The sequence below is a fragment of the Amycolatopsis granulosa genome (genome assembly GCF_011758745.1).
GTDB classification, from domain to species: domain Bacteria; phylum Actinomycetota; class Actinomycetes; order Mycobacteriales; family Pseudonocardiaceae; genus Amycolatopsis_E; species Amycolatopsis_E granulosa.
In genome coordinates, this window is the sequence record NZ_JAANOV010000001.1 from 838,085 (window position 1) to 951,281 (window position 113,197).

Consider the following 113,197-nt stretch of genomic DNA (forward strand, 5'->3'; position numbering starts at 1 on the left):
CGGTGAAGAACCGGCCGAAGGTGTGCGCCGCCTCCACCACGGCCCGGTACCCGGCGATGTTCGCCATCGACGACAGCACGTCCAGCGACTGCGCCCGGGAGATGCGCGGCACCGCGTCCATCGCCAGCGCGGTGATCGGCCGCTTCCCGAGATCGGCCACGAGGTCCGGCTTGAGCGCCGGGCTCAGCAGGCTGATCAACGTCGCACCGGGCTTCAACGCGTCCAGCTGCTCCACGGCCGGCGCGTTCACCCCCAGCACGATGTCGGCTCGCACCGCGTCCCCGATGGACGCGCCGGCCTCGGCATACGCCTCGTCGGTGAAACTCGCCGCCGCACCGGCACCGGGTTCCACCACCACCTCGTACCCCAGCTTCACCAGCTGGGCCACCGTGGTGGGGGTCGCGGCCACCCGGGTCTCGCCCGGAGCGGCCTCCTTCAGCACTCCGACCAGCATCGGTCACCTCGTCCACGCTCGAACGACGAACGCCGGGTGTCGTACGTCGACGTACTCCGCGGCGCTTTCCCGTGGCCGATCCCCGGTCGGAAAGCGCGGCGATCACATTGGCAGCTTTCTAGCACGATGACCCGATTCTGCCGATGACACCAGCCACATGACGACCCGGACCGCAGCAGCTCACGGACCACTACCGGCGGGTAAAGGGACGCCCGGTACCGGCACTGGCCCCCGTCGGAAACCATTCTTCAGTCCCTGATGCTCCCGATCATTACCTATCCGACCGCATCAGCATCTTTGTCAGGTGCTTATCCCGACCTGAGGAGGCAACGAGGATGATCTACGACACCATGTCGTGCGACCGGGCCGTCCATCCCGGTGCGTGGAACGGAAACGGACGGCGCCGGCTACCCGACCAGACGCGTCGCGAACGGCAGGATGTCGCCGTAGCGCACCGGGGCGACCCGGACGGTGAGGCCGGACTGCGGGGCCTCGATCATCATGCCGTTGCCGAGGTACAGCGCGACGTGATGGATGCCGCTGCGGCCCCAGAACAGCATGTCCCCGCGCCGCATCTGGGCCAGCGGCACCCGCTTGCCGGCGGTGTACTGGTAGCCGCTGTAGTGCGGCAGCGAGGCGACCCCGGCGAAGGCGTAGATCATCAGGCCGGAGCAGTCGAACCCGATCTTGCGGTAGTCGCCGTAGGCGTCGGCGACACCGCCGTCCCGGATGCCGCGCGTGGGGCCGGCGGTGGTGCCACCGCCCCACGCGTACGGCAGCCCGAGCTGGGACATCGCCCGCGCGATCACCCGCTCGACGGTCTGGGAGGCCGAACCGGAGCTCACCGGCGGCGGGGCGGGCCGGCTGCCGCCGCCCGCCGGCGGAGCCGATGCGGAGGCCGCGGCCAGCGCCGCCTGCCGCGCCTGCTCCTCGTCCTCGCGCTGCTTCTGCGCGAGCCAGTCCTCGTAGCGCTGGCGCTGCCCCTGCAGCCCGTTGACCCGCTGCTGCGCCTGGAACAGCTGTTGCTCGACGGTGGTCTTCTGCGACTCCAGCTGCGTGGTCTGCACGGCCTGGGCCTGCTGGGCCTGGATCGCCGCGGTCTGGGCGCCGTCCGCGGTCTGCTTCGCCCGCGCCGCCTGCTCCTGCGCCTGCTGGGCGAGCTGCAGCGCCTGGCGGGCCGCGGCGTCCTTGTTGGACTTGTCGGTCTGGGCCTGCTGCATCATCTCCAGCGCGTTGAGCTGGCTGCCGCTCACCGACTCCAGCAGCTGGGCGCGGGCCAGCAGGTCCTTCGGGCTGCTGGCACCCAGGTAGGCCGAGATGGAGCCCATGGTGCTGCCCTGCTGGTAGCTGCTGGAGATGAACGCGTCGAGGTTGGCGCGGGCGGTGTCGATCTGCGCCTGGGCCGCGTCGGCCTCGCGCTTGGCCGCGTCCGCGTCGCGCTGGGCGGCGTCGGCCGCGTCCTGCGCGGTCTGCAGGTCGACCAGCGCCTTGTTGGCCTCTTCCATGCGCAGCTCGACCGTGCTCTGCAACTGATCCAGCCGCGACTCCGCCTCGGCGAGCTGGTTGGTCAGCTGGCCGACCTCACCGGCCTTGGCGTTCGCATCGCGCTGGCTCGCGCTGATCTCGGAATCGCTCGGATTGGGCGGGGGTGGCGGCACGGCGGCGGCCGGGGCGGTCGCCACCGACACGACCACGAGCGCCAGTGCGCCGATCCCCAGCCAACGGCGCACTCCCCGGCCCCGGTCACTCACGCCTCGACTCCCTCCAGGCACAGATCCCCACTGCACCGCAGACTGTGCCACCCGAGTCACTGCCGGGCCAGGTGTCACACGCTGCACAGCTGCAACATTCACCCCAACCGGGGATCCTTCGGCCGTTTCCGCGCGTCAGAGGGCCATGCACGGATCCCGGATCGGCCCCGCGGCCGCCTCGCTGGGGCTCGCCCTCGTGGTGGCGGGCACCTTCCTGCCCTGGTTCCGCTCCGGGTCGGTGGGGCGGAGCAGCTACGCGGCGGCCGGCCTGGCCGACCGGCTGGCGCTGCTCGACCACCCGCTCGCCGGTCCCGCGCTGCGCGCGTGGGTGGCGGTTCCGGCGGTGGCGGCGGTGTGCCTGGTGCTGTTCGTGTGTGGCGTGGCACGCACCGCCGCAACGGTGACGGCACTTCTGGCGATCACCGGGGGAACCATTGCGCTGCTCGCCACCGTCCAATCGGGCGGATCCGCGGGCGTGGTCTCGGTGTCCCTGAGCGGCCCGCTGACCACGCTGGGCGGATCCGCCCTGGCACTGGCCGGCGCGCTCGGCACCTTCATCACGGCGAGAGCAGGTAGGACACGGTGAGCATGCCTCCCCACGACGGCCGGTGGCCGTCCCCGCAGAACAACCAGTACCCCCAGCAGCCCGCGTACCCGCAGCAGTACCCCCAGCAGCAGTACCCGCAGCAGCAGTACCCCCAGGGTGGTCACGGGCAGCCGTGGGGGCCGTCGCCGGTGCAGCCGTTCCAGCAGCTGCCGCCCCAGCAGCCGCCGACGCGGAGCCGCCGGGGCCTGATCATCGGCCTGGTGGTCGCGCTGGTCGTGCTGCTGGGCGGTGGCGGGACCTGGTTCGCGCTGTCACAGCGGGACTCGATCGCCTCCGGCGCGGCCACGCCGACCGAGGCGGCGCGGAACCTGGCGACCGCGCTGAGCGGCAGCGACGTGGTCGGCATGATCGGCGCGCTCGCGCCGGCCGAGGCGAAGCTGCTGACCGAGCCGGTCGGCCAGACCACCGGCGAGCTGAAGCGGCTCGGCATCCTCAAGCCCGACGCCGATCCGAGGGCGCTGACGGGCCTGCAGGTCAAGGCCGAGAACCTGACCTTCGACGAGACGGGCGCCGAGCAGGTCAACGACCACCTGACGATCACCAAGCTCACCGGCGGCACCCTCACCGTCACCGCGGACCCGGCCCGGCTGCCGCTGTCGGACCAGCTGATGGACCAGATGCCCGCCGGGCAGGGCCCGCAGACCGAAACGATCGACATCGCCCGCCAGGTCCGCCGGTCGGGTGAACCGGTGCGGATCGCGACGGTGAAGGTCGACGGCGAGTGGTACCCGAGCCTGCTCTACACGGTGGCCGACTACGCGCTGCGCGACGAGCACGAGCCGTGGCCGTCCACCTCGATCCCGGCGCGGGGCGCGTCCAGCGCGAACGAAGCCGTCGAGCAGCTGCTCCAGGCCGCACTGGACGCCGACGTCACGCGCGTCATCGAGCTGCTGCCGCCGGACGAGATGGCCGTGCTGCACGACGCCGGCCCCGCGATCGTCGCCGCCGCGCGCGACGCCGAGCCCAGCGGGGCGAAGGTGCTCGATCTGACCACCGAGACCTCGCCGGTGCCGGGCGGTACCCGCGCCACCGTGACCCGCGTGCGGCTGCAAGGCCCGGACGGCGAGACCTACACCCTGACGAAGAAGGGCGACTGCTACGAGGCCACCGGCGAGGGCCGCACCGAGGAGCTGTGCGCCGACTACCTCGCGGACAACATCGAGCACGAGATCGGCTCCTCGCTGCCCGCCGAGGTCACCGCGGTGCTGCGCCACCTGTCCAGCGGTGTTCTCGCCCAGGGCCTGGGCGTCGTCACCACCGAGATCGCCGGCAAGCACTACGTCAGCCCGCTGCGCACGTACACGGAGCTGGGCCTGACCGTGCTGCGCAGCCTGCAGCCGGAGGACATCACCGCGCTGCTGCACCTGGCCGGGTAGCGCGAACCACGTCACACCGTCACAGCACTGCCTTGGGCGGGTCGCGTTGAACTCAAAAAAGGACAAGCGTACTGTTTGCCGTGTGGGAGCCTGCGCTCATCCCCGCGTCTGCGGACGCGACCCGCGTGCGCCAGACTCGCAATGGTCGACAGAAAGACCCGAACCGAACTGACGGCGACGACCCTGCCCAGGGAGTTAGACGTGACCGCACCATCCAGCAAGGACAGCTTCGGCGCCCGGGACACCCTGAAGGTCGGTGACGCCTCGTACGAGGTGTTCCGCCTGGACAAGGTGACCGGCTCCGAGAAGCTGCCCTACAGCCTGAAGATCCTGCTCGAGAACCTCCTGCGCACCGAGGACGGCGTGAACATCACCGCCGACCACATCCGCGCGCTGGGCAACTGGGACCCGACCGCGGATCCGTCGATCGAGATCCAGTTCACCCCGGCGCGCGTGATCATGCAGGACTTCACCGGCGTGCCGTGCGTGGTCGACCTCGCCACCATGCGCGAGGCCGTCACCGAGCTCGGCGGCGACCCGGACAAGGTGAACCCGCTCGCCCCGGCCGAGCTGGTCATCGACCACTCGGTGATCATCGACGTGTTCGGCCGCGCGGACGCCTTCGAGCGCAACGTCGAGATCGAGTACGAGCGCAACCGCGAGCGCTACCAGTTCCTGCGCTGGGGCCAGAACGCGTTCCAGGAGTTCAAGGTCGTGCCGCCGGGCACCGGCATCGTGCACCAGGTCAACATCGAGCACCTGGCGCGCACGGTGATGGCGCGGGGCGGCCAGGCCTACCCCGACTCCTGCGTGGGCACCGACTCGCACACCACGATGGTCAACGGGCTGGGCGTGCTGGGCTGGGGCGTCGGCGGTATCGAGGCCGAGGCCGCGATGCTCGGCCAGCCGGTGTCGATGCTGATCCCGCGCGTGGTGGGCTTCAAGCTGACCGGTGAGATCCCGGCCGGCGTCACCGCCACCGACGTGGTGCTGACGATCACCGAGATGCTGCGCCGCCACGGTGTCGTCGGCAAGTTCGTCGAGTTCTACGGCGAGAGCGTCGCCCAGGTTCCGCTGGCCAACCGCGCCACGATCGGCAACATGAGCCCGGAGTTCGGCTCGACCGCCGCGATCTTCCCGATCGACGACGAGACGGTCCGCTACCTGAAGCTGACCGGCCGCTCCGCCGAGCAGGTCGCCCTGGTCGAGGCGTACGCCAAGGAGCAGGGTCTGTGGCACGACCCGGGCCGCGAGGCCGCCTACTCCGAGTACCTGGAGCTGGACCTGTCGACGGTGGTGCCGTCGATCGCCGGCCCGAAGCGGCCGCAGGACCGCATCGAGCTGTCCGCGGCGAAGTCGGCGTTCCGCCAGTCGGTGTACGACTACGTCGAGGGCAACCACACGACGCCGCACACCAAGGTGGACGAGCAGGTCGAGGAGTCCTTCCCGGCCAGCGACGCGCCGAGCCTGTCCTTCGCGGCCGAGGATGCCGTCCCGCTGCAGTCCGCCGCGAACGGTGCCTCCGGCCGCCCGAGCAAGCCGGTCACCGTGAAGTCGGCCGACCGCGGCGAGTTCGTGCTCGACCACGGCGCCGTGGTGATCGCGTCCATCACCTCGTGCACCAACACCTCCAACCCGTCGGTAATGCTGGGCGCCGCCCTGCTGGCCCGCAACGCGGTGGAGAAGGGCCTCGAGGTCAAGCCGTGGGTCAAGACGTCGATGGCGCCGGGTTCGCAGGTCGTCACCGACTACTACGAGAAGGCCGGCCTGTGGCCGTACCTGGAGAAGCTGGGCTACCACCTGGTCGGCTACGGCTGCACCACCTGCATCGGCAACTCCGGCCCGCTGCCCGAGGAGATCTCCGCCGCGGTGCAGGAGAACGACCTGACGGTCGTGTCGGTGCTGTCCGGCAACCGGAACTTCGAGGGCCGGATCAACCCGGACGTCAAGATGAACTACCTGGCGTCGCCGCCGCTGGTCATCGCCTACGCGCTGGCCGGGACCATGGACTTCGACTTCGAGTCGCAGCCGCTGGGCCAGGACAAGGACGGCAACGAGGTGTTCCTGCGCGACATCTGGCCGTCGCCGCGGGAGATCCAGGAGACCATCGACTCGGCGATCACCCAGGAGATGTTCTCCAAGGACTACGCCGACGTGTTCGACGGCGGTGAGCGCTGGAAGGCGCTGCCCACCCCGGAGGGCAAGACCTTCGAGTGGGACGCGGAGTCGACCTACGTGCGCAAGCCCCCCTACTTCGAGGGCATGCAGGCCGAGCCGGAGCCGGTCACGGACATCACCGGTGCCCGCGTGCTCGCGAAGCTGGGCGACTCGGTGACCACCGACCACATCTCGCCCGCCGGTGCCATCAAGGCGGACTCGCCGGCCGGCCGGTACCTGGCCGAGCACGGGGTGGACCGCAAGGACTTCAACTCCTACGGCTCCCGGCGCGGGAACCACGAGGTGATGATCCGCGGCACCTTCGCCAACATCCGGCTGCGCAACCAGCTGCTCGACGACGTGCAGGGCGGTTACACCCGTGACTTCACGCAGGAGGGCGGCCCGCAGGCGTTCATCTACGACGCCGCGCAGAACTACGCCGAGGCGGGCATCCCGCTGGTCGTGCTCGGCGGCAAGGAGTACGGCTCCGGCTCGTCGCGCGACTGGGCGGCCAAGGGCACGCGCCTGCTGGGCGTGCGCGCCGTGATCGCCGAGTCGTTCGAGCGGATCCACCGGTCGAACCTGATCGGCATGGGCGTCATCCCGCTGCAGTTCCCGGAGGGTGAGTCGGCGGCGTCGCTGAACCTGGACGGCACCGAGACGTTCGCCATCGAGGGCATCACGAAGCTCAACGACGGCGAGACCCCGCGGACGGTGCGTGTCACCGCGACCAAGGAGGACGGCTCGCAGGTGGCGTTCGACGCGGTCGTGCGCATCGACACCCCGGGTGAGGCGGACTACTACCGCAACGGCGGCATCCTGCAGTACGTGCTGCGCAAGATGACCCGCGCCTGACGGTTTCTCCCCGAGAAGCGCCCGCGAGCCCCGCTCGCGGGCGCTTCTTCGTGTCCGGGCCCGGCCGCTCCCGCCGTGGGCGGCGAGAGCGGCCGGCGTATAGGTCGTTATACGGTTTGGGTGGCGATCAGCGACCGTGGCCGTGCTCGTCCACGACCGCACCGCCGGCCGGGTCGAGGGTGACCGCCTTCGCCTTCCGGCCGTGGAAGTCGAACAGGTTGTCCATCGTGCCGGCCCGCTCGTCGTAGGAGCCGCCGCCGATCCGGCCCACCGACCAGTTGTCCTCGACGAACTTCAGGATCGAGGTCTGGTCGGTGCGGGTGTGGTCGACGAAGTTCTCCTTGGCATACGGCGAGATCACCAGCAGCGGCAGCCGGGGGCCGAACCCGCACCGGTCCGCGAAGCCGAGCACGTTGGGCGTGCGGGTGCAGACCGTGGAGTCCTGCGTGGCGTCGGACGAGCCGTTCACCACCGCGCTCACGTGGTCGTACCAGCCGTCGGAGTCGTCGTAGGCGAGCACGATCGCCGTCGAGTTCCACTCCGGCGAGTGCTCGATCTTGTTGATCTCCTCGACGACGAACCGCTGCTCGTCCAGGGGGTCGGAGTAGGCCGCGTGCGCGTCCTGGTAGGCCGGGGCCTTGAGGAAGCTGACCGCCGGCATGCTGCCGGCGGTCAGGGCGGTGTCGAAGTCGGTGATGTCGTACTGGTGGTTGGCCTGGTCGGTCTGGCCGATCGCGGCGGGCGAGCTCGGCGGCAGGTGCTTGGCGTTCGACGTCGACTCGTAGTACTGGAACGGCTCGTGGTGCGGGCTGTAGTCGGTGACAGTGATGCCGCCGACGTTCTGGTGGGTCTGCCCGCACACCGCGTAGCCGTTCTTCTGGCCGGTGGGCCGGAAGCCGCCCTGGAACCAGCCCCAGGTGACGCCGTGCGCGTTGAGCAGGTCGCCGATGTTGGGGCCCTGCGCCCGCGCCAGGTTGGCGGTCGCGGTGTGGTTGTTGTCCGAGCAGTCGTCGAAGGCGGGGTCCGGGTCGGCGATCACGGTGCCGGTGCCGGAGGCATCCGGCGACACCGCGACCGACGGGTCGGTGACCGGCCGGTGGGTGACCGAGGTGACCGGCTGCACACCGTGGGTCTGGCCGGAGATCAGGTTGATCGCACCGGGCGTGGACGGGCCGAACGTGGTGTTGAACGAGTTGTCGCTCATCGCGAAGTGCTGCGCGTAGTTCCACATCGCGGTGACGGTGTTGCCGTCGTAGTAGTCCATGACCAGGCCCGGTTCGCCGAACAGGATGGGCTGCCCGGTGCACGTGTCGCGGCCGGTGTACTCGACGAACTTGTCCATCGCGCTGTTGTCGAACGCCTTCTGCTCGGCGCCGTAGCCGTGGTTCTGGTCGCAGGTCAGGACCTGTTGCGGGGTGAGGCGCTTGGGGTTGTAGGCGTTCGGGTTCGCGGTGAGCAGCTGCGGCGAGAGGCCGTTGACGGCGGGGGTGCCCGGGGCGGCGTCGAAGTGGGTGCCGTCGGTGTTGGCCGCGTTCGGGTAGGTGCCGAAGTAGTGGTCGAACGAGATGTTCTCGCCGAAGATGACCACGACGTGCTTGATCGGCGTCGCGGTGTGCAGCGCGGTGGCCGGTTTGAGCCGCAGCGGCTCGGCCTGCGCGCCGCCGACCGCGGTGGTGACCGCGATCGCCGCGGCGGCGGCGGTGGCCAGCGCTCCCGCGCCGATGAGCAGCCGTCTCCTGGCTGTGTCCACTGTGTCCTCCTGTGTGGTGGGGAAATCCGGTCAGGCGAGCAGTGCCCGTCCGAACTGGTCGCCGGGGCCGGTGACGCCGGGAAGGGCGAAGAAGTAGCCGCCCCCGAACGGGGAGATGTAGTCGGTCAGCGGCTCGCCGGCGAGCCGGGTCTGGACGGCCTCGAACTGGCGGACCGGATCCTGCTGGTAGCAGGTGAAGACGAGGCCCATGTCGAGGTTGCCGTTGCTGTCGATGCCGCGGTCGTAGTTGTAGGCGCGGCGCACGATGCGGCTGTCCGCGGTCCGCGGGGTGCGCGGGTTGGCGAGCCGGATGTGGCTGGTGAGCGGGACGGCCGCGCCGGCCGGGTCGAGCGCGTAGTCCGGCTCGTCCTCCTCCCGGGAGCCGTCCAGGGGCGCACCGGAGTCGCGGCGGCGGCCGATGATGTTCTCCTGCTCCGACAGCGACACCCGGTCCCAGAACTCGACGAGCATGCGGATCAGGCGGATCACCTGGTAGCTGCCGCCCGCGGCCCAGGACGGCTCGCCGGCCCCGGCCCACACCAGCCGCGTCATCTCGGCGGCGTCGCCGGGGTCGGGGTTGGCGATGCCGTCCTTGAAGCCCATCAGGTTGCGGGGTGTGCCGTCGGGGCGGGACGGGGAGGTGAACCCGGCGACGCGCCACCGGGGTTGCATGCCGCCACGAGTGGCGCGGGTGAGGTCACGCAGGGCGTGCAGGACGGTGTCGGCGTGGTCGGCGGCCAGCACGAGGCTGAGGTCGCCGTGGCACTGGGCCGGGTCGAGGGCGTCGTCGGCGAACACGCGCATCGGGGTCAGGTGCGCGGGCTTGCGGTCGGCCAGCCCGTATCGGTCGTCGAACAGCGACGCGCCGACGCCGAGGGTGACGGTGAGCCGGTCGGCGGGGACGACCGGGCCGAGCACGCCGGAGTCGGTGGGCGGGCCGGTGATGCCGACGGTCTCCGGGGTGCCGCCGGCGGTGAGGAACCGCGCCCGGTCGGTGAGGGCGCGGAAGAGCTCGGTCAGCTCCGCCCGGCTCCCGGCGATGACATCGAACGCGGCGACCATCGCGTGCGGCGCGGACGGCCGCAGGACGCCGGGCTGGTGCTCGCCGTGGAACGGCACGGTGCTGTCCTGGCCGGGGGTGTCCTGAGCCGCGCCGTCCTGGGCGGTGGCGGGCGGCGCGAACCCGGCGGCCACGGCGGTCGCCCCGGCCCCGGCGAGCGCCCCCCGCAGAAACGCCCGGCGGGCGACACTCATACCTGCCTCCCCATCCCCGAGGTGGCGCAGTGCCGGTCCCGGAGCGCACGGCCGCCCCGGGCGCGCTCCACCACGACGCCACGAACACGAGCCCGCCGGCCCACCGGGGCCTCCCCTGGACGGCGCCGGCGGCGGCCCCCGGGGGTCACGAGCTCCTCCGCGGGGCGGTGATCGCTGCGATGGGGGCCAGCTCTTCGGTCAGTTCGGCGACCGTGCCGTTGATGCGCTCGCGCAGCGCCGTGGGTAGCTGCGCGACCGGCACCCAGCTGCCGTCCGCGCGCTGCCCGCTCGCCACCGCCGTGCGTGCGCGGCCGATCTGGGCGTCCACTTGGGACAGTGCCGGCAGGCGGCCCGCCAGCAGCGGGCGGAGGACGTCCAGCACCGCGACCGTGCCGTCCAGGTTCGCCAGCGTCGTCGCCAGGCCGGTGCCGCTGCCGTAGTCGGTGTGGCCGGTGAGTTCGGACTGCAGCGCGTTCTCCATGATCTCGTGGGCGCGCACACCCAGGTCGAGCTGGTCGATCTGACGGTCCGGAAAGGACTCCCCCAGCCGGTGGACGGCGTCGGTGAGCTGCTGCGCCACCGCGGCCAGGGCGGAGGTGGCCTCGTCGCGCCAGAGGCCGGACTCGAGCCGGTGGAACCCGGTGAAGCCTGGGTCGGCGGTGCCGTCGGGGAGGCCGTCGGCGGTGCCGTTGATGGCGGCGTCGGCGTCGCCGAAGGCTCCGTACGCGGCGCCGAGCCGTTCGTAGGTGAGGTGCGCGGTGAGCCACGCCGCCCGCGCGGCGGCGCGGTCACCGGAGCGGACGGCGGCGGCGAGGGCGTCGGTCTGGGCGGCGAGTGAGTCAAGCCCGGCGGCGATGACCGCGTGGTAGGACTTGGCCGGGCCGAGCAGGTCGGCGTAGGTAACCGGCACGATCGCGGGCGCCGGGCGGGGCGCGCCGCCGGTGACGTGAACGACCGGCCCGGTCACGGCGTCGGCGTCGTCCGGCAGGCAGCGCAGCGCGTAGTCGCCCGCGCCGAGGGTGATGTCCAGGGCGCGGGTGGCGCCCGCACCGAGGCCCTCGATCTCGCCGAACACGGCGCCGGTGGCCGGGTCCACGACCTCCGCCCCGGCGGTGACCGGGCCGGTGTTGCGCAGCCGGAGGGTCTGCCGCCCGGCCTGCGGGCCGGCCCAGCCGCGCCCGCACGCCGACACCGACACCTCGACGACGCCGTCGGCCGACGGCGCGGGCCGCGCCCACAGCCACCAGCCGGCAGCGGCGAGCAGCACCACGGTCACTCCCGCAACCACAACCCAGCGCAACACCGTGCTCCCCACTCGAACGGATGATTCCGGCGAGCGGAGCGTAGGCACCGGTGATCGCGGACCCCGTCCGTTTTGGGCGGTCGCGGGGAACGTTCACCGACTGTTCGGGCACGATTTCGCCCAGGCGGGCCGAAACCGGAAAGCGGGCGCGGTTACCGGCGGGTGAGCAGGAAGATCGGCAGCTCGCGGCCCGCCGCGAGGCGTTCCATCTCGTAGCCGGGCCAGAACTCCAGCAGCCGCCGCCACATCTCGTCGTAGTCCTCGCCCTTGACGGGCGCGGCGGTGACCGCGATCTCGCGGCCGCGGACGGCGACGGTCGCCTCCGGATGCGCACGCAGGTTGTAGGTCCAGCCCGGGTCGCGGGGGCGGCCCCAGTTGGACCCGACCAGCACGAACCCGTCCCGGAAGGGGAAGTACAGCAGGTTGGTGCTGCGCGGCAGCCCGCTCTTGCGCCCCAGCGTGGTCAGCCGCAGGGACGGCAGACCGGCGATCCCCACCAGGCTCACCCGCCCGCGGAACCACCGGTGCAGCCGCTGGTCCGACCAGATGATGACCTTCGCGAGCCGCATCAGCCACGGCCGGGTGCCCAGCCTGCGGGCCAGGAGCGGGAGCGGGTTCTTCACGTCCCCCATTGGACCATTCGCCCGTTCCCGCCCTGCCCGCGGTGGTCAGCTCATCGCGCGCGCCAGCGACACCGCGAACCGGCCCTGCGCGTCGGTCCACCAATGCCGGACCTCGAACCCGGCGTCGGCCAGCTCGGCGGTGACGCCCTCGCGGCGGAACTTCGCCGAGATCTCCGTCCGGATGTCCTCCCCGGCCTCGAACGACACCTCCATCCCCGCGCCCGGGATGGACACCCGCACCGCCCCGGGGGTGCGCAGCCGCATCTCGATCCACTCGTTGCCGGCGTCCCAGTGGGCCACGTGCTCGAAGGCGTCCGGGTCGAAGTCGGCGCCCAGCACCTCGTTGACCACGCGCAGCACGTTGCGGTTGAACTCCGCCGTCACCCCGGCGGAGTCGTCGTAGGCACGCACCAGCGTGCCCGGGTCCTTGACCAGGTCGGTGCCGAGCAGGAACCACTCGCCGGCGGCGAGCACGTCCCGCACCGAACGCAGGAACTTGCCGCGTTCGGCGGGCAGGAAGTTGCCCAGCGTGCCGCCCAGGAAGGCGACCAGCCGCGGCGGTTCGCCGGGCAGCAGCCCCAGGTGCTCGGTGAAGTCGCCGACCACCCCGCGCACGTCCAGCCCCGGGTAGTCCGCTCCGATCGCCCCCACGGCCTGGGCGAGGGCGGACTCCGACACGTCCAGTGGCACGAAGGTGCGCAGGCTGCCGTGCTCGCGCAGCCCGTCGAGCAGCAGGCGGGTCTTCTCGCTCGACCCCGAGCCGAGCTCCACCAGCGTGTGCGCGCCGGTGATCCGCGCGATCGACCCGGCCTCCCGCGCCAGCACCTCGCGTTCGGCTCGCGTCGGGTAGTACTCCGGCAGCGCGGTGATTTCCTCGAACAGCTCGCTGCCCCGCGCGTCGTAGAACCACTTCGACGGCAGCCACTTCCGCGGCGCGGACAGCCCCGCCCGCACGTCGGCGCGCAGCGCCTCGGCGATCTCGGTCGCGCTGCGGTGGATGTCCAAATCGGACTCGGTCATGGCACGACACTCCGATCGGTGTGGAGGGGAAGGAGTTCGACGGCGCCGTGGCACGCGCGGAGCAGGTGCCGGTCCGGTACCTCCGACCAGCCCGGTGCATCGTCCAGGGGTTCGGACGCGACCAGCACCGCCTCGCCATCGACCCGGACCGACAGCGAGTGTGTCCACGCCGTCGCGACGAGCACCGTCCCGTCGGTGAGCAGGAAGTTCAGCCGGGAACCGGGCGCGGCGCGCTCGACCTGCGCGATCAGGTCGGCGACCGCGCCGGCCGGGTCCTCCCCCGCCGCGAGCCGGTCGCGCAGCAACGCCCACAGCAACGCCGAGTCGGTCGGCGCCGGCAGCGTCATCAGGTCGGTGACCGGGAGTTTCCCCGCCAGCGCCGCCATCCTGTCCGGCCAGCCGCGCACCACACCGTTGTGGCTGAACAGCCACCGGCCGCCGGTGAACGGCGCGCAGGCGCCCTCCCCCGGCGGCATCCCGGTCGTGCCGTTGCGCACCGCGGCGACGAACGCGCCGCTGAGCACCGAGCGGGCCAGCCGCGGCAGGTCGTGGTCGCTCCACAGCGGCACCGGGCGCCGGTACCGCACCGGCTCCGGCCCGTCGCCGTACCAGCCCAGCCCGAAGCCGTCGGCGTTCACCACCCCGCCGCCGCGCATGTCCTTCGGTGCGAAGGTCTGCCGCAACAGCGAGTGCGGCGCGTCGAACAGGGCGTCCGCGGGTGAGCGCGGCGGGCCCAGGTAGCCCAGGTGTCGGCACATCGTCAGGCCCGCTCGCCCGGCGGGACGTCCCGCGCGCACCGGAACCCGGAGAAGATCTGCCGCCGGACCGGGTAGTCCCAGTTGCGGAAGGTGCCGCGGATGGCCGCCGCGTCGGTGCCGAACGAACCGCCGCGCAGCACCTTGTACTCCGGTCCGAAGAACACTTCCGAATACTCCCGGTAGGGGAAGGCGCGGAAGCCCGGGTACCCGGCGAAGTCGCTGCTCGTCCACTCCCACACATCGCCGACCAGCTGGTGCACGCCGAACGCCGAGACACCCTTCGGGTAGGCGCCCACCGGCGCCGGCGACAGGTGGCGCTGGCCGAGGTTGGCGTGCTCGGGCGTGGGATCGTCGTTGCCCCACGGGTACCGCCGGGATTCCCCGGTGCCCGGGTCGAACCGCGCGGCCTTCTCCCATTCCGCCTCGGTGGGCAGCCGCTTGCCCGCCCACTTCGCATAGGCCTCGGCCTCGTGGAACGACACGTGCACCACCGGCTGCTCGGGCGGCACCGGTTCGGCCACCCCGAACCGGGTGCGCCACCACCCGTCGGGCTCCCGGTGCCAGAACCGCGGCGCGGTGATGTCGTGCCCGCTGCGGTAGGCCCAGCCCGCCTCGCTCCACCACTCGCGCCGGTCGTACCCGCCCTCCTCGACGAACTCGAGGTAGGCGCCGTTGGTCACCGGGACGGTGTCCAGGTAGAAGGCGTCCACGTCCACCTGGTGCGCCGGGCGCTCGTTGTCCAGCGCCCACGGCTCGAGCGAGGTGCCCATCACGAACGGGCCGGCCGGGATCAGCACCTCGCCGGGCAGCGGCCCGGACCGCGCCGGCGGCGGCTCCGGCGCGTGCAGCACCGGATCGCCCCGGCGCAGCTGGTGGGTGGCCAGCATCGTCTCGTCGTGCTGCTGCTCGTGCTGGGTGATCATCCCGAAGGCGAACCCGGCCTCGGTGAGCGGCCTGCCCGTCAGGGGTGCGCGCTCCAGCACGTCGAACGCCTTGGCCCGCACCTCGGCGACGTAGGCCCGCGCCTCCGCCGGACCGAGCAGCGGCAGCGACGGGCGGGTGGCGCGCGGGTGCTGGAAGGCGTCGTAGAGGTCGTCGATGTCGGGCCGCAGCGGCTCCCGGCCACCCACGTCCCGCACCAGCCACAACTCCTCCTGGCTGCCGATGTGCGCGAGGTCCCAGACCAGCGGCGACATCAGCTTCGAGTGCTGCCGCACGAGGTCGTCGTCGTCCACCGCGCCGGTGAGCACCGTGCTGCGGGCGCGTGCCCGGTCCAGGGCCGACGCGGCGCGCGCCCGCAGCTGCTCGGCGGGCAGCTCGCGCACCGGGTTGGGCGCCTCGGACAGCGGAACCGGCGATGCCGGCGAAGTGGGTGCCGCGTCGGTCATCTCGTAGCCTCCCCGGCGTGCGCGAGCCGCTGCACGCCTTCGGTGATCTTGTCGACGGTCTCTCCGGGCAGGCCGGTGCGCGCCAGCTCGGCGCATCCGAGGTCGGCGACCTCGCGGGCCGCCGCGGCGATCCGCGGGTCGCGCATCCCGGCCCGCGCGGCCGCCTCCCACTCGCCCTGGACGGGCGCGCAGACCGCACGCACGCGGTCCACAGTGGACGGACGGTCGAGCAGTGCGGTGAGCAGCGCGACCGGGTGCAGCCAGCGCTGCCGCGGCTGGGCGTCGAGGTAGCGGACCTCGAGGTAACCGTGCGGCCGCACCGGGGTGAACATCGTGGTCAGGTGGTAGTCGAGGTCGGCCAGCGTGGGCCGCCGCAGGACGCGCCCGGCGCCGCGGCCGGCCGCCCAGTCCGCGAACGTCAGGCCCTCCGGGGCGTCCCACGGCCCGTCCCGCCGCACCACGAGCAGGGGCGTGTCCAGCACGCGGCGGGCCCAGCTCGCGGCGGCGTCCGGGCCGCACGCGGCGGCCGTGGTCCGGCAGGGTTCGGTGGCCCGCACCGCGAGCCACCGCGCGGATGCCGCGCCGGTGTCGCGGCCCGCGCGCCGCGGGGAGTTGGCGAACAACGCCAGCAGCGGGGGGCCGAGCGCGTGGATCGCCGCCCAGCGGGCGGCGAAGGAGCCGGCCTCGCCGGTGTCGACGCAGACCTGGAGCCCGGCGGTGCTGCACATCATGGTGAGGCCACCGGGGCCACGCGGGGCGAACCGCCGTTCCATCGCCGCGTACCGGGGCGTGTCGAGCAGCCGGGCGGGTGCGCGATGGGCGTCCATACCCTCGTCACGCAGGACGAACCCGTGCCGCGCGAGCAGGTCGGTGAGATGAGCGAGATCGTTGGTGACCACCTCGGCCAGGTCGCGCAGCGACGGCTGGGGCAGCGCGGAGATCTCCACCTGGCCACCGGGTTCGAGGGTCACCGGAGAGCCGGCCGGCAACGGCAGCGCCGGGCTGTCGGGACGAAGGGTGCGCGGGGTGTGCGGGCCGAGCGCACGGGCGAGGTCGCCGGGATCGAGTGGTCTGCGGAGGTCGCCGGCGTAGTGCACGGTGTACTCCAGCTCCACGCCGAGCAGGCGCGGTGGGCCGTGCTTGAAGCACACGGACGCCACGTACGCCTCACCCTCGGCGCGGTCGGAAACCACCTTCGCCGCCACCGCCCCGCCGGGGGCGGGGGACATCGGCCGGGCCGCCGTCATCGTCGTGTCCAATCGCCGGGATCACTTGGTTTCGGACGCTACACGCGGGTACCGACAATTTCAGGAGCGGAAAGCGGCCCACGGCGGAATTCCCGGCGAGATCCGGAAGTCTTGCAGTAAGTACGTACGGTTTGCGAAAGTGCGGCCCGCGGTGACAGGATCTGGTGCATGCCCCGGGTCAGCCAAGACCACCTCGAAGCGCGCAGACGCCAGATCCTCGACGGGTCGCGTGTCTGCTTCGCCCGGTACGGCTACGAGGGTGCCACGGTGCGGCGGCTGGAGGAAGCGACCGGGCTGTCCCGTGGGGCGATCTTCCACCACTTCCGCGACAAGGAATCCCTCTTCCTCGCCCTCGCGGAGGAGGACGCCGCCCGGATGGCCGACGTGGTCGCCGAGCAGGGCCTGGTGCAGGTGATGCGCGATCTGCTCGCCGAGGGCAGCGACCACCCGGCGGACTGGCTGGGCACCCGGCTGGAGGTGTCCCGGCGGCTGCGCACCGACCCGGAGTTCCGCGGGCGCTGGGCGGAACGCTCACAGCAGCTGACCGCGGCGACCCGGCAGCGCCTGCTGTGGCAGCGGCGGGCCGGCAACCTCCGCGACGACGTGGACGTCGACGTGCTCACCGCCTATCTGGAACTGGTGCTCGAAGGCCTGGTCTCGCACCTCGCGATGGGCCTGCCCGCGGACGATCTGGGGCCCGTGCTCGACCTGGTCGAGGAGAGCGTGCGGCGCCACCGGGTGCGCGCCACGGCCGAGTCCTGACACGCTCACCAGCGCCGACGCCCTCGCCCCCTCCCCCGGCCCGGGTATCATGGCGCACACACGTTTCGCCATTTCCGAGGAGTGACTTCTTTCGTGCGCGACGCGCAGTCACCTGGTGACAGTACGAGGCCGGGTGGCGAACCCGGCTTACCCGAGCACCTCTCCGGCCCGGTTCAGGACCGTGACGGCCGATGATGGACGTGCTCCTCTCCGTTCTCGGAGTCCTGTTCTTCGTGTTGCTCACCGTCGGCACCGGTCTCGCGGTGGCCGCCGAGTTCTCGCTCACCGCGCTCGAGCGCAGCACCGTCGAGGCCAATGTCCGGCAGGTCGGTGACCGGCGGTCCCGGACCGTCCGCAAGGCGCACTCGACGCTGTCGTTCCAGCTGTCCGGCGCGCAGGTCGCGATCACCCTGACCACCCTGGTCACCGGGTACGTCGCGGAACCGCTGATCGGCAACCTGGTCCGCCCGCTGCTCACCGCCACCGGCCTGTCCGCGGGTGTCGCCGCCGGGGGGTCGGTCGCCATCGCCCTGCTGCTGGCGACCATCCTGTCGATGGTGCTGGGCGAGATGGCGCCGAAGAACCTCGCCGTGGCCAGGCCCCTGCAGACCGCGCGGGCCGTGATGGGCTACCACTCCCGGTTCTCGGCGCTGTTCCGCTGGCTGATCACCCTGATGAACAACAGCGCCAACTTCGTCGTCCGCAAATTCGGCATCGAGCCGCAGGAGGCGCTGCGCTCGGCGCGCTCGCCGCAGGAGCTCGGGTCGATCGTGCGCACCAGCGCCGAAAGCGGCACCCTGGACACCTCGACCGCGCGGCTGCTGGACAAGTCGCTGCGCTTCGGCGACCGCACGGCCGAGGAGCTGATGACCCCGCGGGTGCAGGTGCAGTCCCTCACCGTCGGGGACACGATCAACGACCTGGTGGAGGTGTCCCGGCGCACCGGATTCTCCCGGTTCCCGGTCTACACCGAGGATCTGGACGACGTGCAGGGCGCGGTGCACGTGAAGCAGGCGTTCGCGGTGCCGGCCGCCGAACGCGCGACGGTGAAGATCGGCTCGGTCATGCGACCGGTCCCCACGGTGCCGGAGTCGCTGCCCGGCGACGCGCTGCTGTCCCGGTTGCGCGACTCGCGTTTCCAGCTCGCCATGGTCGTCGACGAGTACGGCGGCACGGCCGGGCTGGTGACCCTGGAGGACGTGGTCGAGGAGATCATCGGCGACGTCCGGGACGAGCACGACACCGGCGAAGCGCCGTCCTCGCAACGGGTCGGCACCGACACCTGGCTGGTCTCCGGTCAGCTGCGCGCGGACGAGGTCACCGAGATCACCGGGTTCCGGATGCCCGACGGCGACTACGAAACGATCGCCGGCCTGGTGCTGGAACGGCTGGGCCGGATCCCGGTGCCGGGCGACGCCACCGAGGTCGACGGCTGGCGGCTGACGGTGTCCGACATGGACCGGCACCGGATCGCCGCGGTGCGCCTGCGGCCGCTCGCCGACGCCGGTGCCGCCGGTGCCGGGGAGGTGACGCGGTGAACGACTGGCTCGCCATCTTCCTGATCGTCGTGCTGCTGCTGCTCAACGCGTTCTTCGTGGGTTCGGAGTTCACGCTGATCTCCTCGCGCCGCGACCGCCTGGAGGCCCTGCTCGAACAGGGCAAGCCGCGCGCGCGGATCGTGATCAACGCCAGCCGGCACGTGTCCCAGATGCTCGCCGGCGCCCAGCTCGGCATCACCATCAGCTCGCTGCTGCTCGGGCGGTTGGGCGAACCCGCGGTGGCACACCGGCTCGCGGTGTTCTTCGACCTGTTCGGCCTGCCCGAGGTCCTGCTGCACGCGGTGTCGTTCGCCATCGCGCTGGCCTTCATCACGATCCTGCACGTGCTGATCGGCGAGATGGTGCCGAAGAACCTCGCCATCGCCGAACCGGAGCGGCTGGCGCTGTGGCTGGTGCCGATCCACGTGGCCTGGGTGAAGGTCGCCAACCCGTTCATCTGGCTGCTCAACGCGATGGCCAACAGCCTGCTGCGCCTGGCGCGGGTCACGCCCAAGGACGAGCTGGAGACCGCCTACACCTCCGACGAGCTGGCCGAGCTGCTGTCGGAGTCCCGCCGGGAGGGTCTGCTGGAACAGTCCGAGCACGAGCGGCTGAGCCAGACGCTGTCGTCGGTGGAGAAGACCGTCGCCGACGTCGTGGTGCCCACCGGCGAGCTCACCACCCTGCCCAGCACGCCGACGATGGGTGACGTCGAGGAGGCGGTCTCGGCGACCGGGTTCTCGCGTTACCCGCTGCGCGGCGCCGACGGGGAGCTGATCGGGTACCTGCACGTCAAGGACGTCCTCGACCAGATCGGGGAGAGCCCGGGCAGCACGATCCCGGCGGACAAGACGCGTCCGCTGACCGACCTGCCGGTGCACGCCCGCCTGGACGAGGCGCTCTCGGCGATGCGGCGCGAGGGCAGTCACCTGGCGCGGGCCCGCGGCGACGACGGCGCGATCATCGGCGTGGTGGCGCTGGAGGACCTGCTGGAGGAGTACGTCGGCACGGTGCGCGACGGCACCCACGTGACCGCGTGAGGCGCCCGGTGATCCTGGCCGAGCACGAGTGGCGGGCGCGGGCGGCGGCGCACCTCGCACGCGTGCGCCGCTGGACCGGCCCGTACCAGGAGCGCCGGTCGCGCGGCGCGAAGCACCCGGTGCACGACTTCCTGTTCCAGTACTACCCGCATCGCCCGGCGCACCTGGAACGGTGGAGCCCGGGACCCGGGGTGGTGCTCGCCGGACCGGGCGCGCGGGTGTTCCTGGAGCGGCCCGGGTTCCGCCCGGTCCCCGGCGGCGTGACCCTGGATCCGGGCGCGTTCACCCCGAAACGCGCCGGGACGACGAAGGCGGTGCTCGTCCTGCTGGCGGCCACCGCGTCCCGTGCGCCGCGGCTGAACTGCTTCGGGCTGCACGAATGGGCGATGGTGTACCGGCAGGCGCCCGCGCAGGTCCGGCACAGCCAGCTGCCGCTCCGGCTCGGCCCGGACCGGACGGACGCGGTGGTCGAGTCACTGGAGCTGCGCTGCGGGCACTACGACGCGTTCCGGTTCTTCACCCCGCCCGCGCGGCCGCGCAACGCGCTGGAGCCGTCCCGGGAGCGGCAGGTGGAACTGGAGCAGCCGGGGTGCCTGCACGCGAACATGGACCTCTACCGGGCCGCGGTCAAACTCGACCCGTTCGTGCCGTCGGAGCTGGTCGCGGACTGTTTCGAGCTGGCGGTGGAGATCCGCGAACTGGACATGCGAGCGAGTCCGTACGATCTGTCGGAACTGGGCTACTCCCCTGTGCGGATCGAGACCGCCCGGGGGCGCGCGGAGTACGCGCGTGCCCAGGCCGCGTTCGCGGCGCGCGCGGAGCCGCTGCGGATTCGGCTGATCGAGCACTGCCGGACGCTCCTCGCACAGGAGCAGTAACGCTCGGTCCTGCGATTTTCCGGGGTTCATCACGTTTCGCTAACGGCGAGCCCCTGTTAGGGTGAACGACGTTTGGCGTCGCACACGAAGAGTCGAGGAAAGGCACGCATGGGGCGACACAGCAGGGGCGACGACCCCGGGCACGGCCGTCCTGAGGCTGGGGAGCCGTCGGGGCGGCCGCGACCGGGCGAGGTGACCGGTGCGTTCCCGGTGGAGTCCACGCCCGCCGGAGCGCCCGGGCGGAACCTCGCTCCCGGTCACGGCACCGGCAGCTGGAGCGTTCCGCGCGGGGCGGAACCGGGCTCGCGACCGGCCCGGGTGGCACGCACCGCCGCGACAGCGACCGGCAGCCATCGCGTCCACGCGGCCGAGGCCGCGGGCGAATCCACCGGCACCCGCCGCGCCTACTCCCCCGCGAGCGCCACCGAAACCACCGGCAGCCGCCGCGCCGCGGGTACGACCTCGGGCTACCGGCGGTCACCCGCCGGCGAGTCGACGGGCACCCACCGGGCGGTGGGCGCCGGACAGCCGGGCCGCCGGGGCGAGTCGACCGGCACGTTGCAGGTCCTCGGCGTCGACGGGCGTCCTCAGCTGGGCCGCCGCCGGGCCGGTGAGACCACCGGCTGCCACCGCATCACCCCGTCCGGGGAGACCACCGGATCGCACCGCGTGGTCGCCGAGGGCAAGCGCGGCATCGCGAAGTGGCCCATCGTCGCCGGGGTGTTCGTCCTGCTCCTCGTCCTGGGGCTGCTCGGCTGGGGCTGGGCCGACGACGTCCTCAACAACCGTGCCGAGGCACAGGCCAGCGCGTGCGCCGAGGGCGACTCGAACCTCACGGTGGCCGCCGCTCCGTCCGTGGCCCCCGCCGTCACCGCCGCCGCCGACCGGTGGAACCGGGCCGGGACCGTCGTGCACTCGCACTGCATCAACGTCCAGGTGCGGGCCCTCGACGACCAGCGGGTGCTGCAGGCCCTGACCGGCCAGGGCAACCTCGACTCAATCGGCGGTCAGCCCGCCGTCTGGATCCCACAGACCACGGCGACACTCACCGAGCTCACCACCGCGCGGCCCGCGGTGCTGACCTCCCCGGCCGAATCGCTGGCGACGACCGCCGACGGCGACTACCCGTGCGCGGTGCTCACCACCGACACCGTCGACGAGGTCCAGCAGCGGGCCGCTCAGGTCTTCCGCAACTACCTCGAGGAACCCGCGCAGAAGACCGACCTCACGCGCGCGCTCACCCCGGGGGCGTAGCGCCGCCGACGCGGGCGGCGGCGGGTCACCTCGGCTGCCGGCGCGTGAGGACCTCCCGCGTGGCCGCGTCGGCCGGGTAGAAGGACTCGATCACCAGCTCGGCCAGCGTCACGTCCAGCGCCGTGCCGAACGTCGCGACCATCGACATCAGGGTCAGCACGCCGTCACCGTGGCGGAGCCGCACCGGCACGAACACCGACCCGGCCGGCGCCTCGTCCACCGGGTCGTCGCACGGATAGCCGCTGACCTCGGTCAGCAACGCGGCCAGGTCCGCGTCGCCGGTGATCTCCACCTGCCGCCGCAGCCGGCCGAGCAGCTCGGCTCGCCACTGGCCGAGGTTGAGCACGTGCGGCGCGAGGCCACGCGGGTGGAGGGCGGCCCGCAGCACGTTCGCGGGGGGCTCCAGCAGGTCCGGGTCCACGAGGTCGGTGAGCAGCGTGATCCCGCTGTTGGACTCGACGAGGTCCCAGCCGCGGTCGAGCACCAGCGCCGGGTACGGCTCGTGCCCGGCGAGAAGGTGCCGGACCGCCTCCAGCGCCACACCCAGGTCGGGCAGCGGGGTCTGTGGGTAGACCGGGGCGTAGCCGGCGGCGAGCAGCAGCCGGTTGCGTTCCCGCAGCGGCACCTCCAGCCGTTCGCCCAACCGCAGCACCATCTCGCGACTGGGCCGGGACCGCCCGTTCTCCAGGAAGCTCAGGTGGCGGGTGGAGATCTCGGCGGACAGGGCGAGGTCGAGCTGGCTGAGCCGGCGGCGTTCCCGCCACTGCCGCAACTGCTCACCCACCGGGCGCTGCATGGTCGTCACCCCGTCGAAACTACGGGGCCCGCCGGCGGAGCCGCCATTACCTCCGGCGTAATCGACGGGCCGCGCGATCCGGGAGATCGTGATCTGGTCACACCGACCCGATCAGGAGGATCCGATGACCGACTACACCGCCCTCGCCCAGCGCTACATCGACGTGTGGAACACCACCGACGCGGACAAGCGCCGGGCGCTGGTGGCGGAACTGTTCACTCCCGAGGCCACCTACACCGATCCGCTGGGTGCGGTGCGGGGCACCGACGGGATCGACGGGTTCGTCGCCGGGGCGCAGGCGCAGTTCGCGGGGCTGGAGTTCCGGCTCGACGGCACGGTCGACAGCCACCACGACCAGGCCCGGTTCACGTGGCACCTGGGGGCGCCCGGGGACGCGGAGCCGCTCGTGATCGGCTTCGACGTCGTCACGACCGTGGACGGGCGGATCAACCAGGTGCTGGGTTTCCTGGACAAGGTGCCCAGCTAGGGCCCGGCGGCCGGCCCGGACCCCCCAGGTCCGGGCCCTCCCCACTCTGTCGTGCCCCGTGGGCGCCTGAGAGGTTCACCCGAGTGTTGAGCCGGGTTTGCACCGTCGGCGGGGCGGGACGGAGTTGTGCCCGTCGGCCCGCTTTCCAGAGGCGTCTCGTCCGCGCGGTCCGGGGTGCCTGAGAGGTTCCGGGGAGGACTTGCTCCTTCGGCGCCGGGCACGATGGTGGTGGCCCGGTCTCTCCCGCGCGGCTTCAGCGACTGCGCTCCGTACCCTACTCCCCGGTTCGGCGGATCGATCAGCCGGTCCGGCGGGCGTTGCGGCGCTGGGCGAGTTCGTCCGGGGCGACCGGCTCCACCTCGCCGCCATCGGCGCGTTCGGCGGGAAACTCGTGCAGGGTCCCGCTGATTTCCTGCATGGGGACCTTCACCGCGATGCCGAAGACGCCCTGCCCGCCCTGGAGCAGATCCACGATCTCCTCCGGCGAGGTGCACTCGTAGACGGTGGTGCCGTCGGAGACCAGGGTGACCTTCGCCAGGTCGCGCGCCCCGCGCTTGCGCAGGTGCTCGACGGCCACGCGGATGTTCTGCAGCGAGACGCCCGTGTCGAGTAAACGCTTGACGATCTTGAGGGCGAGGATGTCCTTGAACGAGTACAGCCGCTGCGATCCCGATCCGTGGGCCGTGCGGATGCTCGGCGCGACCAGCCCGGTGCGCGCCCAGTAGTCCAGTTGGCGGTAGGTGATGCCGGCGATCTGACAGGCCGCGGGGCCCCGGTATCCGACCAGCTCGTCAGGCAGTGACGAGTCCGGGAAGAGCTCACCCTGCTCTCCCGGCACGACCTGAACCGGCCTTTCGTCGACCACGCATGCCTCCCCTCGCCCGGCCGGTGCGGCCGGTCGAAACAAGCACCCGGGGCCCTGGACGTAGGACCCGCGGCAGTGGCAAACCGCGGATGTGCCCCAGTGACCGCGCCGCGGCCGAATCACACCGAAGCGATTTACCGCCATCGACGGTATGCGCGGGCAGGCCCCCGGTCAACGCGACGCGCGGCCCGCCCTGCAGCCTGTCCGGGGAGTTGACCGGTCAAGGCGCCCGACCAGCGTTACCCGGACGGGTAATTTTCCTCGCCGGGCCGCGGGGACCGCGCCGGAACGCGCCGAAGGGGCCCTCCCGGCCGGTGCTCGAGCCGGGAAGACCCCTTCGGCGCCGCCGGAGGCGGGCGGTCAGGTGTCCGCGCCGCGGAAATCCTCCGGCGAGACGGACTCGAGAAATTCGCGGAACTTCTCGACCTCGTCCTCCTGCTCGTCCGGGATGATCAGCCCGGCCTCGTCGAGCACCGCGTCCACCGCGTGGATCGGCACGCCGACGCGCAGGGCCAGCGCCACCGAGTCGCTCGGCCGCGCGGACACCCGTACGTTGCCGTCGAAGACCAGTTCGGCGAAGAACGTGCCTTCGCGCAGGTCGGTGATCACGACCTGCTCGAGCTCACGGCCCAGCGCGCCGATGACCTCCTTCAGGAGGTCGTGGGTCAGTGGCCGGGCGGGGCGGACGCCCTGCTGCTCGAGCGCGATCGCGGTGGCTTCGACCGACCCGATCCAGATCGGGAGGTACCGCTCACCCTGCGCCTCCCGCAGCAACAAGATCGGCTGGTTCGCGGGCAGTTCCACCCGCACGCCGACGACGCGCATTTCGCTCATCGGGCTTCGCCTCCCTCTCGTGTGCGCGGGCCGCGGCGCTGGTCCGAGGGCCCCGCATCGACATCTTCGACGCTACCCGCCATCCCGGCGCTGTGCTCGCTTTCGGAACCGCGTGGCAGTCGCATGAACCGTTCCGGCAAATCCATCACCAACGGTACGGCATCCATGGCTCGCTGCGGAGCCCTGAAACCAGTTCATTACCGTCGGGACCGCGACCTGGGAAGATCGGGATCGGCCGGGCACGCTCAGCCGCCCGTCACGTCCCGGATACCCGCCTTCACCAGCAGTGTGTGCAGCGTCACCGACAGCGCGGCGAACTGGCGCGCCAGTTCGTCCGCCCTGGCCTTCGCGTCCGCGTCGCGGTGCCGCGACACGGGCGCGATGATCTGCTGCAGCAGGCCCACCTCCCGGTCGGCCGAGGCGCGGAACGCACGCAGGTGCCGCGGTTCGATGCCGAACTCCGTCATCGCGCGGACCGTGCGGGCCACCAGGACCGCGTCCGGGTCGTAGAAGCCGGCCGCACCCGCGCGGATCAGCCCGTACTGCTCCAGCTCGGCGAGCAGGGCGCCGTCGACGCCGGCCTCGGCGAGCAGGTCCTCCCGGGTCAGCCGGACCTCCCGGCCGGGCGCGAAGTTCTCGGGACGGGGCAGCCCGTCGCCCGGGTTCGCGGGCAGCGGAACCAGCTTGCGCGGCAGGCGCCCGCCGAGGCCCTGACCGTCGGTCCGGCCGTGATCGGCGGCGTCGAGCTGCTCCTTGATGACTTTGAGCGGGAGGTAGTGGTCCCGCTGCGCGGCCAGCACGAACCGGAGCCGTTCCACGTCCGCCGCGGAGAACTGCCGGTATCCGGATGCCGTCCGGCCCGGGCGGACCAGCCCCTCGGACTCGAGGAACCTGATCTTGGAGATGGTGACGTCGGGGAAGTCCGGGCGCAGCTGCGCCAGCACCGCCCCGATGCTCAGCCCATCACGCTGTGGCCGCCCGGCAGCCGTCACCGCGCCCCCTGGCCCCCGTGCCCCGGGCCGGTCAGGAAGACCAGGCGAAACTTCCCGATCTGCACCTCGTCGCCGCCCGCGAGCACCGCCTGGTCGACCGGCTCACGGTTGACGTAGGTGCCGTTGAGGCTGCCCACGTCGATGACGACGAACTCCCCGCCCTCGCGGCGGAACTCCGCGTGGCGACGGGACACGGTGACGTCGTCGAGGAAGATGTCGCTGTCCGGGTGGCGCCCCGCGCTCGTGGTATCCCGGTCGAGCAGGAAGCGCGAACCCGCGTTCGGGCCCCGCTTGACCACCAGCAACGCCGTACCCGCCGGCAGCGCGTCGACACCGGCGACCGAAGGCTCCGGCGTCGGCGCCTCCTGACCCTCCGCATCCGCCAGGAAGTCGGCCCGGAAGACCGAGGTCCGCTCCGGAGACTGCTCCGGGGGAACGCCGGGCCCGTCGTTGGTGCTCACCTGAGCTCTCCTCACCACTGATGTGTCGCTGGCTGAAAACCTGTGGCTGTCAACGTACCGTGCCTGATCGATTCGGCCCCCGCCGCTCCCCCAAAACGCGGTCCTACCCTGCGGTCAGCCGGTTGTAGGCGTCGGCGTCGAGCAGCCCGGACAGCGCGTCCGGGTCGCTCGCCCGGATCTCGACGAGCCAGCCCTCGCCGTAGGGGTCGCTGTTGATCAGCTCCGGCGAGTCGCCCACGGCGTCGTTGACCGCGACGATCTCACCGTCGACCGGGGCGAACAGCTCGGAGACGCTCTTGGTCGACTCGATCTCGCCGAACGGTTCCCCCGCCGTCACCGACTTGCCCGCCTCGGGCAGGTCGACGAACACCACGTCGCCCAGCTGGTCCTGCGCGTACTCGGTGATCCCCACCCGGACCACGTCCTCGGCACGGGTGGCGACCCACTCGTGCTCCTCGGTGTAGCGCAACTCTTCTGGCGCGGACACTGCACGTCCCCTTTCCTGCCCCGGCTCACCCGAGGCGTCCCGATGCTCGCGCGCAGTCTTACATCCCCGCGCCCGTCCTGGCACGCCGGACCGCCCAGAAGGTCTGCAGCAGGTACAGCGCGCCGGACCACACGTACAGCACGGTGCCCCACGCGGTGAAGGAGTAGGCGATCGGCCGGGCGATGTCCGCCGCGGCCGACGTGCCCTGCGTGAGCAGCAGGAACGGGAAGGCGTACATCAGCACGAAAGTCGCGGCCTTGCCGATGTAGGTGACCTCCGGGGGCGCGTAGTCGTGGCGGCGCAGCACCACCAGGGCCACGCCGACCAGCAGCTCGCGCCCGACGAGCACCGCGACCAGCCACCACGGGACGATGCCGCGGATCAGGAACGCGGCCAGCGTGGCCACGATGTAGAGCCGGTCGGCGGCCGGGTCGAGCAGCTGCCCGAGGCGGCTGGTCTGGTCCAGCCAGCGGGCCAGTTTGCCGTCCAGCCAGTCGGAGACGCCGCTGAACACCAGCAGCACCAGGGCCCAGCCGTCGGCGCGCGGACCGAGCAGGAGCCAGAGGAACACCGGGACGCCCGCCAGCCGCAGCAGGGACAGCAGGTTCGGCACGGTCCACGCCTGCCGCAACAGGCTGGGCCCGGCCGGCTCGGTGCGGGGTTCGATCACCCCGTAACCCTAATCGGTGCGGTGCCACTTTCCGGCGGCGGCGCCGGCGCGGTCACGCCCGGGCGCTCAGCCGGCGCGGCGGTGGCTCCAGCCACGGCGGTGCAGCTCGGCTCCGCTGAGGGTCTGGGGGCGGCCCAGGTGGTCGGTGCCCACCCAGCGCAGCGCTCCGGCGCCGGACTCGAGGACGTAGGGGCGGCCCTGGCTCCACACGACGGAGCACGGGGTGGTCGGGAGCGGATCCGTCGAGGCGGCGGTTTCGATGCTCAACACAACCGTGGTGTCGCGTCCCGCCGCCGAAGTGTTAGCAGTCCGCCAACGATTCACCCGGCCGGTGGATCAGCGTCCACAATGGAGCCGCCACGGGCGCGTCCTGCCTGCGATTTCGCCGCGGGGGCGGTACTTTCCCCATCCGGGAGGGATCACATGACCACACCTGGCCGCACCCTGGCACTGCTGCTCCTGGCGGCGGGCGTCCTCGCCGGCTGTGCCGGGACACCGGCCGCCCCGGTGCCCGCTCCGCCCCCGCCGGCGACCACCACCCCACCCGGACCGGAGGCACCGAGCACCCCAAACCCGAACCCCGCGGCCCCGAGCACCGGCGTACGTGCCGACGGGTGCGGCACCGTCCACGCGGCGAGCGGGCTCACCTTGCAGGTCATGGACACCACGACCAGCGCGCTCAGCTGCGGCCAGGCGACCGACCTGGTGACGCGGTTCCAGCAGACGATCGCCGGGCGCCAGCCGGCCGGATCGGCCCGCCCGGTCAGCGAGACCGTCGACGGGTGGGTGTGCGTGTCCGGGCCGCCCGCCTCGCAGGGCGGTACCACGTGCAGCCGCGGCGAGGACACCGTCTTCGCCCAGGTCACCGAGGCGGAGTAGCGCCCCGCCCCCGCCCACGAGCCGGGGCGGGGGCGGCCGCGCTCAGCCCTTGAGGTCCGGGAAGTCGTCCTCGCGGAACTCACCCGCGGCGCGCGACTCCGGCGACGCCTGCTCCCTGCCGCGCAGCTCGACGCGGCGGATCTTGCCGGAGATCGTCTTCGGCAGGTCGGCGAACTCCAGCCGGCGGATCCGCTTGTACGGCGCGAGGTGCTCGCGGCAGAACGCCAGGATGCTCTCCGCGGTGGCCGCGTCCGGCTCGTGTCCCGCGGCCAGCACCACGTACGCCTTGGGCACCGCGAGGCGGATCGGGTCCGGCGCCGGCACCACCGCGGCCTCGGCGACCGCCTCGTGCTCGAGCAGCACGCTTTCCAGCTCGAACGGCGAGATGCGGTAGTCCGACGCCTTGAACACGTCGTCGGTGCGGCCGACGTAGGTGATGTAGCCCCGTTCGTCGATCGAGCCGACGTCACCGGTGTGGTACAAGCCGCCGCGGAACGCCTCCGCGGTGCGTTCGTCGTCGTCGGCGTACCCGACCATCAGGCCGACCGGGCGTTCGCTCAGGTCGAGGCAGATCTCGCCCTCCTCCGCCGGTTCGCCACCGACCGGGTCGACCAGCACGACCTTGAAGCCGGGCACCGGCCGGCCCATCGAACCGGGCTTGACCTCCTGCCCCGGCGTGTTGGCGATCTGCACGCTGGTCTCGGTCTGGCCGAAGCCGTCCCGGATGGTCACGCCCCACGCCTTGCCGACCTGGTCGATCACCTCCGGGTTGAGCGGCTCCCCCGCGCCGACCACCTTCACCGGCGGGGTGCGCAGGGCGGTCAGGTCGGCCTGGATCAGCATCCGCCACACCGTCGGCGGCGCGCAGAAGCTGGTGATACCGCAGCGCTGCATCTGCGCCAGGAGCGCACCCGCGTCGAAGCGGGTGTAGTTGTACAGGAACACCGTGGCCTCGGCGTTCCACGGCGCGAACACGTTGCTCCACGCGTGTTTGGCCCACCCCGGCGAGGAGATGTTCAGGTGCACGTCGCCCGGCTCGAGGCCGATCCAGTACATCGTGGACAGATGCCCGACCGGGTAGGACACCTGTGTGTGCTGGACCAGCTTCGGCTTGGCCGTCGTGCCCGACGTGAAGTACAGCAGCAGCGGGTCGGCCGCCGCGGTCGGCCCGTCCGCCGCGAACGATTCCCCGGCGGAATAGGCGTCGGCGAAGGACAGCCACCCGCCGGCGCCCTCGCCGACGGCGATGCGGGTGTAGTCGCCGGGGACGTCGGCGAACTTCTCCACGTCCGCCGACCGGACGACGACGTGCCGGGCGCCGCCCCGGTCCACCCGGTCCCGCAGGTCGGCCGCGCCGAGCAGCGTCGACGCCGGGATGATCACCACGCCCAGCTTGATCGCGGCGAGGATCGTCTCCCACAGCTCGACCTGGTTTCCGAGCATGAGGATCAGCCGGTCGCCGCGGCGCACCCCGTGCCCGCGCAGCCAGTTGGCCACCTGACTGGACCGGCGGGCCATCTCCGGGTAGGTCCAGCGGCCCTCGCTGCCGTCCTCCTCGACGATCCACAGCGCGTACCTGTCCGCGTTGGCCGGGTCGGCGGCGATCACGTCGAACCAGTCCAGCGCCCAGTTGAACTCGTCCAGCCGCGGCCACGCGAAGTCGCGGTAGGCGGTGTCGTAGTCCTCGCGATGCGCGATCAGGAAGTCACGTGCCTCGCGGAAGCGTTCGTGAGCGGCTGAATGGACAGTGTTCATGACGTTCTCCTCATTCGCCCGTGAACTCCGGCGTGCGGCGTTCCACGAACGCCCGCACCGCTTCCTGCAGATCCTTGCTGGGCAGGAACGCCGCGTTCCAGGTGGAGACGTAGCGCAGCCCGTCGGCGACCTGCCGCTCGGTGTTGAGCGACAGCACGTCCTTGACGCCCCGCACGACCAGCGGCGGGTTCGCGGCGATCTCCCCGGCCAGCGCCCCGGCCGCGGCCAGGAGCGCGTCCGCGTCCGGGTACACGTCGTTGACCAGGCCGATCTTCTCCGCCCGGGCGGCGTCGATGTCCTTGCCGGTCAGGGCCAGCTCCCGCAGGTGGCCCTCGCCGATGATCCCCGCCAGCCGCTGCAGGCTGCCCAGGTCGGCCACGATCGCCACCTTCGCCTCGCGCACGCTGAACTTCGCGTCCGCGCTGGCGAGGCGGACGTCGGCGGCGGCGATCAGGTCGACCCCGCCGCCGATGCACCAGCCGGACACCGCGGCGATCACCGGCGTGCGGCACTCCGCCACGGCCGTGACGCTGTCCTGCAGGGACCGGATCTCGCGCAGGAACTCGGTCCGCGGCCCGGCCAGCGCGTCCCCGGCCAGCAGCGGCGCCCAGCCGCCCATCATGGCGGGCAGGTCGAGACCGTAGGAGAAGTTCTTCCCACTGCCCGTCAGCACGATCGCCCGGACCGCGGGATCGGCGTCCAGGGTGCGGAACACGATCGGCAGCTCGCGCCAGAAGTCGGGGCCCATCGCGTTGCCCTTGCCCGGCCCGAGCAGGGTCACGCGGGCGAGGCCGCCGGTGCGCTCGACGGCGAGCGAGACCAGGTCCGGCAGCTTGTCGGCGGTGTCAGTCATGGCTGCCATCTTGACGCATCCGGACGCTTTCGCGCGCCGCAGCTGTGCGGGAGCCGCCGGTGATGGTTTCCTGATCGACATGCTGACCCGCCCCTTGGAGCTGGCCGGTGCCTTCACCTTCGAGGGACACCGGCTGTGCTACACGCAGTTCGGCACCGGCGACCGCGTCGTGGTGCTCGCCCACGGCCTGATGTTCACCCGGCGGATGCACGCCCCGCTGGCCCGCACGCTGGCCGCCGACGGGTTCCGGGTGATCACCGTGGACCTGCTCGGCCACGGCGACTCGGACCGGCCACGCGAGTCGTGGCAGTACTCGATCCCGGCGTTCGGCGACCAGGTGCTGGCGCTGCTGGACCACCTGGACGTGCGGGCGGCCGTGGTGGGCGGGACGTCGCTGGGCGCGAACGTCGCGCTGGAGGTGGCGGTCCGGGCGCCGGAGCGGCTGCGCGGCATCGTGGTGGAGATGCCGGTGCTGGACAACGCGATCGTGGCGGGGCTGCTGGCGTTCACCCCGCTGCTGTTCGCGGCGCGGTTCGTGCCCTTCGGTGTGCGGGCGGTGGCGCGGGTGGCCGCGCTGGTGCCGCACGGCAGCCAGTGGGTCGACGTCGTCACCGACACCCTGGAGCAGCGGCCACCGGCCCTGGCGGCGTTGCTGCACGGCGTGTTCTTCGACCGCATCGCGCCGCCGCGGTCGGTGCGCCGGCGGATCGAGGTGCCGGCGCTGGTGATCGGCCACCAGCGCGACCCGGTTCACCCGTTCGGCGACGCGGACACCCTGGCGGCGGACCTGCCCGCAGCGGAGTTCGTGCAGGCCCGCAGCCCGGTCGAGCTGCGCTTCGACCCGCAACGGCTGACCGGGACGATCCTGGACTTCCTGCGCCGCTGCCACCCCGCCTGACGACCAACACCCGGCCACGAGCGGCGAACACGCGCGTGTTGGCCGCTCCGGGCGGCGTGTTCGCCGGCGCGGGCGGCGTGTTCGCCGGGCTGGGGGGCGTGTCGGCCGCTAGTGCAGGTCGTCGGGGAGCAGGCCGGCGACGGGGCCGATCACGATCACCGCGGGCGGGCGGACCCCGGCGGCCTTCGCCTCCGCGGCGGCGGTCGCCAGGGCGAACCGGTGCACCCGCTGGGTGGGCATCGTGGCGTTCTCCACGATCGCCACGGGCGTGTCGCCGGGACGGCCGCCCGCCAGCAGCGCGGCCGCGAACCGGTCTAGCCGTTCCACGCCCATCATCAGCACGATCGTGCCGCGCAGCCGCGCCAGCGCGGCCCAGTCGGTCAGTGAGCTCTCGTGTCCGGGCGCGACGTGCCCGGACACCACGACCACCTCGTGCGCCACCCCACGGTGGGTGACCGGCACCCCGGCGACCGCGGGACCGGCGATCGAGCTGGTGATGCCCGGGACCACCGTGACCGGCACCCCGGCCTCGGCGCAGGCCAGCAGCTCCTCGAAGCCGCGCCCGAACACGTACGGGTCACCGCCCTTGAGGCGGACCACGAACCTGCCGGCCTTGGCGTGCTCGATCAGCGTGGCGTTGATGAAGTCCTGGCTGGCCGCCCGCCCGTAGGGGATCTTGGCAGCGTCCACGACCTCGACGTCCGGGGACAGCTCGTCGAGCAGCTCGCGGGGCGCCAGCCGGTCGGCGACCACGACGTCGGCGCGGGCGAGCAGGCGGCGGCCCTTGACGGTGATCAGCTCCGGATCGCCGGGGCCGCCACCCACGAGCGCGACCCCCGGCAGTTCGGTGGTGTCGGGCGCGGGACGGTCGCCGGCGATCGCGCCGGTGTGCAGGGCCTCGACGATGTTGTCCCGCACGGCGGCCGACCGCAGCGGCTGACCGCCGGACAGCACGCCGACCACCAGTCCCTCGTGCCGCCCGACCGCGGCGGTGACCGCGGTGCCCTCGATCCCGGCGTCGGCGCGGACGCAGAAGACGCGGCGCCGCTGCGCCTCCGCGCAGACCGCGGCGTTGACCTCCGGGTCGTCGGTGCAGGCCAGCGCGTACCAGGCGCCCTCGAGGTCGCCGTCGGTGTAGCGGCGCTGGTGCCACACCACTTCGCCGGCGTCGATCATGCCGCCCACGGCCGGGGTGGTCGACGGTGAGATCAGCTCGACCGCGGCACCGGCGCTGATCAGCCGCGGCAGCCTGCGCTGGGCCACGGTGCCGCCGCCGACGAGCACCACGCGCCGCCCGGCGAGGTCAAGGCCGACGAGGTAGTGCTGGTCTTCAGGCATGGCGCTAAGCATGCCTTCCGCATCGCGCGAAGACACCCCATGTCCGCGGGAGTGTGAGCAACTCCTGACTTCCACCGCTCCCCCGCGCGGGCGTCACTCCGGCCGGTACAGCATCCCGAGGAATTCACGCAGCAGCCGTTCCCGCAGCGGCGGCGGAGCCGCGCCGAGCAGGGCGTTGATCTCGGCCATCCGGTCCGGCAACCCGGCCCCGCCGCCCATTCCGGCCGCGGTGAGCAGGCCCGCGAACTGCTCGCCGGTCAGGGTGTCCGCGTCCAGCGCGGCGACGAACGCGGCCACGTTCTCGTCCACGGTAACCGGACCGGCGGCGCGGGCGGCGCCGACCGAGGCGGCGAGGTCGGCGAGGAACTCCGCCTCGCTGCCCCGGTTGGCGGCGGTGACGGTCAGGTGCAGATTCACCGGCGAGGACTGGTGGGCGAACTGCGGCTGCACGTACCAGCCGCGGACCCGCATCTCGTCCGCGACGGTGAACAGGTCGAAGCCCTCGTCCTCGGTGGTGAGCGCGAGCAGGGTCGAGTCCGGTTCGGCGAGCAGCCGCAGGCCCCGGGTACCGGTGATGCCGCGCGCCAGCCCGGTCACCGCGGCCAGCGTCCGGCGGGCGAGTTCGAGGTAGCCGTCGTCGCCCAGGTGCTGCACGACGGCCCACGCGGCGGCGAGCGGGCCGCCGGAACGGGTGGACTGGATGGTGCTGTTCAGCATCGTGTAGCCGGGCCAGTCGGCGCTGGCGAAGTAGTGGCCGCGCCGCAGGTCCGGGCCGGCGTGCAGCAGCACCGACACGCCTTTCGGGCAGTAGGCGTACTTGTGCAGGTCGACCGAGACGCTGGTGACGCCCTCGACGCGGAACCCGAACTCCGGCACCGCCCGGCCCAGGCGCCGGAAGTACGGCAGGATCCACCCGCCGATGCAGGCGTCCACGTGCATCCGCACCCCGCGTGCGGCGGCCGCGGCGGCGATCGGCGCGATGGGGTCGATGACCCCGTGGGCGTAGGAGGGGGCGCCGGCCACGACGAGCACGGTCGTGTCGTCGATGGCCGCTGCCATCGCAGTGGGGTCCGCGCGGAAGGTGACCGGATCGACCGGGACCACGACCGGGCGCACGCGGAACAGGTGCGCGGCCTTGTGGAACGCCGCGTGCGCGGTCGCGGGCAGCACCATGCTCGGCCGGGCGATGTCCGGGCGGCCTTCCCGCGCGGCGAGCACGGCGAGCAGGCACGATTCGGTCCCGCCCGAGGTCACCGCGCCGACGGTGTCCGGGGTGCCGCCGACCAGGCGGGCGGTCGCGGCGACCAGGTCGTTCTCCAGGCGCCGCAGGCTCGGGAACGCGGTCGGGTCCAGGCCGTTCGCGGACGAAGCGAGTGCGTGGGCCTGCGCGGCGAGCTCGTCCAGCCCGGGCAGGCCGCTGTCGTAGACGTAGGCGAGGGTGCGGCCCCCGTGGGTCGGCAGGTCGCCGGCACGCAGCTCGCGCAGCTGCGTCAGGACCTCACGCGCGGGTCTCATCGTGGCTCCAGGATCGAGCGGCGCAGCAGCGGCAGGCCCGCCACCACGAGGATTCCGGGCAGCAGCGCGAACCCGAGCAGGATCGCGGTGACCGCGCTGCCCGGTTGCGCCGCCGAGGCGTCCACACTGGACACATATCCGCCGGCGGACAACACCAGGCCGAACAGGCCCGGTCCCAGCGCGAGGCCCAGCGTCTCCGACGCGGTCCACACCCCGGCGGTGATCCCGGCGCGGGTGGCGCCCGTGCGCTCCTCCTCGGCGCTGATCAGGTCGGGCAGGATGGCCAGCGGGAACACCTGGATCCCGGCGTAGCCGACCCCGGCGAGCGCGACGAACACGAACGACACGGCGACCGGCAGCACCCGCGCCCCGCACAGTCCCGCGCACGCCACGCCGAAGGCGATGCAGGCGAACCGGAAGCCCCACAGCTTGCCCCAGCGCGCTCCCAGGCGCGGCCACAGCGGCATGGTCACCAGCGCGGGCAGCACGAAACCGACGAACAGGTACGTCTGCAGGCTCGCGTCGCCGAAGACGTACCGGGACGCGTAGTTCACCCCGGCCAGCAGCGTGGCCAGGCCGAGTGACTGGACGAAGTAGACGCCCAGCAGCCAGCGGAACGGACGCCACCGGCGCATCGTCGCCAGCAGCTCACGCCGGCCGGGCGTGGGCGGGCGGAGGTTGCCGACCGGTGCGCCGCGCGTGCCCAGGAACACCGCGATCGTGCCCAGCACCATGATCACGCCCATCACGGCGCCCATGACGCGGTAGCCGGGGACGCCGCCGACCTTGTTGGTGATCCCGGGAGCGCCGCCGCCGGAGACCAGGATCGCGATGGCCAGCAGGCCGATGCGCCAGCTGGTCAGGCGGGTGCGCTCGTCGTAGGAGGAGGTCAGCTCCGCGGGCAGCGCGTTGTAGGGCACCTGGAAGAACGCGAACGCGGTGGCGCACAGGAAGAACGCGAGCACCACGTACCCGGCGTCCAGCGGGGTGCTGCCGAAGCCGGGGTGGGCGAAGATCGCCGCGAACAACACGGCCACCCCGAGGCCGCCGAAGAGCAGGAACGGCCGCCTGCTCCCCCGGCGCGCCAGGCTCGCGTCGGACAGCCGCCCGGCGACCGGGTTGAACACGACGTCCCACGCCTTGGGCACGAGCACGATCGCCCCGGCGACGGCACCGGGCACCGCCATCGTGTCGGTGAGGTAGGGCAGCAGCAGCAGGCCGGGCACGGTGCCGAACGCGCCGGTGACGAACGACCCCGCGGAGTAGCCGAGCCTGGTCTTGGCCGGTAGCGCGACCATGGTCCTCCGATCGACACCCGATGATCGACCGCATCGTGTCACCGCTCGCCCCGCGACGTCCGCGCGGGGCACGCATTCGTTTCGCGACGGCCGGCGCTCAGCCCAGCGCGGCGGCGACCCGGCGGAGGGTGGCGGCGTTCCCGCGCAGCAGCAGCGTCGTCACCACCGTCTCCTCCCAGGCGGCCAGCTCCTCCCGGATCTTCGCGGGCGGGCCGATCAGCGAGGTGTCCTCCACCAGCGCGGTGGGGATCGCCGCCGCGGCCTCCGCCTTCCGCCCGGCCAGGTAGAGCTCCTGGACCTTCTCGGCGACGTCGCCGTAACCCAGCCGCGCGAACACGTCCTTGTGGAAGTTCACCTGCCGCGCCCCCATGCCGCCGATGTAGAGCGCCAGCGACGGCTTGACGAAACCGGCCGCGGTCTCCACGTCGTCGTGCACGATCACCGGTACCGACGCGGCGACCTCGAACTCCGCCGCGGAGCGTCGCGCACCCGGCCGGGCGAAGCCCTCCGCGAGCGCCTGCCGGTAGAACGGGTCGCTCTTCGGGGAGAAGAACAGCGGCAGCCAGCCGTCGCAGATCTCGGCGGCCAGCGCCACGTTCTTCGGGCCCTCGGCCGCGAGGTAGATCGGGATCTCCGGCCGCAGCGGGTGCACGGTGGACCTCAGCGGCTTGCCCAGGCCAGTCCCGCCGCGCAGCGGCAGCTGGTAGGCGTTCCCGTCGAAGGTGACCGGCTCACGCCGCGCCACCACCCGCCGCACGATCTCCACGTACTCGCGGGTCCGGGCCAGCGGGCGCGGGTACGGCTGCCCGTACCAGCCCTCCACTACCTGCGGCCCGGACGCGCCCAGGCCGAGGATGAAGCGGCCGCCGGAGAGGTGGTCCAGCGTCATCGCCGCCATCGCCGTCGCCGTCGGCGTCCGGGCCGACATCTGGACGATGTTCGTGCCCAGCTTGAGCCGCTCGGTCGCCGCGCCCCACCAGGCCAGCGGCGTCAGGGCGTCGGAGCCGTACCCCTCGGCCGTCCACACCGAGTCGAATCCCAGCTCCTCGGCGGCGCGGATGGCCGCCGGTGCGCCCTCCGGCGGGCCGGCGGACCAGTAACCGATGTGATAGCCGAGCTTCACGGCGCCTCCCGGGGAACGTAGTGCGTCGGGCTGTCCTGTTCGGACAGCGGAGGCAGGTTGCGCGCGGGCGTCTCCACGGGCGGGGCATCCGGCGGGAGGTCCCCGCGTTCCCGCCGCCACGCCGCACGGGCCCGGGGGTGGTACCGGAGGTCGTGCGGCACGACGGCGAACGCGAGCCCGATGGCCCGGCCGGTCAGCCGGTGCAGCGCCTCGTCCCGGCGCGACCAGGAAAAGCCCAGCCGGTCCCGCACCGCCGGGTGGTACAGCCCGATCGTCCACCACACGAACGACTTCGCCACCAGGATCCGCAGGACGCGCCACACCGGGCCGGGCACCCGCGCCAGCAGTGGTGGTTTCCCGATCCCGGCGAGGTCGAGCACGTCCCGGGCGGCCGTGTTGTCCTCCAGCACGTCGGTGCACATGTGCTCCCAGTACGCGCGGAACTCCTCCCACGACCCGGGCACCGGCCGCATGCTCAGCCCGTAGAGCCGGTACCACTGGACGTGCTCGTCGAACAGGCGCCGCTTGTCCGCCTCGCTCAGCCCGCCCATCAACCGCTCGGCGGCGACCACGGTGAGCATGAAGAACGTGGCGTGCGCCCAGTAGAAGGTGCCCGGGCTCAGGGCGTGGTAGCGGCGGCCCCGCGAGTCCACCCCGTGGATCGTCTCGTGGTAGCCGCGCACGGCCCGGGCGGTCTCCGCCGCGCGCGGCCCGTCGTAGACCGTGCCGCCGATCGGGTACAGGGAGCGGAACAGGCGCTGCCACCGTTCGGCGAAGAACCGCGAGTGCTCCGCCACCGCGGCGCCCAGTTCGGGGTGCATGTTCTGCATCGACCCCGCCCACAGTGCCATGAGCAGGGTCCGCCAGTCACCGAAGTACTTCCACGTCAGGGAGCCGGGACCCAGGGGCTGCGCTGCCATGATCCGAACGCTACAATTGACAACATCTGTAGTCAATTGTGAGGGCGGATGACGGAGAAGACCTGGGCGGGCACCACCCTGCGCGACCGCCGGGCGGCCCGGCGCGCCCAGTTGCTCGACGCGGCCCTCGACCTGCTCGGCACTGCGGGCAGCGCCGCGGTGACGGTGCGGGCGGTGTGCCGGCACGCCAAGCTCACCGAACGCTACTTCTACGAAAGCTTCACCGACCGCGAAGAGCTGGTGGTCGCCGTCTACGAGCAGGTCGCCGACGAGGCGCACCGCGCACTCGTCGGCGCGGTCGGCGACCGCGGCCGGGACGCAGCCGCGCGGGCCGAGGCGGCGGTCACCGCGTTCGTCGAGCTCATGCTGGACGATCCGCGCAAGGGCCGGGTCCTGCTGCTGGCCCCGATCACCGACCCGGCCCTGTCCGCCCGCGGGGTGGCGCTGCTGCCCGCCTTCGCCGCGCTGATCCGCGACCAGCTGCCCGGGCGCATGGACACCCTGGACCGGCAGCTGACCGCGATCGGCCTCGTCGGCGCGCTGACCCACCTGTTCACCGCCTACCTGTCCGGCACGCCGCAGATGTCCCGCGAGCGCCTCGTCGGCCACTGCGTCCGGCTGCTGGCCCGATCGTCCTAGCCGGACTTCCGCTCCGCGGCCAGCTCCAGGGCGATGTCGATGATCATGTCCTCCTGGCCACCGACGTAACGGTTCTCGCCCACCCGGTAGAGAATCTCGTGCGCCGGCACGCCGTAGCGTTGCGCGGCGCGCTCGGCGTGCAGCAGGAAGCTGGAGTACACCCCGGCGAACCCCTGCACGATCGACGACCGGTCCATCACCGGCAGCCGGGTGATGAACGGCTTGACGATGTTCTCCGCCGCGTCCATCAGCACGTCCTTGTCCACTCCGGTCTCGACCCCGAGCCGCTCGAACACCGCGGCGAGCACCTCGGTCGGCGAGTTGCCGGCACCCGCGCCGAGCGCGACCAGGGAACCGTCGATCTGCTTCGCACCGGCCCGGTGGGCGAGGACCGAGTTGGCGACCCCGAAGCTGAGGTTCTGGTGACCGTGGTAGCCGACCTGGGCCGCGTCACCGAACTCCGCGACCAGCGCGGCCACCCGGTCGGCCGCCTCGTCCAGGATGAGCGCCCCGGCGGAGTCCACGACGTACACGCACTGGCAGCCGGCGTCGACCATGATGCGGCCCTGCTCGGCCAGGGTTTCCGGCGTGGCCATGTGCGACAGCATCAGGAAGCCGACGGTCTCCAGCCCGAGGTCGCGTGCCGCGGTGAAGTGCTGGATCGACACGTCGGCCTCGGTGCAGTGCGTGGCGATCCGGACTGCGCCGGCGCCGAGATCCGCCGCGGCCTTGAGGTCGGTGACGGTGCCCAGGCCGGGTAGCAGCAGCACCGCGATCCTGGCCCGCGTGGCTTCCTCGACGGCCGCGGCGATCAGCTTCCGCTCGTCCACCAGCGAGAATCCGTAGTTGAAGGTCGAGCCGCCCAGTCCGTCGCCGTGGGCCACCTCGATCAGCGAGATCCCGGCGCGGTCCAGCGCCCGCACGGTGTCCCGCACGTTCTCCTCGGTGAACTGGTGCGCCATGGCGTGGCTGCCGTCGCGCAGGCTCGTGTCGACGAGCCGCACCTCCCGCCCGGTCATGCCGGCACCTCCTGCGTGCGCCGGGTTGCCAGCAGCTCGCCCACCCGGGCGGCCGCGGCGGTCATGATGTCCAGATTGCCGGCGTAGGGCGGCAGGTAGTCCCCGTTGCCCGCGACCTCCAGGAACACCGCCACGCGCGCACGGCCCTGCCAGCCCGGCCGCGGATCGTCGAACTGCGGCGCCGCCTTGAGCGCATACCCCGGCACGTAGGTCTGCACGTCGGCGACCATCCGCTCGATCGAGGCGGTGATGGCGTCCCGGTCGGCGTCCGGCGAGATCGCGCAGAACACGGTGTCCCGCATGATGAGCGGGGGTTCCACCGGGTTGATGATGATGATCGCCTTGCCCTTCGCCGCCCCGCCCACGATCTCCAGGCCTCGGGCGGTGGTCTCGGTGAACTCGTCGATGTTCGCGCGGGTGCCCGGTCCCGCCGAGCGGGACGACACCGACGCCACGATCTCGGCGTAGGGCACCTCGGTGACGCGGGAGACCGCGTGCACGATGGGGATGGTGGCCTGACCACCGCAGGTGATCATGTTGTAGTTCGCCGCGCCCAGCCGCCCGGGCAGCTCCACCGCGGGGCAGGTGAACGGACCGACGGCGGCCGGGGTCAGGTCGACGGCCTGGATGCCGGCTTCGGCGTAGCGCGGCGCGTTCGCCAGGTGCGCCTTGGCCGAGGTCGCCTCGAACACGATGTCCGGCAGCTCGTCGCGGGACAGCAGCCAGTCCACGCCCCCGGCGGACGCCTCCACGCCCAGTGCGGCCGCGCGCGCCAGCCCGTCCGAAGCCGGGTCGACGCCGACCATGCAGGCGACCTCGATGTGCTCGCTGCGCCGCAGCTTGACGAGCAGATCGGTGCCGATGTTGCCGGGTCCGACGATCGCGGCCCGTGCCTTGCGGGTGCTCATGCGCCCTCCTTTCGGGGTCCGCTCCACGGTGCTCTCCGCACTGCGGCACACTCAAGACATGTGTGCCGCTGAGCGGGACGACGGAATGACGGCGGCGCGGATCGCCGCGCTGCTCGGCGCGTTCGGTCCCGGGGACCAGACGCTGGGCACGTCCGAGCTGGCGCGCCGCACGGGCCTGCCCAAGTCGTCGGTGCACCGGCTCACCGGGCACCTGGTCACGCACGGCCTGCTGGAGCGCGACGGCCCCGCGGTGCGGCTCGGCCTGCGGCTGTTCGAGATCGGGCAGCTCGCCGGGCGCGAACGCGGGCTGGTCGACGCCGCCCGCCCGTACCTGGCCGATCTGCGGGAAGCCACCCGGAACACCGTGCACCTGGCGGTGCTCGAAGGCATCGAGGTGGTCTACCTCGACATCGTGCGCGGGCCGGACGCGCCGGCCCTGCCCTCGCGCATCGGCGGCCGCTTCCCGGCACACGCCACGGCGGTCGGCAAGGCGATCCTGGCGCACTCCCCCGCGTCCGTACTGGACACCGTGCTGGCCGCCGGCCTGACCCGGATCGGCCCGCGCACCATCACCGCGCCGGGGCTGCTGCGACGGCAGCTGACCAGGGTCCGCGACGAGGGTGTCGCCTACGAGCGAGAGGAATCGGGTGCAGGCGTAACCTGTGCAGCCAGTCCCGTGCTCGACGCGACCGGGCGGGCACGGGCCGCGATTTCGATCTCGGGCTGGAGCAACCGAGTCCGGGTCGAGCGCGTCTCCCCAGCGGTGCGCACGGCGGCTCTCGCATTGTCGCGAGCCTTGCCGTAGGGTCGCGCACCACCGGGGAAGATCGACAACAACGGGCTCGTGGCGCTCGCTGGGCCACGGGATGTGAGGGAGGAATGGCGTGACCACCGCGACCACCCAGGTAGACGACCTTCGGCTCGTGGCGGCGCCGACCGCCGTCAACTGCGCCGAGATGTTCGTCCGGTTCGCCCTCCTGGAGTGGAAACTGCGGCCGCTGGCCGACGACGCGGTCACGGTCATCCGCCACCTGGTGCGGTCCTCGGTGGACGGGGCCGACCGGCGCTCGCCCCGCTTCCTGACCGTCCGGCTGCGCCTGCACCGCGACTGCGTGGTCGTCGAGCTCGACGACGACCGTCCCGGTGAACCCCCGGAACTGCCCGGCTGGACCATCAACACGGTGGCGCTGCCCGGCGGCCACCGCACCGCGTGGTGTGAGCTGCCGCTGCCCGACGGGCTCAGCGGCGCCCTGCCCACCCGCTCCCCGCACCGGCTGCCCAGCCCCGCCACCGAGTACCCGGCCGAGGAGCCGCTGCCCGAGCCGGACCTGCTGGACTCGCAGATCCTGCAGCGAGTGCTGCACGGCCTCAACGGCTCCGCGCGATAGCGCTTTCCGCCCCCCGGCCTCAGGCCAGGCCGCGGACCGCCTGCGCCGGCGGGCGCTCCCCGGCGATCGTCGCGACCATCTCCAGCACGCGGCGCGTCTGCTGCACCTCGTGCACGCGGAACACCTGCGCGCCGTCGCGGGCGGCCAGCGCGGTGGCGGCCAGCGTGCCGTCCAGCCGCTCGGTGATCCCGGCGCCCAGGGTCTCGCCCACGAAGTCCTTGTTGGACAGTGCCATGAGGACCGGCCAGCCGGTCGCCGTCAGGGCGTCCGCGTGACGCAGCAGCGCCAGGCTGTGCCAGGTGTTCTTGCCGAAGTCGTGCGTCGGGTCGATCAGGACGCCGCCACGCGGCACACCGAGCGCCACCACGTCCTCGGCCCGCCGGGTGAGCTCCTCGACGACCTGGGCGACCACGTCCTCGTAGCGGACCCGGAACGGGCGCGTGCGCGGTGCCGCTCCCCCGGTGTGCGAGCAGACGTACCCGGCGCCGAACTCGGCCGCCACCGCCGCCAGCTCGGGATCGGCGCCCGCCCAGGTGTCGTTGAGCAGGTCCGCGCCCTCCGCGCAGGCCAGCCGGCCGACCTCGTGCCGCCAGGTGTCCACACTGATCACCAGGCCGGGATGCCGCCGGCGGATCTCCGCCACGAACGGCACCACCCGGCGGATCTCCTCGGCCACGCCGACCTCGCTGCCGGGACCGGCCTTGACCCCGCCGATGTCCACGATGTCGGCGCCCTCGGCCACCGCGCGATCGACGGCCGCGAGGGCGTCCGGATCGGCGAAGGACGCGCCGCGGTCGTAGAAGGAATCAGGCGTGCGGTTCACGATCGCCATCACGAGTGCACGGTCGGAGACGATGCGTCGTCCGCGGAAGACCAGATCTACTGCCACGACTTCATCATGCCTGCCACACCGGGTACGCGATAACGCGCGTTATGCCCTAAGTTCTTCCCAGGCCGATCGAAGGGGGTGCGCGCGCGGATGGCCACCCGACACGGCCCGGCGGGGCCCGCCGACAGCCACACGAGGGAGCGGTTCCTGCAGGCCGCGCTGACCGTGCTGCTCGAGCAGGGCGTGTCCGGGCTGACCGTGCGCAGCGTCGCCGAAGCCGCGGGCACATCGACGATCGGGGTGTACACGCGCTTCGGCGGGCGCAACGGCGTGCTGGACGCCTTGTACGAACGTACTTTCGAGCTGCTGCACGAGGAGTTCGCCGCCGTGCCGCGGATCCCGGACGACCCGGCGGCCGGAATCCTCGCGCTGGCCCGGTCCTACCGCCGGTTCGCGCTGGACAGTCCCGCCCGGTACGCGTTCATGTTCGAGCAGGCGGTACCCGGCTTCGACCCGGATCCGAATCTGCGGGCCTTCGCCCAGCACACGACCTTCGACCTGCTCGTGGACCGCGTCATCCCGGTGACCCCGCCGGATCAAGACCCGAACCGCACCGGCTACCTGATCTGGACCACGATGCACGGCCTGGTGAGCGTCGAGCTGACGCACCGTGCGCGCAACCCCCCGCCGAAGTGGTTCATCGACACCACCGACGACGCCTACGACGAGGTGTTCGCCGCCGGCATCCGGGCGATTCTCATCGGACTCGGTCTCCAGCTCCGCTGAGCCGCACCGCTTCCCCCGACAGGCCCTGGGCCCACCGCACCTGCCCGGAGAACGGCCGTGGCCCCCGGTCTCGATGGAGACCGGGGGCCACGGGTAGTTCAATCAGCTCGGGAGACGAGCTCACGCACCGCCGGAGAGCTTCTCGCGCAGAGCCGCGAGCTGCTCGTCGCTGGCGAGGGTGCCGCCGCTGCGCTGCTCGGACGAGCCGGTCGAGCTGTAGTTCTGCTCGCCGCCGCCGACCGGGCCGCCGGTGGCCTCCTCGGCCGCCGCCTGGGCGTTGGCCTCGGCCGCCTTGGCGATCTGCCGCATGTGGGCCTCGTAGCGGGCGTGCGCCTCCGCGTACTGGCGCTCCCACTCCTCACGCTGCTTGTCGTAGCCTTCCTGCCACTCCTGCGTGTCCGGGTCGAAGCCCTCGGGGTAGATGTAGTTGCCCTGGTCGTCGTACTCGGCGGCCATGCCGTACTGGGTCGGGTCGAACTCGGTGTCCGTGGTGAAGCCCTCGTTCGCCTGCTTCAGCGACAGCGAGATGCGGCGGCGCTCCAGGTCGATGTCGATGACCTTGACCATGACCTCGGTGCCGACCTGGACGACCTGCTCCGGGATCTCCACGTGGCGCTCGGCCAGCTCGGAGATGTGCACCAGGCCCTCGATGCCCTCCTCGACGCGGACGAACGCGCCGAACGGGACGAGCTTGGTGACCTTGCCCGGCACGATCTGGCCGATCGCGTGGGTGCGGGCGAACTGGCGCCACGGGTCTTCCTGAGTCGCCTTCAGCGACAGGGACACGCGCTCGCGGTCCATGTCGACGTCCAGCACCTCGACGGTGACCTCCTGGCCAACCTCGACGACCTCGCTCGGGTGGTCGATGTGCTTCCAGGACAGCTCCGAGACGTGCACCAGACCGTCGACGCCGCCGAGGTCGACGAACGCACCGAAGTTGACGATCGAGGACACGACGCCCTTGCGGACCTGGCCCTTGGCGAGGTTGTTGAGGAATTCGCTGCGCACCTCGGACTGGGTCTGCTCGAGGTAGGCCCGGCGGGACAGGACCACGTTGTTGCGGTTCTTGTCCAGCTCGATGATCTTCGCCTCGAGCTCGCGGCCGACGTAGGGCTGCAGGTCGCGCACGCGGCGCATCTCCACCAGCGAGGCGGGCAGGAAGCCGCGCAGGCCGATGTCCAGGATCAGGCCGCCCTTGACGACCTCGATGACGGTGCCCTTGACGGGCTCATCCTTCTCCTTGAGCTCCTCGATCGTGCCCCAGGCGCGCTCGTACTGGGCGCGCTTCTTGGACAGGATCAGCCGGCCTTCCTTGTCCTCCTTCTGGAGGACCAGGGCCTCGACCTCGTCACCGACGCTGACGACCTCGCCGGGATCGACATCGTGCTTGATGGACAGCTCACGCGAGGGGATGACGCCCTCGGTCTTGTAACCGATGTCGAGCAGCACCTCGTCGCGGTCGACCTTGACGATCGTGCCCTCAACGATATCGCCGTCGTTGAAGTACTTGATCGTCTTGTCGATCGCGGCGAGGAAGTCTTCCTCCGACCCGATGTCGTTGACGGCGACCTGGGTGGCGCCGGACGTCGGGGCGGTGGTGGTGTCGGTGGTCATTAGGTGGGTTGCTCCGGTTGGTTTACGGCTCGAGTAGGTGTGCAGTTCGCGTGCGCGGTGAGCGTACGACGGCAACCATGAGCAAACGTTCACAACGGAACGGCCGCGGAGCATCACCGCCGACGGTGCGCGACCTCGGAACCCGGCTCAGCTTCGCCGAGTGAAGGTAGCGCGAACCCACTGCGCTAGAGATATCGTACGCGGCCGCCCGCGCGCCGCACAAACAGGGTCGCCCAGGCGGACGGCGCCCGCGCCGGTGGCGAGAATACCGGTGTGACGACGGTGGAGGACAACGGCGGCGAAGACACCGGTGCGAACCGGCACGCCAGCGCCGAGCACCAGCTCGGCACGGTCGGCGTGGCCCATCGCGAGGTGGCGGCGGCCGAGGCGACGGCGGCCAACCTGGCGTGGTGGGACGCCGACGCCGACGACTACCAGGCCACCCACGGCGGGTTCCTCGGCGACGCCGACTTCGTGTGGTGCCCGGAGGGGCTGCGCGAGGCCGACGCCCGCCTGCTCGGCGAGGTGCGCGGCCGCCGGGTGGCGGAGATCGGCTGCGGCCAGGCGGCCTGCTCGCGCTGGCTGGCCGCGGCCGGGGCGCACCCGGTCGGACTGGACCTGTCCGCCGGGATGCTGCGGCACGCCCGCGCCGGCGCGGCGCGCACCGGCATCACGGTCCCGCTGGTGCAGGCGACGGCGGAACGGCTGCCGCTCGCGGACGGGAGCATGGACGCGGCCTGCTCGGCGTTCGGCGCGCTGCCGTTCGTCGCATCGCTGGAGACCGTGTTCGCGGAAGTGCACCGGGTGCTGCGGCCGGGCGGGCCGTGGGTGTTCGCGGTGACTCACCCGATCCGGTGGATCTTCCCGGACGATCCGGGGCCGGCCGGGCTGACCGCGAGCCAGCCGTACTTCGACCGCACCCCGTACGTGGAGGTCGACGCGGAGGGGACGGCGACCTACGTCGAGTACCACCGCACGCTGGGCGACTACGTGCGGGCGCTGACGGCCACCGGGTTCGTCCTGGAGGACCTGCTGGAGCCGGAGTGGCCGGCCGGGCACACCCGGGTGTGGGGGCAGTGGAGCCCGTTGCGCGGCAAGCTGTTCCCCGGCACCGCGATCTTCCGGGCCCGCGCCTTCCCGGGAGCCCGGTGACCGCCGCACTGCTGTCGGCGCAGCGGGCCCGGTTCGCCGCGCTGGACCCGCTGCTGCCGCCGGCCGCGCCCCCGCCGGAGGGCGAGGAGCTGACGGCGGCGACGGCGGACGGCACCCGGGTGAGCGGGGTGCTCCAGGTGCAGCGGCACGAGCCGGGCGCGTTCGACCTGTTGTGGTCGGCCGCCCAGGTGTGGCAGCTGTTCCCGTGCACCGGCGCCACCGGGACCGCGGGCATGGACGCGCTGCTGCGCGCGTGGCGGCACCGCATGGACCGCGAATCGCCCGGCCCCGATTCCGCCTGCACCGTCACCTGGCCGAGCCGGGACGCGGAAGCGGTCCGCGCGTTCCTCGACCACGGCCTGATGCCGCTGTCGGTGCTCGCGGTCCGCACCGGCGCGCCGTCCGGGGACCCGCTCCCGCCCGGCGTGACGGTCCGCCGTGCCCGGCCGGAGGACCTGGAGGAGGTCGTCGCGCTGTCGCTGACGACGTTCCGGTACTCCGCCCTCGTCGCCGGTCCGTGGCGGCCGGGTACCGCCGAGCTCATCGCGCCCCGGCTGGAGCGCAACCTCGCCGCCGGGGCGCCGGTCTGGCTCGCCGAGCGGGACGGGGTCGCCGTCGCGCTCGCCGATTGCGGCTGGATGGAGTCGGTGCCCGGGTCCTGGGCGGCCGAGTTGCTGCCGTCCGGGCAGTGGGGTTACGTCAACAACGTGGCCACCCGCGAGCACGTCCGGGGCCTGGGCATCGGGCGGGCGCTGATGGCGCGGGTGCACCGCGAGTTCCACACGCGCGGCGCCCGCGCGACCTACCTGTACTACAACCCGGCCAACCCGCTGTCGTCGGTGTTCTGGCCCCGGCAGGGTTACCGGCCCTTGTGGACCTACTGGGAGGTGCGGCCCGCCTCGGCGCTCCGGTGATCCCCGGGTTGCCGCTCCGCCGGCACCGGCGTATTTTTTGAACTGACCAGTCAGTTCAAAAAGGGGGGATCCTGTGCGGGTGCACGCCGACCGGGTCACCGTCGAAGGTCCGCACGGCACGGTGCTGCCGCCGACCTCGCTCACCGTCACCGAGGGCGAGCTCGCCTTCGTGCACGGCGAGCCGGGCGCGGGAGTCACCGCGTTCGGTCTCGCCCTGACCGGGCGGATGCGGCCCACGACGGGACTCGTGACGCTCGACGGCAAGGCCGACGCGGCCCGCCTGCGGGCGACCGGCGCGGTGGTGGACGCGCCGGACATCACGGCACCGGAGGACTCGCTGCCGGTACGGATGGTGATCGCCGAGGAGCTGTCCATCGGGAAGCTGCCCGCCGGGAAGGACGACGTCGCGCGGTGGCTGGCCGAGCACGACCTCGCCGGTCGCGCCGGTGCCCGGTTCGAGCACCTGTCCGCGGACGAGCGGCTCCGGCTGCTCACCGCGCTCGCCGCGGCGCGCCCGGGTATCCGGCTGCTCGTGCTCGACACCCCCGACCGGCACACCAGTGACTTCGCGAGCTGGACCGGCCTCGCCCGGACCTACGCCGAGCGCGGATTCGCCGTCGTCGTGCTGACCGCCACCACCCCGCCCGAGGTGCTGCCCGCTCCCCCGGCCCGGCTCGGCCGGACCGAGCAGCCCGAACCCGAACTCGTGCAACTCGCGCAAGGAGACCCGCAGTGACCGGACTTCGCCTCGCCGCCGGGGAACTGCGCCGCCTGACCGCCGGCAAGCTGCCCAAGCTGGCCGTGGCCGCCCTGGTGCTCGTCCCCCTGCTCTACGCCTCGTTCTACCTCTACGCCAACTTCGACCCCTACGGCCGGCTGGGCCACCTGCCCGCGGCGATCGTCAACGAGGACGCCGGCGCGAACGGCCGGGACGTCGGCGACGAGGTCACGTCCTCGGTCGTGGGCTCGCGCACCTTCCAGTGGCACGAGGTGTCCGCCGCCGAGGCCGACGCCGGGGTGCGCGACGACCGGTACTCCTTCGCGATCACCATCCCGCGCGACTTCACCGCCGCGCTGACCTCGAGCGGCGACTTCAACCCGCAGCGCGCCACCATCCAGCTGACCACCAACGACGCGAACAACTACCTGTCGCACACGATCGCGAACCAGGTGGCCGAGCAGATCCGCGGCACGATCGCGGAGAAGGTCGGCAACGAGGCCGCGAACCGGTTCCTGATGGGTTTTTCCACGATCTACGGCAAGACCCAGGAGGCCGCGAACGGCGCGACCCGGCTCGCCGACGGCGCGACCCGGTTGCAATCCGGGCAGCAGCAGCTCGCCGACGGAGCCCAGCGGCTGGCGACCGGCAGCGCCCAGCTGTCCTCCGGGCTGGCCACGCTGAAGTCGAGCACCGCGACCCTCCCGCAGAGCACGCGGCAGCTGGCCGACGGCGCGCAGCAGGTCGCCGACGGCAACAGCCAGGTCGCCGCCGCCGGGTCCACCGTCACGAGCGGGTCGGCGCAGCTGGTCAGCGACCTCGACAACGTGAACAACCAGCTCACGCAGCGGCTGCGCGCCGCGGGGCTGTCCGACGCCGACATCCAGCGCGTGCAGGGTGTGCTGGGCGATCTGCGCTCCCCCGTCGACCAGGCGAACGCGAAGATCCAGCAGACCTCGGCCCAGCTCGACCAGCTCGCCGACGGGGCACGGCGGGTCGCCGCCGGTGCCGCCACCCTGGCCACGTCCGCGCCCGCCCTGACCAGCGGCATCGCGCAGGCCGCGGACGGCGCGAACACCCTGTCCACCGGTGCCGCGCAGCTCGACGACGGTGAGAAGACCGCGCTGTCCGGCACGCAACAGCTCGCCACCGGTGCCGGGCAGCTGCGCGACGGCCTCAACGCGGGGCTGCAGCAGATCCCCAACCCCAGCGACCCGACCCGGACCGCGACCGCGGACACGATCGCCGACCCGGTGACGGTCAACTCGGTCGGCGTCGCCTCCGCCGGCACCTACGGCGCGGGACTCGCGCCGTTCTTCCTCGCCCTGGCCACCTGGATCGGCGCGTTCGTGCTGTTCCTGCTGATCCGGCCGCTGTCCGCGCGGGCGATCGCGGCCGGCACGGCGCCGCTGCGGGTGGCGCTCGGCGGGTGGCTGCCCTCCGCGCTGCTCGGCATCGCGCAGGTGGTCGTGCTGTTCGCGGCGGTGACCTGGTTCGTCGGCATCCACATCGCCCAGCCACTCGCCGCGCTGGCCTTCGCGATCCTCGCGTCGCTGACGTTCACCGCGATCGTGCACGCGCTCAACGCGTTCTTCGGCGCGGTCGGCAAGTTCCTCGGACTGGTACTGCTGGTGCTGCAACTGGTCAGCGCGGGCGGCACATTCCCGTGGCAGACCCTGCCCGACGCGCTGTACCCGCTGCACGTCGTGCTGCCGATGGGGTACGTGGTCGACGGGTTGCGGCACCTGCTCTACACCGGCGCTTCGCTGCGCAACCTGCTCGACGTCGGTGTGCTGGTCGCCTACCTGGTCGGTGCGCTGGCGGTGTCGGCGCTGGCCGCGCGCCGGCAACGGGTGTGGACCGTGTCGAAACTCCAGCCGGAGCTGTCGCTGTGAGCCCGCGTGGTGAGCACACCAAGCAGAAGCTGTTCGAGTCGACGCTGCGCCTGGCCACCGCGAAGGGCCTCGCCGGGCTGACGGTGGACGAGATCGCGGCGGAAGCCGGGGTCGCCAAGGGCACGGTGTACTACAACTTCGGCAGCAGGGACGGGCTGATCGACGCGCTGCTGCGGTACGGCGTCGGTCAGCTCGCCGAGCGGTTGCGCGCGCACACCGGCGAACCCGACCCGGTGGTCGCGCTGGAGTCCATGGTGGACACCGGGCTGGAGTTCATCGCGACCTACCGCGGGTTTTCGCAGATCCTGGTGAGCGAGTTGTGGCGCACACCGGGCCAGTGGCACGAGACGTTGTCGCTGCTGCGGGAGGACATCATCTCGATCGTGGAGGAGCAGCTGCACCGGGTGGCCGACGCCGGACGCCTGCCGGCCGGGGTGCAGGTGCCCACCGCGGCAGCCGGGTTGTTCGGCACCCTGCTGGTGGTCGCGCTGGACTGGCAGGTGTTCCAGCCGCACCGCCCCCGCGCCGAGGTGCGCGACGGGATCATGCTGCTGGTCCGCGGCGTGGCCGGGGCGAACGGGGGCTGATCTCAGCCGACCGGCGCACCGGGGACGTCGGCGGTCCAGCCGGCCAGCAGCCGCAGCGCCGCCTCGGAGGCGGAGCCCGCTTCGGCGGTGTAGACGCACAGGATCTGGTCGGGGTCACCGGGCAGCATGAAGCACTCGTAGTTCACCACGAGGTCCCCGACCAGCGGGTGGCGGTAGCTCTTCGTGCCGTGGCTGCGGTCGCGGACGTTGTGGTCGGCCCACCAGCGCCGGAACTCGGGGCTGGCGACCGCGAGCTCCCCGACCAGCTCGGCCAGCAGCGGATCGTCGGGGTGGCGGCCGGCGTCCAGGCGGAGGAGCGCGACGTTGTCCCGGGCCACCACCTCCCAGTCCAGGAAGAGCTCGCGCGCCGACTCGTCGAGGAACGTGTAGCGCAGCATGTTCCGATCGCGTGGCGGCAGCGCCTCGAAGTCGGTCAGCAGCGCACGGGCCAGCCGGTTGGCGGCGAGGACGTCCATCCGCCGGCCGAACACGAACGCCGGGGACACCTCGTCGAGGGTCTCCAGCATCCGGCGGACGCCCGGGCGCACGCGCTGCACGCGGGCGGCGGTCCGGCGCCGCGGGCGGCGCGAGTTGGTGCGCGCGATCTGCCACAGGTAGGAGCGCTCGGTGTCGTTCAGGCGCAGCGCGCCGGCGATGGCGTCCAGCACCTCGTCCGAGACGTGCGGAGCGCGGCCCTGTTCCAGCCGCGTGTAGTAGTCCACGCTGACGCCGGCGAGCCGGGCCACCTCCTCCCGGCGCAGCCCTGGCACGCGCCGGACACCGCTCGTGCCGCCGAGTTCCACGTCGTCGACGCCGAGCCGCGCGCGGCGCGAGCGCAGGAACTCCTTCAGCTCCACGTTGTGATCCACCAGTTCATTCTGCCGGGCCGCGGGTCACCGAACCTGGTTCTGCCGGAACCAGGCTCGGTGCGCCCGGTCACCGCGGGGCCGGAAGAAGCCGCCCACCGCCCGGCTCCCGCTGGTTGCATCAGTGGTGCGGCCGGACGGTCGCACTGGAGATCGAGGAGACACGCAAGCCATGACCGTGCACACTTCCCTGACCGGGCGGATCGCCGTGGTGACCGGCGCGTCGAGCGGCATCGGCCGGGCCGCGGCCGTGCGGCTCGCCGCCGCCGGCGCGAAGGTGGCCGTGCTGGCCCGCCGCGCCGACCGTCTCGCCGAGCTGACCGGGGAGATCGAGCGGGCCGGCGGTACGGCGCTGGCGCTGGCCGCCGACGTGACCGACGCGAGCGCACTGCGGTCCGCGGCCGACCGGGTGGCCGCCGAGCTGGGCACCGCGGACCTGCTGGTCAACAACGCCGGGGTGATGCTGCCCGCGCCGGTGGCGGAGCTGCGGACCGAGCAGTGGCAGCACCAGATCGACCTCAACGTCAGCGGGCTGATGAACACGATCGGCGCGTTCGTCCCGCAGCTGATCGCCTCCGCCGCGGACCGCGGCGTGGCCGATCTGGTGAACACGTCGTCGATCGCCGCGCAGAACATCTTCCCGAACTTCGCGGTGTACTCCGGCACGAAGGCGTTCGTGACGCACCTGTCGCGGACGCTGCGCGCCGAGCTGGGCCCGAAGGACGTCCGGGTGTCGGCGGTCGAGCCGGGCATCGTGGGCACCGAGCTGCAAAGCCACGTCACCGACCTGGGCGCGCAGGATTGGCTGGCGGGCTCGAAGAAGGAAATGACGTGGCTGGCCCCCGAGGACGTCGCCGAGGCGATCGCGTTCCTGGCCGCCCAGCCCGCGCACGTGAACCTTCAGCAGGTCACCATCATGCCCACGCGGCAGGCTGCCTGACCCCGCCACCGGCGGGGCCCGGCCGCGGCCGGCCCTCCGGGCAGCCGCGGGGACGACGCGGCGTCGCCCCCGCGGCCCAGGCGGGCGAACTCGGCTAACGCACCAGTGGCCGCAGCTGACCGACCTGGTGCACGGACGTGGCGTGCCCGGCGAGGGCCCGCCGCACGGCCTCGAGCACTCCCTCGCCGATCTCGGCCTGTGCGAGGGACCGGTCCGCGTCATAGGCGGAGACCGTGCCGAGCTGGACCACCTGGGTCGGGTGCAGCGGCAGGAGCGGGTCGGGCGGGTCACCGCTGGGGCCGCCGCGCACCTCGACCACCGCCGCATCGGCCGCGAGCAGCGGCGCCACCGCGCCCATCACCGCGCGCCGGTACTGCTCGTGGATCCACGCCACCAGCAGATCCGCCGGCCCGCGCAGGGCCGTCTCCGCCTTCGCGGCAAGCTCGCGCGGCCGGTCCCAGTGCGCCTCGACCCAGATCGCCTTGCCCTCAGCCCGGGAACGGGCGGTGCCCGGGCGGTACGGCCGGTGCCCGGGCCGCCGGAGTGCGCGCAGTGCGGCCACACCGGGCCGCGCCTCGCAGTCGAGCGGGTGGTACCGCCGGGACGGCAGCACCACGTGCCAGCCCTCCCGGGTCAGGACCCCGGCGACGTCGGCGAGCATCCCAGTACCCGCCAGGATCAGCGCTTTCCTGCCAGCCATGGCCTCACGCTACCTGGCGCGGGCCCCCCGGGCAGCCCGTCGAACGAGCCCCGTTCCCGCGGCTGCCGGCCCGGGAACCGCCGCACGTCACGCCCAGTCCTTACCGGGGTCGAACTCGTGACGCTCGGTGAGGCTGAACCAGTTGCCGGAGTCGTCGCGGAACACCGCTTCGATCCCGTACGGCCGTTCGGCGGGCTCCTGCAGGAACGTGACCCCGCGCGCGGCCAGCTCGGCGTGGGTCGCGCGGCAGTCGCGGGTCGTCCAGACACCCCCGCCCAGCGCGCCCTTGGCGACCAGTTCCCGGATCTGCTTCTCGGTTTCCGCGTCGTGCTGCGGCGGCCCCGGCTTCATCAGGATGAAGTCGAGGTCCGGCTGGTCGGGCGGGCCCACGGTGAGCCAGCGGAACTCCCCGATCCGCAGGTCCTGCCGCACCTCGAAGCCGAGCTTGCCGGTGTAGAACTCCTTCGCCGAGTCCTGGTCCAGCACGTACACGCTGGAATGGGACAGTCCCCTGATCATCACGGACCTCCTGTCGTCGAGGACCACGACGCTACGGGTCCGGAGCCCGCGGAGGCTTCTCCGACTGTGCGGTTCCCGGTGCCGGGCGGGTCCACATCATCAGGAAGCACCCCGGGACCGGCGGCGGCCCGCCGGCCCGCATCCGGGCGCGGTACCGGCTCGGCGACTCCCCGGTGATCTCCGCGAAGCGGCGGCTGAACGTGCCGAGGCTGGCGAAGCCGACGGCCAGGCAGACCTCGGTGACGGTGAGGTTCACCGACCGCAGCAGATCCTGCGCGCGTTCGATGCGCCGCCGCGTCAGGTACGCCTTGGGGCTCTCCCCGTACGCGGCGGCGAACGAACGCGTGAAGTGGGAGCGCGAGCAGCAGGCGACCGCGGCGAGCCGGTCCACGTCGAGCGGCTCGGCGTAGTGCGCGTCCATCCAGTCCTTGGCGCGGCGCAACGGCGCCAGCACCACCGCGCGGTCGTTCATCCTGCCCGCGCTCCCCGCGTCAGTGCGCCGCCTCGTTCCAGGACCGGCCGAACCCGACCGACACCTCCAGCGGCACGGCCAGCTGGTACGCCGCTCCCATCTCGCGGCGGACCAGCTCCTCGACCCGGTCGCGTTCACCCTCGGCGACCTCGAGCACGAGCTCGTCGTGCACCTGCAGCAGCACTCGCGACGACAGCCCGGACTCGGTGAGCGCCCGGTGCACGCCGATCATCGCGACCTTGATGATGTCGGCGGCGCTGCCCTGGATCGGCGCGTTGAGCGCCATCCGCTCGGCCATCTCGCGGCGCTGCCGGTTGTCGCTGTTGAGGTCGGGCAGGTACCGGCGGCGACCGAAGATCGTCTCGGTGTAGCCGACCTTGCCCGCCTCGGTGACGATGCTCTGCAGGTAGTCACGCACCCCGCCGAACCGGGCGAAGTACTCGGTCATCAGCTCCCGGGCCTCCTCGGTGGAGATCCGCAGCTGCTGCGACAGTCCGTAGGCCGACAGGCCGTAGGCCAGGCCGTAGTTCATCGCCTTGATCTTCGCCCGCTGCGGACCGGTGACCTCGGACGGGTCCACTCCGAACACACGCGCCGCGGTGGCGGCGTGGAAGTCGAACCCGGACTGGAACGCCTCGATCAGCGCCCCGTCCTCGGACAGGTGCGCCATGATCCGCATCTCGATCTGGCTGTAGTCCGCGGTGAGCAGCTCCGCGTACCCGTCGCCGACCACGAAGGCGTCACGGATGCGGCGGCCCTCCTCGGTGCGGATCGGGATGTTCTGCAGGTTGGGGTCCACAGAGGACAGCCGACCGGTGGCCGCGATCGTCTGGTGCAGCGTGGTGTGGATCCGCCCGTCGTCCGCGACCGACTTGAGCAGGCCCTCCACGGTGCTCTTGAGCCGGGTGGCGTCCCGGTGCTCCAGCAGGTGCTGCAGGAACGGGTGCTCGGTCTTCTCGAACAGCGTCTGCAGCGCCTCCGCGTCGGTGGTGTACCCGGTCTTGGTGCGCTTGGTCTTGGGCATGCCCAGCTCGTCGAACAGCACCACCTGGAGCTGCTTGGGCGAGCCCAGGTTGACCTGCTTGCCGATCACGCCGTACGCGGCCTCCGCGGCCTGCTTCACGCGTGCGCCGTAGTGCGCTTCCAGGGCGGTCAGCTGCTCGATGTCGACCGCCACGCCCGCGGCCTCGACCTCGGCGATGACCTGCAGCAGCGGCAGTTCGATCTCGTTCAGCAGGGTGGTACCGCTGATCTTGTCCAGCTCGCCGGTGAGCGCGCCGGCCAGCTCGGCGACCGCGCTGGCGCGGACCAGCTCGCCCTGGACCAGCGACTGGTCACCGTCGTCGCCGTCGAGCAGCGACAGCTGGCCGTCACCGGCGTCGCTGTCGTTGCGCAGCTCCCGCTGCAGGTACCGCAGCACCAGGTCGTCCAGCTCGAACGACCGCTGCCCCGGCCGCACCAGGTACGCGGCGAGCTCGGTGTCCATGGCCAGCCCCGCCAGCCGCCAGCCGCGGGCTCGCAGCGCGTGCAGCGGCACCTTCAGCGCGTGCCCGGCCTTGCGGATCGCGGGGTCGGCCAGCCACCCGGCCAGGGCCTGCTCGTCGGCCTCGTCCAGCGTGGTGACGTCCACGTACCCGGCCGGCCCGCCCGGCGCGGCCAGCGAGATGGACTGGATGTCCGAGCGCACCGAGGACCCGGTGGTGCGGAACGACAACCCCACCATCTGTCCCGCGCCGGTGTGCTGCGACAGCCAGGCGGCGAGACCGCCGGCCGGCACCGCGGCGCCCTCGACCTCGAACCCGGACTCGGCTTCCGGTTCGGCGCTGGACAGCGTCTGGAACAGCCGGTCGCGCAGAACCCGGAACTCGAGCTCGTCGAACAGCCGGTGCACCGCGTCCCGGTCCCACGGCCGCAGCGCGAGATCGGCGGGCACGGTTTCCAGCGGCACGTCCCGCACGAGCTCGGTGAGCTGCCGGTTCAGCATCACCGAGTCCAGATGGGCGCGCAGCGCGTCGCCCACCTTGCCCTTGACCTCGTCGACCCGGTCGATCAGCGCGTCCAGCGACCCGAACTGCTGGATCCACTTGGTGGCGGTCTTCTCCCCCACGCCCGGGATGCCCGGCAGGTTGTCCGAGGGATCGCCGCGCAGCGCCGCGAAGTCCGGGTACTGCGACGGGGTGAGCCCGTACTTCTCCGACACCCCCGCCGGGTCGTAGCGCACCAGGTCGGACACGCCCTTGCGCGGGTAGAGCACCGTCACCGAGTCGGTCACCAGCTGCAGCGCGTCCCGGTCGCCGGTGCAGATGAGCACCTGGAAACCGTCGGCCGTGGCCTGGGTGGTGAGCGTGGCGATGATGTCGTCGGCCTCGTAGTTGTCCTTGGCCAGCACCGGGATACCGAGCACCCCGAGCACGTCCTTGACCAGGTCGACCTGGCCCTTGAACTCGTCCGGTGTGCTCGTGCGCGTCGCCTTGTACTCGGCGAAGGTCTGCGAGCGGAACGTCTGCCGCGACACGTCGAAGGCCACCGCGAGGTGGGTGGGCTGCTCGTCACGCAGCAGGTTGATGAGCATCGAGGTGAACCCGAACACCGCGTTGGTGACCTGACCGGTGGAGGTCTTGAACCGGTCGGCCGGCACCGCGAAGAACGCGCGGTAGGCCATCGAATGGCCGTCGATCAGCAGCAGCCGCGGCCGCCCTTCGGCGGGCGGGGTGGCTGTGGCGTTGGCTACGGGCTGGTTCTGGCTGGGGCTCACGGGTGCGAGTCTAGGGTGGGTCACCGACAGAACCGCGCGAGCGGTCGCCCCTGTCCGCTGTCATCTCACCGAGGAGTTGCCGCATTGACCGAGAACCTGTCCGAAGCCCTCCGCGAACAGCTCGCGGGCATCGATCCGCGGGTCGCGGAACAGCAGCTCAACGACAAGCTGGGCATCGAACTCGTCGAGGTCACGGCCGAACAGGTGGTCGGCACGATGCCGGTGGCCGGCAACCTGCAGCCCTACGGCTTGCTGCACGGCGGCGCCAACGCCGTGCTGGCCGAGGCGCTGGGCTCCACGGTGGCCGCGCTCAACGCCGGTCCGGACAAGGCCACGCTCGGGTTCGAGCTGTCCTGCACCCACCACCGCGCGGCCCGCGACGGCCTGGTCACCGGCGTGGCGAAGCCGGTGCACGTGGGCCGGGGCACCATCACCACCGAGATCGTGCTGACCGACGAGCAGGGCCGCCGCACCTGCACCGCGCGCCTGAGCTGTCTGGTGCGCGACCGGGCGCCGGGCAGCCGCTGACCCTCGGCACGGGACGGGCCCCGGCGCCGCGGCGCCGGGGCCCGTTCGCGGGTCCACCCGATCAGGCGACGCCCAGGTACGCCTCCTTGATCGCGGTGTCGGCCAGCAGCTCCGGGCCGGTGCCGGTCTTGGTGATCCGCCCGGTCTCCAGCACGTACGCGCGGTGGGCGCGGGAGAGCGCCTGCTGCGCGTTCTGCTCCACCAGCAGTACCGTGGTGCCCTGCTTGTTGATCTCGGTGACGATCCGGAAGATCTGCTGGATGAACTGCGGGGCCAGCCCCATCGACGGCTCGTCGAGCAGCAGCAGCCGCGGTTTGGCCATCAACGCCCGGCCCATCGCCAGCATCTGCTGCTCACCGCCGGAGAGCGTGCCGCCGGCCTGGTTGCGCCGCTCCGCAAGCCGCGGGAACAGGTCGAACACGCGGTCCAGGTCGGGTTGCAGGCTCTTGCGGTCCTTGCGGGCGTAGGCGCCCATGTCCAGGTTCTCCGCGACCGTCATGCCCGGGAACACGCCGCGTCCCTCGGGCACCTGCGAGATGCCGCGGACCACCCGCAGGTCGGCCCGCAGCTTGGTGATGTCCTCGTCGGCGAAGGAGATGCGGCCCGCCGACAACGGCCGGATCCCGGAGATGGCGCGCATGGTGGTGCTCTTGCCGGCGCCGTTGGCGCCGATCAGGGCGACGATCTCGCCCTCCGCGACGGTCAGCGACAGCTCCGCGACCGCCTGGATCCGTCCGTAGTGGACGGACACGCCGTCCAGCTCAAGCAACGTCATCGTCGGGCACTCCCAGGTAGGCGGCGATCACGGCGGGGTTCTCCCTGATCTCGGCCGGCAGTCCTTCGGCGATCTTCTTGCCGAACTCCAGAACGACGATCCGGTCGGTCACGCCCATCACGAGCCTCATGTCGTGCTCGATCAGCAGCACGGTGAAGCCGTCGTCGCGGATCTTGCGGATCAGCTCCATGAGCTCTTCCTTCTCCGCCGGGTTGAACCCGGCGGCCGGCTCGTCGAGGCACAGCAGCTTCGGTTCGGTGGCCATCGCCCGCGCGATCTCCAGGCGGCGCTGGTAGCCGTAGGGCAGGTTCTTCGCCTTGTCCGCGGCGCGGTCGGCGATGCCGACGAACTCCAGCAGTGCCATCGCCCGCTCCACCGCGGTCTGTTCCTCCCGGTGGTGGCGCGGCAACCGCAGCAGCGCACCGAGCACGCTCGTGTGGTGCCGGGCGTCGGTGCCCACCACCACGTTCTCCAGCGCGGTCATCTCGCCGAACAGGCGGATGTTCTGGAAGGTGCGGGCGATGCCGCGGCGGGTGATGTCGTGCCGGGACGCCTTGCCCAGCGGTTTGTCCTCCAGCAGCACCTGCCCCGACGTGGGCCGGTAGACCCCGGTCATCGCGTTGAAGCAGGTCGTCTTGCCGGCGCCGTTGGGCCCGATCAGGCCGAGGATCTCGCCGCGGCGGATGCCGAACGAGACCGAGTCCAGCGCGGTCAGGCCGCCGAACTTGAGCGTGACGTCCCGCAGCTCCATCAGGGTCTCCCCGACGCCGACCCGGATGTCCCGGTCGATGGCGACGGTGTCGGCGACCTCGGCCTCGTGCTCGGCGAGCTCCTCCGGGCTCATCCGGGCGACCTCGGCGACGAGCCCGCCGTCGAGCGGGGCGTCATCCGTGGGGTGGCTCATCGGCGACCTCCCTGCGTGTCGGCGGACAATGCGCTGTCCCCGCTGATCTGCTCGCCGCGGCCCAGCAGGCGGTGGTACGCCTGGCGGCCCCGGGCCAGCAGCCGCTGCCGCGCACCCAGCAGGCCCTGCGGCCGGAAGATCATCAGGACGATCAGCGCGATGCCGAAGATCAGGTAGTTGTAGTCGGCGAGCTGGACGAAGCGCAGCGGCAGGTAGGCCACCACGATCGCGCCGAGCAGGACGCCCACCTTGTTGCCGGCACCGCCGAGCACCACCGCGGCCAGGAACAGCATCGAGGTGATCACGTCGAAGGACTGGTTGTTGACGAACCCGAGCTTGCCGGCGTAGAGCGCACCGGACAGGCCACCGATCGCGGCGCCGATGACGAACGCCCAGATCTTGAACTTGAACACCGGGACGCCCATGATCTCGGCGACGTCCTCGTCCTCCCGGATGGACACCCAGGCGCGGCCCACGCGGCTGCGTTCCAGGTTCCCGACCAGCAGCAGGATCGCGATGATGATCGTGATGGTCAGCCAGTACCACTGGGTGGCGTTGGCGAAGAACGGCACGCCCGCGGAGTTGGTGCCGACGCCCTGGAAGCCGGACTGCCCGCGCAGCGGGCCGACGTTGTCCGCGACCAGCCGGATGATCTCGCCGAACCCGAGCGTGACGATCGCCAGGTAGTCGCCGCGCAGCCGCAGCGTCGGCGTGCCGAGCACGATGCCGAAGATCATCGTGATGACCATCGCCAGCGGCAGCGTCCACAGGTAGGGCAGGTGGTGCAGGCTGGAGTTCGGGCTGGTGAACAGCGCCGCCACGTACGCACCGACGGCGAAGAAGCCGACGTAGCCCAGGTCGAGCAGACCCGCCTGACCGACCACGACGTTGAGGCCGATGGCGACGAGCGCGTAGCGGGCGACGTCGAACATCGCGTTGGGGAAGTCGGTGCCGGTGGTCGCGATCAACGGCGGGTTGAGCACCGGCAGGAAGTAGATCAGCACCACCAGCGGGATGAGGATCGCCCACTGCGCCGGCCGGGACAGGTTGTTCCACTGGTCGCGGATCGAGCGCCGCCCCGCCCGGGGCGCGCTCACGGTCTGCGTCGTCATACCCGTGCCTTCCCGAGGGACTCGCCGAGGATGCCGGTCGGCCGGAACATCAGCACGACGATCAGCACCACGAACGCCACGATGTCCTTCCATTCGCCACCGAACAGCGACTGCCCGTAGTTCTCGACCAGGCCGAGGACGAACCCGCCGAGCAGCGCGCCGCGCAGGTTGCCGATGCCGCCCAGCACCGCGGCGGTGAACGCCTTGATACCGAGCAGGAAGCCACCGTTGTAGATCGCACCCTGCGGGATCCGCATCATGTAGAACAGCGCCGCGGCACCGGCCAGCAGGCCACCGACGAGGAACGTGATCACGATGACCCGTTCCTTGTTCACGCCCATCAGCGTCGCGGTGTCCGGGTCCTGCGCCACCGCACGGATCCCGCGGCCGAGGCGGGTGCGGTTGACGAAGTAGTCGGCCACGAACCACAGCAGGATGGCGGCCACGAACAGGATCACGTGGATGTTGGTCACCGAGGCGCCGAAGACCCGAAACAACGTTTCGGGTTGCAGGAGCCGGATCTGCGGCTGCTGGTTCAGGCCGAACACCAGGCGCAGCCCCTGCTGGATGGCGAACGACGCGCCGATCGCGGTGATCAGGAAGACCAGGCGCGGGGCGTTGCGCTTGCGCAGCGGGCGGTAGGCCACGCGTTCCAGCAGCACGGCCGTGCCGCCGGAGGCCGCCATCGCCGCCAGGCACGCGATGGCGAGGAACAGGATGATCTCGGCGACCGAGAGCACCGGGGTCGTCCCGGAGCGGAATCCGAGGGCGTAGAACGTCAGCCAGGTCGCGAACGCGCCGACGACGAACACCTCGGAATGGGCGAAGTTGATGAGTTTCAGCACGCCGTAGACCAGCGTGTAGCCCAGCGCCACGAGCGCGTAGATACCGCCCAGCGCCAGACCGTCGACGGTGTTGTTCCAGAACTGTTGCGCCAGACCGTGGACATCGAAGCTGATCCAGCTACCGGTCTGCGCGAGGAAAGGGGTCATCGCGGGGTACAAGGACTCACTCTATTCCCGGGTACGGATCGGGCATGCGTGCGACGATCGGCCGCACGCATGCCCGATGGGTCAGTCGTCAGCTGATCTGGCCGTTGTTGACGATCTTTCCGTTCTCCACGCGGTAGCTCCAGACCGGCGTGTCGGACAGCTCGCCCTTGTCGTTCCACTTGAACTTCTTGGTCAGGCCCTGGCCGTCGTAGTTCTTGACGAAGTTGAGCAGGCCGGCGCGGTCCTTGACACCGCTGTCGATGCCCTTGAGCAGGATGGTGGCGACGTCGTAGCCCTCGGGCGAGTATGTGCCCGGGTCGGCGCCCTCGACCTGCTTGAACGCGGCGGTGAAGTCCTTGAAGTTGTCCTCCGGCACACACGGGCAGGTGAAGTAGGCCTTCGCCGCGCCGGCGCCCGCGCCCTTGAGGAACTCGGGGTCCTTCACACCGTCGGGCCCGACGAACTTGGCGGCGACGCCCTTGTCGTTGAGCTGCTGGGCGAACGGACCGGCCTCCGGGTAGTAGCCGGCGTAGAACACGGCGTCCGGGTTCTCGGTCGAGATCTTGTTGACCACGGCGGAGAAGTCGGTCTGACCGGTCTTCACCTTGTCGGTGCAGGACGCCTTGGACCCGAGCGACTGGATGACCTGGCTCGCCAGGCCGGTGCCGTACTCGGAGTCGTCCTGGACGACGCAGACCTTGTTGGCCTTGAGCGTGTCCGTGAGGAACTTCGCGGCCGCCGGGCCCTGGACCGAGTCGTTGCCCATGCCGCGGAAGAAGGTCTTCCAGCCGTTCTGCGCCAGGCCCGGGTTGGTCGCCGACGGCGTGATGGTCACCAGGCCGGCCTGGTTGAACAGGTTGCCCGCGGCCTTGGACTCACCGGAGAACGGCAGGCCGACCACGCCGAGGATGTCCGGCTCGTTGATGACCTGGGTGACCACACCGGGCGCCTTGTCCGGCTTGCCCTCGGTCTCGAACTGCTTCAGCGTCACCTGGCAGTTGGGGTTGGCCTCGTTGTGCTGCTTCACGGCCAGGTCCGCGCCGCGCAGGATGTTCTGGCCGAGTGCTGCGCTCGTGCCGTTGATGGTGCCCGCGTACGCGATCGAGACCCCCGAGCAGACCGCCTTGCCGTCACCACGCGGGTTGGCCGCGTTGGACGCCTGGGAAGGCGCCGCCGCCGAGCCGGTGGTGTTGCCCGACGAACTTCCCTGGTCACGCGCCGCGCATGCACCCAGCGTCAGCGTCGCTGCCGCCGCCAGCACGAGAACTCGCGTGAGTCGTGCTCCTGCCACTCGTTCCTCCAAAGTCCAGACGGCCGCGACACTGCGGCCGTCCCAGGTGGGGACCTATTGGGCGCTGAACGTAACCGCCGGATGCGGACGTGCACAGCGGGCTGCGCTGTCTTGTTTCCACATCGTGACGGGGGTCACTACAATTTAGTTACGAGATGCACCCGATTGCTGCAAGCACCAACCGGGTGTGCACACTACGTAACCAGCGCCCACAGAAGCAGCCTCTTCGGCTACTCAATGGAGTGGTGGTGGAACGAGTGTCCGCCCCACGCGACTGCGTGGGGTTACTTCTGACCGATGCTCTCCACGACCGCCTCCGCGACGGCCTTCATCGTGGTGCGCCGGTCCATGGCCGTGCGCTGGATCCACCGGAACGCGTCCGGCTCGGTCAGCCCCTGGTGGGTCATCAGCAGGCCCTTCGCCCGGTCGATGACCTTGCGGGTCTCGAGCCGGTCGGACAGGGTGGCGACCTCGGCCTCCAGCGCCTGCATCTCCGAGAACCGGCTCACCGCCAGTTCGATCGCGGGCACCAGGTCCCGCTTGTTGAACGGTTTCACCAGATACGCCATGGTGCCCGCGTCACGGGCCCGCTCCACCAGATCGCGCTGGCTGAACGCGGTCAGAATGACCACGGGCGCGATCCGGTCGGCGGTGATCTGCGACGCCGCCTCGATGCCGTCCAGTTTCGGCATCTTGACGTCCAGGATCACCAGGTCGGGCTTGAGCTCGGCAGCCAGCTTGATGGCCTCTTCGCCGTCGCCCGCCTCGCCGACCACCTGATATCCCTCTTCGCGCAACATCTCGACGAGGTCAAGCCGGATCAGTGCTTCGTCTTCGGCGACGAGCACCCGACGCTGCGGAGCGGTGGCGACACCGCTGGCCTCGGTAGCCTCTTCGGTCACCGGGGTCCTCCTGCGTGCTCGACGGAATGGGAATTGCGGTTCATCCGCAGGACGAGCCTACCCGGAACGATCCAGTGCGTGGATGGCGCGGACCACGTGGCGAGCATGGTGTTCACCACGTCGCGCGACGGCGTGTCGCGTTGCCCCGTCCCCGCGTGAGCGATCGTCACGCACGGCTACCCCCGGTACCCGCCAGGGCGGCCGGGGCGCGTAAAGTCTGCCTCCGCCGCCCCCGTAGCCCAACTGGCAGAGGCAACGGATTCAAAACCCGTCCAGTGTGAGTTCGAATCTCACCGGGGGCACTCCGCAGATGCACACAGCCCCTCGGGTTCGCAGCATCCGTTCCCCGCCTGCCGCGGCAGGGCGCCAGCTCCGGATTGTGACCACCTGGCCGGCGGGCACGGCCACCAAGTGCCGACGCCGCACGCCGCACGTCCGAGACCGGCACCGAACACCTCGCTGAATCCGACGAGGGACGGATCAGGCCGGGCAGCAGCCGGATCGTGGTCGACTTGCCCGCCCCGTTCCGACCCAGGAACCCCAACACCTCACCGGCACCACCGAGCACGTGAGGTCGTCGACCGCGACGACGCGACCGAAACGTTTGGTCAACTCCGACGGCACGAACAGCGAACTCGGCGGCGCGCGACGCGCCATCGGCAGAGACGGTGGTCACCTTCTCCAGCCGCTCTTGAAAACATATCTACGATCTGTTTTGATGTTCTCAGAAGCGAAGGGGGGTACCGGAGATGCCACCGGCGTTCTCATCGGAGGAGCGTGCGAGGATCACCCACTTGCTCCTGGACACCGGCCGGGACCTGTTCACCAGGCAAGGCTTGCGCAAGACCTCGCTGGAAGAGCTGGTCGCGCCGGCCGGGATCGTGAAGAGCAGTTTCTACCTGTTCTTCGACTCGAAGGAAGCGCTGTACCTGGAGCTGATGCTGCGGGAGGCGGGAGCGGTCAAGCGCCGGGTCATCGACGAGGCGCTGCTCACGGCCAGCGAAACGCGGGAAGCCCTGCGCCGCTTCCTGCGCGCGGCTCTCGGGGAGTTGGCGACCAACCCGCTGTGGCGGCGGTTGACCACCCACCCGGACGAGATGCAGGCGGTAGCGCGCAAACTCGCGCCGGACCGCGTGGCCGCCATGAGCGACAACCCGGCCACCGCGCTCACCGAATTCGTCGTGGCGAAACAACGCGACGGCGAACTGATCGAGATCGATCCCGCGGTGGTGGTCGGCGCGCTGCAGAGCGTGCTCCTCGTGCCGCTCTACGCCGAGCGACTCGGCGCCCCCTACCCTCAGATCCTCGACCTGCTGATCGACATCGTGACAGCCGGTCTCACCGAGCACAAAGGACGGAAATGACCATGACCAAGCGGGCCATCATCGTCGGCGGCGGCATCGCCGGACTGGCGACCGCGTTGCGGCTGCACCAGATCGGCTGGCAGCCCGTGGTGGTGGAACGAGCACCGGCGCGCAGCTCGGGCGGCTACGCGGTCACCTTCTCCGGCATCGGGTACGACTCCGCGGAACGGATGGGCGTGCTGCCAGCTCTCGCCGAACGGCACATCACCCCGGACAAGATGGTCTACGTCAAGCCCGACGGGCAGGCCCGGTTCGCGGTGCCCGGGCAGACCGTCCGCGCCATGCTCGGGCAGCGCGCGCTCAACATCCTGCGCGGCGACATCGAGGACGTGCTGTACGCCGCGATCCGCGACGCCGTCGAGATCCGGTTCGGCACCACCGTCACCGCGGTCACTCAGGACGCCCACGGTGTCGACGTGTCCCTGAGCGACGGAACGGTGGAGCGAGCGGACCTGCTGATCGGTGCCGACGGTCTGCACTCCACGACGCGAAGGCTGGTGTTCGGGCCGGAGGAGGACTTCCGCCTCGACCTCGACCACATGACCGGTGTCTTCATGCTGGACCGGCTGCCGTCCTGTGTGGAGGAAGGCACCACCTCGACCCTCACCGACACCGGCCGCACGCTCGCCGTCATCAGCCTCGGCCCCGGCCGGGCAGCCGCGTTCTTCGGCTACCGAACCACCAGCCCGATGGCCGAACTGGCGGAAGGCCCGGCCACCGTGCTGCCCCGCGTCTACAGGGACATGGGCTGGGCCGCACCCGAAGTCCTCGCCCAGCTGCCCCACGCCGAGTCGGTCTACTTCGACACCATCAGCCAGATGGTCGTCGGCAACTGGAGCCGGGGCCGCGTGGTCCTCCTCGGCGACGCCGCCTGGTGCGTCACCCTCTTCGCCGGCTTCGGCTCCTCCCTCGCCGTCGCCGGCGCGGATCGCCTCGGCACCGCGCTCGACCGCCACCCGGGCGACGTGCTCACGGCACTGCGCGACTGGGAAACCGACCTCCGCCCGGAAGCCGAGAAGAAGCAAGCACTCGGCCGCCGGGTGAAGGGTCTTTACGCACCGTCGGACCCGTTCCGGCTCTGGCTGCGCGACCTTCCGCTCCGGTTCGCCTCGTTCGGCCCAGTCTCCTCTCTCCTGCAACGCCGCCTGCAGCTCAAGGCCTGAGCCAACCCACGGACTCCTGCCTCGGGCGTTGTTCCTCGACAGGAGTCGATCCCTCCCGCGACGGACGCTGCCCGGTTCGCCGGTCACCGGAGCGAAAGCCTGCGGTGGAGGTTCGGGCACGTTGATGGCGCGACCGCCGCCGCGACGGCGTCCTGGAATTCGTCCGCGCCGTGATCGCGCACATCGGCCGTACGCGGTCGCCGCGCGCGGGCTGACCCGGGTCGGTGTCACCGCCCGGGTCAGCCGCCGACGAGGCCGCCGTCGCGTCGAGCGCCCCGAAGGAACAGCTGTGGGGCACCCCCGGAGCAGGTGACGGCAATCGCGGCGAAAGCGAACTGGTCCAGGACCGAATCCTCGTCGCGTCGCGGGAGCCCGCGAAGGTGCCGATGATCCCCGAACGACCGGCGGCTCTCCCTCTCCGCGGCACCGGGACCTTCGGCCCTACGGCGCCCCGGAACCGGGGGTGACACTGAGCGGGGGCCGGGAGGGCGCGCATGGCAGAACAGGTCAGCACCGCCGGGAGAACCCGCACCGGAGCGCTGGAACGCACCGGGCGTCGCTGCGCGACTCACCCGTGGCGGGTCGTCCTCGTGTGGCTCGCGGTGCTCGCCGCCGTGACGGTCGCCGACCAGCTGGCCGGCGGCGCCTTCAGCGACGACTTCACCCTGCCCGGTTCCGAATCCGGCGAGGGCAGCGCGGTACTGACCGAGCACGGCGTCACCGGCGGTTCGACCAGCGCACGCCTCGTTTTCACCACCGGCGGAGCGCTGAGCAGCCAGAGCGCGGTCGTCGAGCAGGCCGTGGCCGGGGTCCGCGCGGTGCCGCACGTCCGCTCGGTGTCCGATCCGCTCGCCACCGTCTCGCCCGACGGCCGCACGGCCTTCGCCAACATCCAGTTCGACGACAAGCCCGCGAACCTGGGCCCCGGTCTCGTCGACGGCATCGACGCCGCCACCGACCCGGCGAGAGCCGCCGGGGTCGCCGTCGACTACAGCGGCACCCTGGGCGAAGCGGCCGAGCCGGAGAAGGGCGACCTCAGGTCGGAGGCGGTCGGCATCCTCGTGGCGCTCGTCCTGCTGCTGGTCGCGTTCGGCAGCGTCCTGGCCGCCGGGCTGCCGGTGATCACCTCGATCGTCGGCGTCGTCACCGGACTGGGCCTGCTCGGGCTGCTGGCGAGCGCGATCACGTTCGCGACGGCCTCTCCCACGCTGGCGATCATGATCGGTCTCGGTGTCGGCATCGACTACGCGTTGTTCCTGACCACCCGGTTCCGCCAGCACCTCCTCGACGGCGCCGATCCGGTCGACGTGGCCGGCCGCACGGTCGCGACCAGCGGCCGGTCGGTGCTCATCGCCGCGACCACCGTGGTGATCGCACTGATGGGCCTGTTCACCGTGGGCGTCTCGTTCATCGGCAAACTCGGGCTCGCCGCGGCCATCACAGTGGTCGTGGCCGCGGCCGCGGCGACGACACTCGTCCCCGCCCTGCTGGGCCTGGCCGGACGGCGGATCGACCGCTGGCACGTGCGCCGCCCGGTCGCCGAGGAGTCCGCCGACGGGTCGGAGAGCACCTGGCACCGGTACGCCGTGCGGATCGACCGGCACCCGTGGCGGTACCTGTGCGGCGGCGTCCTGGTCGCGGCGGTACTGGCGATCCCGGCGTTCTCGATGGAACTCGGGCACATCGACCAGGGCGCGGACCCGGCGGGCAGCACCACCCGGCAGGCCTACGACGCGATCAGCACAGGGTTCGGGCCCGGCGTGAACGGACAGTTCACCGTGGTCGTCGTGCCCAGCGCCACCGCGCCGTCCGGGCTCACCGCCTCGGTGCAGCAGGCGCTCGCCGCCACCCCCGGCGTCGCCTCCGCCACCCCGCTGACCACGAGCCCGGACCGCGCGGTCCTGCTGTCCACGGTCACCCCGGCGACCGGACCGCAGGACGCCGCCACCGACGAGCTGCTGAAGACGATCCGGACCCGCACCCTGCCCCCGGTCCTGGACGGCTCGACCGCCTACGTCACCGGTCAGACGGCGGGCCAGCTCGACTTCCGCGACATCGTGGCGGCGAAGCTCCCGCTGATCATCGGCGTGGTCGTGGCCGCCGCGTTCGTGCTGCTGCTGCTGTCCTTCCGCAGCCCCGTCCTCGCGCTCAAGGCCGCGGTCCTGAACCTGTTGTCGATCGCCGCGTCCTACGGCGTCATCGTCGCGGTGTTCCAGTGGGGCTGGGGCGCGTCGCTGTTCGGGGTGGACGAGCCGGTGCCCATCGAGTCGTACGTGCCCATGATCATGTTCGCGATCGTGTTCGGGCTGTCGATGGACTACGAGGTGTTCCTCCTGTCGCGCGTCCACGAAGCCTGGCTGCGGACGCGGAACACGCACACCGGGGTCGCCGACGGGCTGGGCGTGACCGCGCGGGTGATCAGCTCGGCCGCCCTGATCATGATCTGCGTCTTCTTCGCGTTCCTCGCCGCGCCCAGCGTCGTCATCAAGATCCTCGCCCTCGGTCTCGGCGTGAGCGTGCTGATCGACGCCACCCTGATCCGGCTGCTCATCGTCCCGGCCGCGATGTTCCTGCTCGGCAAGGCGAGCTGGTGGCTGCCGGGCTGGCTCGACCGCGCACTGCCGCACCTCGAACCGGAACCCGAACACCGTTGACGGGATCGCGGGCCACCGCCACGGCCACGTCGGGCAGGATCTTGTGTGCAGTCGGACACTCCGCGACACTCACCCGAGTCAGGGCGATCGATGGTCCGGCATCACATTCTTACTCCCGGCTACTGGCAACAATTCGTACACCGAACGCCAGCTGTCCACTCTGTCCACGTCGCTCTGATTTGTCAGCCGCGGCTGCACCATGGCGGCCAGGGCGAGAAGATGCTTCAGCCGCATCAACCGGGCCATCGCGGCGCGATCCAACTTCCGCCACACCGGCCCCAGCCGCTTCGCCTCGGCGATACGTTCGTCGGTGATCTCCGCCGAGATCAGCCGGAACAGCCGGTCCGCGCCGAACGGCGACTCAGGCGCCAACACGATGCCGAAGCTGCCGAGCGTCGCAGACAATGCGACTCGCCTGACGAGCACCTCGAAGGGATCGGCGAGCCGGTGCGCTTCCGTGTAAGCGTGGATCCCGTCCACATTACGGAGGTACCAGTCCAACTCGACGTCCGCCAGGAATCGCCGATCAGCGGAAAGAGACCGGTTCAGCTCCGCCCTGAACTCCGTGAGCACCGTCTGCACCAGGCCCGACCAATGGTTCTCGCCCCTATCCGCACCCAGCCGACCACCCGATTCCCACCATTCAAGCGCGGACCGAATGCCACCGTGCCCGAGTCTGTCGATCTCCGAACACATCAACAGTGAATCCCCAGCTCTCCGAAAGCGTCTTTGCCGAGCTTTCCGGTCCGGACCGGCCCCCTGTTCGTCCCCACGCTCCGTGGGACGCGACCCATCCAGCGGCTGATCTCCTCGTCGCCCGGCTCCACCCGGCATTGACCCGGCTGTCACCGCACCCTACGGTAGCGACCGGTAACAACTGGAACGTTCACTACAGGTATTCCCCGGAGGCCCGTCGTCGTGACCGAGTACCAGCACTACGACGTGGCCGTGATCGGTTACGGGCCGACCGGGGTCACCGCGGCCAACCTGCTCGGGGCCGGCGAGATCTCGGTCGCCGTCATCGAGCGGGACGCGCAGGTGTACTCCCGGGCGCGCGCGATCTCCACCGACGAGGAGGTCGTCCGGATCTGGCAGCGCGCCGGGCTGGCGGACCGGCTCAAGCAGGACATGCTGGCGGAACGCCCGATCGACTTCGTCGACCGCGACGGCCGGGCCTTCATCAGCGCGGAACTCCCCCCGCGGGGACACGGCCACCCGCCGCAGATGTTCATCTACCAGCCGGCCCTGGAGCGGGTGCTGCGCGAAGGCGCGCGGCGGTACCCGAACGTGGAGCTGCGGCTGGCGCACGAATGCGTCCGGGTTTTCCCGCGGGAGGACCGGGTCGAGCTCATGCTCGTCGACCTGCGCACCGATGAGATCACGCGGATCACCGCGTCGTACGTCATCGCCGCGGACGGCGGGTCCAGCCCGACTCGCGGCCAGCTCGGCATCGGGTTCGACGGCCGCACCGCCGAGGACCGCTGGCTGGTCGTCGACACCAGGATGCTCAAGCCGTGGCCGGGCCACGACCGGCTGCGGTTCCACTGCGATCCCGGCCGCCCCGCCGTCGACTGCCCCACTCCCCTGGGCCATCACCGCTGGGAGTTCCCGGTGCTGCCGGGCGAGGACGAGACGGAACTCGTCACCGGGAACGCGGTGTGGCGGTTGCTGAACCGGCAGGGCCGCACCCGCGACGAGGTGGAGGTCCTGCGTTCGGTCGTCTACAACCACCACGTCCGCTTCGCCTCGCGGTGGCGGGCCGGCCGGATCTTCCTCGCCGGGGACGCCGCGCACGTGATGCCGCCGTGGATCGGTCAGGGTATGGCCGCCGGGGTGCGCGACGCGGGGAACTTGTGCTGGAAACTCATCGGCGTCCTGTCCGGCACCCTCCCCGAGTCCGTTCTGGACACCTACGAGACCGAGCGCCAGCCCCATGTGCGAGCCGTGACCCGGCGCGCGGTGCTCGCCGGGCGCATCATCACCGAACGCCGCCGCGCCGTCACCAGGATCCGCGACACTGTGTTCCGCGCGGTTGAGGCGTCCCCGATGCGGCGGCGGCTGCACGACCTCTTGTGGGTGCCGCCCTGGCGCCATCGGGACGGATTCCTCACCACGGCGCGGCACGGGGCAGTCGGCCGCACGGTCCCCCAGCCGACGGTGCTCGGCGGCACCGGAACGCAGACCCTCCTCGACGACGTCACCGCCGGACGCTGGGCACTGCTGCACCGAGGTTCCGCTCCCGGCGCCGCAGCGTGGCCCGGACTCGCCTCCTTCGAGGTGCTGCCCGCCGGCTCCACCCCGCGCGCGGGCGCCGTCGTGGACACCGGCGGTGAACTGACCACCTGGATGGCCCGCCATGACGCCGGCGTGCTCGTGCTGCGGCCCGACAGCGTCGTCTACGCGGCCGCCGCCCCCGGCAGGCCCCTGCCCGCTCCCCCAGGCGGCCTCCGGCCGGCCACCCCGGTACCGCCCGGAGTCGGCGACATCACGACCCGAGCGGGGCGGAGCGAGCGGGATGACATCGCGCGCCCCCAGCGGTGACGGCATCCCGGCGACGCACCGCGATCGATACGGTAGGACGGTGACCGGCAGGCGAGCCACCCGGCGGACCCGGGCCGACGGCGAGGAGTCCCGCCGCCGGATCCTCGACGCCGCCGTCGCGGTGGCCGGCGACCGCGGCTACGACGGCACCAGCATCGCCCTGGTCAGCGCCGAGTGCGGGCTGCCGGCCAGCTCGATCTACTGGCACTTCAAGGACAAGGACGAGCTGATCGCGGCCGTCATCGAACGCAGCTTCGCCACCTGGCTGTCCGCGATCGACTTCCCGGAACCGGGCGCCCCGCGGGAACGGGTGATCGAGCTGGCCCGCGCGGTGGCGAAGGCTCTCCTGGGAGCGCCGGAATTCCTCCGGCTGGGGCTCATGCTCGCCCTCGAACGGCGTCCCCGGGAACCCAGCGCCCGCATGGTGTTCCTCCGCTCCCGCGACACCGCTCACCGCCGTTTCGCCGAGCTCGTGCGCGAGGTCACCGGCGGAGCCGACGAGAACACCGTGCAACTGCTCACCACGTACGCGATCGCCGCCGCCGACGGTCTGTTCATCGCGCGCGAGATCGGTGGCGACAGCGTCGACCTGATCCAGCTGTTCGAACTGCACGCCACGGCCGTGTTCGGCCTCGCCCGGCAACTGGGTGTCCTGCCGGGCGGCTGACGGCCGGCGCGCGGTCGCGGTCCCCTGAGGACAGTGCGGCGACCGGATTGCACCGAGAGCAAAGTTTTGATTGCACCGGGAGTTTTCCCCCGCCTAGCCTGGACAGGCCACAGTGGAAGCAGCAGATCGGGAGTGTCATGTCCGCGCAGGGGAAAACGGTGTTCGTCACGGGCGCGAGCAGCGGCTTCGGTGCCGCGATCGCGCGGCGGTTCGCGGCCGGCGGGGCCCGGGTGATCGCCGCCGCCCGCCGGGCGGACAAGCTCGCCGGCCTCGCTGCCGACATCGGGTCCCGCGTCCTGCCCCTCGAGCTCGACGTGCGGGACCGGGCGGCGGTCGAGCACGCGGTGACGGGCCTGCCCGCGGAGTTCGGCGAGATCGACGTCCTGGTCAACAACGCCGGCCTGGCAAAGGGGCTCGAGCCCGCGGACCGGTCCGATGTGGACGACTGGGAGCAGATGCTGGACACCAACTGCAAGGGGCTCCTGTACTGCACGCGCGCCGTGCTGCCCGGCATGGTCGCGCGCAACCGCGGGCACGTGATCAACCTCGGGTCGGTCGCCGGCACCTACCCCTATCCCGGCGCCAACGTCTACGGTGCCACGAAAGCGTTCGTCCGCCAGCTCAGCCTCAACCTCCGCAGCGACCTGCACGGCACCGGCGTGCGGGTCACGTGCATCGAGCCGGGCATGGTCGGCGGCACCGAGTTCTCGTCCGTGCGGTTCGGCGGCGACCGGGCCAAGGCCGACGCGGTGTACGCCGGCTGGCAGCCGCTGCAGCCCGAGGACATCGCCGAGTCCGTGCACTGGGCGACGTCGCAGCCGTCCCACGTCAACATCAACACCATCGAGCTGATGCCCGCCGCCCAGAGCTTCGCCCCCTTCCAGGTTCACGGCGGCGACCCCGTCTGCCGGTAGGCGGCCGGCCCGCCCGCCGGCGGGCGCGGGGCACACGCCCGGCACACTGGCCGGACGCGTCCCCCGCGGACACCTCAGCCGTGCCGCGACACCGGGCGCGACAGTCCGAAGTGGTCCCGCAGCGTCGTGCCGTCGTACTCGTCGCGGAACAGCCCGCGGCGGCGGAGTTCGGGCACCACCAGGTCCACGAAGTCCTCCAGTGCCCCCGGCAGGTAGGGGAATACCAGGGTGAACCCGTCGGCGGCGGGCGCCCGGAACCACTCCTCGATGTGGTCGGCGATCGCCGCGGGCGTGCCGACGAGGGTCGTGGCGTCGTCGCTGACCTCCGCGGCGAGCTGCCGGATGGTCAGCCCGCGCTCACGCGCCCGCCGGTACACCTGCGCCCGCGTGCCCTTCGGCCGGCCCGGTTCGGGCAGCTCCGGCAGCGGCCCGTCGATCGGGTACCCGGACAGGTCGACCCCATCCAGTGTCCGGGCCAGGTGCGCGAGCGCCACCTCCGGCGGCATCAGCTGACCGAGCTGGTCCCGCTTCGCGCGGGCCTCGTCCTCGGTGGGCGCGGTGATCACCGACAACGCGGGCAGCACGACCAGCGACTCCGGCGCCCGGCCGAACCCGGCGGCGCGTTCCTTGAGCTCCGCGTAGAACTCCGTCGCCGCCGCCAGGTCCCGGTTGCCGGCCAGGACCACCTCGGCGAACCGCGCCGCCAGGCCCTTCTGTTCCGCCGAGTCGCCCGCCTGCGCGATCACCGGCCTGCCCTGCGGCGGGCGGGCGATGTTCAGCGGCCCGGCCACCGACAGGTGCTTGCCCCGGTAGTTCAGCGGGTGCAGCTTGGCCGGGTCGAAGTAGACACCGGTGGCCTGGTCGTGGTGGAACGCGTCGTCGTCGAAGCTGTCCCACAGGCCGGTGACGATGTCGAGGAACTCCCCGGCCCGCTCGTACCGGGTGCCGTCGCCGGCCTGGACGTCGAGGCCGAAGTTCAGCGCCTCACCCTCGGTGAGCGAAGTGACCACGTGCCACCCCGCGCGTCCGCCCGAGATGTGGTCGATCGAGGCGAACGCGCGCGCCAGGTGGTACGGCTCGTGACAGGTCGTGGACGCGGTCCCAATCAGTCCGATGTGGTCGGTCGCCGCGGCGAGCGCGCCCAGCAGCGTGATCGGTTCGAACACGTCGTTGACCGCCGAGACCCGCGAGAGCACGTCCTGGCTCTCCAGCGGCACCCCGGCCAGATCGCCGAGGAACACCGCGTCGAACTTCGCGCGCTCCGCGGTCCGCGCGAACGACAGCACGCTGGCGAAGTCCACGCCCGCGGCGGCGTTGGCCGCCGGGTGGCGCCAGGCTGCCGGGTTCGCGCCCGGTGGCACGAGGAACGCGTTCAGGTGCAGTTGCCGGGTCACGCCGCCACCTCCTGCGAAGCCGGCCGGGGCAGGCCGAGGTTTTCCCGGAACGTGGTGCCCTCGTAGGTCTCGTGCACCAGTCCGCGCTTCCGCAGCAGCGGAACCACCTGGTCGACGAAGTCCACCGCGGGACCGGGCAGGTACGGGAAGGACACGTTGAAGCCGTCGGCACCGCGCTCGGTGAACCACTGCTCCAGGTGGTCCGCGATCTGCTCCGGGGTGCCGGCGACGGTCGCCCCGCCGGAGATGCGCAACGCGAGCTGCCGGATGGTCAGGTTCTCCTGGCGGGCGAGCCCGAGCAGCAGGTCGCGGCGGGACTTGCTGCGGTTGCTGTCCGGGATGTCGGGGACGGGCCCGTCCAGCGGGTACTCGGTCAGGTCGAGGTCGCCGATGTTGTCCTGCACCAGCCGGCGCGCCACGTCGTCGTGCACGAGCTCGTCCAGCTCGGCGACCTTGCGGCGGGCCTCCTCCTCGGTCCCGCCGACCAGCGGGAACAGGATGGGCCAGATGAGCACGTGGTCCGGGTTGCGCCCGGCGGCGGCCACCTGCTTCTTGACGCCGGCGTAGAACGCCTGCGCCCCGGCCAGGTCGGCCTGCAGGGTGAACAGCACCTCGCCGTGGCGGGCCGCGAACGCCATGCCCGTCTGCGACGAGCCCGCCTGGAACAGCACCGGATGCCCCTGCGGCGGCCGGGAGATGTTCAGCGGGCCGCGGACGGTGAAGTGCTCGCCCTGGTGGTGCGGCGTGCGCAGGCCCGCGGGGTCGTAGTAGCTGCCGCTTGCCTTGTCCCGCAGCAGCGCCCCGTCGGCGAAGCTGTCCCACAACGCCCGCACGACCTCGACGAACTCGTCCGCGCGCCGGTACCGCAGCTCGTGCTCGAGGTGCTCGGACCGGCCGAAGTTCGCCGCCTCCAGCGGGATCACCGAGGTGACGATGTTCCATCCCGCCCGGCCGTGCGAGAGGTGGTCGAGCGAGGCGAACTTGCGCGCCACGTGGAACGGCTCGTTGTAGGTGGTGGTCGCGGTGGCCACGAGACCGATGTGCTCGGTGACCGTGGACAGGGCCGACAGCAGCGTCAGCGGTTCGAAGTGCTCAGCGCGCCCGGAGCGGCTCAGCGCGTCCATCTGGTGCCCCCAGAGGGCGGCCACGTCGGCGATGAACAACGCGTCGAACCGGCCGCGTTCGAGCAGGCGGGCCAGTTCGGCGTGGAAGGCGAAGTCCAGCTGCCCGGCCGCGTAGGCCTCCGGGTGGCGCCAGCCGGCGATGTGCCCGCCGGCGCCTTGGACGAACGCGCCCAGGGACAAGGTGCGAGGTGCGGTGGTCATGGTGCTCTCCAGGTGAGGGGCCATGTCGGGCGAGACGTCCCGCCGCGGTGCCTGGTCCAGGGCGCGGAGCTCCCGGCCTGCACGGCGACGATCACGTCCGCGCCGCGGCCGGACAGTACCAGGTCGGACACGCAGCGTTGCGGCGATCCGTCCGGGTGATCCCGATTGGGCGGTCCGCCGCCCGGAGGGGTCAGGAGACCGCGCCACGCGGCGTCCGGTTCGAGACCGACGTCGGCGAGCGTCTCGGCGACCGCGCCCGGAATCAGCGTCGCCCGTGGGCCGCGTCGAGGCCGCGCCGGAGGTCGGCGAGCAGATCGCCGAGACCTTCCAGGCCGACCGAGAGCCGCACCTGCCCGGCGGTGACACCACTCGCCCGCTGCTGGTCCGGGTCCAGCTGCGCGTGCGTGGTCGAGGCGGGGTGGATGACCAGGCTCCGCACGTCCCCGATGTTCGCCAGGTGGCTGAACAGGGTCAGGCCGTCGACGAACCGCGTGCCCGCATCCAGCCCCCCGGCCAGGTCGAAGGCGAGCACTCCGCCCACGCCGCCGGCCAGATAGCGCTTTCCCGCCTCGAACCAGGGGCTGGCGGGCAGCCCGGCGTAGTGCACCTCGGTCACCTCGGGCTGCACGGACAACCATTCCGCGACCGCCTGCGCGTTGCGGACGTGCCGTGCCATCCGCAGCGACAGGGTCTCGATCCCCTGGAGCAGCAGGAAACTGGTGAACGGTGACACCGCGGGCCCGAGATCACGCATCAGCTTGGTACGCAACCGCAGGCTGTAGGCGAGTTCGCCGAACTCCTCGGCGAACACCAGACCGTGGTAGCTCGGATCGGGCCGGGTGAACTGCGGCCAGCGCTCCGCATCCGCGAGGTGGTCGAACCGGCCGCTGTCCACCACGACACCGCCGATTCCGGTGCCGTGCCCGGACAGGAACTTCGTCGTGGAGTGCACCACGACGTCGGCGCCGTGCTCGAGCGGCCGGGACAGGTACGGCGTGGGCACGGTGTTGTCCACCACGAGCGGCACACCGGCCTCGTGCGCGACGGCCGCGACGGCCGCGACGTCCAGCACGTTGCCGCGCGGGTTCCCGACGGACTCGGCGTAGCACGCCTTGGTTGCCGGCCGCATCGCGGCGCGCCACTGAGCGAGGTCGTCCGGGTCGTCGACGAAGGTGACGGCGATCCCGAGGTCGGCGAAGGTGTGCGCGAACAGGTTGTAGGTGCCGCCGTACACGGTCGCCGCCGAGACGACGTGGTCACCGGCGCGGGCGAGGTTCAGCAGGGCCAGCGCGGACGCCGCCTGCCCGCTGGCCACCGCGACCGCGGCGACCCCGGACTCCAGGTCGGCCAGACGGGCCTCGGCGACCGCGGTGGTCGGGTTCGACAGGCGGGTGTAGGCGTGGGTTTCCAGGTCCTGCAGGGCGAACGCCCGGGCGGCGTGGTCGGCGCCGCGGAAGACGTAGGAGCTGGTCTGGTGGATCGGCGTGGCACGGGCGCCGGTGGCCGGGTCGGGACTCGCGCCCGCGTGGATCTGCCGGGTCTCGAACGACCAGGCGCGGCCGCTCACGCGCGCTCCGCGAGCACATCGGACCACCAGCGCTGCGCGACCTTCGGGTGCGACCGCAACCAGCCCACGAGCGCGTTTTCGCCGTAGGCGGCCAGCAGCGGGTTGTCCGCGTCCTGGCTGACCCCGCGCGCCTGGGCGGCCAGCTCGGCGGGCAGGGTCAGCGGCTCGACCACCGCGTCCAGGCACGGACCGAGGAAGAACGGCACCGACAACCGCTCCACGCCCGCGGGCGGGCTGACCACGCGGTGCCGCGTCGCGGTCAGGTAGCCCCCGGTCGCGATCTCCAGCATCTCGCCGATGTTGAACACGAAGCTGCCGGGCACCGGCACGGCGTCGATCCAGCTGCCGTCGGCGGCCTGGACCTGCAGCCCGCCGACCTCGTCCTGTTGCAGCAGCGCCAGGTAGCCGTAGTCCTTGTGCGAACCCACGCCCTGGTCGGCGTCCTCGCGGACCCGGCCCGGGTAGCGGATGATCTTCACGTGGGTGGCGGCCTCGGCGTCGAACCACTCGTCGAAGTAACCCTCGTCCTGCCCCAGCGACGCCGCCAGCGCCCGCAGCACCTCGCGGCTCACCCGCAGCGCCTCCGCCTGCCACGCCAGCGTCGTCTCCCGCAGCTCCGGCAGCGCGGCGGGCCACAGGTTCGGGCCGATCAGGCGCCGCCACGCCGGGTCACCGGGCGCCAGGTCGAGCGCGGCGCGCTCCGGGCCGATGTCGATCTGCTCCCGCCAGTCCGGTGCGCCGCCGGTGTACTCGTGTCCGGTGGCGGTGTACCCGCGGAACTGCGGCGAGTGGATGTTCTCGATCTCCAGCCGCTGCTCGACGGGCAACGCGAAGAACTTCCGCGCCACGTCGAAGATCCCGGTGGTCAGCTCCTCGGCAACCCCGTGCCCGACCACGTAGAAGAACCCGACCTCGTGCGCGGCGTGCCGCAGCTGCGCCAGGAAACCGGCACGATCGGCGGTGGGGTCGCGAAATCGCGAGAGGTCGATCAACGGCAATGGGGGTGTCATGACGCCCGAGCGTAGGGCGCGCGCAGCCCCGCCGGTGATGATCTCAGATTCCGGACGGCGGCGCGGATCAGCCCGCCATCGCCTCCCGCCGCGCCGCGGGGGCCGTGACCCCGGTGCGCCGGCGCGGGGTCAGTGCCCACCGGGCCAGCGTGTCGAGCACGTAGCCCAGGACGCCGATGACCAGGATGAGTGCCATCACCTGGTCGTAGGCGAGCTGGTCGCGGGCGTTGAGGATCTCGTAGCCCAGCCCGGAGGTGACGCCCAGCATCTCGGCGGGCACCAGCACCACCCAGCCGATGCCCAGCGCGAGCCGGAACCCGGTGAGCACGTGCGGGCGGATCGCGGGAACGACGACGCTGGTGAAGGCTTCCAGCCGGCCGGCACCCAGCGACCTGGCGACCAGCAGGAAACCGTGGTCCACCGCGCGCACCCCGGCGGCGGTGTTGAGCACCACCGGCCAGATCGCGGCGGCGGCGACGAGGAAGGCCACCGGCCGGTAGCCGATCCCGAACAGGCCGATCGCGACCGGCGCCCAGGACAGCGGCGAGATCATGCGCAGGAACTGGAACACCGGCCGGGTGGCCCGGTCCAGGACGTCCACCGAGCCGACCGCGACGCCGGTGACGGTGCCGAGCACACCCGCGACGAGCAGTCCGGCCAGCAGCCGGAACAGACTCGTCACGACGTCGTCGGCGAGCACACCGCGAGCGGCGAGCGTACCGATCGCGGGAACGGCGCGCTGCGGCGCGAACGCCGCCACCAGTGAACCGGGGCGGGCCAGCACGGTGGTCAGCGACCACCACACCAGCACCGCCGCCACGATTCCGGCAGCCGGTGGCAGGAGCCGGCGGATGCGGGAGGGGCGCGTGGTCATCAGGGTCGCACCTCTTCGGTCCGGGCCGGCGTGCCGGCGAGGGTCAGGGTCCGGCGGATGAACCGGTCGTCGACGAGGTCGGTGTGCACGGTCGCGGGGTCGAGGCGGTCGAGGAACGAGGTGTCCCCGTCGACGACCGTGCCGCGCATCTGCGTGACCAGCTCACGGGTGTAGCTCGCGTGCGGGTAGGGCGCGAACCCGATGCGCTGCCCGCGCCAGTCCGGGTTCCGCGGCGCACCGTAGCCGTCCGGGTAGGTCAGCGCCCGCGTGATCGCCGGCAGTGGCTGGGGCAGATAGTGCTTGCCGGACAACAACACCGCCGCGTCACCGCGGGCACCGTCGATCCACTGCTGGGCCCGGGCGAGCCCGTCGGTCAGCGCCTGCACCTTCTCCGGCGCCTGCCGGATCAGCGACTCCCGCACGACGACCACGCAGCAGGCGTGGTCGCGCCACACGTCGCCGACGAACCGCAGGATCCGGCCGGCCTTCTTGGCCTCGGCGGCGGCGTTGAACGGGTCGGCGACGATGTAGCCGCCGACCCGGCCGGTGTCCAGCGCGGGCACCATGTCCGCGGGGCTGAGCACCAGCAGCTGCACGGTGCCCGCGGCGGCGTCCGGATCCGCGCGGACCACCGGTGTCAGCCCCGCCGCACGCAGCATCCGCTGCACCAGGACATTGTGGATCGACCACCAGAACGGGATCGCGATGCGTCCACCGGCGAGCTCCCGCAGGTCGCGCATGCCGCGGGCGACGGTGAGCGCGGAACCGTTGGTGTGGTTCCAGGCGAGGACCTTGACGTCCGCGCCGAGCGCGTACCGCAGCTGCACCGCGAACGGCATCAGCAGGTGCACGGCGTCCACCTCGCCGGCGAGGAAGGCCTGCGCGAGCGATTCCCATGCCCGGAACAGCACGGGCCGCTCGGTGGCCAGCCCGGCACGCGCGAAGTGGCCCTGCTCGTGTGCCACGAGCAGCGGGGCCGAATCGGTGATCGGCAGATAGCCGATGCGCAGCCGGCCGACCGCGGCGGGACCGCCCGTCACGGCGGCCGCCAGGTCCGCGATCCCGGCGACGCCGCCCGCGGCGCCCAGGGCGAGACCGGCCCGCAGCGCGGCGCGGCGGCTGATCCCCATCACGCCACTCCCGTCGGCGCGGGCCCGAGCTGGGACCGGTACCCGGCGAGGAGCCGGGCGCGCAGCGGATGCCCGGCCAGGGCGTCGTGGTCGGCGGGTGGTTCGCTCGCCCACCGCTGCCCCAGCCCGCCCGTGCCGTCCAGGAGCACGATCGAGTCGGCGAGGTAGAGCGCCTCGTCGACGTCGTGGGTGACCACGACGAGGGTCAGCGCGAGTTCGCCGACGGTGTCGCGCAGCCAGCGTTGCAGGTCCTGGCGGGTGGCCGGGTCCAGGGCACCGAAGGGCTCGTCGAGCAGCAGCACGCGTGGCCGGATCGCCAGCGCCCTGGCCACCGCGGCCCGCTGCGCCTGCCCGCCGGAGAGCTGGTCCGGGTAGGCCCCGCCGAGCGCGGCGAGGCCGAACAGGCCGAGCAGATGCTCCGTCCATTCCGGATCGAACCGCGACCGGTTGCCGCGGTACCGGCCGCCCAGCGCCACGTTCTCCCGGACGGTCAGCCAGGGCAGCAGGAGGGGCTGCTGGAACACGGTGGCGATCGTGGTGTCCGGGTCCGCCTCGACCCGGCCGGCGTCGAGGGGTTCCAGTCCGGCCAGCACGCGCAGCAGCGTGGACTTCCCGGTGCCGCTCGGACCGAGCACGGCCAGGCGCTGCCCGGATGCGATGGTGAGGTCGAGTCCGTCGAGGACCGGGGCACCACCGTAGGTCTTGACCGCCGCGCTCAGGCGGAGTGCCGCAGTTCCCATCGCAGGTGTCCTTCCGTGGGTGCCTGGATCGGCAGGAATGCCGCTTCGCGCAACCGTCTGCTGGTGCCGCTGGTGGCGAGGTAACCGGCACCGCCGCGCACCGTCGACTCCAGGCGGGACGCGGCCACGGCGAGCCGGACGGCCGCCAGCCGCAGGCGGATGTAGGCGGTCACGGGTTCGGCGCGGGTGTCGCGGGCGAGGTCGCGCAGGCGTGCCCGGAGCGCTTCGGCGGACCGCCGGTGTTCCGCGACGTCGCCGGCGAGTTCGGCGTCGGCGCGGGCGAGCCCGCGTTCCGCCTCGTCCAGCGACCGCGCGGCCAGCCCGGCGCAGAACGCCGTTTGCAGCACCAGGAACGTCGGGCGGAAGGCCGCGACGAACCCGGCGAGATCGGTGCTGAGCACCGCGTCGCCCGGAACGTCCACATCGGACAGCAAGGCCGAGGACGACGCCGTGCCGTTGAGCGCCAGCAGCGGCCGGGCCGGTGCGACCGTCACCCCCGGGTCGCCGACGCGGACCACCACGACGGCGCGCCCCTCGCCGGTGCGGACGGGCAGGACCACCACGGCGCCGGGGAACAGGTTGGAGGCCCACGGGATCGGCCCGGACAGCCGCAGCCCGGTGGCGGTGGGCTCGGCCCGCACGGGCACCGGCTCGATCCCCGCGACGTCCCGCAGGGCGGTCGCCATCGCGGTCGACCCGGTCAGCTCGCCCGCCCGCAGGCGGACGGCCAGCTCGCCGGTCAGCGCCCCGGACCGCCCGCGGGCCAGGTACTCCAGCACCATCCGGTGCGCCCACAGGGCGAACGCCGAGCTCAGGCACTCCCCGGCCACCGCCTCGATCAGCTCGGCCGCGGCCACCAGGCCGGGTCCGCCGTCACTGCCCGCACCCAGCCCGAGCAGGTCGCGAGCACCGAGGAAGGCCAGCCCGGGGCGGACGTCCCCGTCCGGGGAGTCGACGTGCGCGGCGCGTTCGGCGAAGAACGCGCTCGTCTCCGTCAGGGTCCCGGTGCTCATGCCGGGTCGTCCAGGGCGTGCAGCCGGTCGACCGGGGTGTCCACGGCGGCGCGCGCCGCCCGTACCAGGTCCTCACCGGGTGCGTCGTAGAAGCACAGGCACTTCACCATGTCCTCGCGGACGTAGGTGCGCAGGAACTGGACCTCGGGCACGTCGGCGTAGCGGGGCGCGTTCGCCTTCTTGCGGGCCAGGTAGGAGTCCATGTCCAGGGTGGCCGGCAGGTCCCACTCCACGAGGTAACCGGCACGCGGGCGGGCGGCCTTGACCTCGGCGAGATCGGCGCCGACCAGCCGCACCTCCGCCGGAGCGCTGACCTCCCGCACCCCGGTGGTGTCGGTCTCGATCTCCGTGCGCAGCTGATCGGCGGCCTCGCGGGCACCGGCCTCCACGACCGCGAAGACCCGGCCGTGGTCGGCGGTCACCTGTGACTCGATCAGCTCGGCGCCGAGGGCCACGGCGGCCTTGCCGAGGCGCTCGAGCAGTTGCGCGGCGGCCTCGCGGCCCGCGTCCGCGGGGACGACTTCGAACAGGTACAGCGTCATGATGAGGCTCCTCGGGACAGAGGTGTCCCGCACGAGCGGGACGGGGAACAGACCGGTGCCGGTTCAGCGACAGCACGCGCTGGCGACGCGCCGGAGGTCGACGTGGCGGCGGCGCACCAGCGCGATCCCGGTCATGGGGACACCGTAATGGATAGAACGGTCAGTCTGCCAATATGCTGGTTCCCGTGTCCACTCCGCGAGATCGCGCACTACCCGCCGAGCGTCTGCTGAGCGCGGCGGCCACCCTGTTCGCCCGCGACGGGATCCGGGCGGTCGGCGTGGACCGGCTCCTCGCCGAGGCGAAGGTGGCGCGCGCCAGCCTGTACCAGACCTACGGTTCGAAGGACGCCCTGGTCGTGGCGTACCTGCGGCACCAGGACGAGCAGGACCGCTCCGGCTACGCGCGCGCCTGCGCGGGAGTGACCGATCCGGCCGAGCGCCTGCTGCTGGTCTTCGACCTGGCCGCGAAGTCCGCGCGGCGCCGCCGGTTCCGCGGCTGTCTCTACCTCAACGCCGCGACCGAGTTCCCGGACGCGCGGCACCCGGTGATCGGCGCGGTGCACGACCACCGCGAGTGGCTGCGCGAGCTGTGGCGCGTATGCCTGACCGAACTCGGGATCGCCGCCCCGGGCCCGCTGGTGGACCGGCTGGTCGTCCTCTACGACGGCGGGCTGGCCGGTTCGAAGGCGGCGCGCAGCACCGAACCAATCCTGCTGGCCCGCGAAATGGCCGCGGAGATGATCGCGGAGCACCTCCGCGACGGCGACCGGCCGGCGGTCCGGAGCGGGACCTAGCCCGGCCCTGGTCCGACGCCGTCCACTGTGGATTCCCGGTGGTCCGGCGGACGGCACCCGGGCGCCGAACGGCCGAGGTGCGCGGGACGTGCCACCGGCCGACGATGGCGGCGGCCCGGGTGAAGTGCGCCGCGCTGACGGCCACACCCCCGGCCGCCGCGCCGCGGCCCGCTCGTCGAATTCACCCGGGACGGAGACCGCCGGGGTTTCCCACCGCCGTCGGCGCGACCGCCGGACTACGCTCGTCCGCGGGGCCGGTCAGCGGAGACCGGCCGGGCGAGACCCGGGAGGTTGCCATGCCCGTACTGGCCGACCTGGTGAGCGCGCTGCGGACCGGCGGCGTCGAGGTCGTGGACCTGACGGCGCCGCTGTCGGCGAGCACCCCGGTGTTGCAGCTGCCACCGCCCTTCGCCAACACCGCGAGCTTCCAGCTGACCGAGATCAGCCGATACGACGACCGGGGCCCGCGCTGGTACTGGAACGACATTCGCACCGGCGAGCACGTCGGCACCCACGTCGACGCACCCGTCCACTGGCTCTCCGGCAAGGACGGGCCCAGCGTGGACCGGATTCCGCTGCGCACCCTGATCGGGCCCGCGGCGGTGCTCGACGCATCGGACCGGGTCGCCGACGACCCGGACTTCCTCCTCGGCATCGACGACGTCCGGCGGTGGGAACGCGACCACGGGCCGCTGCCCGAGGGCGGCTGGCTGCTCTACCGCACCGGATGGGACGCGCGGTCGGGCGACCAGGCGGACTTCCTCAACGCCGGCGACGGCGTCTCGCACACCCCCGGAGTCTCCCCGGAGTGCGCCCGGTGGCTGGCCGAGGAAGCCCCGATCGCGGGGTTCGGGGTGGAGACCGTGGGCACCGACGCCGGCCGCGCGACCGAGCTGGATCCGATCTTCCCGTGCCACGACCGGCTGCTGGGCGCGGGCAAGTGCGGGCTGACCCAGCTGCGCAACCTCGCCCAGCTGCCCGCGGCCGGCGCCCTGCTGGTCGTCTCGCCGCTGCCGATCGTGGGCGGCTCGGGCAGCCCGGCGCGCGTCTACGCGTTCGTGGAGCGGTCGTGATCGTCGCCGAAGCGGTGGGTGACGTCCTGGCCCGGCTGGGCGCGGGCCCGGTCTTCGGCGTGGTGGGCAGCGGCAACTTCCACGTCACCAACGCCCTGCGCGCCGCCGGGGCCGCCTTCTACGCCACCCGCCACGAAGGCGGGGCGGCCACCGCCGCCGACGCGTGCGGGCGGATGAGCGGCCGGGTCGCGATCGTGACGACCCACCAGGGCCCCGGGCTGGCCAACGCCGTCACCGGCATCGGCGAGGCGGCCAAGAGCCGCACCCCGCTGATCGTGCTCACCGCCGACACCCCCGCCGACGACCCGCTCAACAACTTCCACATCGACCAGGACGGCCTGGCCCGCGCGGTCGGCGCGGTCGCCGACCGCGTGCACGGCCCGGGCACCGCGGTCGCCGACACCGTCCGCGCCTACCGGACGGCGCTGCACGAGCGCCGGACCGTCGTGCTCAACCTGCCGCTCGACGTCCAGGCGATGCCCGCTCCGCCACCGCAGCCGCTCGCGCCGGTCGCGGACCCACCGGTGGTGCAGCCGGATCCCGCCGCCGTCGCCGACCTGGCCGCGCTGGTCGCCGCCGCACGGCGGCCGGTGTTCATCGCCGGCCGCGGTGGCCGGGGCGCGGCGGCGGAGATCCGGGCGCTGGCGAACGCGTGCGGTGCGTTGCTCGCCACGTCCGCGGTGGCGCACGGGCTGTTCCACGACGACCCGTGGGCACTGGGCATCTCAGGCGGGTTCGCCTCACCGCTGGCCGCGGAGCTGATCCGCGGCGCGGACCTCGTCGTCGCTTGGGGTTGTGCGCTCAACCGCTGGACCACGCGCCAGGGCAAGCTGATCGGCCCCACCACCCGGCTCGCGCAGGTGGACGTGGCGGCGGACGCGCTGGGCGCGCACCGCCCGGTGCATCTCGGCGTACCCGGCGACGCCGCCACCACCGCCCGCGCGGTGCTCACCGAACTGGGTGACCGGGTCACGCCCGGCTACCGCTCCCCCGGGCTGCGCGCCCGGATCGCCGCCCGTGGGCGCTGGTCCACCGCCGACTTCACCGACGAGTCGACCGGTGCGCTGATCGATCCGCGCACGCTGTCGGTGGAGCTGGACCGGATCCTGCCCGCCGAGCGCGTGGTGTCGGTGGATTCGGGCAACTTCATGGGCTATCCCAGCGCCTACCTCGCGGTGCCGGACGAGTTCGGGTTCTGCTTCACGCAGGCGTTCCAGTCGATCGGGCTGGGACTGGCCACGGCGATCGGTGCCGCGATCGCCCAGCCGGGCAGGCTGCCGGTCGCGGCACTGGGCGACGGCGGCTTCCACATGGCCGCCGCCGAACTGGACACCGCCGTCCGGCTGGGGCTGCCGCTGGTGGTGATCGTGTACGACGACGCCGCCTACGGCGCCGAGGTCCACCACTTCGCCGGCGACCACACCACCGTGCGATTCCCGCCCAGCGACATCGCGGCCATCGCCCGCGGCTTCGGCTGCACCGGCGTCACCGTCCACACCACCGCCGATCTCGGGTCCGTCACCGCCTGGCTCAACGGGCCGCGCGACGCCCCGCTCGTGGTCGACGCGAAGATCACCGACGACGGCGGGTCGTGGTGGCTCGCCGAGGCGTTCCACGGGCATTAAGGGCACCGAGGGCACCAAGGGCACCGAGGACCGGCTTGACCACCCCTCCGGCGGGCCGGCCGTGCGGTGCGGCCTGGCACCCCGCGCGCTCACGCCCGCCCGGGCGCAGCCGGCCGGGCGCCCGCCGGCCCGCCAGGAGTCCCGGCGGTGGCGGTCCGCAGTTCGTCGTACTGCCTGCGCAGCGCGGTGCGTGCCCGCCACAGCAAGGAGCACGCGGCGGCCGGCGAGATCCCGGACTCGGCGGCGAGGTCCTGCGGCCGGTAGCCCAGCACGTCCACCCGCCAGAGCACGTCGCGCCACCGCGGTGGCAGTGCGGTGAAGGCGGCGTGCAGGGCCGGCTCACCGTCCGGTTCCGGGGTGGGGGCGCCCTCGGCCGCCTCGAGCCCGGCGGGCAGGCTCAGCGCGTTTCGCCCGGCCAGGTCGATCGCGAGGCGGCGGACCGTGGTCCGCAGGTAGGCGCCGACGTTGGTGAGCGGGCCGCGCCCGGCGTCGAGCGCCACCATCATCCGCAGCAGTGCGTCGGCGGAGACGTCCTCCGCATCGGCGGCCGACCGGACGAACCGGCGTGCGTACCGCACCAGATCCGCGTGGTGCCGGCGGTAGAGCTGTGTGACCGCCTCCCGGTCGCCGCCGCGTGCCGCCGACAGCAGGTCCTCGTCGGCGGGCCCCGGCGCTCTGCCGGCCAGTACCTCGCTCATGTGCCCCTCCTCGCCCGAACCGGTCATCCGGCAACCGATACAACTACAGGCCCGGATCGGCATTCGGGTGATCACGCGCTACTGCTGGTGGAGTCCACTACGCTGCGCGCAATGGGCTCTGCCAGGAGGGTGAATACGGGGCTGCCGCGATAACGCACCGGATACCCGCCCCGATAGTGCGCCGACGGGAACGCAATCTTGATCACAAAGTGGTCACATTGCTCCTTTTTGGAGCGTCGAACGCCGGGGAGCGGCTCGTCCGGCGCGCGCACGCATCGCAGGTGTGGTCCGGCTGCCACGCGCGTGCCTGGGCGCGGAACACGCGCCGGAGGTCGCGGCGCGATCGGACGACGCCGGTGGCGCCGTGCAGCGGGGTGCCGAACACCTGGAGCCTGCGCTGCCTGCGCCCGCAGCCGCACACCGTGCGGCGGTAGCACCGGGCCACCGCGATGCCGTCCCTCACGCGTACCTGGATGCGCCCGTTCATCGTTGCTCCCACTCGCTCGTGCGGAATCGTCCCGTTAGGAGACGGCGGTGCGCGAAGCGGCATGTCGCCGAACGGGCCTCCCCTTTCGGATGGGATCTGGACCACACCTCGTCACGGCGTCATGGCCGGCCAGCGGCATCGTTGCTCCGTCGTGGGAGACGAGCAGCCGGCCCTCTTCGCCGCCGCGGTGGGTGACGTCCTGCGCGAGCTGCGCACGCGTCGTGGGTGGACCCGGAGCGACCTGAGCACGCGGATGGGTGGTGCGGTCTCGCCCTCGGCGATCTCCGGCTACGAAAGCGGTTACCGCGCGCTGAAGCTGGAGCTGCTCGCCGAGCTGTGCACCGCACTCGGTGTCCGGGTCGACACCGTCGTCGCCACCGCCGATCGCCGGGTGCGCTCGCCGTCTCCGGCGCGGGTTCACGTGCTGCGGCACCGCAGCCGGCGCCACGCCAGTTTGTAGGGGTCCAGCTCGAGGACCCGCCCGGACTGTACGTCCGTCCGGGCCCGGGCCAGGACCCGGCGGGCTTCCTGCACGTCGATGTCGTACTCCCGGCAGCGCGCGAGAAAGGCGCGCAACGCGTCGTTCTCGGACACGCTCAGAGGATCGTCCGCCAGGACGAGCGCAAACGTGCCTCAGCTGATCGTGTCACCCGAGCGTTGCGGTGTCGTCGTGCAGCCAGGCGTCCAGACGGGGAAAAGCGAGGTACCACAACGCGATGCCCAGTGCCGCCGCGACCACGAGGAAGATCAGCAGCTTGACCACCCGGTTGCCGGGCAGCCACCGCCAGACCAGATCGAGCACCGCTCATCCCTCCAGTTCCGGTGGCCTGCCGGCGGTTTTCCCCCGCGTGCCGGCGAGTTCGGCGTGCACGATCAGCCGTTCCCAGTTGCCCCACCGGGGATTGCACGTCGTCAGGGTCAGCAGCTGCCGCACGGGTGGTGCACCGGGATCGGCGGGGTTCGCGGCGATGACGGTGCTGTCGGTCGGCGCCACCACGCTCGTGCCGGTCACCCGGTACACGAACCACTGCTCCGCCGTCTCCACCACGACCGCGTCGCCGGGCACCAGTTTGTCCAGGTCCCAGAAGGTGCCACGCACCCGGTGCCCGGCCACCGCGAAGTTGCCGGGCTCACCGGGCAACTGGCTGCCCGGGTAGTGTCCCGGTCCCGTGCGCAGATCGGCCGGGGACACGCCTTGCACCACGGCCCAGTGCAGCGCGAGCCGGGGCAGGTACAGCCGCGCGAGGGGCCTGCCCCCGGGGCCCGCGTCCGCGGTCGCCGCCGGGGACACCACTGTGGACGCCTCCGGTGGCGCCGCAGCGCTTTGCCAGAGCTGGTCGAGTTGCCGGTCGAGGATCTGCTGCTGCCCGGCGACCCGGGCCGCCACCCCGAACTCCTCGTAGGCCACGAACAACAGCACCACCAGGCCGAGCACCACGGACAGCTCACCGGTGACCTGCACCAGCCGGCGAACCACGCGGACGGCGGGCCGCGCCGCCACGACGATACCGGCCACCTCAGGCATCCCGGCGCGGTCGCCACGACAGGACCACGGCCGCGGCTGCGGCCACCGCCGGCGAGCCGGCCAGGAGCCGGCGCAGGGCCCCCGGACCGCCCTCGCCCGGCCCGACGTAGGTCACCGCCGCGCCGGATCGCAGTTCGGTCACCCCGTTGCCGGGGCCCACCGACAGCCCGGCGGGGCGTGCGCCTGCCGCGGCTGCGCCGACCGGTCCGCCGGTGGCGATCACCACGGCGACGAGTCCGGCGAGTGCTGCGCCGATCATCGGGTGCTCCTTCTGGTTGGCGGGCTCCGCCCGTCCCGCCCCGGAAGTCGCGGGGCGGGACGGGCCGAGCGTCGAGCGGGTCAGCCGTGGCGGCGGCGGACCCTGATCACCGTGAGCAGCGCCCCGCCGAGTGCGAGGAGGATCCCCGCCACGAGCAGCTGCAGCCAGGTGTTGTCACCCGTGGTGGCGAGCTTGCCGCCACCCGAGGCGCCCGGCGCGCCCGGCTTGCCGGGACCGGCCGGTGTGTCGACCGCCGTGTCGGTCCGGCAGTCCGGGTTGTCCGCACCGGCGGCGCAGTTGCCGCCCGGGTTGAACCCGCCCGAACCCGGCGGGGTGACCACCACGTTGTGGAGGTTCCCGTCGCCACGGGCCGGATCGTTCACCGTGACCGAGTAGGTGACCGTCGTCGTGCCGCCCACCGCGAGCGGACCGGACCAGGACAGCGTGGTCCCGTCGACCGTGGCGCCGCCGGTGGCGTCACCGTTGTAGGTGGCGTCGTCGAGCACCCCGGACAGGTCGTCGGTGAAGCTCGCCGGCTTGTCCGCGGTGTAGGCCACCTGCCCGGTGTTGGTCACCGTGACGGTGTAGGTGACCTTGCCGCCCGGTCCGGCGTGGCCGGTGGAGGCGTGCTTGACCACCTCGAACGACCGCACGCTGGTCCGCGTGGCGCAGTCGGGGTCGGTGGACCCCGTGGTGCAGTTGCCGTTCAGTTCCGGCGGGGTGACCACCTTGTTGTCCAGCAACCGGTCGCCGGTGTCCGGGTCGTGCACGGTCACCGAGTAGATCACCGTCACCGACTGCCCCGCGGGCAGCGGACCGGACCAGGACAGCGTGGTCCCGTCGACCGTGGCGCCGCCGGTGGCGTCACCGTTGTAGGTGGCGTCGTCGAGCACCCCGGACAGGTCGTCGGTGAAGCTCGCCGGGTCCTGCGCGGTGAAGTCGGCCTGGCCGGTGTTGGTCACCGTGACCGTGTAGGTCACCTTCTCCCCCGGAGCGGCAGTGGCTGACGAGGTCGTCTTGGTCACCTTCAGCTGGTTGCCCGGCACGTTCGCCGTGCATTGCGGGTTGGTGGTCCCCGCGGGGCAGCTGCCGCCGCCCGCCGGGGTCACCACGGTGTTGCCCAGCTTCTGGTCACCGGTGTCCGGGCTGTGCACCGTGACCGAGTAGGTCACCGTGACCGCCTGCCCGGCCGCGAGCGGACCGGACCACGACAGCACCGGTTCGGCGTAGGTCGCCCCGCCGGTCGCGTCGTTGTTGTAGGTCGCGTCGTCCAGCACCGCCGACAGGTCGTCGGTGAAGCTCGCCGGGGCCCCGGCCGGGTAGTCGACCTTGCCGGTGTTGGTCACCGTCACCGTGTAGGTGAGCTTGTCCCCCGCCGCGGCCTTGGTCTTGTCGACCGTCTTGACCACGTCGTAGGACTGCACCGGTGTCTGGACCGGGTCACACGGTCCGGGCGTGCCGTCGGCGCATCCGGCGCCGGGGACGTCCGGCAGCACCGGGGCGTTGGTGAGCTGGTGGTCACCGCTGTCCGGGTTGCCGACGGTCACCGAGTAGGTCACCGTCACCGTCTGCCCGACCGCGAGCGGACCGGACCACGACAGCACCGGCGCCACGTACTGCGCGCCGTTGGTGGCGTCGTTGTTGTAGGTGGCGTCGTCCAGCACGGCGGCCAGGTTGTCGCTGAACGCGGCCGGGTTCTCCGCCGTGTAGTCGGCCTGACCGGTGTTGGTCACCGTCATCGTGTAGGTGATGGTGTCGCCGGGCAGGGCCTTCCCGGCCGACGCGGACTTGGCGACCGTGTAGGACGCGACCGGCGTGTCCGTCCGGCAGGCCGCGGCGTCCGCGCCCGGCGGGCAGTTGCCGCCGCCGGTCACCGCGTTGCGCAGGTGGTGGTCACCGGTGCTCGGCGCGTTCACCGTCACCGAGTAGGTCACCGTCACCGACTGGCCGACCGCGAGCGGGCCGGACCAGGACAGCGTGTTCCGGTCGACCGTGGCGCCGTTGGTGGCGTCACCGTTGTAGGTGGCGTCGTCCAGGACGCCGGACAGGTCGTCGGTGAACGTGGCCGGGTTGGCGGCCGTGTAGCCGGTCCGGCCGGTGTTGGTCACCGTGACGGTGTAGGTGACCTTCTCGCCGGTGCCGGCCTTGGCGGCCGACGCCGTCTTGGTCACCGTGTAGTCGGACACCGGCACGTGGCCCGGTGCGCACGGGCCGAGCGAGCCGTCCGCGCAGGTGAAGCCGGGCACGCCCGGTGGTGCGCTGACGCCGTTGACCAGGTCGTGGTCACCGGTGCCGGGATTGTGCACGGTCACCGAGTAGGTCACCGTGACCGTCTGCCCGACGGCGAGCGGGCCCGACCACGACAGCACCGGTTCGGCGTACGTGGCACCGCCGGTCGCGTCGTTGTTGTAGGTCGCGTCGTCCAGCACCCCCGACAGGTCGTCGGTGAAGCCGGCCGGGTTCTGCGCGGTGTAGGCGGCCTGACCGGTGTTGGTCACCGCCACCGTGTAGGTCACGGTGTCGCCCGGCCCGGCCTCGGCCGGCTCGGCCTTCTTGGCCACGGAGAACGACCGGACCGCAACCACGTTGTGGCACGCGGGATCGGTCGATCCGGGGGCGCAGCCACCACCGGTGCCCGGCGGGTTGCTGACCGCGTTCACCAGCCGCTTGTCACCGGTGTCCGGGTCGTGGACCGTCACCGTGTACGTGACCGTGACGGATTCGCCGACGGCGAGGGGACCCGACCACGACAGCACCGGTTCGGCGTAGGTCGCCCCGCCGGTCGCGTCGTTGTTGTAGGTCGCGTCGTCCAGCACCGCCGAGAGGTCGTCGGTGAACGACGCCGGCGCCTCGGCCGGGTAGGCGGCCTGGCCGGTGTTCGTCACCACGACCGTGTAGGTGATCGTGTCGCCCGGGTTCGCGTCCTGCTGCGAGGCGGACTTGGTGACGCTGAACGACTTCGACGGCGTCGTCGTGGTGCACGCGGGGTCGGTGGACCCGGCGGCGCAGTTGCCGCCGGTGCCCGGTGGCGTGACCACGGCGTTGGCCAGCCGCTGGTCACCGGTGTGCGGGTCGTTGACCGTCAGCGAGTAGTGCACCTGGACGGACTGGCCCACGGCCAGCGGACCCGACCACGACAGGGTCGGCGCGGTGTAGGTCGCCCCGTTGTCCGCGTCGTTGTTGTAGGTCGCGTCGTCCAGCACCGCCGACAGGTCGTCGGTGAACGACGCGGGGTTCTCCGCGGTGTAGGGGACACTGCTGGTGTTGCGGACGGTCACGGTGTAGGTGACCTTGTCACCCGGGTGGACCGGACCGGCGGTCCCGGCGGTCTTGGTCACCTCGTACGACGGGGTTCCGGGCGTGTTGGTGACCGTGCACCTGTAGTTGTGCGTGGTGGACACCGTCAGGGTCCACGGACCGTCCCCGCCTGCCGGGACCGGGTCACCGGTGGTGGAGTCCACGCAGGTGATGGTCGCGGCGTAGGCGCTGATCGCGTCCGGGGAGCCGGGTGCCATCGCGTCGGTGATCGTGTAGGTGGCGCCCTGCGTCACCGGCCAGTTCGCCGTGCTCGCCGAGGTGTTCGTCCCCGTGGTGGTCGCCGCGGTCAGCTGGGTACCGCCGGCCTGGAGGCCGACGGTGAACTGGTCGGCGGCCTGGACCCGGCCGGCCACCTGCTTCTCCACCGTGATGGTGGGGATCGGCGCGCTGGCGCAGCGGGCGCCGTCGTTGCCACCGGAGGCGGGACCGTGCGAGACCAGGATCGACTGGCGGGTGCGCGGGTCGGTGCGGTAGATGTCGCCGGTGGTGTTGTCCGAGCTGTACAGGTAGCCCGCCGCGTCGGCGTAGGTGGCTCCCACGTACTGGTGGTCCGGCATCCCGATGATGCGGCCGGTGTCGATCAACGTGCCGGCGGCCGGATCGAACTTCAGCAGGTGCGGGACACCGTTCGCGTCGTAGCCCACGTTGTAGAGAGCGCCACCGATCCACGACCAGTCCGCTCCAGGCTGGAGGCCGGCCGGCACGGTGACCGAGCCGGACGCGACGACCCGCGCGTAAGTGGCCGATCCCGGCGCGAGGTCGACCTCGTACCAGGTGATGGGCGAGACCGACGCGGTCACCCACAGGTGACCGTTGCTGTCGAAGTCACCGACGTTGAACGCCTGGGCGGCCGGGATCCCGGCGGGAACACCGAGATCGGTCAGGCTGCCGTCGGCGTTGACCCGGACCAGGTGACCGGCGTTGTCGAAGCCGTAGAAGTAGTTGTCCAGGGTGTTGAACCCGACCGCGTTCACCGGCGTCGGGGTCTCCAGGATCTTCTTCGCCGCACCCGTCGCCAGGTCCACCTGGAAGATGTCGTTCGGGCTGGTGGCCGACGGCGTCTGGAACAGGTACCCGAAGGCGTCACAGTTCCAGGCCTGCGTCGCGGTGTTGGTCACCGCGCAGCGGAACGCTCCCGCCGTCGGCACGGTGAACTTCCACGACGGTGCCGAGCCCGTGGCCGCCACCGCCTGCCCGGTCGTGGTGTTGGTGCAGGTGATCGTGGGCCGGTAGTAACTCAGCCGGCTCGCCGCGCCCGCCGCCATCGCATCGGTGATGGTGTAGGTGGCGCCCGTGCGCACCGGGGTCGCTCCGCTGCTCGCGGTCGTGCCGGTGCCCGACGTGGTGGCCGAGTTGATCACCGTGCCGGTGCTGTCGGCCACGCTCAGCGTGAACTGGTCGTCGGCCGACGCGCGGCCGGCCACCGTCTTGGTGACCTCCAGCGTCGGGCAGAGCACGCTCGGGCGCATCTGGGCGAGGAAGCCCTCCGCACCCTGCCCGCTCTTCACCTGCACGACCATCGTGTTGAGACCGGAACGCCAGTCGTGGTTCAGCGTGGTCTGCGCGGCGGAGGGGGTCTTGAACCCGGCGAAGAAGTAGGGGTCCTGGCCGGCCGGTGCGCTCGGCAGCCCGGTCGTCTTGGAGCTCTGCGGCACGCCGTTGACGTAGACCTCGGTCACCGTGTTGTCGGCCAGGAAGTTCATGGCCAGGGTGAACGCGGCGGGGTCCACCGCGGAGTCCAGGGTGAACTGGTACCGGTAGTACCAGTCGCCCCGGGGCACGCCCTGGTCCGGATTCGCCGTGGTCTGCTGCGAGATCCACTCCGCGTTGTTGTACGGGCTCGGGTCCCAGAACGGGGTGATCCGGCTGACGTTGGCCGGTCCCCACGTGGCCCCGGCCGGCGGTGGGGCGGCGGCGGGCAGCGGGTTGGTCGGCCCGAACGGCCCGGCGACCTCCCAGCTGGGGTCGGTACCGCCCGGCAGCGCGCCACCGCTCGCCCGGTCGTAGCCGGTGTTGAAGATGTTCGGATCGGTCGAGCAGGTGACTGTGGTGCTGGAGGCCGCACTGGCCGTCGTGCCCGCACCCGTCACTCCTCCCGCCACCACGACCGAGGCCAGGACGGCCAGTGACGCGCCGGCCGCGAGACCGCGGCGGGGTCCCCGCCCCAGGCGGCGCCATCGTTGACTCAGTGGAACACGTTGCCGGGCTTGCCGCCCGCGCCGGCGTGGCGGTCTTTCGGCGGCAGCGTCCGGTTGAGCAGTGTGATCTGCGGACACGGCGATCTCCAGGCCTGTCGATTGACAAGGACACCTCGACCCACCCCCCGACCACGCGGACAGCCACGTGCGGATGGGACTGATCAGTCGTAGGCCGGACGGCGGAGCGGACGCGAGCGGAACCGCCGCATTCCACCCCGTGATCACCCCCGCCCGCCCGGCCCGGCGCCGCCCGCCCCGGCCGCCCCGCTGTGACCTCACCCTCACCTCACCCGCGACATGTCCGGCGGTCACCCGCGGTCTTCTCGGGTGGAACGGCAGTGGCAGGGAGTCGACTGTGAACGAAGACCGGGTGCGCGTGGGACGCGAACTCATCGTGCGGCCGCGGCTGATGCGCGAGCTCGACCAGCCGTCGGCACTGACGGTGCTGCGGGCACCGCTGGGATTCGGCAAGACCGCGCTCGTGGCGCAATGGTTGCGGGGCAGCGGGAACAAGCCGGCCGTGCGGGTGCGCGCCACCGGTAGCGCGGCGGAGTTCTGGGACCGAGTGCGGGATGCCTTGCTGGACACCGGGGTCACCGGCCCGGACGATCCGGCCCGGTCCCCGCTGCACGGGCTGGCCCGCGCGGTCCGGGCATGCGGTGACCTGGTGCTCGTCGTCGACGACTTCGACGAGATCGCCGACGGTGGCGTCGAGCGCGATCTGCTGTACCTGCTGCGTGACTGTCCGGGCCTGCGCCTCGTGGTGTGCGTGCGCGGCGAGCGCCACTTCGCCCGGCACCGCCGCCTCGACCTGGACGCCGTCGAACTGACCGCGCACGACCTCGCGTTCACCGTGGACGAAACCCAGGCGGTGCTGCAGGCGTGCGGGCTCACCGGGGCGCCGCAGTGGGCCGAGGCCGTCCACCACGAGTGCGGTGGCTGGCCCGAACCCGTCCGCGCCGCGGCGATCGTGTTGCGCGAGCTGGCCCGGGCCGGCCGGCCGGCACCGTCGGCACCCTCCATCGTCACCGAGTACCTGCGTGACCGGCTGTTGTCCGAACTGGACGATGAACGGGTTCGCGATCTCGCCTTCGCCGCCGCCCTCCTCGGCCCCGCGCCGACCGGGCTGCTGGCGTCGCTGACCGGCGGCGAGCGAGGCGAGCAGCTGACACGGCTGGGTGCCCTCGGGTTGCTGGCCGGGCCCGGCCCCGCCGCTGACACCGCCCGGTGGGCCGAGGCCGCCCGCGCCGCGCTGTCCGGGGTGTTCCGCACCCGCCACCCGGCGCGGGTTCGCGAGCTGCGCGGGCGAGCCGCGCAGTGGTACCGGGACCACCGGCGGCCGGCCGCGGCGCTGTCGGAGGCCGTGCAGGCGCAGGACCCGGAACTGGCCGTGCGGATCGTCGACGAGAACTGGCTCGACCTGCTGGAGAACCACACCGACGTGCTGCGGTCCGCGTTCGCCGCCCTCCCCGTCCCAGCTCTGGAAACGAGCGCGCGGGCCATGGCGGCCCGCGATCTGCTGCTGCGCGCACCGGACAACCGGGTGTTCGCCGCACTTCCGCCGCTCCCGCCGTCGGCGCCGGAGCCGTCAGCGCTCCCGGAGGTTCTCGACACCGGTCTGGCCACGCTCCTGGTACTCCGCCGCCGCGGCCTGCTCCTCCGCGCGACAGCCCACGGCGACCGGCTGCTCACCTTCGCCGGTGCGGGATCGCCCCGGTTGTCCCGGCTCTTCCAGGAGGTGGGGACCACCCGGCTGCTCACCGGTGACCTCCGGGGGGCGCGCCACGCGCTCTCGACGGCCGCCGACCTCGCCGGGCCGGCGGAGGCCTCGGAGGCGTCGGAGGCCTCGGAGGCGCAGGGACAGCTCGCCCTCGTCTCGCTGGCGACCGGCGGCGACGTCACCGGTGTGCCGGCCGAAGCAGCCGGCACCCGATCGGGCACGCTCGCCCGGGCGATCCTGGCGCTCGACCGGCTCGACCTGAAGACCGCCGCGGAGTGCGTCAGCCGGCTGCACCGGCTGCCGGGCCCGGACCCGCTGTGGCCGGTCACCGCGTTCGTCCACAGTGGATACCTCTGGGCCGCCGGCGACGCGCTCGGCGGGCTGAAACACCTGGACCAGGTCCGCGCCGCGCACGGCGGCGACCGCGGGCCGGGCGCCGTCGCCGGCCCGCTCCTGGCCGCGGCCGAGGCCAATCTGCTCATCGCGCTGGGGCACGGCAACCACGCCTCGGCGGTGCTCGACGAGTTCGATCCGCGGCACCCGCTGCTCCGGGTGATCCGCGCGCGGTTGCTGCTGCTCGGCGGAAACCCCGCGGAAGCGATGCGGCACTGCGAGGATCTCGCGTGGTTGCGTGCCGCACCGCGGTCGCTCGAACTGGAGTTGATGCTCATCCGGGCCATCGCGCAGCTGCGGTCGGGTGATCGCACCGGTTCCGCCGGGACGGTGCGCCGCGCCGCCTCGTCCGCGCGCCGCACCGGACTGCTGCGTCCGTTCCGGACCGTCCCCCGCGCGGAACTCGCCGACGTGGTCTCGCACGCCGGCTTCGACGCCCTGGCCCTGCTGCGGGAGCCCGCGCTCCGGAACGTGCCGGACCTCTTCCCGGAGCGGCTGGACCTGGTCGTGCTCACCGACCGGGAGCGGCACATCCTGGACTACCTCGCCGCCGGGCTGCCCAGCCAGCGGATCGCGCACCAGCTCTTCATCTCCTACAACACCGTGAAGACGCACGTTCGCGGGTTGTACCGCAAGCTCAAGGCCGGCAGCCGGGACGAAGCGCTCGCCCGGGCGCGCGCCCTCGGCCTGCTTCCGGCGGATGCGGGACCGGCCGCGACGGCGATCGTCCCCCACCGCACCCCGGGTCAGACCACGGTCCCCGCCTGACCTCGACACCGAACCGGGGCCGTGAGTAGCATCACATCCAATGCGATGTGGACGGTGGCCGGCTGCGCCATACTGTGGCCAGTCCAAGCCTGGTAGCCGTGCGCTGTTCGAGGGGGGTTCGGTGGTGGAATGCCCGCCGGCGCACTACGGCGATGAGGAACGTGAAGACGTCGCGGGACCGCCGGGAAGCACGGTGTCCGCGGCGGTGACGAACCTGCTGAACCGCTGGCGGGCGCGGTCGGCGCAACGGGGGTGGCCGGCGGACCTCACCTGGCCGCTCGACGCCGTGCACACCGTCGCCGAGGCGTGCCTGACCGGCACCGACCTGTTCCCCGCCCTCCTCGAGCTGGCTGATCAGCGTCTCGGCTCGGCCGCCACCGCCGACGACTTCGAACGCGACCTCGCCGCCCTCGCGTCGTGCCTGCCCGCGATCGGTCTGGGGCCGTCACCGGCCGAGCTGACCGCGATGGCCGGCCGCGCCGCGCGGCGCATCGTCGCTCGCGACGCGGTGCTCGCGCACGGCACGGACCCGGTCACCACGGTGCGGACGAGGGCCGCGTTCCTGCACGATCTCACCTCGCCCGGCTACGACGACGCCGACGTCCACGTCTGGGTGGCGCGATGGGAACCGGGAACGGCGCCGTGGTCGTCGGCGTCGGTGCGCACGATGATCGCCGACCGCATCCGCCCGCACCTGCGCGCCCGCGAATCGGCGGGAGCGGTCGGCCCCTGCGACATGGCGGTCCTGGTGACCGAGCGCGCGCGGGCCGAGCAGCTGGGCGAACTCGTGCGCGACCTGCCCGGGTCGTCGGACCTCGTCCTGTCGATCAGGCGGCGGCCACCGGGCGCCGATCCCGTGCGGCGCGCCGAGTGGCTGCTGGACCTGTTCCCGTCCCTGGTCGACGAGCCGCCGCTCTGAGCGGCGGCCGGCCGCGAAAATGGAGCAGTGTTGCCGATTCGTGACGATGGGCGCCGGGTGGGGTTCGCGGTATCGAGCTGACCCGGACCGTCGTTATCCGTAACACCCGTTAACCGCCCGTTCGGCTGAACAGGGCGGGAACGGTCGCGTCTGAGTAGCGTCAGTTCACCCTATCGGTGTGCCCCTTCTGTAGTTGCATCACAGGAAGTGCGCAGAGGGAGGACCGATGGGTGACACCGCGACACGCGAGCTGGCCGGCATGCCGGACGACGAACGACTGGGCACGGCTCGCGGCGGCGACCGGGAGGCGTACGCGATCCTGGTCCACCGGCACCGGGCCGCCGCACCGGACGTGACCGCCGACGGGCTGGTCCTGGCCATGCCGGCGGCGTTCGCCGCCCTGCCGGCCCGCTGGCGCCGGGTCCTGTGGATGGTCGAGGTCCTCGGTCACCGCCCGCAGGACGTGGCCGCCGAACTCGGCATCGCGCCCGCCGCGGCGTGCTCGCTGGTGTGGCGGGCGCGCACGGCCCTGCGGCGGCAGTACGAGCAGTACGAGCAGCACGGTTCCCGTGACCGGTGATGCACCCGATCTTCCTCACCCGCTCCGTCCGGCATCCGTATTGCCCGGAACGTCCCGCCGAGGTATACCGGGGAACGGGGCGCGATCGTCTGTCGCGCATCCGATGCCGACAGTCTGGAAAGGACCATCGCGTGCGGATTTCGGTACTGGGCAGCGGGATCGTCGGACGCACGCTGGCCGCGCGCCTGGTCGACCTCCGGCACCGCGTCGTGATCGGTACCCGCGACCCCGGGCGGCCGCACATCACCCGGTGGCTCCGGTCGGCGGGTGAGCTGGCCCGCGCCGGGACCTACGCGGAGGCGGCGCGGTCCGCGTCGATCGTGCTCAACGCCACCCCGGGAACGGCCACTTTGGACGCGCTGCACGCGGCCGGCGCGGCGGCACTCGCCGGCAAGGTACTGGTCGACGTCGCCAACCCGGTCGGCGACCCGGCCGCGGACCCGCCCCGGCTCAGAACCGGCGACCGGAGCCTGGGCGAGGACATCCAGGCGGCGTTCACCCAGACCAGAGTGGTCAAGGCCCTCAACACGGTGAGCCCCTCGGTGATGGTCAACCCGAAGCGGGTGCCCGGCGACCACGTTGCGTTCCTCGCCGGCGACAGCAGACAGGCCAAAACGATGGTGACCGGCCTGCTGCGCGAGTTCGGCTGGCCCCCGCACGCGATCGTCGACCTCGGTGACATCACCGGCGCACGGTCGATGGAGATGCTGTTCCCGTTGCGGCAGCGGCTGAGCAGGTCCCTCGGCCACACCAACTTCAACCTCGGGATCCTGCACGCCTGACCCCCGGTTCATCACACCGGCGACAGCGCCGTCCGCCCCTCCCCGGTGGGCTGCTCGGGCACCACCAGCAAGCCGCTCCGGAACGCCAGGGCGACCGCGTGGGTGCGGTCCCGCGCGCCGAGTTTGCGCAGCACACCCCGCACGTGGGTGCGGATCGTCTCCACGGACAGCAGCAGCCCGGCGGCGATCTGCGTGGTGCTCAGGCCTTCCGCGAGGAGATGCAGCACCTCGTACTCGCGCCCGGTCAGCGCGGGCCGCCGCGGAACCGGGAGCGGCCCGGGCAGCGCACCCGGCGCTTCCCCGGGCAGGAGCACGCTTCTCAGCTGCCCGTCGATGTGGATCTGCCGGCTGGCGGTGGTGATCGCCTCGGCGATGCGCAACGGGTCCGCGTCGCGCGCTACCACCCCGCGCGCACCGGCGCGCAGCGCCTCACCCAGGTAGGCGCGGTTCACCTGGCCGGGCTCCACCAGGACGACCACCGCGGGTGTGCTCCGCGCGGCGGCCAGCACGGCGGCGAGCTGCGGCTCACGGTTCGCACCGGCGCCGAGCAGGACGACGTCGGGCTGGGTGTGCCCGACCAGGTGGACCAGCTCCGGCCCCGTGGTGGCGTGACCGGCCCAGCGCATCACCGGGCTGCGCTGGACCAGCGCGAACAGCCCCTCGCGCAGGAGCGGGAGCGAGTCGGCCACCGCGACCCGGATCGCGGGTCTGGCGTGGACGGCGGGGACGGACAACCGGCGGGCGGTGGTCGTGGACACGATTTCTCCTTCTTCTCGAGCTTTTTCAGCGCAGTAGCCGCCGGATCCCGGTGACCGGGCCGATCGCCTCGATCCCCGCGATCCCGACCGGCTCACCCGGACGGGACGCGTGCACCGCACGCGAGTTGTCGATCGCCAGGGCGACGTGGCTGACGGGCTGGTAGTAGAAGATCAGGTCACCGGGGCGCACCTGGTCGCGTGGCACGGGCACGCCGACGGTGGCCTGCTGCGCGCTCGTCCTCGGCACACTCGCGCCGATCGCCCGGTAGGCGGCCAGCACGAGGCCCGAGCAGTCGTAGGCAGCAGGCCCTTCGGCTCCCCACACGTAAGGTTTTCCGAGTTGTGCCAGCGCGAACCGCACGACGTTCCCGGCGTCACCGCCGGGGAGTCCCGAATCGGGTGGCCGGGGCGCTGGGGTGACCAGCCTGGCCGCCACGCTCGCCATCCGGCTCTGGGCGTCCTGGAGCACGCGAGCCGCGGCATCCCGCCGCGCCCGGGCGGACTCGAGCGCGGCGGCCGCCTCGGCGCGCGTGCTCCCGGCCCGCGCCACGGTGTCCGCGGACCCGGTGACGGCGGACTCGGCTCGGCGGACAGCGTCATCGGCCGAGCGCACCTCGCCGAGCTGGTCATCGGCGAGGAAGTCGAGCAGGGGCAACGCCGCGTGGTACTCCCGCGGCCGGCCACTGTCGAGCACCGCGAACTCCCGGCCACGCCGGAACTCCGCGGTGACGCCGGAGTAGAAGTCGGTGACGCGCTGGCGTGCCTGGAGTGCGGCCGATCGCGCGGCACGCAAGGTCTCCTGGGCCGACTCGGTGCCGCTCCGGGCGGCCGATTCCGCCCGCTCGGCGGCGGCGAGTTCGGCCTCCCTGGCGCCGGTCTCCACCTGGAGCGCACCGAGTTCGCCCCGGGCTCGCCCGAGGTCCTGGTAAGCGTCCTCCGCTTCCCGGTGCAGCGCCAGATACGGGTCGGGGTCGGCGCGCGGGGCTGCGACGGCGGGCACGGCGAACACGACCGCCACCACCCACGCCAATCCCATCAGCGTCCACCTGGCCACACCGTACAGACCGGCCGGCACGGCCGAACCTGACGCGAGGACCCGGATCAGGGCGCGAAAAGTCCTGCCCTGATCGCGAGAGCCACCGCCTGGGCCCGGGACGACGCCCGCAGCTTCGTCTTCGCCGAGCGCAACGCGGACCGCACGGCGCTGGGGGTGAGACCGAGTTCCGGGGCGCTGTCGTCCGCCGTCATCCCCCGTGCGGCGCGCTCGAGGACCGCGATCTCCTGCCCAGTCAGGCCGGCTCGCGGGTCGCCCGGCGGCCCGGCCGGTGGGCGGGTCACCGCGGCCGCCTCGGACAGGGCGCCGAAGAGGTTTCCCGGCAACTCCCGGGTGAACAGGGAACTGCTGATCACCCCGTCGGCGATCCCGTCCAGGTCGGCGGCGGCGAGATCGTTCACCGGCGCCGCGTCGGAAGCCAGCACGAACACGACGGCCGACGGGGCCGCCGCGCGGACCTGACGGCACAGTCGCATCGGGGCGTCGGCCGAACCGTCGACGACCACGATGTCCGGATCGGACCGTCGCACCGCTCGGATCCCGGCCGGGCTCGGGTCCGCGATCTCCCACCGCGGCGCCGGCTGTGCCGGTGCGAGGGACCGCAAGGCCCGACGGTGGCCCGGGTCCTCCCCGACGTACATCGCGACGAGGGCAGCCGCGGGCATTCATCAACTCCTGTGCGTCGAACCGGACGAATGCCCCGACAGTAGTTGATCTTCCAGCAACAGAGCGGGTGAACCGCGGTGACACTGTCAGTAGCACCAACCGGTTCGCCGCCGCGGCCGTGGCCACTCCGGACGAGAAGCCGTGCGCGGCAACCGGAGCGGTCCCGCCGTCACTCCCGCCCGGGCCGCCACCGGCGGTGCGCGGTGCCCGGCATACCGTGCCGGATCAGCTCCAGGCGCGGCTTCGGACCTTCGGTGCGGCCGGCCTGCGGGCGCCGCGATCCCGCGCGCCACGGCACCGGCCAGTCGGCGCCGGGGCCCGCGTACTCCTGTTCCGCGGCCGCGTGCAGGGTCCAGTTCGGGTCGTAGAGGTGGGCACGGCCCAGCAGGCACAGGTCCGCGCGGCCCGCCAGCAGGATCGAGTTCACGTCGTCGTAGGAGGAGATCGCGCCGACCGCCATCGTGGCGATGCCCGTCCGGTTGCGGATCCGGTCGGCGAACGGCGTCTGGTACGACCGGCCGAACGCGGGCTTCTCGTCCGGGTGCACCTGACCCGTGGACACGTCCACCACATCGACTCCGGCGTCGGCGAAGGCGGCGGCGATCTCCACGGCGTCGTCGGCGGTGATGCCGTTCTCGCACCAGTCCGTGGCCGAGATCCGCACGCTCATCGGCCGCTCCGCCGGCCACACGTCCCGCACCGCGCGGAACACCTCCAGCGGGTACCGCAGCCGCGCCGCCAGGTCACCGCCGTAGTGATCGGTGCGGTGGTTGGTCAGCGGCGAGATGAACGACGACAGCAGGTACCCGTGCGCGCAGTGCAGTTCGAGCAGGTCGAACCCGGCGTCCGCGGCGCGTGCCGCGGCCGCGGTGAACTGCCCCCGGATCTCGCGCAGGTCCGCCACGGTCAGCTCGCGCGGCACCTGGTTCACCCCGGGCCGGTACGGCAGCGGCGAAGGAGCGACGACCGGCCAGTTGCCCGACGGCAGCGGCTGGTCGATCCCCTCCCACATCAGCCGGGTCGAGCCCTTGCGGCCCGAGTGCCCGATCTGGATGCCGATCTTCGCGGTGCTCTCGGTGTGCACGAAGTCGGTGATCCGCCGCCACTCGCGCGCCTGCCCGGCGGTGTAGATCCCGGTGCAGCCGGGCGTGATGCGGCCGGTGCCGGACACGCACACCATCTCGGTCATGACCAGCCCGGCGCCGCCGAGGGCCTTGCCGCCGAGGTGGACCAGGTGGAAGTCGGCGGGCATGCCGTCCACCGCCCGGTACATGTCCATCGGCGACACCACGACGCGGTTCTTCAGTTCCAGCCCGCGCAACCGCAGCGGCTGGAACATCGGCGGCCGCACGCTGCCGTCGCCGTGTCCGCGCCGCTGCTCGTGCCGGGCGAACCACTCGTCGACCCGTTCGACGAACTCGGGGTCGCGCACCCGCAGGTTGTCGTAGGTGACGCGGCGGCTGCGCGTCATGATGTTGAACCCGAACTGCACCGGGTCCTGGTGCACGTACTGCCCCAGGTTCTCGAACCACTCCAGGCTGGCCTGCGCGGCGCGCTGGGTCGACTCCACCACCGGCCGCCGCTCGGCTTCGTACGCGGCGAGCGCGCCCGGCACGTCCGGTTGCTCGTGCAGGGCCGCCGCGAGCGCGAGGGCGTCCTCCATGGCCAGTTTGGTGCCGGACCCGATCGAGAAGTGCGCGGTGTGCGCGGCGTCGCCGAGCAGGATGATGTTGCCGTGGCGCCACCGCTGGTTGCGCACCGTGGTGAAGTGGATCCACCGGGAGTTGTTCGCCAGCAGCTGCGCGTCGCCGAGCACATCGGCGACGAGCTCCCGCACCAGTGCGATCGACTTCTCGTCGGACTCGCCGGGGGCGAACCCCCGGTCGGCGAAGCTCTCGAACCCCGCCCGCTGCCACACCTCGTCGGCCATCTCGACGATGAAGGTGCTGCCGGAGGCGTCGAAGGGGTAGCCGTGGATCTGCATGACGCCGTAGGGCGTGTCGAGTACGTAGAACTTGAAGGCGTCGAACACCTTGTCGGTGCCCAGCCACATGTAGGCGCAGCGCCGGGTTTCCAGTGCCGGGCGGAAGACCTCCGCGTAGCGGGTGCGCACCGCGGAGTTCAGCCCGTCGGCCGCGACGACGAGGTCGTAGGCGGCGGCGAGCCGGCCGGGGTCGGGGGCGAGCGTGCGGAAGTGCAGCCGCACACCGAGTTCGGTGCACCGCTGCTGGAGGATCTGCAGCAGCCGTTTCCGGCTCATCGCGGCGAATCCGTGCCCGCCGCTGGTGAGGACCTGGTCGCGGTAGTGCACGTCGATGTCGTCCCAGCGGGCGAACTCGCGCTCCATCTTCCGGTAGATCGTCTCGTCGGCGTGTTCGATGCCGCCGAGCGTCTCGTCGGAGAACACCACGCCGAACCCGAAGGTGTCGTCGGCGGCGTTGCGTTCCCACACGTCGATCTCGTCTCCCGGGCTCAGCTGTTTCGCCAGCGCGGCGAAGTACAGGCCGCCCGGGCCGCCGCCGATGACCGCGATCCGCATCCCGCCCCCTCACCCGGCCTCGGTGTGCGCGCGCTGCCGCAGCTTGAACCGCTGGAGCTTCCCGGTGGCGCTGCGCGGCAGGCCGTCCACGAACTCGATCGCGCGCGGGTACTTGTAGGGCGCGATCCGCTGCTTGACGAACCGCTGCAGCTCGGCCACCAGGTCCGCGTCCTCCGCGACGTCCGGCCGCAGGACCACGAACGCCTTGACGATCTGCCCGCGCTCGGTGTCGGGCACACCGACCACGCCGCACTCCTGCACGGCGTCGTGCGCGAGCAGTGCCTCCTCGACCTCCGGACCGGCGATGTTGTAGCCGGCCGAGACGATCATGTCGTCGTTGCGGGCGAGGTAGTGGAAGTAGCCGTCGGAGTCGGCGACGAAGGTGTCCCCGGTGATGTTCCAGCCGTTCTGCACGTACACCGCCTGCCGGTCGTCGGCGAGGTAGCGGCAGCCGGTCGGGCCCTTGACCGCCAGCCGCCCTGGCATGCCCGGGGGCAGCGGATCGCCGTGGTCGTCGAGGATGGCGGCCCGGTAGCCGGGCACGGCCCGCCCGGTCGCGCCCGGCCGGATGTCGTCGTCGGCGGCGGAGACGAAGATGTGCAGCATTTCGGTGGAACCGATGCCGTCGATGAGCGCCAGGCCGGTCGCGTCGTGCACGGCGCGCCAGGTGGTCGCCGGCAGGTGCTCCCCCGCCGACACCGCGCGCCGCAGCCGGCCCAGCGCGGCGCCCCGGCCCGAGCGCAGCATCGACCGGTACGCGGTCGGGGCGGTGAAGCAGACCGTGACACCGTGCGTCTCGATCGCGTCCGCGAGCTGGTCCGGGGACGCCTTCTCGATCAGGAGGGTGGCCGCCCCGGCACGCAGCGGGAAGACGAGCAGCCCGCCGAGGCCGAAGGTGAAGGCCAGCGGCGGTGTCCCGGTGAACAGGTCGTCCGCGCGGGGCTTGAGGACGTGGCGGGAGAAGGTGTCGGCGATCGCGAGGATGTCGCGGTGGAAGTGCATGGTCGCCTTCGGCCGCCCGGTGGTGCCCGAGGTGAAGGCCAGCAGGGCGACGTCGTCGGCGGCGGTGTCGACGGCGGTGAACGCGGCCGGCACGCCGCGGGTTCGCGCGTCCAGGTCGTCCGGCGCCGGGGAGCCGTAGGTGACCACCGCCGCGCCGCGCAGGTCGGCCGCGCGCAGCTCGCCGGCGAACCGCGCGTCGCACAGGGCGAGACCGACCTTGCTGATCTCGGCGATCGTGCTGAGTTCCGCCGACCGCAGCAGCGGCATGGTGGGCACGGCGACCGCGCCGGCCTTCATCACGGCGAGCCAGCACGCGGCCAGTGCCGGCGTGTTGGGGCCGCGCAGCAGCACCCGCTGGCCGGGCACCACGCCGAGCTGTTCGGTGAGCACCCGCGCGGTGCGGTCGACCTGGTCGCGCAGATCCCCGTAGGTCCAGGCCCGGCCGTCCGGGGTGAGCAGGCACCGCCGGTCCGGCCCGCGTTCGGCGATCACCGCGTCGAGCAGTTCCACGCCGCAGTTGAGCCGCTGCGGGTAGTGCAGCCCGGGGAGCTCGGTGAGGAATTCCGGCCAGGACTCCACCGGCGGGAGGTGGTCCCGGCAGAACGTGTCGACGTGCGCGGAGGGGCTGAGGCCCGGACCGACGGTGGTCATAGGGCAAGTATTCTCTCTTCGTGACGACAGTCAAGCAATCGTCAGAAGAAGCCGGGCCCGATAAGCTGGCCCGCGTGCCCACCGATCCCGAGGACTCCGGGCGCGCACCGAAACCACGCGCGCTGATCGTCACCGTCTACGGCCTCTACGCCCGGGAGACGGGTGGCTGGATGAGCGTCGCCGCCCTGATCCAGATGCTCGCCCGGTGCGGCGTGGACGAGCCCTCGGTGCGCTCGTCGATCTTCCGGCTCAAGCGCCGGGGCCTGCTCACCGCGGCCAAGGCCGGCGGGGTCGCCGGGTACGCACTCTCCGGCACGGCACGGGAAATCCTCGACGAGGGCGACCGCCGCATCTTCCGGCGCCGCCGCGCCACCACCGGCGAGGGCTGGCTGATCGTGGTGTTCAGCGTGCCCGAGTCCGAACGCGACAAACGCCACCAGTTGCGCTCCCGGCTGTCCTGGCTCGGGTTCGGCACCGTCTCCGCCGGCGTGTGGATCGCCCCGGCGCACCTGCTCGACGAGACGCGGGAAACCCTGGCGCGGCACAGACTCGAGAGCTACGTCGACCTGTTCCGGTCCGATCACGCCGGGTTCGCCGCGACCGCGGAGCGCGTGCGCACCTGGTGGGACCTGGACCGGCTGCACGAGCTCTACGACGCGTTCCTCACCCGCCACGCTCCGGTGCTGAGCGGCTACCGGCGGCGGCGCCGCATCGACGGCGCCCGCGCCTTCGCCGACTATGTCACCGCGCTCACCGACTGGCGCCGCCTGCCCTACCTGGAGCCGGGGCTGCCCCTGGAAGTGCTGCCGCCGCACTGGATCGGCCTGCGCGCGGCGGAGGTGTTCTTCGACCTGCGCCGCAGGCTGGCCGGTCCGGCCCACGACTACGTCGAGTCGCTGCGCGCGGCGGCGGTCAGCGCCTGACCCGGGTCAGACCACGGCGAAGCCCTGCACCTCCACCAGCGCGTCGGCATCCCACAGCCGGGACACCCCGACGGCCGCCATCGCCGGGTAGTCGCGGCCGGCCAGGCGCCGCCACACCGCTCCGATCTCCCGGGCGTGCGCGCGGTAGTCCGCGAGGTCCGTGGCGTACACGGTGAGGCTCACCAGCCGGTCCGGTTCACCACCGGCGGCACGCAGGGCGGTGAACAGGTTCGACAGCGCCCGCTCGAACTGGTCGACGACGGTGCCGCCGACGATGCGCCCACCGGCGTCGAGCGCGGTCTGCCCGGCCAGGAAGATCGTCGTCCCGCTGGCGACCACCGCGTGCGAGAACCCCCGCGGCTGCGCCAGTTCCGGCGGGTCGACCCGTTGCACGCTCACTGCACCGTCCCTCCGTCCACCTGGATCGCCTGCCCGGTCACCGCACCCGCCCCGACGCAGAACCACACCGCGTCGGCCACCTCCGCGGGGCTGATCAACCGGCCGATCGGCTGCTTGCGTGCCAGCGTCTCCCTGGCCTCACCCGGGCTGCGCCCGGTCGTGGCCACGATGGTGCCGATCGTCTGCTCGGTCATCGGCGTGTCCACGTACCCGGGGCACACCGCGTTCACCGTCACGCCGGTGCGGGCCAGTTCCGCCGCCGCGGCACGCACCAGGCCCAGCACCCCGTGCTTGCTCGCGGTGTAGGCCGCGATGTACGGCTCGCCGATCCGCGCGGCGGTGGACGCCACCACGACGATCCGCCCCCACCCGGCCGCCCGCATCGGGGGCACCGCGCGCCGCACGAACCGGAACGGTGCGGTCAGGTTGAGGTCCAGCATGCGCTGCCAGTCGGCATCCGTGGTGCGCTCCAGGCGGGCCGAGTGGCCCGCGCCGGCGTTGGCCACGAGCACCTCCACCGGACCCCAGTCCCGTTCGATCTCGGTGTGGACGCGGTCGGCCGCGTCCGGATCGGTGACGTCCGCGGGGATCATCTTCACCGGCGCGGCGCAGCCGCTCGCGGTCTCCGCCAGCTGGTCCCGGCTGCGCGCGACCAGCGCGACCCGGCAGCCCTCGGCGCTCAGCCGCCGGGCGATGGCGCGGCCGATGCCCCGGCCGGCACCGGTGACCAGCGCGACCCGCCCGTCGCTCACCGGCCCTCCCACCGCGGCGCCCGGCGCTCGGTGAACGCCGCGTGGAACTCGGCGTGGTCGCGGGTGGTCATGAGCAGGGCCTGTGTCATCGCGTCCAGCTCCATCGACGCCGAAATGGACATGTCCAGCTCGGCGGTCAGCAGCGATTTCGTCTGGGCCAGCGCCAGCGTCGGCCCGTCGGCGAGCCTGCGGGCGAGCTCGGCGACCGCGGTGTCCAGCTCGTCGTCGGCGACCAGCCGCGACACCAGGCCGTAGCGGTCCGCGGTCTCGGCGTCGATCGTGTCGCCCAGCATCAGCAGTTCGGTCGCCCGGCCGAGCCCGGCCACGCGCGGCAGCAGGTAGGCCGCGCCCATGTCCCCGCCGGACAACCCCACCTTGGTGAACAGGAAGGCGAACCGGCCGGAGTGCCCGACCACCCGGAAGTCCGAGGCGAGGGCCACCACCGCGCCGGCGCCGGCCGCGATGCCGTGCACCGCGGTGATGATCGGGATCGGGCAGTCGCGCATCGCCCGGATCACCGCGCCGGTCATCTTGGTGAACCGCATCAGGTCCCGCGGCTCCATCTTGATCAGCTCGCCGATGATCTCGTCGACGTCGCCGCCGCCGCAGAACCCCTTGCCCTCACCGCGGATCACCAGCACCCGCACGTCCTGGTGGTGCGGCAGCTCGGCCAGCAGATCGCGCAGATCGGCGTAGCTTTCGAAGGTCAGCGGGTTGAGCTTCTCCGGCCGGTCCAGCGTCACCGTCGCGACGCCGTCGGCCTTGCCGAACCGGAAGTGCCGCCAGTCCTCGGTGAGCCGCGGGGAGGCGTGGAAGCGGTAGGTCATCGGGTGTACTCCCTGCCGATCAGATGGCGTGCGATGAGGGAACGCTGGACCTCGGAGGCACCTTCGTAGATGCGCAGCGCCCGCACGTCCCGGTAGAGGTGCTCGAGCGGGTGGCCGCGCCGCAGGGCCGCGGCGCCGTGCAGCTGCACGCACCCGTCGATGATCTGCTGCGCGGCCTCGGTGGCGTACAGCTTCGCCATGGCCGACCGCCGGGGTTGCGCTTGGGGCTCCGCGCCCTCGTCGTACGCGGCGGCCGCGGCGTAGACGAGCAGGCGGGCCGCTTCCAGCTCGGTGGCCAGGTCCGCGATGCGGTGCGCCACGGCCTGCTGGCCGGCCAGTGGTGCCCCGTACACCTGGCGCTCGCGGACGTGGGCGACGGTCAGGTCGAGCGCCGCCTGGGCCATGCCCACCGCGAAGGCGCCGACGCTGGGCCGGAACAGGTCCAGCGTGCGCATCGCGACGGCGAAGCCCCGGTCCACCTCGCCCAGGACCGCACCGGCGCCGACCCGCACGCCGTCGAACTCCAGGCGCCCGATCGGGTGCGGCGAAAGCATCTCCAGCGGCTCACCGGAGAGCCCGGCACTGTCCCCGGGCACCGCGAACGCGGTGACCCCGCGCGCACCGGCGCCGGGCGTGGTGCGGGCGAACACGGTGTAGACGTCGGCGCCCGGCGCGTTGGAGATCCACAGCTTCTCGCCGGTCAGCACCCAGCCCTCGCCGTCGCGTTCGGCGCGCAGCTGGAGGTTCGCCGCGTCCGACCCCGCACCGGCCTCGGTGAGCGCGAACGCGGCGACGGCCTCGCCGGAGATCACCGGGGGAATCCACCGCGCGCGCAGCTCGGCCGAGCCGGATTGCAGGATCGGGTAGCTGCCCAGCCCCTGGAGGGCGAGTGCGGTCTCCGCCTCGGTGCTGATCTGGGCGATCGTCTCGCGCAGCAGGCACAACTGCACGGCAGCGGCATCGGAGGGGTCCTCGCCCGGCCGGCCGCCGAACAGCCCCCGGAGCAGCCCGAGCTCACCGAGCGTCCGCACGAGCTCGCGGTCGACCCGGCCGGAGCCGGACCCGGCGAGCTTGCCGGTGGCCACGTCACGCACCCAGTTCTGGTACTCCCGCTGCTTTGCACCCAGTCGGAACGCAGCCACCGCGGACATGCTCCGAGACTAGCGCATCAGTGACGCCCGTCAAGGATCCGCAACACGATTCGACGGCACGGCCCAGCCGCGGACGGAGGTGGGGTGCGGCGCAGGAAGATTCCCTGCCATTGTCACCGTATCGCGGGACGGGGGCCTTGCGGCAAGACCCGGGCTGTGCCGCACAATCTCCCGGCCGCAGCCGGATTCGGGCACCGTCAACGCAGTGCAGGGGGATCTTCGTGTTCGATGTGATCGTCGCCGGGGCCGGGCCGACCGGTCTGATGCTGGCCGCCGAGTTGCGGCTGCACGGCGTGCGCGTGGTCGTGCTGGACAAGGACGCGGAGCCGACCACGGTGGTGCGGTCGCTCGGACTGCACGTGCGCAGCATCGAGGTGATCGACCAGCGCGGCCTGCTGGACCGGTTCCTCGCCCACGGCCAGCGGTACCCGCTCGATCGCCTGCGCTTCGCCGGGATCGGCAAGCCCGGCGCCGGGCTGGTGGACAGCGCGCACCCCTGGATCCTGGGCATCCCGCAGACCGTCACCGATCGCCTGCTGGCCGAGCACGCCGGCGCGCTCGGTGCCGGGATCCGGCGCGGCGCCGAACTGACCGGGCTGAGCCAGGACGACCACGGCGTGACCGCCGAGCTCGCGGACGGCACCCGGCTGCGCTCGCGGTACCTGGTCGGCTGCGACGGCGGCCGCAGCACGGTGCGCACGCTGCTCGGTATCGGATTCCCGGGCGAACCCGCCGCCCGCGAGTGGCTGCTGGGCGAGATGGAGGTGACCACACCGCCGGCCGAACTGGCGGCCGTGGTGGCGCGGGTCCGCGAGACCCACCACGGGTTCGGTCTCGCGCCGGCCGGCGACGGGGTGCACCGGGTCCTCGTGCCGGCGGCGAAGGTCACCGGGGACCGGACGGTCCCGCCGACGCTCGACGAGGTCGCGCGGCAGCTACGGGCGTTCGCCGGCACCGACTTCGGCGTGCATTCACCGCGCTGGCTGTCCCGCTTCGGCGACGCCACCCGGCTGGCCGAGAGCTACCGGACCGGCCGGGTGCTGCTGGCCGGCGACGCCGCGCACGTTCACCCGCCGCTGAGCGGGCAGGGGCTGAACCTGGGTATCCAGGACGCGGTCAACCTCGGGTGGAAACTGGCCGCCGAGGTCGGCGGCTGGGCGCCCGCCGGGCTGCTGGACAGTTACCACACCGAACGGCACCCCGTGGCCGCCGACGTGCTCAACCACACCCGTGCGCAGTCCGAGCTGCAAACGCCCGCCTCCGGCCCCCGGGCGGTGCGCCGGCTGCTGTCCGAGCTGATGGACAACGAGCAGGTGACCCGGTACCTGCTCGACAAGATCACGGCGATCGGGGTGCGCTACGACTTCGGCGGGGGTCACGACATGGTCGGCCGGCGGATGCGGGACGTGGGGTTGCGGCGGGGACGCCTCTACGCGCACATGCACACCGGCCGCGGAGTGCTGCTCGACCAGACCGGACGGCTCTCGGTCGCGGGCTGGGCGGACCGGGTCGACCACGTGGTCGACGTCAGCGACGAGCTGGATGTGCCCGCCGTGCTGCTGCGCCCGGACGGCCACGTCGCGTGGGCCGGCGACGAGCAGCAGGACCTGCTCGGGCACCTGCCCACGTGGTTCGGCGCCGCCACCTGAGCGGCGCGGCGGTGCGCACGCGGTCCGGGGAGCCGGGACGCACCTGAGAGCGGCCTCAGCATTCATTTCAACACCCGTGGAAATCTGGCACACTACGGGGCATGACCACTCAGAACCGCCGGCCACCGGCCTTCGCCCAAGCGTTCAACAAGGTTGCCGTCAAGTTCGCCGGTCGCCGGGTGGCACCGCTGTGGGCCCTCGTCCGGCACCGGGGCCGCAAGTCGGGCAAGCCGTACCAGACGCCGATCGCGATCGTCGGTTCCACGCCCGGCGCCGTCTACATCGGCTTGCCCTGGGGCCGCCGCACCGACTGGATCCGCAACCTCCAGGAGGGTGGCGGCACGCTCGTGTGGAAGGGGCGGACGTTCGCCGTCGCCGAACCGGCCTTCACGGGCAAGGACGAGGTGCTGTCGCACGTCTCCGGCCTGCGCCGCCGCCTTGCCCAGCGGTGGCCGATGGAGGACTACCTGCGGTTGACGTTGCGGCCCACCGGGCAGTGACGGCCAGACGGGTCACCGTCGGGCCCCGCGGCGCGGAGGAACCCGCCCGGCGCTGCGAGATGGCGCGCGGCCCGGGAGCGTGAGCTGGATCGCAGTACAAAGGTAGGACTTCCTACTAATCTGCGGGGCATGGACATCTCGAAGGTCGGCGTGGTCGGCGGCGGGCTGATGGGCTCGGGCATCGCCGAGGTGTGTGCCCGGGCAGGGCTGGACGTGGTGGTCGCCGAAGTCGGCGAGGCGGCGCTGACCGCGGCCCGGGAGCGGATCGGCAAGTCGCTGGAGCGTGCGGTGCGAGCCGGGAAGCTGGCCGCGGACGACGCCGAGGCGGCGGCCTCGCGGCTGTCCTACACGGTGGACCTGGCAGGTTTCGCCGACCGGGATCTGGTGGTCGAGGCGGTGGCCGAGGACGAGCAGGTCAAGGCCGAGGTGTTCGGCCGGCTCGACGAGGTCGTGCAGCGGCCGGACGCGATCCTGGCGTCCAACACCTCGTCGATCCCGATCATGAAGCTGGCGGCGGCGACCGGGCGGCCCGCGCAGGTGGTGGGCATCCACTTCTTCAACCCGGTGCCGGTGCTGCCGCTGGTGGAGCTGATCCCGTCGCTGCTGACCTCGGCCGAGACCCGCGACCGGGCGGCGGAGTTCGCGACGGCGACGCTGGGCAAGACGGTGGTGCACGCGCCGGACCGGGCCGGGTTCGTGGTCAACGCGCTGCTGATCCCCTACCTCCTGTCGGCGATCCGCATGCTGGAGTCCGGCTTCGCCGAGGCCGCCGACATCGACGCCGGCATGGTGCACGGCTGCGCCCACCCGATGGGCCCGCTGCGGCTGGCCGACCTGATCGGGCTGGACACGACGAAGGCGGTCGCCGAGTCGATGTACGCGGAGTTCAAGGAACCGC

At 72.3% G+C, this 113,197-nt stretch carries 107 protein-coding genes, 1 tRNA gene, 1 pseudogene and 1 riboswitch (2 of these 110 cut by a window edge); of the genes and pseudogenes, 41 read left to right on the forward strand and 68 right to left on the reverse strand.

Going from position 1 to position 113,197, the window contains the following annotated elements; genetic code table 11:
• Both FHX45_RS04120 and FHX45_RS04125 read right to left on the reverse strand, forming a co-directional pair.
• Positions 1-454: the 5' end (the start) of a Re/Si-specific NAD(P)(+) transhydrogenase subunit alpha gene (locus FHX45_RS04120; RefSeq protein WP_167096787.1), read on the reverse strand. 1,073 nt of this gene lie to the left of the window's left edge; the window shows 454 of its 1,527 coding nt (coding positions 1-454); its start codon is at positions 452-454; the stop codon falls past the left edge of the window.
• A 407-nt stretch (positions 455-861) separates the two neighbouring features.
• Entirely contained in the window at positions 862-2,205 is a 1,344-nt protein-coding gene (locus tag FHX45_RS04125; RefSeq protein ID WP_167096789.1) for an NlpC/P60 family protein, read from the reverse strand.
• A 145-nt stretch (positions 2,206-2,350) separates the two neighbouring features.
• On the opposite strand from FHX45_RS04125, the gene FHX45_RS04130 reads away from it, so the two are divergent.
• The 3 genes from FHX45_RS04130 to acnA all read left to right on the forward strand — a co-directional run bounded on the left by FHX45_RS04130 (position 2,351) and on the right by acnA (position 7,200).
• Positions 2,351-2,791 (forward strand): hypothetical protein, encoded by a 441-nt coding sequence (locus tag FHX45_RS04130; RefSeq protein ID WP_167096791.1) that lies wholly within the window; start codon positions 2,351-2,353, stop codon positions 2,789-2,791.
• The gene (locus FHX45_RS04135; protein WP_167096793.1) at positions 2,788-4,188 is read left to right on the forward strand and encodes a flagellar basal body protein FliL; all 1,401 of its coding nucleotides are present in this window, start codon (positions 2,788-2,790) and stop codon (positions 4,186-4,188) included. The genes FHX45_RS04130 and FHX45_RS04135 overlap by 4 nt, the downstream gene beginning before the upstream one ends.
• A gap of 201 nt (positions 4,189-4,389) precedes the next feature.
• Complete coding sequence (acnA, locus tag FHX45_RS04140) at positions 4,390-7,200, forward strand: aconitate hydratase AcnA (RefSeq protein WP_167096795.1); 2,811 nt, start codon at positions 4,390-4,392, stop codon at positions 7,198-7,200.
• Between the two features lie 127 nt (positions 7,201-7,327).
• Here the strand turns inward: acnA and FHX45_RS04145 are convergent, their stop codons facing one another.
• The 8 genes from FHX45_RS04145 to FHX45_RS04180 all read right to left on the reverse strand — a co-directional run bounded on the left by FHX45_RS04145 (position 7,328) and on the right by FHX45_RS04180 (position 16,543).
• Positions 7,328-8,950, reverse strand: coding sequence for an alkaline phosphatase family protein (locus FHX45_RS04145; protein WP_167096797.1), 1,623 nt, complete (start codon positions 8,948-8,950; stop codon positions 7,328-7,330).
• 30 nt (positions 8,951-8,980) lie between these two features.
• Entirely contained in the window at positions 8,981-10,204 is a 1,224-nt protein-coding gene (gene efeB, locus FHX45_RS04150; protein ID WP_167096799.1) for an iron uptake transporter deferrochelatase/peroxidase subunit, read from the reverse strand.
• A 145-nt stretch (positions 10,205-10,349) separates the two neighbouring features.
• Positions 10,350-11,480, reverse strand: coding sequence for an imelysin family protein (locus tag FHX45_RS04155; protein ID WP_341771347.1), 1,131 nt, complete (start codon positions 11,478-11,480; stop codon positions 10,350-10,352).
• Between the two features lie 179 nt (positions 11,481-11,659).
• Entirely contained in the window at positions 11,660-12,130 is a 471-nt protein-coding gene (locus tag FHX45_RS04160; protein WP_167096801.1) for a nitroreductase family deazaflavin-dependent oxidoreductase, read from the reverse strand.
• Between the two features lie 45 nt (positions 12,131-12,175).
• Positions 12,176-13,150 (reverse strand): L-histidine N(alpha)-methyltransferase, encoded by a 975-nt coding sequence (gene egtD, locus FHX45_RS04165; RefSeq protein ID WP_167096803.1) that lies wholly within the window; start codon positions 13,148-13,150, stop codon positions 12,176-12,178.
• Positions 13,147-13,908, reverse strand: a complete 762-nt coding sequence (egtC, locus tag FHX45_RS04170) for an ergothioneine biosynthesis protein EgtC (RefSeq protein WP_167096805.1) — start codon at positions 13,906-13,908, stop codon at positions 13,147-13,149. Before egtC ends, egtD begins: the two co-directional genes overlap by 4 nt.
• 2 nt (positions 13,909-13,910) lie before the next feature.
• Positions 13,911-15,296: an ergothioneine biosynthesis protein EgtB gene (gene egtB, locus FHX45_RS04175; RefSeq protein WP_208405799.1), complete on the reverse strand. Its 1,386-nt coding sequence runs from the start codon at positions 15,294-15,296 to the stop codon at positions 13,911-13,913.
• Positions 15,293-16,543 carry a glutamate-cysteine ligase family protein gene (locus FHX45_RS04180; protein ID WP_167096807.1) on the reverse strand — a complete coding sequence of 417 codons (1,251 nt, stop codon included), beginning with the start codon at positions 16,541-16,543 and terminating at the stop codon, positions 15,293-15,295. Before FHX45_RS04180 ends, egtB begins: the two co-directional genes overlap by 4 nt.
• A 168-nt stretch (positions 16,544-16,711) precedes the next feature.
• Here FHX45_RS04180 and FHX45_RS04185 point away from each other — a divergent pair, with 168 nt between their 5' ends.
• From FHX45_RS04185 to FHX45_RS04205, 5 genes are all read left to right on the forward strand, one after another.
• Positions 16,712-17,305 carry a TetR/AcrR family transcriptional regulator gene (locus FHX45_RS04185; protein WP_167096809.1) on the forward strand — a complete coding sequence of 198 codons (594 nt, stop codon included), beginning with the start codon at positions 16,712-16,714 and terminating at the stop codon, positions 17,303-17,305.
• Positions 17,306-17,499: 194 nt separating this feature from the next.
• Positions 17,500-18,843: a hemolysin family protein gene (locus FHX45_RS04190; protein WP_481726029.1), complete on the forward strand. Its 1,344-nt coding sequence runs from the start codon at positions 17,500-17,502 to the stop codon at positions 18,841-18,843.
• Positions 18,840-19,883, forward strand: a complete 1,044-nt coding sequence (locus FHX45_RS04195) for a CNNM domain-containing protein (protein WP_167096813.1) — start codon at positions 18,840-18,842, stop codon at positions 19,881-19,883. Before FHX45_RS04190 ends, FHX45_RS04195 begins: the two co-directional genes overlap by 4 nt.
• A complete protein-coding gene (locus FHX45_RS04200; protein ID WP_167096815.1) occupies positions 19,880-20,761 on the forward strand; it encodes a 3-methyladenine DNA glycosylase in 882 nt (293 codons plus the stop codon). The genes FHX45_RS04195 and FHX45_RS04200 overlap by 4 nt, the downstream gene beginning before the upstream one ends.
• A gap of 108 nt (positions 20,762-20,869) precedes the next feature.
• Positions 20,870-22,015 (forward strand): substrate-binding domain-containing protein, encoded by a 1,146-nt coding sequence (locus FHX45_RS04205; RefSeq protein WP_167096816.1) that lies wholly within the window; start codon positions 20,870-20,872, stop codon positions 22,013-22,015.
• 25 nt (positions 22,016-22,040) lie between these two features.
• On the opposite strand, the gene FHX45_RS04210 is transcribed toward FHX45_RS04205, so the two are convergent.
• Positions 22,041-22,811, reverse strand: coding sequence for a helix-turn-helix transcriptional regulator (locus FHX45_RS04210; protein ID WP_167108379.1), 771 nt, complete (start codon positions 22,809-22,811; stop codon positions 22,041-22,043).
• Positions 22,812-22,935: 124 nt separating this feature from the next.
• On the opposite strand from FHX45_RS04210, the gene FHX45_RS04215 reads away from it, so the two are divergent.
• A complete protein-coding gene (locus FHX45_RS04215; protein WP_167096818.1) occupies positions 22,936-23,298 on the forward strand; it encodes a nuclear transport factor 2 family protein in 363 nt (120 codons plus the stop codon).
• 155 nt (positions 23,299-23,453) lie between these two features.
• Positions 23,454-23,554, reverse strand: a riboswitch (glycine riboswitch).
• Positions 23,555-23,596: 42 nt separating this feature from the next.
• Here the strand turns inward: FHX45_RS04215 and FHX45_RS04220 are convergent.
• From FHX45_RS04220 to FHX45_RS04250, 7 genes are all read right to left on the reverse strand, one after another.
• Entirely contained in the window at positions 23,597-24,163 is a 567-nt protein-coding gene (locus FHX45_RS04220) for a MerR family transcriptional regulator (RefSeq protein WP_167096820.1), read from the reverse strand.
• A 360-nt stretch (positions 24,164-24,523) separates the two neighbouring features.
• Positions 24,524-24,997, reverse strand: a complete 474-nt coding sequence (locus tag FHX45_RS04225; protein WP_017988091.1) for a bifunctional nuclease family protein — start codon at positions 24,995-24,997, stop codon at positions 24,524-24,526.
• Positions 24,998-25,242: 245 nt separating this feature from the next.
• Complete coding sequence (ftsR, locus tag FHX45_RS04230) at positions 25,243-25,989, reverse strand: transcriptional regulator FtsR (RefSeq protein ID WP_167096822.1); 747 nt, start codon at positions 25,987-25,989, stop codon at positions 25,243-25,245.
• On the reverse strand, positions 25,986-26,450 hold the full coding sequence (gene garA / locus FHX45_RS04235) for a glycogen accumulation regulator GarA (protein ID WP_167096824.1): 465 nt from the start codon (positions 26,448-26,450) through the stop codon (positions 25,986-25,988). Before garA ends, ftsR begins: the two co-directional genes overlap by 4 nt.
• Positions 26,451-26,553: 103 nt before the next feature.
• Positions 26,554-26,937 carry a glycine cleavage system protein GcvH gene (gcvH, locus tag FHX45_RS04240; RefSeq protein WP_167096826.1) on the reverse strand — a complete coding sequence of 128 codons (384 nt, stop codon included), beginning with the start codon at positions 26,935-26,937 and terminating at the stop codon, positions 26,554-26,556.
• Positions 26,938-26,995: 58 nt separating this feature from the next.
• On the reverse strand, positions 26,996-27,607 hold the full coding sequence (clsA, locus tag FHX45_RS04245) for a cardiolipin synthase ClsA (protein WP_167096828.1): 612 nt from the start codon (positions 27,605-27,607) through the stop codon (positions 26,996-26,998).
• A gap of 66 nt (positions 27,608-27,673) precedes the next feature.
• Complete coding sequence (locus FHX45_RS04250; RefSeq protein ID WP_167096830.1) at positions 27,674-27,877, reverse strand: hypothetical protein; 204 nt, start codon at positions 27,875-27,877, stop codon at positions 27,674-27,676.
• A gap of 153 nt (positions 27,878-28,030) precedes the next feature.
• Here FHX45_RS04250 and FHX45_RS27735 point away from each other — a divergent pair, with 153 nt between their 5' ends.
• Positions 28,031-28,486 (forward strand): hypothetical protein, encoded by a 456-nt coding sequence (locus FHX45_RS27735; RefSeq protein WP_208405802.1) that lies wholly within the window; start codon positions 28,031-28,033, stop codon positions 28,484-28,486.
• Positions 28,487-28,528: 42 nt separating this feature from the next.
• Here FHX45_RS27735 and FHX45_RS04260 read toward each other — a convergent pair whose 3' ends face one another.
• Positions 28,529-30,241: an AMP-binding protein gene (locus FHX45_RS04260; protein WP_167096832.1), complete on the reverse strand. Its 1,713-nt coding sequence runs from the start codon at positions 30,239-30,241 to the stop codon at positions 28,529-28,531.
• A 10-nt stretch (positions 30,242-30,251) separates the two neighbouring features.
• Positions 30,252-31,094 carry a crotonase/enoyl-CoA hydratase family protein gene (locus FHX45_RS04265; protein WP_167096834.1) on the reverse strand — a complete coding sequence of 281 codons (843 nt, stop codon included), beginning with the start codon at positions 31,092-31,094 and terminating at the stop codon, positions 30,252-30,254.
• Between the two features lie 79 nt (positions 31,095-31,173).
• Here FHX45_RS04265 and FHX45_RS04270 point away from each other — a divergent pair, with 79 nt between their 5' ends.
• The gene (locus FHX45_RS04270; protein ID WP_167108384.1) at positions 31,174-31,992 is read left to right on the forward strand and encodes an alpha/beta fold hydrolase; all 819 of its coding nucleotides are present in this window, start codon (positions 31,174-31,176) and stop codon (positions 31,990-31,992) included.
• A gap of 108 nt (positions 31,993-32,100) precedes the next feature.
• On the opposite strand, the gene cobA is transcribed toward FHX45_RS04270, so the two are convergent.
• The 5 genes from cobA to FHX45_RS04295 all read right to left on the reverse strand — a co-directional run bounded on the left by cobA (position 32,101) and on the right by FHX45_RS04295 (position 38,186).
• Positions 32,101-33,330, reverse strand: a complete 1,230-nt coding sequence (cobA, locus tag FHX45_RS04275) for a uroporphyrinogen-III C-methyltransferase (protein ID WP_167096836.1) — start codon at positions 33,328-33,330, stop codon at positions 32,101-32,103.
• Between the two features lie 93 nt (positions 33,331-33,423).
• Positions 33,424-34,845 (reverse strand): pyridoxal phosphate-dependent decarboxylase family protein, encoded by a 1,422-nt coding sequence (locus FHX45_RS04280; protein WP_167096838.1) that lies wholly within the window; start codon positions 34,843-34,845, stop codon positions 33,424-33,426.
• Entirely contained in the window at positions 34,842-36,143 is a 1,302-nt protein-coding gene (locus FHX45_RS04285) for an MFS transporter (protein ID WP_167096840.1), read from the reverse strand. The genes FHX45_RS04280 and FHX45_RS04285 overlap by 4 nt, the downstream gene beginning before the upstream one ends.
• 97 nt (positions 36,144-36,240) lie before the next feature.
• Entirely contained in the window at positions 36,241-37,266 is a 1,026-nt protein-coding gene (locus tag FHX45_RS04290; protein ID WP_167096842.1) for an LLM class F420-dependent oxidoreductase, read from the reverse strand.
• Positions 37,263-38,186 carry an oxygenase MpaB family protein gene (locus tag FHX45_RS04295; protein WP_167096844.1) on the reverse strand — a complete coding sequence of 308 codons (924 nt, stop codon included), beginning with the start codon at positions 38,184-38,186 and terminating at the stop codon, positions 37,263-37,265. The genes FHX45_RS04290 and FHX45_RS04295 overlap by 4 nt, the downstream gene beginning before the upstream one ends.
• Positions 38,187-38,234: 48 nt before the next feature.
• Here FHX45_RS04295 and FHX45_RS04300 point away from each other — a divergent pair, with 48 nt between their 5' ends.
• Positions 38,235-38,825, forward strand: coding sequence for a TetR/AcrR family transcriptional regulator (locus tag FHX45_RS04300; RefSeq protein WP_167096846.1), 591 nt, complete (start codon positions 38,235-38,237; stop codon positions 38,823-38,825).
• On the opposite strand, the gene dmpG is transcribed toward FHX45_RS04300, so the two are convergent.
• Positions 38,822-39,844: a 4-hydroxy-2-oxovalerate aldolase gene (gene dmpG / locus FHX45_RS04305; RefSeq protein ID WP_167096848.1), complete on the reverse strand. Its 1,023-nt coding sequence runs from the start codon at positions 39,842-39,844 to the stop codon at positions 38,822-38,824. The genes FHX45_RS04300 and dmpG overlap by 4 nt on opposite strands.
• Positions 39,841-40,752: an acetaldehyde dehydrogenase (acetylating) gene (locus FHX45_RS04310; RefSeq protein WP_167096850.1), complete on the reverse strand. Its 912-nt coding sequence runs from the start codon at positions 40,750-40,752 to the stop codon at positions 39,841-39,843. The genes dmpG and FHX45_RS04310 overlap by 4 nt, the downstream gene beginning before the upstream one ends.
• Before the next feature lie 58 nt (positions 40,753-40,810).
• Here FHX45_RS04310 and FHX45_RS04315 point away from each other — a divergent pair, with 58 nt between their 5' ends.
• Positions 40,811-41,557 carry an IclR family transcriptional regulator gene (locus FHX45_RS04315; protein WP_243868918.1) on the forward strand — a complete coding sequence of 249 codons (747 nt, stop codon included), beginning with the start codon at positions 40,811-40,813 and terminating at the stop codon, positions 41,555-41,557.
• A 79-nt stretch (positions 41,558-41,636) separates the two neighbouring features.
• On the forward strand, positions 41,637-42,140 hold the full coding sequence (locus FHX45_RS04320; protein ID WP_167096852.1) for a hypothetical protein: 504 nt from the start codon (positions 41,637-41,639) through the stop codon (positions 42,138-42,140).
• Between the two features lie 19 nt (positions 42,141-42,159).
• Here FHX45_RS04320 and folP read toward each other — a convergent pair whose 3' ends face one another.
• Positions 42,160-42,972: a dihydropteroate synthase gene (folP, locus tag FHX45_RS04325; protein WP_167108390.1), complete on the reverse strand. Its 813-nt coding sequence runs from the start codon at positions 42,970-42,972 to the stop codon at positions 42,160-42,162.
• A gap of 147 nt (positions 42,973-43,119) precedes the next feature.
• Here folP and FHX45_RS04330 point away from each other — a divergent pair, with 147 nt between their 5' ends.
• Positions 43,120-43,755, forward strand: a complete 636-nt coding sequence (locus FHX45_RS04330; protein WP_167096854.1) for a TetR/AcrR family transcriptional regulator — start codon at positions 43,120-43,122, stop codon at positions 43,753-43,755.
• A gap of 120 nt (positions 43,756-43,875) precedes the next feature.
• Here the strand turns inward: FHX45_RS04330 and rpsA are convergent, their stop codons facing one another.
• Positions 43,876-45,369, reverse strand: coding sequence for a 30S ribosomal protein S1 (gene rpsA / locus FHX45_RS04335; RefSeq protein WP_167096856.1), 1,494 nt, complete (start codon positions 45,367-45,369; stop codon positions 43,876-43,878).
• 273 nt (positions 45,370-45,642) lie between these two features.
• On the opposite strand from rpsA, the gene FHX45_RS04340 reads away from it, so the two are divergent.
• The 5 genes from FHX45_RS04340 (at position 45,643) to FHX45_RS04360 (ending at position 50,635) form a co-directional block, all read left to right on the forward strand.
• Complete coding sequence (locus tag FHX45_RS04340; RefSeq protein WP_341771348.1) at positions 45,643-46,521, forward strand: class I SAM-dependent methyltransferase; 879 nt, start codon at positions 45,643-45,645, stop codon at positions 46,519-46,521.
• Complete coding sequence (locus FHX45_RS04345) at positions 46,518-47,435, forward strand: GNAT family N-acetyltransferase (protein WP_167096858.1); 918 nt, start codon at positions 46,518-46,520, stop codon at positions 47,433-47,435. Before FHX45_RS04340 ends, FHX45_RS04345 begins: the two co-directional genes overlap by 4 nt.
• Positions 47,436-47,508: 73 nt before the next feature.
• Positions 47,509-48,171, forward strand: coding sequence for an ATP-binding cassette domain-containing protein (locus FHX45_RS04350; RefSeq protein ID WP_167096860.1), 663 nt, complete (start codon positions 47,509-47,511; stop codon positions 48,169-48,171).
• On the forward strand, positions 48,168-50,048 hold the full coding sequence (locus FHX45_RS04355) for a YhgE/Pip family protein (protein WP_167096862.1): 1,881 nt from the start codon (positions 48,168-48,170) through the stop codon (positions 50,046-50,048). Before FHX45_RS04350 ends, FHX45_RS04355 begins: the two co-directional genes overlap by 4 nt.
• Positions 50,045-50,635 carry a TetR family transcriptional regulator gene (locus tag FHX45_RS04360; RefSeq protein ID WP_167096864.1) on the forward strand — a complete coding sequence of 197 codons (591 nt, stop codon included), beginning with the start codon at positions 50,045-50,047 and terminating at the stop codon, positions 50,633-50,635. The genes FHX45_RS04355 and FHX45_RS04360 overlap by 4 nt, the downstream gene beginning before the upstream one ends.
• 2 nt (positions 50,636-50,637) lie before the next feature.
• On the opposite strand, the gene FHX45_RS04365 is transcribed toward FHX45_RS04360, so the two are convergent.
• Positions 50,638-51,504 (reverse strand): MmyB family transcriptional regulator, encoded by an 867-nt coding sequence (locus FHX45_RS04365; protein WP_167096866.1) that lies wholly within the window; start codon positions 51,502-51,504, stop codon positions 50,638-50,640.
• Positions 51,505-51,673: 169 nt separating this feature from the next.
• On the opposite strand from FHX45_RS04365, the gene FHX45_RS04370 reads away from it, so the two are divergent.
• Positions 51,674-52,441: an SDR family oxidoreductase gene (locus FHX45_RS04370; protein WP_167096868.1), complete on the forward strand. Its 768-nt coding sequence runs from the start codon at positions 51,674-51,676 to the stop codon at positions 52,439-52,441.
• 94 nt (positions 52,442-52,535) lie between these two features.
• On the opposite strand, the gene FHX45_RS04375 is transcribed toward FHX45_RS04370, so the two are convergent.
• The 4 genes from FHX45_RS04375 to polA form a co-directional block, all read right to left on the reverse strand.
• Positions 52,536-53,141 (reverse strand): Rossmann-fold NAD(P)-binding domain-containing protein, encoded by a 606-nt coding sequence (locus FHX45_RS04375; RefSeq protein WP_243868919.1) that lies wholly within the window; start codon positions 53,139-53,141, stop codon positions 52,536-52,538.
• A gap of 87 nt (positions 53,142-53,228) precedes the next feature.
• The gene (locus FHX45_RS04380; RefSeq protein ID WP_167096870.1) at positions 53,229-53,660 is read right to left on the reverse strand and encodes a VOC family protein; all 432 of its coding nucleotides are present in this window, start codon (positions 53,658-53,660) and stop codon (positions 53,229-53,231) included.
• A gap of 31 nt (positions 53,661-53,691) precedes the next feature.
• Positions 53,692-54,132, reverse strand: coding sequence for a helix-turn-helix domain-containing protein (locus FHX45_RS04385; RefSeq protein ID WP_167096872.1), 441 nt, complete (start codon positions 54,130-54,132; stop codon positions 53,692-53,694).
• Between the two features lie 19 nt (positions 54,133-54,151).
• On the reverse strand, positions 54,152-56,887 hold the full coding sequence (gene polA / locus FHX45_RS04390; RefSeq protein ID WP_341771349.1) for a DNA polymerase I: 2,736 nt from the start codon (positions 56,885-56,887) through the stop codon (positions 54,152-54,154).
• A gap of 84 nt (positions 56,888-56,971) precedes the next feature.
• Here polA and FHX45_RS04395 point away from each other — a divergent pair, with 84 nt between their 5' ends.
• Positions 56,972-57,415 carry a PaaI family thioesterase gene (locus tag FHX45_RS04395; RefSeq protein ID WP_167096874.1) on the forward strand — a complete coding sequence of 148 codons (444 nt, stop codon included), beginning with the start codon at positions 56,972-56,974 and terminating at the stop codon, positions 57,413-57,415.
• 61 nt (positions 57,416-57,476) lie between these two features.
• Here FHX45_RS04395 and FHX45_RS04400 read toward each other — a convergent pair whose 3' ends face one another.
• The 6 genes from FHX45_RS04400 to FHX45_RS04425 all read right to left on the reverse strand — a co-directional run bounded on the left by FHX45_RS04400 (position 57,477) and on the right by FHX45_RS04425 (position 63,391).
• The gene (locus tag FHX45_RS04400; protein WP_167096876.1) at positions 57,477-58,190 is read right to left on the reverse strand and encodes an ABC transporter ATP-binding protein; all 714 of its coding nucleotides are present in this window, start codon (positions 58,188-58,190) and stop codon (positions 57,477-57,479) included.
• Positions 58,177-59,094, reverse strand: a complete 918-nt coding sequence (locus FHX45_RS04405; protein WP_167096878.1) for an ABC transporter ATP-binding protein — start codon at positions 59,092-59,094, stop codon at positions 58,177-58,179. The genes FHX45_RS04400 and FHX45_RS04405 overlap by 14 nt, the downstream gene beginning before the upstream one ends.
• A complete protein-coding gene (locus FHX45_RS04410; RefSeq protein ID WP_167096880.1) occupies positions 59,091-60,206 on the reverse strand; it encodes a branched-chain amino acid ABC transporter permease in 1,116 nt (371 codons plus the stop codon). The genes FHX45_RS04405 and FHX45_RS04410 overlap by 4 nt, the downstream gene beginning before the upstream one ends.
• Entirely contained in the window at positions 60,203-61,198 is a 996-nt protein-coding gene (locus FHX45_RS04415; protein ID WP_167096882.1) for a branched-chain amino acid ABC transporter permease, read from the reverse strand. The genes FHX45_RS04410 and FHX45_RS04415 overlap by 4 nt, the downstream gene beginning before the upstream one ends.
• Positions 61,199-61,286: 88 nt before the next feature.
• Positions 61,287-62,459: an ABC transporter substrate-binding protein gene (locus FHX45_RS04420; protein ID WP_167108401.1), complete on the reverse strand. Its 1,173-nt coding sequence runs from the start codon at positions 62,457-62,459 to the stop codon at positions 61,287-61,289.
• 314 nt (positions 62,460-62,773) lie between these two features.
• Positions 62,774-63,391 carry a response regulator gene (locus FHX45_RS04425; RefSeq protein WP_167096884.1) on the reverse strand — a complete coding sequence of 206 codons (618 nt, stop codon included), beginning with the start codon at positions 63,389-63,391 and terminating at the stop codon, positions 62,774-62,776.
• Between the two features lie 228 nt (positions 63,392-63,619).
• Between FHX45_RS04425 and FHX45_RS04430 the strand changes: the two genes are divergently transcribed.
• Positions 63,620-63,693, forward strand: a tRNA-Leu gene (locus FHX45_RS04430).
• A gap of 164 nt (positions 63,694-63,857) precedes the next feature.
• On the opposite strand, the pseudogene FHX45_RS28550 reads toward FHX45_RS04430, so the two are convergent.
• Positions 63,858-64,067 (reverse strand): annotated as a pseudogene (locus FHX45_RS28550) (ATP-binding cassette domain-containing protein); the annotation flags it as partial.
• A gap of 118 nt (positions 64,068-64,185) precedes the next feature.
• On the opposite strand from FHX45_RS28550, the gene FHX45_RS04440 reads away from it, so the two are divergent.
• The 3 genes from FHX45_RS04440 to FHX45_RS04450 all read left to right on the forward strand — a co-directional run bounded on the left by FHX45_RS04440 (position 64,186) and on the right by FHX45_RS04450 (position 68,572).
• Positions 64,186-64,755, forward strand: a complete 570-nt coding sequence (locus FHX45_RS04440) for a TetR/AcrR family transcriptional regulator (protein WP_243868920.1) — start codon at positions 64,186-64,188, stop codon at positions 64,753-64,755.
• Between the two features lie 2 nt (positions 64,756-64,757).
• Positions 64,758-65,918: an FAD-dependent oxidoreductase gene (locus FHX45_RS04445; protein WP_167096889.1), complete on the forward strand. Its 1,161-nt coding sequence runs from the start codon at positions 64,758-64,760 to the stop codon at positions 65,916-65,918.
• 494 nt (positions 65,919-66,412) lie between these two features.
• A complete protein-coding gene (locus FHX45_RS04450; RefSeq protein WP_167096891.1) occupies positions 66,413-68,572 on the forward strand; it encodes an MMPL family transporter in 2,160 nt (719 codons plus the stop codon).
• A gap of 78 nt (positions 68,573-68,650) precedes the next feature.
• Here FHX45_RS04450 and FHX45_RS04455 read toward each other — a convergent pair whose 3' ends face one another.
• On the reverse strand, positions 68,651-69,154 hold the full coding sequence (locus FHX45_RS04455; RefSeq protein ID WP_208405804.1) for a hypothetical protein: 504 nt from the start codon (positions 69,152-69,154) through the stop codon (positions 68,651-68,653).
• Positions 69,155-69,490: 336 nt separating this feature from the next.
• Here FHX45_RS04455 and FHX45_RS04460 point away from each other — a divergent pair, with 336 nt between their 5' ends.
• The 3 genes from FHX45_RS04460 to FHX45_RS04470 all read left to right on the forward strand — a co-directional run bounded on the left by FHX45_RS04460 (position 69,491) and on the right by FHX45_RS04470 (position 72,694).
• Positions 69,491-71,113, forward strand: coding sequence for a bifunctional 3-(3-hydroxy-phenyl)propionate/3-hydroxycinnamic acid hydroxylase (locus tag FHX45_RS04460; protein ID WP_167096895.1), 1,623 nt, complete (start codon positions 69,491-69,493; stop codon positions 71,111-71,113).
• A 40-nt stretch (positions 71,114-71,153) separates the two neighbouring features.
• On the forward strand, positions 71,154-71,780 hold the full coding sequence (locus FHX45_RS04465; protein ID WP_341771350.1) for a TetR/AcrR family transcriptional regulator: 627 nt from the start codon (positions 71,154-71,156) through the stop codon (positions 71,778-71,780).
• Between the two features lie 137 nt (positions 71,781-71,917).
• Positions 71,918-72,694 carry an SDR family oxidoreductase gene (locus FHX45_RS04470; RefSeq protein WP_167096899.1) on the forward strand — a complete coding sequence of 259 codons (777 nt, stop codon included), beginning with the start codon at positions 71,918-71,920 and terminating at the stop codon, positions 72,692-72,694.
• A 74-nt stretch (positions 72,695-72,768) separates the two neighbouring features.
• On the opposite strand, the gene FHX45_RS04475 is transcribed toward FHX45_RS04470, so the two are convergent.
• From FHX45_RS04475 to FHX45_RS28695, 10 genes are all read right to left on the reverse strand, one after another.
• Positions 72,769-74,088: an NtaA/DmoA family FMN-dependent monooxygenase gene (locus FHX45_RS04475; RefSeq protein ID WP_167096901.1), complete on the reverse strand. Its 1,320-nt coding sequence runs from the start codon at positions 74,086-74,088 to the stop codon at positions 72,769-72,771.
• Complete coding sequence (locus FHX45_RS04480) at positions 74,085-75,413, reverse strand: LLM class flavin-dependent oxidoreductase (protein ID WP_167096903.1); 1,329 nt, start codon at positions 75,411-75,413, stop codon at positions 74,085-74,087. The genes FHX45_RS04475 and FHX45_RS04480 overlap by 4 nt, the downstream gene beginning before the upstream one ends.
• A gap of 262 nt (positions 75,414-75,675) precedes the next feature.
• Complete coding sequence (locus FHX45_RS04485) at positions 75,676-76,980, reverse strand: aminotransferase class I/II-fold pyridoxal phosphate-dependent enzyme (RefSeq protein ID WP_167096905.1); 1,305 nt, start codon at positions 76,978-76,980, stop codon at positions 75,676-75,678.
• The gene (locus FHX45_RS04490; RefSeq protein WP_167096907.1) at positions 76,977-77,990 is read right to left on the reverse strand and encodes an isopenicillin N synthase family dioxygenase; all 1,014 of its coding nucleotides are present in this window, start codon (positions 77,988-77,990) and stop codon (positions 76,977-76,979) included. Before FHX45_RS04490 ends, FHX45_RS04485 begins: the two co-directional genes overlap by 4 nt.
• Before the next feature lie 67 nt (positions 77,991-78,057).
• Positions 78,058-78,864, reverse strand: coding sequence for an ABC transporter permease (locus FHX45_RS04495; RefSeq protein WP_167096909.1), 807 nt, complete (start codon positions 78,862-78,864; stop codon positions 78,058-78,060).
• The gene (locus tag FHX45_RS04500; protein ID WP_167096911.1) at positions 78,864-79,994 is read right to left on the reverse strand and encodes an ABC transporter substrate-binding protein; all 1,131 of its coding nucleotides are present in this window, start codon (positions 79,992-79,994) and stop codon (positions 78,864-78,866) included. Before FHX45_RS04500 ends, FHX45_RS04495 begins: the two co-directional genes overlap by 1 nt.
• Positions 79,994-80,734 carry an ABC transporter ATP-binding protein gene (locus FHX45_RS04505; RefSeq protein WP_167096913.1) on the reverse strand — a complete coding sequence of 247 codons (741 nt, stop codon included), beginning with the start codon at positions 80,732-80,734 and terminating at the stop codon, positions 79,994-79,996. The genes FHX45_RS04500 and FHX45_RS04505 overlap by 1 nt, the downstream gene beginning before the upstream one ends.
• Positions 80,710-81,747 (reverse strand): acyl-CoA dehydrogenase family protein, encoded by a 1,038-nt coding sequence (locus tag FHX45_RS04510; protein ID WP_167096915.1) that lies wholly within the window; start codon positions 81,745-81,747, stop codon positions 80,710-80,712. Before FHX45_RS04510 ends, FHX45_RS04505 begins: the two co-directional genes overlap by 25 nt.
• Positions 81,744-82,289 carry a DUF4242 domain-containing protein gene (locus tag FHX45_RS04515; protein WP_167096917.1) on the reverse strand — a complete coding sequence of 182 codons (546 nt, stop codon included), beginning with the start codon at positions 82,287-82,289 and terminating at the stop codon, positions 81,744-81,746. The genes FHX45_RS04510 and FHX45_RS04515 overlap by 4 nt, the downstream gene beginning before the upstream one ends.
• A 63-nt stretch (positions 82,290-82,352) precedes the next feature.
• Entirely contained in the window at positions 82,353-82,424 is a 72-nt protein-coding gene (locus FHX45_RS28695) for a putative leader peptide (RefSeq protein ID WP_390622654.1), read from the reverse strand.
• 50 nt (positions 82,425-82,474) lie between these two features.
• Here FHX45_RS28695 and FHX45_RS04520 point away from each other — a divergent pair, with 50 nt between their 5' ends.
• The 3 genes from FHX45_RS04520 (at position 82,475) to FHX45_RS04530 (ending at position 85,781) form a co-directional block, all read left to right on the forward strand.
• Positions 82,475-83,083, forward strand: a complete 609-nt coding sequence (locus FHX45_RS04520) for a TetR/AcrR family transcriptional regulator (RefSeq protein ID WP_341771351.1) — start codon at positions 82,475-82,477, stop codon at positions 83,081-83,083.
• A 296-nt stretch (positions 83,084-83,379) separates the two neighbouring features.
• Positions 83,380-84,156 carry a cyclase family protein gene (locus FHX45_RS04525; RefSeq protein WP_167096921.1) on the forward strand — a complete coding sequence of 259 codons (777 nt, stop codon included), beginning with the start codon at positions 83,380-83,382 and terminating at the stop codon, positions 84,154-84,156.
• Positions 84,153-85,781, forward strand: coding sequence for a thiamine pyrophosphate-binding protein (locus FHX45_RS04530; RefSeq protein WP_167096922.1), 1,629 nt, complete (start codon positions 84,153-84,155; stop codon positions 85,779-85,781). Before FHX45_RS04525 ends, FHX45_RS04530 begins: the two co-directional genes overlap by 4 nt.
• 89 nt (positions 85,782-85,870) lie before the next feature.
• Here FHX45_RS04530 and FHX45_RS04535 read toward each other — a convergent pair whose 3' ends face one another.
• Positions 85,871-86,479: an RNA polymerase sigma factor gene (locus FHX45_RS04535; RefSeq protein ID WP_167096924.1), complete on the reverse strand. Its 609-nt coding sequence runs from the start codon at positions 86,477-86,479 to the stop codon at positions 85,871-85,873.
• Between the two features lie 202 nt (positions 86,480-86,681).
• Entirely contained in the window at positions 86,682-86,966 is a 285-nt protein-coding gene (locus FHX45_RS04540) for a hypothetical protein (protein WP_167096926.1), read from the reverse strand.
• 151 nt (positions 86,967-87,117) lie between these two features.
• Between FHX45_RS04540 and FHX45_RS04545 the strand changes: the two genes are divergently transcribed.
• Positions 87,118-87,426, forward strand: a complete 309-nt coding sequence (locus tag FHX45_RS04545; protein WP_167096928.1) for a helix-turn-helix domain-containing protein — start codon at positions 87,118-87,120, stop codon at positions 87,424-87,426.
• On the opposite strand, the gene FHX45_RS04550 is transcribed toward FHX45_RS04545, so the two are convergent.
• The 5 genes from FHX45_RS04550 to FHX45_RS28555 all read right to left on the reverse strand — a co-directional run bounded on the left by FHX45_RS04550 (position 87,384) and on the right by FHX45_RS28555 (position 94,170).
• The gene (locus tag FHX45_RS04550) at positions 87,384-87,560 is read right to left on the reverse strand and encodes a hypothetical protein (RefSeq protein WP_167096930.1); all 177 of its coding nucleotides are present in this window, start codon (positions 87,558-87,560) and stop codon (positions 87,384-87,386) included. The two genes, FHX45_RS04545 and FHX45_RS04550, sit on opposite strands and share 43 nt — an antisense overlap.
• A gap of 52 nt (positions 87,561-87,612) precedes the next feature.
• On the reverse strand, positions 87,613-87,768 hold the full coding sequence (locus tag FHX45_RS04555) for a hypothetical protein (RefSeq protein WP_167096932.1): 156 nt from the start codon (positions 87,766-87,768) through the stop codon (positions 87,613-87,615).
• Positions 87,769-87,771: 3 nt separating this feature from the next.
• Complete coding sequence (locus tag FHX45_RS04560) at positions 87,772-88,491, reverse strand: class E sortase (RefSeq protein WP_167096934.1); 720 nt, start codon at positions 88,489-88,491, stop codon at positions 87,772-87,774.
• A complete protein-coding gene (locus FHX45_RS04565) occupies positions 88,484-88,750 on the reverse strand; it encodes a hypothetical protein (protein ID WP_167096936.1) in 267 nt (88 codons plus the stop codon). Before FHX45_RS04565 ends, FHX45_RS04560 begins: the two co-directional genes overlap by 8 nt.
• Positions 88,751-88,830: 80 nt before the next feature.
• Positions 88,831-94,170, reverse strand: coding sequence for a DUF7927 domain-containing protein (locus tag FHX45_RS28555; protein ID WP_167096938.1), 5,340 nt, complete (start codon positions 94,168-94,170; stop codon positions 88,831-88,833).
• 451 nt (positions 94,171-94,621) lie between these two features.
• On the opposite strand from FHX45_RS28555, the gene FHX45_RS28560 reads away from it, so the two are divergent.
• The 4 genes from FHX45_RS28560 to FHX45_RS04590 all read left to right on the forward strand — a co-directional run bounded on the left by FHX45_RS28560 (position 94,622) and on the right by FHX45_RS04590 (position 99,428).
• The gene (locus FHX45_RS28560) at positions 94,622-97,147 is read left to right on the forward strand and encodes a LuxR C-terminal-related transcriptional regulator (RefSeq protein WP_167096940.1); all 2,526 of its coding nucleotides are present in this window, start codon (positions 94,622-94,624) and stop codon (positions 97,145-97,147) included.
• 205 nt (positions 97,148-97,352) lie between these two features.
• Entirely contained in the window at positions 97,353-98,066 is a 714-nt protein-coding gene (locus FHX45_RS04580; protein WP_167096941.1) for a hypothetical protein, read from the forward strand.
• A gap of 226 nt (positions 98,067-98,292) precedes the next feature.
• Positions 98,293-98,646 (forward strand): RNA polymerase sigma factor, encoded by a 354-nt coding sequence (locus FHX45_RS04585; protein WP_167096942.1) that lies wholly within the window; start codon positions 98,293-98,295, stop codon positions 98,644-98,646.
• Between the two features lie 131 nt (positions 98,647-98,777).
• Positions 98,778-99,428 carry an NAD(P)-binding domain-containing protein gene (locus tag FHX45_RS04590; RefSeq protein WP_167096943.1) on the forward strand — a complete coding sequence of 217 codons (651 nt, stop codon included), beginning with the start codon at positions 98,778-98,780 and terminating at the stop codon, positions 99,426-99,428.
• A gap of 11 nt (positions 99,429-99,439) precedes the next feature.
• Here the strand turns inward: FHX45_RS04590 and FHX45_RS04595 are convergent, their stop codons facing one another.
• From FHX45_RS04595 to FHX45_RS04615, 5 genes are all read right to left on the reverse strand, one after another.
• A complete protein-coding gene (locus tag FHX45_RS04595) occupies positions 99,440-100,186 on the reverse strand; it encodes a LuxR C-terminal-related transcriptional regulator (RefSeq protein ID WP_167096944.1) in 747 nt (248 codons plus the stop codon).
• Between the two features lie 25 nt (positions 100,187-100,211).
• On the reverse strand, positions 100,212-101,222 hold the full coding sequence (locus FHX45_RS04600; RefSeq protein WP_167096945.1) for a C40 family peptidase: 1,011 nt from the start codon (positions 101,220-101,222) through the stop codon (positions 100,212-100,214).
• Positions 101,223-101,287: 65 nt separating this feature from the next.
• Positions 101,288-101,905, reverse strand: coding sequence for a response regulator transcription factor (locus tag FHX45_RS04605; protein WP_167096946.1), 618 nt, complete (start codon positions 101,903-101,905; stop codon positions 101,288-101,290).
• Positions 101,906-102,075: 170 nt separating this feature from the next.
• Entirely contained in the window at positions 102,076-104,445 is a 2,370-nt protein-coding gene (locus FHX45_RS04610; protein ID WP_167096947.1) for a bifunctional salicylyl-CoA 5-hydroxylase/oxidoreductase, read from the reverse strand.
• Between the two features lie 9 nt (positions 104,446-104,454).
• Positions 104,455-106,098 carry an AMP-binding protein gene (locus tag FHX45_RS04615; protein ID WP_167096948.1) on the reverse strand — a complete coding sequence of 548 codons (1,644 nt, stop codon included), beginning with the start codon at positions 106,096-106,098 and terminating at the stop codon, positions 104,455-104,457.
• A gap of 74 nt (positions 106,099-106,172) precedes the next feature.
• Here FHX45_RS04615 and FHX45_RS04620 point away from each other — a divergent pair, with 74 nt between their 5' ends.
• Positions 106,173-107,021, forward strand: a complete 849-nt coding sequence (locus FHX45_RS04620; RefSeq protein ID WP_167096949.1) for a PaaX family transcriptional regulator C-terminal domain-containing protein — start codon at positions 106,173-106,175, stop codon at positions 107,019-107,021.
• Positions 107,022-107,027: 6 nt separating this feature from the next.
• Here the strand turns inward: FHX45_RS04620 and FHX45_RS04625 are convergent, their stop codons facing one another.
• The 4 genes from FHX45_RS04625 to FHX45_RS04640 are packed head-to-tail and all read right to left on the reverse strand — an operon-like array spanning position 107,028 to position 110,150.
• Positions 107,028-107,420 carry a Rid family hydrolase gene (locus tag FHX45_RS04625; RefSeq protein WP_167096950.1) on the reverse strand — a complete coding sequence of 131 codons (393 nt, stop codon included), beginning with the start codon at positions 107,418-107,420 and terminating at the stop codon, positions 107,028-107,030.
• Positions 107,417-108,172: an SDR family NAD(P)-dependent oxidoreductase gene (locus FHX45_RS04630; protein WP_167096952.1), complete on the reverse strand. Its 756-nt coding sequence runs from the start codon at positions 108,170-108,172 to the stop codon at positions 107,417-107,419. The genes FHX45_RS04625 and FHX45_RS04630 overlap by 4 nt, the downstream gene beginning before the upstream one ends.
• Positions 108,169-108,999, reverse strand: a complete 831-nt coding sequence (locus FHX45_RS04635; RefSeq protein ID WP_167096954.1) for an enoyl-CoA hydratase family protein — start codon at positions 108,997-108,999, stop codon at positions 108,169-108,171. The genes FHX45_RS04630 and FHX45_RS04635 overlap by 4 nt, the downstream gene beginning before the upstream one ends.
• Positions 108,996-110,150 (reverse strand): acyl-CoA dehydrogenase family protein, encoded by a 1,155-nt coding sequence (locus tag FHX45_RS04640; RefSeq protein WP_167096956.1) that lies wholly within the window; start codon positions 110,148-110,150, stop codon positions 108,996-108,998. Before FHX45_RS04640 ends, FHX45_RS04635 begins: the two co-directional genes overlap by 4 nt.
• Positions 110,151-110,371: 221 nt before the next feature.
• On the opposite strand from FHX45_RS04640, the gene rox reads away from it, so the two are divergent.
• From rox to FHX45_RS04655, 3 genes are all read left to right on the forward strand, one after another.
• Entirely contained in the window at positions 110,372-111,799 is a 1,428-nt protein-coding gene (gene rox, locus FHX45_RS04645) for a rifampin monooxygenase (protein ID WP_167096958.1), read from the forward strand.
• A gap of 101 nt (positions 111,800-111,900) precedes the next feature.
• Positions 111,901-112,299 (forward strand): nitroreductase family deazaflavin-dependent oxidoreductase, encoded by a 399-nt coding sequence (locus FHX45_RS04650; RefSeq protein WP_167096960.1) that lies wholly within the window; start codon positions 111,901-111,903, stop codon positions 112,297-112,299.
• A gap of 129 nt (positions 112,300-112,428) precedes the next feature.
• Positions 112,429-113,197 carry the 5' portion of a 3-hydroxybutyryl-CoA dehydrogenase gene (locus tag FHX45_RS04655; RefSeq protein ID WP_167096962.1) on the forward strand. Its footprint extends 98 nt past the window's final position, so 769 of the gene's 867 nt are visible here — the first part of the coding sequence; the start codon lies at positions 112,429-112,431; the stop codon falls past the right edge of the window.

Bases quoted from the DNA above. Each gene is read 5' to 3' on its own strand.
- FHX45_RS04500 (WP_167096911.1), bottom strand. From the start codon at position 79,994: ATGGGGATCAGCCGCCGCGCCGCGCTGCGGGCCGGTCTCGCCCTGGGC.
- FHX45_RS04640 (WP_167096956.1), bottom strand. From the start codon at position 110,150: ATGTCCGCGGTGGCTGCGTTCCGACTGGGTGCAAAGCAGCGGGAGTAC.
- FHX45_RS04310 (WP_167096850.1), bottom strand. From the start codon at position 40,752: ATGAGCACCCGCAAGGCACGGGCCGCGATCGTCGGACCCGGCAACATC.
- FHX45_RS04615 (WP_167096948.1), bottom strand. From the start codon at position 106,098: ATGACCACCGTCGGTCCGGGCCTCAGCCCCTCCGCGCACGTCGACACG.
- FHX45_RS04495 (WP_167096909.1), bottom strand. From the start codon at position 78,864: ATGACCACGCGCCCCTCCCGCATCCGCCGGCTCCTGCCACCGGCTGCC.
- FHX45_RS04445 (WP_167096889.1), top strand. From the start codon at position 64,758: ATGACCAAGCGGGCCATCATCGTCGGCGGCGGCATCGCCGGACTGGCG.
- FHX45_RS04215 (WP_167096818.1), top strand. From the start codon at position 22,936: ATGACCGACTACACCGCCCTCGCCCAGCGCTACATCGACGTGTGGAAC.
- FHX45_RS04560 (WP_167096934.1), bottom strand. From the start codon at position 88,491: ATGCCTGAGGTGGCCGGTATCGTCGTGGCGGCGCGGCCCGCCGTCCGC.
- efeB (WP_167096799.1), bottom strand. From the start codon at position 10,204: ATGAGTGTCGCCCGCCGGGCGTTTCTGCGGGGGGCGCTCGCCGGGGCC.
- FHX45_RS04385 (WP_167096872.1), bottom strand. From the start codon at position 54,132: ATGAACGACCGCGCGGTGGTGCTGGCGCCGTTGCGCCGCGCCAAGGAC.
- egtD (WP_167096803.1), bottom strand. From the start codon at position 13,150: ATGACCGAGTCCGATTTGGACATCCACCGCAGCGCGACCGAGATCGCC.
- FHX45_RS04210 (WP_167108379.1), bottom strand. From the start codon at position 22,811: ATGCAGCGCCCGGTGGGTGAGCAGTTGCGGCAGTGGCGGGAACGCCGC.
- FHX45_RS04535 (WP_167096924.1), bottom strand. From the start codon at position 86,479: ATGAGCGAGGTACTGGCCGGCAGAGCGCCGGGGCCCGCCGACGAGGAC.
- folP (WP_167108390.1), bottom strand. From the start codon at position 42,972: ATGGCGATCGTGAACCGCACGCCTGATTCCTTCTACGACCGCGGCGCG.
- FHX45_RS04330 (WP_167096854.1), top strand. From the start codon at position 43,120: ATGGCCACCCGACACGGCCCGGCGGGGCCCGCCGACAGCCACACGAGG.
- FHX45_RS04370 (WP_167096868.1), top strand. From the start codon at position 51,674: ATGACCGTGCACACTTCCCTGACCGGGCGGATCGCCGTGGTGACCGGC.
- FHX45_RS04285 (WP_167096840.1), bottom strand. From the start codon at position 36,143: ATGGTCGCGCTACCGGCCAAGACCAGGCTCGGCTACTCCGCGGGGTCG.
- FHX45_RS04130 (WP_167096791.1), top strand. From the start codon at position 2,351: ATGCACGGATCCCGGATCGGCCCCGCGGCCGCCTCGCTGGGGCTCGCC.
- FHX45_RS04515 (WP_167096917.1), bottom strand. From the start codon at position 82,289: ATGACGCTGTACCTGTTCGAAGTCGTCCCCGCGGACGCGGGCCGCGAG.
- FHX45_RS04380 (WP_167096870.1), bottom strand. From the start codon at position 53,660: ATGATCAGGGGACTGTCCCATTCCAGCGTGTACGTGCTGGACCAGGAC.
- FHX45_RS04400 (WP_167096876.1), bottom strand. From the start codon at position 58,190: ATGACGTTGCTTGAGCTGGACGGCGTGTCCGTCCACTACGGACGGATC.
- FHX45_RS04410 (WP_167096880.1), bottom strand. From the start codon at position 60,206: ATGACGACGCAGACCGTGAGCGCGCCCCGGGCGGGGCGGCGCTCGATC.
- FHX45_RS04405 (WP_167096878.1), bottom strand. From the start codon at position 59,094: ATGAGCCACCCCACGGATGACGCCCCGCTCGACGGCGGGCTCGTCGCC.
- FHX45_RS04635 (WP_167096954.1), bottom strand. From the start codon at position 108,999: ATGACCTACCGCTTCCACGCCTCCCCGCGGCTCACCGAGGACTGGCGG.
- FHX45_RS04280 (WP_167096838.1), bottom strand. From the start codon at position 34,845: ATGAGACCCGCGCGTGAGGTCCTGACGCAGCTGCGCGAGCTGCGTGCC.
- FHX45_RS04265 (WP_167096834.1), bottom strand. From the start codon at position 31,094: ATGACTGACACCGCCGACAAGCTGCCGGACCTGGTCTCGCTCGCCGTC.
- FHX45_RS04490 (WP_167096907.1), bottom strand. From the start codon at position 77,990: ATGACACCCCCATTGCCGTTGATCGACCTCTCGCGATTTCGCGACCCC.
- FHX45_RS04300 (WP_167096846.1), top strand. From the start codon at position 38,235: ATGACGGAGAAGACCTGGGCGGGCACCACCCTGCGCGACCGCCGGGCG.
- FHX45_RS04180 (WP_167096807.1), bottom strand. From the start codon at position 16,543: ATGACGGCGGCCCGGCCGATGTCCCCCGCCCCCGGCGGGGCGGTGGCG.
- FHX45_RS04375 (WP_243868919.1), bottom strand. From the start codon at position 53,141: ATGGCTGGCAGGAAAGCGCTGATCCTGGCGGGTACTGGGATGCTCGCC.
- FHX45_RS04605 (WP_167096946.1), bottom strand. From the start codon at position 101,905: ATGCCCGCGGCTGCCCTCGTCGCGATGTACGTCGGGGAGGACCCGGGC.
- FHX45_RS04470 (WP_167096899.1), top strand. From the start codon at position 71,918: ATGTCCGCGCAGGGGAAAACGGTGTTCGTCACGGGCGCGAGCAGCGGC.
- FHX45_RS04185 (WP_167096809.1), top strand. From the start codon at position 16,712: ATGCCCCGGGTCAGCCAAGACCACCTCGAAGCGCGCAGACGCCAGATC.
- FHX45_RS04540 (WP_167096926.1), bottom strand. From the start codon at position 86,966: ATGAACGGGCGCATCCAGGTACGCGTGAGGGACGGCATCGCGGTGGCC.
- egtB (WP_208405799.1), bottom strand. From the start codon at position 15,296: ATGACCGACGCGGCACCCACTTCGCCGGCATCGCCGGTTCCGCTGTCC.
- FHX45_RS04565 (WP_167096936.1), bottom strand. From the start codon at position 88,750: ATGATCGGCGCAGCACTCGCCGGACTCGTCGCCGTGGTGATCGCCACC.
- cobA (WP_167096836.1), bottom strand. From the start codon at position 33,330: ATGCCTGAAGACCAGCACTACCTCGTCGGCCTTGACCTCGCCGGGCGG.
- FHX45_RS04450 (WP_167096891.1), top strand. From the start codon at position 66,413: ATGGCAGAACAGGTCAGCACCGCCGGGAGAACCCGCACCGGAGCGCTG.
- FHX45_RS04315 (WP_243868918.1), top strand. From the start codon at position 40,811: ATGTGTGCCGCTGAGCGGGACGACGGAATGACGGCGGCGCGGATCGCC.
- FHX45_RS27735 (WP_208405802.1), top strand. From the start codon at position 28,031: ATGACCACACCTGGCCGCACCCTGGCACTGCTGCTCCTGGCGGCGGGC.
- FHX45_RS04650 (WP_167096960.1), top strand. From the start codon at position 111,901: ATGACCACTCAGAACCGCCGGCCACCGGCCTTCGCCCAAGCGTTCAAC.
- FHX45_RS04415 (WP_167096882.1), bottom strand. From the start codon at position 61,198: ATGACCCCTTTCCTCGCGCAGACCGGTAGCTGGATCAGCTTCGATGTC.
- FHX45_RS04190 (WP_481726029.1), top strand. From the start codon at position 17,500: ATGGACGTGCTCCTCTCCGTTCTCGGAGTCCTGTTCTTCGTGTTGCTC.
- FHX45_RS04510 (WP_167096915.1), bottom strand. From the start codon at position 81,747: ATGAGCACCGGGACCCTGACGGAGACGAGCGCGTTCTTCGCCGAACGC.
- FHX45_RS04610 (WP_167096947.1), bottom strand. From the start codon at position 104,445: ATGCGGATCGCGGTCATCGGCGGCGGCCCGGGCGGCCTGTACTTCGCC.
- FHX45_RS04270 (WP_167108384.1), top strand. From the start codon at position 31,174: ATGCTGACCCGCCCCTTGGAGCTGGCCGGTGCCTTCACCTTCGAGGGA.
- dmpG (WP_167096848.1), bottom strand. From the start codon at position 39,844: ATGACCGGGCGGGAGGTGCGGCTCGTCGACACGAGCCTGCGCGACGGC.
- FHX45_RS04585 (WP_167096942.1), top strand. From the start codon at position 98,293: ATGGGTGACACCGCGACACGCGAGCTGGCCGGCATGCCGGACGACGAA.
- FHX45_RS04480 (WP_167096903.1), bottom strand. From the start codon at position 75,413: ATGACCACCGCACCTCGCACCTTGTCCCTGGGCGCGTTCGTCCAAGGC.
- FHX45_RS04600 (WP_167096945.1), bottom strand. From the start codon at position 101,222: ATGGGATTGGCGTGGGTGGTGGCGGTCGTGTTCGCCGTGCCCGCCGTC.
- FHX45_RS04260 (WP_167096832.1), bottom strand. From the start codon at position 30,241: ATGAACACTGTCCATTCAGCCGCTCACGAACGCTTCCGCGAGGCACGT.
- FHX45_RS04525 (WP_167096921.1), top strand. From the start codon at position 83,380: ATGCCCGTACTGGCCGACCTGGTGAGCGCGCTGCGGACCGGCGGCGTC.
- FHX45_RS04295 (WP_167096844.1), bottom strand. From the start codon at position 38,186: ATGGCAGCGCAGCCCCTGGGTCCCGGCTCCCTGACGTGGAAGTACTTC.
- FHX45_RS04205 (WP_167096816.1), top strand. From the start codon at position 20,870: ATGGGGCGACACAGCAGGGGCGACGACCCCGGGCACGGCCGTCCTGAG.
- FHX45_RS04225 (WP_017988091.1), bottom strand. From the start codon at position 24,997: ATGAGCGAAATGCGCGTCGTCGGCGTGCGGGTGGAACTGCCCGCGAAC.
- egtC (WP_167096805.1), bottom strand. From the start codon at position 13,908: ATGTGCCGACACCTGGGCTACCTGGGCCCGCCGCGCTCACCCGCGGAC.
- FHX45_RS04505 (WP_167096913.1), bottom strand. From the start codon at position 80,734: ATGGGAACTGCGGCACTCCGCCTGAGCGCGGCGGTCAAGACCTACGGT.
- rpsA (WP_167096856.1), bottom strand. From the start codon at position 45,369: ATGACCACCGACACCACCACCGCCCCGACGTCCGGCGCCACCCAGGTC.